Here is a 115,024-nt window from a genome sequence, read left to right as displayed (position 1 = left end):
AGGCGATGCCGCAGGGACAATCGAGACAGATGCCGCCGGAGCGGTCGCGATGCGAGGCCGGCGCGTCGGCGACGGCTTCGACCTGCAGGCCGTGACAGATCACCGGCGACGCCGCCGCGACCGTCATGCCGCAGGTCATGCTGGAGAAGAAGGCCTGCAATACCAGGAGCTGAATGGCTAGCACGAGCGCTCCCGCGCCCGCCACCCTGTCTCCCAGTATGAGCCTGAATATCCGCATCGCCTGATCTAGCGTGAAACCGCGAAGCTGTCATCCGGGGACACAAGCAGGCCGCCCTCTGCCGATCGCCGATGGATGAGCCGCCGAAAGGATCGTCGCCAGCGACCGCCAACGACTTTGCCTCAGGCGGTTTTCAACCGATAGGTCGGTGGTTTTTCAGGCGGTTCCGGCTATATCGAAAGACATAGTGCGAGCGCCGCCCCAGGGGCTGCGGTCTCTGTCCGGGCGGCCGATGGCCGCGTCCTCCCACCGTCGAAAGGCCAAGCCCCGCGCCGATGCTCGAATCGCTTTACGTCATCGTCCTTGTCGCAGCACTCCTCATCCTGCTGGCGGCCTTTTCGAGCCTCCTCGCCTTTCGCTTCGGCGCCCCCCTGCTCCTCCTGTTCCTGTCGATCGGCCTGTTTGCCGGCGTCGACGGGATCGGCATTGCCTTCGACAATGCGGGCCTTGCCTACTTCGTCGGTTCACTGGCGCTGGCGATCATCCTCTTCGACTCGGGCTTCGGCACGTCGCTGCAATCGTTCCGGCAGGCAGCAGTACCCGCCATCGCATTGGCAACGGTCGGCGTTCTGCTCACTGCCGCACTGTTCGGCGTTGCCGCGTCCTGGCTGCTCGGCCTCTCGTTGGTGGAAGGCATGCTGCTTGGCGCGATCGTCGGCTCGACCGACGCCGCAGCCGTGTTCTTCCTGCTGCGCGTCGGCGGCATCGCCATTCGCGAACGCGTCCGTTCGCTGCTCGAGATCGAATCCGGAACCAACGATCCGATGGCGATCTTCCTCACCATTGCCCTGGTGGAGCTTCTGGCGAACGGCGGCGGGCTGGAAGAGCTGGGCGTCGATGTCGTGTTCGGCTTCCTCCAGCAGATGGGCCTCGGCATCATTTTCGGCTTCGCCGGCGGCTGGCTGATCCGCACGCTGGTTGAGAAGCTGGCGATCGACAGGGGGCTCCTCCCGGTCTTCACGCTGGCGCTGGCATTGCTGGTCTTCGGCGTCGCAGGCGCACTCGGCGGTTCCGGCTTCCTCGCCGTCTATATCGCCGGCCTCTACGCGGCCAATAGCGGGCTGCGCCATGCCGCCAGCCTCAAGCGCTTCCAGGATGGGCTGACCTGGCTCTCGCAGATCGTCATGTTCCTGATCCTCGGCCTGCTGGCAACGCCGTCGCAGTTCGGCGTGATCCTGCTACCGGCCGTGGCGCTCGCGGCCTTCCTGATCTTCGTCGCGCGCCCGCTGGCCGTCTGGCTGTGCCTCCTGCCCTTCGACTTCCAGCGCCGCGAGACCGCCTTCATCTCCTGGGTCGGCCTGCGCGGCGCCGTTTCGATCCTGCTCGCCATCGTCCCGTTGCTCGGTGGCCTCGACGACGCGCGACTGTTCTTCAACACGGCCTTCATCATCGTCCTCGCGTCGCTGCTCGTGCAGGGCTGGACGATCGGCATGCTGGCCAGGCGGCTGGGCCTGGTCGTGCCGCCCCGGATCGGCCCCGTCGAGAAGGTCGAGCTGGAGCTGCCCGGCACCGCCAACCACGAGCTCCTGTCATACCGGGTGGTTGCCGACAGCCCGGTCGCCCGCGGCGAACGGGTGCCGCGCTGGGCGCGCCCGTCGCTGGTGGTGCGCGACGGCATCTCGATGCGTTATCAGTATGCCGGGCGGCTGCGCGCCGGCGACTACGTCTATCTGTTCATCTCGCCGCGCTATCCGCGGCTCCTCGACCGGCTATTCGCCAGCCCGGCCCCGGTCGGTCCCGACGACGCGGAGTTCTTCGGCGAGTTTTCGATCGATCCGTCGACCCCCGCGACTGGCCTCGCCACGGCCTACGGCGTCAAGCTCGGCCCCGAGGACATGAACGTCACCATCTCCGAAATGATGATCGCCAGGCTCGGCGGCCGCGCCGAATATGGCGACCGGGTTTCGGTGCGCCCGATTGAGCTGATCGTCCGCGAGACCGGCCTCGACGGCGCCGTGGTGGCGGCTGGCCTTTCGCTGGAACCGGAGGCCGGTCGCGGCAGCAAGATACCGCTGTTCCTGAACTTGCGGGAGATCCTGAGCCTCGGCCGCCGGCTGATATCGCAAGAGGCACGCGACAAGCGGTAACGCCCGGTCGGAAGCGGATTGCCCTCGAAGACGATTGCTCTGCTCCGATCTCTCGCGCTACATCGCCGCTGGGCACGGCGAGGCGACGGTCCGAGGGCAGCGGGACGGCGGCGCCGGGGATGCGACCACTGGCCGGCCGTCCGCGGACGCGGCGACCTGGGGAGGAAAAGGCATGACACAGTTCAAGACGCTCGACGACGTGGAGATCGCCGGCAAGCGCGTCCTGTTGCGGGTCGACCTGAACGTTCCGATGCAGGACGGCAAGGTCGGCGACACGACGCGGATCGAGCGCATCCTGCCCACCATCAAAGAACTCGTCGACAAGGGCGGCCGGGTCATCCTGCTGGCGCATTTCGGACGCCCGAAGGGCAAGCCCAACCCGGACATGTCGCTGGAACCGCTGGCGCCGATCCTGTCCGACATGCTCGGCCAGCCGGTGGGGTTTTCCGACGACTGCGTCGGCCCGGTCGCGGAAGGCATCGTGGGAGCCCTGGAGGACGGGAATGTCGTCCTGATGGAGAACACCCGCTTCCATGCCGGCGAAGAGGCCAATGACGAGGACTTCGTCACACGGCTGGCAGCCCTCGGCGACATCTATGTCAACGACGCCTTCTCGGCGGCGCATCGCGCCCATGCATCGACCGAAGGCCTGGCGCGGCATCTGCCGTCTTATGCCGGTCGCACCATGCAGGCGGAACTCGAGGCGCTGGAAAAGGGTCTCGGCGATCCCGAGCGCCCGGTCGTGGCGGTCGTCGGCGGCGCCAAGGTATCGACGAAGATCGACCTCCTTCAGAATCTCGTCGGCCGCGTCGACGCGCTGGTGATCGGCGGCGGCATGGCGAACACGTTCCTCGCCGCGCAGGGCAAGCATGTCGGAAAGTCGCTCTGCGAGCACGATCTCGCCGACACCGCCCACCGGATTCTCGCGGCAGCGAAGGAATCGGGATGCGCCATCGTGCTGCCGGTTGATGCCGTGGTCGCCCGCGAGTTCAAGGCCGGCGCGGCCAGCGACATCGTGGCCGTGGACAACGTCCCGGAAGATGCGATGATCCTCGACGCGGGACCTGACACGGTCGCGGCAGTGACCGCATGGCTCGACAAGGCGAAGACGCTGGTCTGGAACGGGCCGCTCGGAGCCTTCGAGATCCAGCCTTTCGACAAGGCGACCATGGCGGCGGCACGGCACGCGGCGGAACTCACGCGGGCCGGCAAGCTGGTCTCCGTCGCCGGCGGCGGCGACACGGTGGCGGCTTTGAACCAGGCGGGCGTAGCGGACGACTTCACCTATGTGTCAACGGCAGGCGGGGCATTCCTGGAATGGATGGAGGGCAAGCCGCTGCCCGGCGTGGAGGTTCTGAAGGCCTGATGCCGCCCGAAACCTCCTTCTCGGGCGGACCGGCGAGCTGGGACGAGCTTGACCCCGGCGGACTGGCCGCTTCCTTCAAGACCGGCCTGATCTCCTGGCTGCTCCTGCCGGTCTATGTCTGGCAAGGCATTGCGACGCGGCGCCGGATCAACCGGCTGCTGCCGCCCGTCGGCGCACGCAGCGGCTGCATCGGTACTCATGCTCCCGACGATGCCGAGATCCGGCTGCTGGTTCTCGGCGATTCCTCGGCTGCCGGGATCGGCGTCGACCGGATGGAGGACAGCCTCGCGCCGAAGCTTGCCGAGCGGCTCTACGCACTGACCGGCCTGTCGGTGTTCTGGCGCACCGCCGGTGCCAACTCGGCCGTGTCGGCAGAAGTACGCGACCATGTCGTGCCCAATCTCGCGCCCGATGCTTACAGCCACATCGTCCTGATGATGGGCACCAACGATGCCAAGAACTGGCATGGGGCCCGCAAGTTCAAGAAGAGCTTCGGCGGCCTGCTCTACGCGCTCCGCGCCAAGTGGCCGGAGGCCCGGATCGTCTGGTCGCCGCCGGTGGATCTGAAGCGCGTGCCGGCCTTGCCGCCCGCCCTCGCCTACGTGCTGGAGCTGCGCGCCCGGATCATCCGGCAGCGGGGAGCCCGGCTCTGCGCCGAGCGCGGCATCGTCGTCTCCACCACCCTGCCGCGCGTCGAGCCTGCCGGCTTCGGCCCCGATGGCTTCCACGCCTCGGTGGCGGGCTATGCCTATTATGCCGGGCATCTCGTGAACTACGTTCTTGGCGATCGCACGCGTTTTCACGCACCGGAGTCGATGATGAGCGACAGCTGACGCTTTGTCAGGCTGTCCATGCGGCGCGGCGCGATGCGTCGCCTCGCGATGGCTCCGCCATCGGATCTACGCCCGATCCGGGTCGGTGCGCATCCCCGGCCTCTTCGAGCTGCTGCATGGTCAGGATCACGCGCAGCCCTTCCGGTGTGAGATGTCGCTGCACCGTCGCCTCCAGGCGCGTCGCCATCGCGTCGACGACCATCGAGCCGAACCCCTTGGGAGCGGACCCGGCGAGGAGCTCTTTTCCGATCGGCTCGGTGGGGCTCTCGGCCCATACCAGCTCGACCGCACCGCCACCGATACGGCGCCACACCACCGACAACGTGCCGCCCGACGCCCGCAGCGCGCCGTATTTCGCCGCGTTTGTCGCCAGTTCGTAGAGGATCAGCCCGATCGGCGTGACGTTCGCGCCGCAGATCGTCACCGGCTCGCCCTCGACGCTCAGCCGGAAACCGTCAAGACCGACATAGGGTTCGAGGACGCTCCGCACGATGGCCGCGAGCGTGCCTTCCTTCGCCTCCTTTGTGCTGGCATGGGCGCGCGCCAGCGCATTGATCCGCCCGCGCGCTGCAGTGGCAACCTCCTCCGGCGTGGTTGCGGTTCGTGCAGCCAGCGCCACCAGGGATGAGGTGATGGCGAAGAGGTTCTTGACCCGGTGGTCGAGCTCGTGCGCCAGCATGTTGCTGTTGCCGTTGGCGACTTCCAGCTCGCGATTGGCGGCCGCCAGTTCCTTCGTCCGCTCGTCGACGCGCCGCTCCAGCACGCGGCCGGCTTCCCGCAACTCGCCGGTGAGCGCCTCGTTCTCGCGGCGTCGTTCACGCAGCCAGCTGGTCGCGCGGCGCATCGCCCGGCGCGTGTCGTCCAGTTCCCTGATCCGCATCGGCGGCAGCGGCACATCCTCGAAATTGCCTTCCGAGATCCGTCCCGCCTGGGTCGCCAGCGCCTTGATCGGCTTGGTCACCGCCCGCGCCAGCAGCACGCCGATTCCCGCCGTCGCTGCGGCGACGGCCACCAGCACCGCGAGCGCGATGTTCCGGACGCGGTGGATCGGCCCGAGGATGTCGCTTTCCGGCAGTGTCGTGACCACCACCCAGGGCGTGCGGGAGGCGGCGAGCCGCCGAACCGCGCCGCGCCAGCTCTCGCCGCCGGCACTGAAGCGTGTCAGCCGCGTCTCGCCCGGCTGCAGGCTTTCCAGCCCGCCCGGCAGGCTCGCCACGGCTTCCGCCAGCGCCGGATCGTTCACTTCCGTCACCTTCGCGAAACGCCGCGTCGGCTGGTCCCCGCCGGCGCTGACGAGGCTCGGCCGCGGATGGGCGATCACGTCGCCGGACTGCGCGACGATCGCAGCCGACCCGCGCTCGCCGACTTCCAGGCCTCCCAGGAAGGCCGACAGCGCGTCGATCTCGATATCGATGCCCACCGCGCCCCGTATGCCGAGCCGTTCGTCGTCGCGCACCGCCTTGGCGACGGTGATCCCGGGCCGCTGGGAGGAGAAGAAGATGTAGGGATCGGTCCAGACAACCTCGTCGCTGGCCCTGGCCTCGACATACCAGGGCCGTGTGCGCGGATCGTAGGGATCGGCATTGTCGGTCCGGCTGGACACCGGGCGGAACTCGCTGTCCATGTAGCGCAGCTCCACCGAACGCACCGGGGCCATCTCGATGCGCTTGATGCGGTAAGCCGCTCCTTCGACGCTGTCGTCGCGGCTGACGAAGGTGAAGGCGCCGTCCGCTGCGCCATAGAAGATCCCGGCAAAATCGGTGCGCGACCGCAGCACCTCGTAGAAGTACCGTTCCAGCGCCGCGCGATCCGCCGTGCCAAGGACGGCACTCTCGGCAAGCCGCTGCGACAGGGCTGCGGCATCGTCAGCAGGGTCGAGGAAATTCTCGGTGAAGGTCGTGGTGTCGCGGGCCACCCGCTCGGTCAGTTTCTCGGCGTAAGCGAGCAGCACGTTCTGCGAGGCGAAGTAGGTCAACGTCAGGACTGCAAGCAGCGCCGCCACCTGCAGGCCGACCAGCGCCGTCGTCAGCACCGTCCGAAACGACCACATCCCCGACCATCCCTTGCCTCAGCGGAAGAGGCCCGATCGACTTTGCCCAAGCGGCCGAAATTGTACAACCTGAGCAGTGAGCAGCACCGAAACCGGGCTGTCGCTGATGGGCGATCCGCCGCGTCGAACGATCCGCATGGCGAGTTCTCGTTGCTTGCGATAGGCTGCCAATAGTGAAACCGGAGAGCACCGATGTTCGAGACCACCGCACAGGACAGCTTCACGAAGCACAAGGACTCTCGCGGCGAATGGATGGTGAAGATCAATCGCAGCGGTCAGCTGCAGCCGCCGATCTTCTGCCGCGATGAGGCCCATGCCGACGCCGTCATCCGCGAGCAGGAGGAGAAGCATCGCGACTGATCGCTGGCGCCGGGGCGCTCGCCCGCAAGCCCGTAGCGTTCTGTGCCAAAGCCCCCGAGCGAGCCGTTGGTGTCTTCACAGAACGGTCTGCGTAGTCCAAAGCGGGGCCTGAACCGAAAGGAGAGCCCATGGCCAGACAACCGAACTTCAATTTCGAGCGGCAGGAACGCGACAAGGCGAAGGCCGCCAAGAAGGCTGCCAAGCTCGATGCCAAGAAGGCCGCCAAGGCCTCCGAGCAGCCGGATGCGGAAACATCTTCCGAGCCGGACGGCGGGGCAGACTCCCCGCGCGACTGATCGTGCTTATCTTCCACGGCGACCGAGCGGCCTCGCCCGCTTCGGCCAGCCGGGGTATCGGTCGCCGGAGCGCGCCCCGCGACACACTTCTTCGCCGGCACATGAACCATGGGGACCGAGATGTCGGCTAGAGTCACTCTGTTCGCGGCCTTGATCGCCGCCACCTCGCTCTCCGGCTGCGTCGAAGGCGGCGGCGGCTACTACGACGACGGCTATAGCGGTCCCGTCTACTATGACGGATATCGCGGGCCGATCTATGATGACGGCTACCGCGGCCCCATCGTCGTCGACCGGGCGAGACCACGGTTGCCCCGCGATTATTACCGCGACCGGCGTCGCCCGCACCGGGACTGGGAACGGCGGGAGCGACGGGAATGGGAACGTGACCGCCGCGAGGCGGACCGGCGCGAACGTCGCGAGGACCGATCCGACCGGCGACCGGATCGCCCCGAACGGGTCGAGGAGCAGCGCGCCGAAGAGAGGCCGCCTCGGAGCGAGCGGGCGGCCCCGCGGGCAGTGGCCATCCAGCAGTTTGGGACCGGCCGTCGCCGCGGCTCCACCGCAGAGTGCGCCCGTGGTTCGACGAATTGCGACGACATCGAACGGCTGCAGTAGGCGCCCCGCTTCCGGCCGGATCGGGCGCTCGCCCGGTCCGGATCGGACTGCCACATCATCGTCAGACTAGGATTGCAGTCTCCGGGTCGAAGGGAGATTGCGATGAGCGACGATTATGCATTTATCGGGCTGGGCATGGCGCTCGGCCTCGGCCTGGGCGCCATGCTGGGGGCGCTGGTCTTCGACGACATCCCGATGGGTATTGCCATCGGCCTTGCCTTGGGTGCCGGCCTCGGCAATGCGTTCGGCCGGCACCGCCAAAGGTAAGGCGAACGCCCGCCGCCCGTCCTGCAGCGCCGGCTATTCGGCCTCGTCCTCGTAGCCGACGAGATGAAGCGGGCGGGCGCGCAGCTGCCGCAGTTCGCACCAGCGCACCAGCGCCTCCTCCCGCCCGTGGGTCACCCAGACTTCCTGCGGCGCGATCTCGTCGATCGTCTCGGTGAGCTCGTCCCAGTCGCAATGGTCCGAGATGATTAGCGGCAGCTCGACGCCTCGCTGGCGAGCCCTCTGGCGCACCCGCATCCAGCCGGAGGCGAAGCACGACACCGGATCCGGGAAGCGCCGCGCCCACCGGTCGGCGAAGGCCGATGGCGGGCCGACGACCACGGCGCCGGCGAAATCGGCCTTGACCGTCCCGTCGCCGCTTTTCGCCTCGATCGTCGCCGGGCGCAGTTCGCCGAGGTCGATGCCCTCGGCCTGGTAGAAGTCGCAAAGCTTCTTCAGCGCGCCGTGGATGTAGATCGGCTTGTCGTAGCCCGCATCGCGCAGATGCCGGATCACCCGCTGCGCCTTGCCTAGCGCATAGGCCCCGACCAGATGCGCGCGTTCGGGAAACTGCCGCAGCGAGGCGAGCAGCTTGGCGACCTCGTCCGCCGTCTCGGGATGGCGGAACACCGGCAGCGCGAAGGTCGCCTCGGTGATGAAGACGTCGCAGCGCACCGGCTCGAAGGGCAGGCAGGTCGGGTCGGCCCGGCGCTTGTAGTCGCCCGAGGCGACGATCGTCAGGCCCTTGTGGCTGACGGCGATCTGGGCCGAGCCGAGAACGTGGCCCGCCGGATGGAAGCTGACGTCGACACCGTTGATCGTGATGGTCTGGCCGAGCGGCGCCTCTTGGCGCTCGACGCAGAAATCCTCGCCGTAACGCAGCGCCATGATCGCCAGCGTCTGGCGCGTCGCCAGCACCTTCTCGCTGCCCGGCCGGGCATGATCGGCATGGCCGTGGGTGACCAGCGCCCGCGGCACCGGACGCACCGGATCGATGTAGAAGTCACCGGGCGGGCAGTAGAGGCCGGCCTCGGTCGGGCGCAGCAAATCGTCGGGTCGCATGAGGTCCTTGCGGGTCGCAGGTGATCTGCCGGGCTTAGTTAAGCCTAAATAGCCTCGCGGCGACCGCACCGGATTTCTTTCGCACTGCAACAGACTATGATCGCATTCGAATCGCCGCTGTCCCTCAGGATCCTCCCATGCCGCACTTCCTCCCTGGATCGACCGGGGCATACTGAGCCATGGCGAGAAGCTTCGGCGCGTGGTCGGCGACGGCGACACATCATTCGCCGCTGGAGGATGCCCAGGGCATTCTCACCGGTGCGATCCTTACCGCGATGGGCCTGTCGATCTTGGCGCATCTCGGTTTCCTGACCGGCGGCACGGCCGGGCTGGCCCTGATCGTCTCCTACGCCACGGGCTGGAATGTCGGTCTGGTGTTCTTTCTGGTCAATCTGCCGTTCTACGGCCTCGCCATCGGCCGGATGGGCTGGGCCTTCACGATCAAGACCTTCCTCGCCGTCGCCGTGCTCTCGGCCATGACGGCACTCCAGCCGGACTATTTCACGCTTGGCACGGTCAACCCGCTGGTCGGCGCGGTGCTTGGCGGCCTGCTGATCGGCTTCGGGCTGCTGGCGATGTTCCGCCACCGCGCCAGTCTCGGCGGGGTCGGCATACTGGCGATCTATCTTCAGGACCGGCTCGGCTGGAAGGCGGGTTACACGCAACTGGTGATCGACCTGGCGATCCTCGCGCTGTCATTCACCGTGGCCGAGCCCAGCGCCATCGCCTATTCGGTGCTCGGCGCGGTGGTGCTCAATCTTTTCCTCGCGGTCAATCACCGCCCCGACCGCTACATCGCCGCCTGAGCCAGCCATCAGGCAGGATCGATTCCACCGACGATCATCTCGCGCTCGCGTGGCAGGAAGGGCGTGCCCTCGACAGGGCCATTGCCCGTCTCCGCGTCCAGCCGCGCGACCTCCTTCAGCATCGTCTCGCGCAGCCGGCATTCCATCGCCCAGCCGGTGCTCGGATCCTCGGCCGAGGCCAGGAACCAGACCAGGATGCCGGTCGCATCCTGGCCGATGACCTGGACCTTGGCGGAATCCTTGTCGATGACGTCGTCGGATTCGTCGATGAATTTCTGGAACGCCTCGCGCAGCCGATCGACGTCGGCGCGGTGGTCGAGGCGCAACTCGACGCTCTTGATCAGGCTGGGATCCTGCTTGGTCCAGTTCTCGAAACTGTTAGAGACGAGTTCCGAGACCGGCACGATGATCCGCCGGTTGTCCCAGCTCTTCAGCTGGACGTAGGTGAAGTTGATCTTCTCCACGTAGCACCACTGCCCCTTGTACAGCACCGCGTCGCCGATGCGGGCCGTCTTGGCAAGCGCGATCTGCAGGCTCGCCATGATGTCGGCAAGCACCGACCGCGCCGCGAACGCCAGGATCAGGCCGATGGCGCCGGCTGACGCCAACATGGAGAAGCCGAGGGTTTCGAACGCGTTCGTCTGGATCAGGACGAGCGACGTGCCGACGAGGAAGGCGAGGACAATCGCCACGCGCCGCGCGGCGGAGATGTTGGTGTAGAGGTTGCGCTGGTCGGCCGCCTCCGACTCGCTCAGCTCTTCCATGTTCCGACGCACGACGCGGTCGAGGACGGCGTCGACGATCCGCACCGCGATGAGCGCCAGCGCGATGATGAACAACGCCGACTGCAGCGGCGCGAGGAAGATGTTCACGGCACCGGAGAAGGTGAACAGCCAGCTTTTCACCAGCGAGAACGTCCCGACGCAGACCATCAGCGCCACCGGCATCTGGATCGTGTCGACTATATTCTCGGCGATCTGAGACGGCTGGTTGCGCTTGGCACGTCCCATCCCGGCATAGGCGAGGGCCGCGGCGCCGACCGCGAGCAGCAGGACCAGCGGCAGCGCGATCACCTCCCACCAGGCGAGCGTCCAGAAGGCGCGTTCCTGCAGGAACTGCGGCAGCGCTTCCTCGAAGCGGGTGGGGCCGAATACCTCGTGCAGGGCGAGGATGTTGCCAACCGTCTGCTCCGAGAACACCCAGACCGGATCCCCGTCTGCCGGCTTGACGCGGGCGATGCGGATCGACACCGGCCGATCCGGCAGTTCCAATATGGCAAGCCTTATGTTGCGGCGTGGCTCTCCTGCCAAAGGGTTCTCGCTGGCGACATTGTCCGCCAGCGCATCCGGCCGGTCTGGCAGATCGCCCCAGTCCAGCCACATGGCGCCTTCGATAATCTCGTTCAGGCGGGCGGCCAAAGCCGGCCCCATCTCCGGCTGGATCGCCGGATCGACGCCCGACAGGTCGAGCATATGCGCGGCCGTGTCCCAATCCTCCCGCTCGGCGGCGAGGATGAAGGTCTCCATCATCCCCTGCGGCGTGTCGCGATCGATGTAGCGGTCGGCCGGCGGCAGGCCCGAATTCAGCGTTTCGATCTCGAGGAAGCGCGGTGACCCTCCCCCTGAATCCTGGGCGTTGGCTCCGGACAGCGTCGCAAGGAGGATGAGGAAGGCGGCAAGCCAGCGCGTCAAGGGTGGGCCTCGTGGTCCATCGCTTCGGGTGCCGTTAGCTAAGAGAGTCCGGCAGATAACCCACCCCCGCCACGGCGATTGACCGGATTTCGGGCCAGACGACATCCGTTGACGGGACCGAGGCCGACTGGGCAAATGGCCGCTGCATGGCCAACAGACGGATCCGGAAATGTCCTCAACGCTCTGGCTGACGGCCGTGGCCATGGTCGCCTTCGCCGGCAATTCGCTGCTGGCGCGCCTCGCGCTCGTCGACGGCGCGATCGATGCGGCAGGGTTCACCGGCATCCGGCTGGCCTCCGGCGCGGCCGTCCTCGCGCTCATCGCCATGCGGGCCCGCCCCGTGGGTGGAACCGAACCCACTATCGGCGGCAGCTGGGCCTCCGCCCTCGCCCTCTTCGTCTATGCGATCGCGTTTTCGCTGGCCTATGTGAAGCTCGGCGCGGCGGTCGGCGCGCTCGTCCTCTTCACCGCGGTGCAGGCGACGATGATCGGCTGGGGGTTGCTGCAGGGCGAACGTCCCAGTCGCCGCGAGACGGCGGGGCTTACCGTCGCCTTTGCCGCCTTCGTGCTCTGGCTTGCGCCCGCCGTGACGCGGCCCGACCCGCTTGGCACGGTGCTGATGATCGCTGCAGGCGCCGCTTGGGGCGTCTATTCGTTGCGCGGCAAGGCGGCCGGCGATCCGATGCGGGCCACCGCCGGCAATTTCATCCGCACCCTGCCGCTCGCCGTACCACTCGTGATCGTCTCGCTATGGCAGGACGGCGTCACCGCCGAGGGACTGATCCTGGCGCTCGCATCCGGCTGCGTCGCCTCCGCGCTGGGCTACATCGTCTGGTATCGCGCCCTGGCCGGACTGACTGCGCTCGCCGCCGCCATCGTCCAGCTCTCGGTGCCGGTGATCGCCGCGCTCGGAGCGGTGCTGTTCCTGTCCGAGACGCTGAGCCTCGGCTTCGTCGTCGCCGCCGCCTTCGTTCTCGGCGGCATCGGCTTCGCGCTTTTCGCCCGGCAACGATAGCGGCGGGCAAAATCGCCGCGCCGACCCTATCTCTGCGCCGTGACCGCTCGCCCCGCCCCCCTTACGCCGTCAGGCCCCCTACCCGAACGCTTCCACGCCTGGTTCGCCGGCCATGGCTGGGCGCCGCGCCCGCACCAGCTGGATCTGCTGCAGCGGGCTGAGGCCGGCGCCTCGGTACTGCTGATTGCGCCCACCGGCGCCGGCAAGACGCTGGCCGGCTTCCTGCCTTCGCTGGTCGATCTCGACCGACGCGGTCGGCCGAAGCCCGGCACACGGCCGCGCGGCGTCCACACGCTGTATGTCTCGCCGCTGAAAGCGCTGGCGACCGACATCGCCCGCAACCTCGAAAAGCTGGTCGCCGAAATCGGTCTGAAGCTCACCATGGAGACGCGCACCGGCGACACCTCCCAGGTCCGCCGCCAGCGCCAGAAGCTGAAACCCCCGGACATCCTGCTCACCACGCCCGAGCAGCTGGCGCTGCTGATCGCCGGCAAGGACGCGCGGCAGTTCTTCTCCGACCTGCGATACGTGATCTTCGACGAGCTGCATTCGCTGGTGACGTCGAAGCGCGGCCATCTCCTGTCGCTGGGCCTCGCACGGCTGCGCACGCTGCAGCCGGAAATCCAGACGATCGGCCTGTCGGCGACGGTGGCCGAACCCGACGATTTGCGGCAGTGGCTTGTGCTGCAGGGCCGCAATGCCTCGCCGCTGTCGGACCTGATCACCGTCTCCGGCGGCGCGCGGCCGGACATCCGCATCCTGACGTCAGAGGAGCGCGTGCCGTGGCGGGGCCACACCGCGCTCTATGCGATGCCAGAGATCTACGCGGCGATCCAGGCGCACAAGACGACGCTGCTCTTCGTCAACACCCGCTGGCAGGCGGAACTCCTGTTCCAGGAGCTGTGGCGGATCAACGAGGATACGCTGCCGATCGCGCTCCATCATGGCTCGCTCGACGTCGGCCAGCGGCGCAAGGTGGAGGCGGCGATGGCCGACAACCGGCTGCGCGCCGTCGTCGCCACCTCGACGCTCGATCTCGGCATCGACTGGGGCGACGTCGATCTCGTCGTGCATGTCGGCGCGCCGAAGGGTGCCTCGCGCCTCGCCCAGCGCATCGGGCGCTCGAACCACCGCATGGACGAGCCGTCGAAGGCGATCCTCGTTCCCGCCAACCGCTTCGAGGTGATGGAGTGCCAGGCGGCGCTCGATGCCAACTATCTCGGCGCGCAGGACACGCCGCCCTTGCGCGACGGGGCGCTGGACGTCCTCGCCCAGCATGTCCTCGGCATGGCAGTCGCCGAGCCGTTCCGCGCCGACGATCTTTTCGCCGAGGTGACCTCGGCCGCCCCCTATCGCGACCTCGACCGCGAGACCTTCGACCGGGTGATCGATTTCGTCGCCACCGGCGGCTACGCGCTGCGGGTCTACGAGCGCTACGCCAAGATCAAGCTGACCGAGGACGGCACCTGGCGGATCGCCCATCCGCGCATCGCCCAGCAATACCGGATGAATGCCGGCACGATCCTCGAAGCGCCGATGCTGCAGGTCCGGCTGATCCGCGGCCGCTCCAAGGGCGCCATCGCGCGCCGCGGGCCGATCCTCGGCAAGATCGAGGAGGGCTTCGTCGAGGCGCTGTCACCGGGCGACACCTTCACTTTCGCCGGGCGGGTACTGCGCTTCGAGACGCTGCACGAAAACCAGTGCCTCGTCTCCAAGGCGGTGGACGAGGACCCGAAGATCCCCGCCTATGCGGGCGGCAAGTTCCCGCTGACCACCTATCTCGCCGAGCAGGTGCGGGCCATGCTGGCCGATCCCGACCGCTGGCAGGCGCTGCCCGAGCAGGTGTCCGACTGGCTGGAGATCCAGCAGCGCAAGTCGCTGATCCCCGGCCCCGGCGAACTCCTGGTCGAGACCTTCCCGAACGGTCGCATGCATCACATGGTGCTCTATCCGTTCGAAGGCCGGCTGGCGCACCAGACGCTCGGCATGCTGCTCACCCGCCGGCTGGAGAAGGCCCGCGCCAAGCCGCTCGGCTTCGTCGCCACCGACTACGCCATCTCGATCTGGGGACGCGGCCCGATGGGCGCGATGATCGCCGACGGCCGCCTGTCCCTCGACGATCTGTTCGACGAGGACATGCTGGGTGACGACCTCGAAGAGTGGATGGCGGACTCCTGGCTGCTCAAGCGCACCTTCCGGCAATGCGCGGTGATCTCCGGCCTGATCGAGAAGCGCCATCCGGGCCAGGAGAAGACCGGCAGGCAGGTGACGGTCTCCGCCGACCTCATCTACGACGTGCTGCGCAGCCACGAGCCGGATCACCTATTGATGCGCGCGACATGGGCGGACGCCGCGACGGGCCTGCTCGACGTCGCGCGGGTGGCCGATCTCCTCGGCCGCATCAAGCATCACATCGTCCACAAGGATTTGAAGCAGGTCTCGCCGCTCGCCGTGCCGGTCATGCTGGAGATCGGCCGCGAGCGGGTCGTCGGCGAAGCGCGGGACGAATTGCTGGCGCAGGCCGCCGAGGACGCGATGATCGCGGCAGCGCTCGAATAAATTCCGGGCCGCCGCGTAGGGCGGCGCCACGGGCTGCGTATCAGGGACCGGATGCCGAAGACGGCACCCGATCCTTCGCAACGGAGCCGCCACGATGGCCAAGCCCTCCTTGATCCTGATCGCCGCCCTGGCGTTGCCGCTCACCGTCAATGCCGCCAGCGCCCAGTCGCTGGTCATGTCCCGCGTGTTCGACCGCGTCGACATCAACCGCGACGGCGCCATCGACCGCGGCGAATTCGAGGCCGCCATGGCGAAGCGCTTCGCACGTCTCGACACCAATGGTGACGGTCATCTCGATCGCGGCGAGATCGAAGCCGCCCGCGAGCGGGTGGCCCGCCGCATCAGTGCCGCCCGCACCGTCGCGGAAGGCCGTATCGAGGCCCGTGACCGCAACGGCGACGGCCGGGTATCGCGCGCCGAATTCATGCACGTGCCCGCGCTGTTCGACCTCGCCGACAGGAACCGCGACGGCCGTCTGGATAAGGACGAGCTCGCCGCTGCGGTCAACGCGCTGGCCGGCCGCTGAAGACGCTCTTTCGTTTCGCTTGACCCATGTGACCAAGGAGAGAACCCATGAACCTCAAGACCCTCGCCGCCTTCGCCGCACTCGGCGCCGGCACCATCTTCGCCCTGCCCTCCCAGGCCGGCGAGCGTATCCATTACGGACCGCGCGGCGGCAGCTATGCCGTTTCCCAGGGCTGCGTCGCGGGCTTCGTCGACCGCTGCTACCGCTCGGTGACCGCAGTTGGTCCGCACGGTCGCGCCTATGTGGCGGACCGCGGGATCGCCGTCGGCCCCTATCGCGCCCGCGGCGTCACCCGCGTCGTCGGTCCTCGGGGCTACACGGTCGTTCGCACCGGTCGCTGGATCCGCTAGGCTTCCGCTCCAGCCGCCAACCGGCCGCAGACGCCCGGAACGCTTCGATGCCGGACCTTTCACGCGACCGCTTCGGGCCGGAGCCCGCACCGATGGATCACCCCGTCCAAGCGGCCGCCGGCTCCGACCGATCCGGGGCGCCCGACGCCGCAATCGTCCGCCGTATGGCGGCGGGCGATCAGGGCGCCCTGACGCAGCTCGTCTCCCTTCACGGAGGCGGGCTGCACGGATTTTGCCTGCGCTTTCTCGGCAATGCCGCCGACGCCGAGGAAGTCGTCCAGGACGTCTTCCACCGCGCCTGGCGCCATGCCGACCGATACCGGCCGGAGACCGCCAAGGTCGCGACATGGCTCTACCGCATCGCGGTCAATCGCTGCGTCGACCGCAAGCGCAGCCGTGCGCTGCGGGCCTTTGTCGGCCTCGGCGCCCGCGAGGAAACCGAGCCGAGCGAAGTGCCGGACCCGCTGCGCCAGACGGAAAGCCGCGACGCGCTGGACAAGGCCCGCCAAGCCATCGGCCGTTTGCCGGAGCGCCAGCGCATGGCGATCCTGCTGAGCGCCGCCGGCGGGCTGGACAATGCCAGCGCCGCGGACGCCATGGGGATCCGCCTCGGCGCCTACGAACAATTACTGGTACGGGCGCGTCGCACGCTGCGGCAGCGGCTCGACCCCTGACAGGCAGGAGCCAAGACATGGACCGCAAGACTTTCGACAAGCACCTTCTGCGCTACGGCCCGGACATCGATAGCTGGCCGCCGGACGACCGCGCTGGAGCGCTGCTCCTGCTGGCGGTGGACGGAGCGGCCCGATCGCGGCTCGAAGACGATCAGATGCTTGCCGGGCTCCTCGCCCGCGCCGTGCGCTCGGCCCCGGACGAGGCCGCGATCCTGGCGGGGGTGCGAAAGCGCATCGCGGCAGCCGACCGGCCATCGCCCGTTTCGCGCCTCGACACTGTCATCGCCCGCTGTCTGAGCCCGGCCCCCATGGCCGCCTCCGCCTTCGCGACTGTCGTCCTCGCCATCGGCCTCGGCTATGCCATGGGCACCGCTTCGGTGGGCGTCCCGGACGAACTGCTCCTCGCCATCGCCGAGGGCAATTTCGCCGGCGCGGGCCTGGGCAATATGGGCGACGCGCCGCTCTGGCCCGGGAGGTCGTGAGACAATGCGCCGCTGGATCGTCCCCGTTCTCGCGATCGCGCTGTTCCTGTCGCTGATCGGGAACCTCGTCGGCCTCGGCTATGTGCTCGGCCAGTGGGGAGCCGAGCGACCTAGCATGGCGCTCGTCCAGGAAGCCATGGCCGACTATCCGCCGGAATTGCGCCGCGCCATTCGCGCGGAATTTGCCGCAGGCCGCGGCGACTTCATCGCCGACGTCGCCGCCTTGCGTCAGGAACGGCGCGCGATGGTGGCCGCGCTGCAGGCCGAGCCATTCGACGCCGCGGCCCTGCGAAACGCGCAGCAGGCGGTGGCGGCGCGAACCGCCGCGCTGCAGCAGCGTATCCATGCGGCCATGCTGGCGGCAGCCGAGAAGCGGGCGCAGCCCTGAGCGACTCCCCGGGCCGCCGCTCGCTTCTCTATTTGCCTTGGCCGGCAGGCTCTTCGCCGATCCAGACCTTGAAGCCCGTCAGCGTGTTCTGCCCGAACGTGTGGGTCAGCGGCACATCGGCGGCGTCACGCCCCTGGGCGATCAGCACGCGGCCGAAACGGGGGGCGTTGTTGCGGGGATCGAAGGTCCACCACCGTCCGCCGAGATAGCACTCCATCCAGGCGGCGAAATCCATCGACGCGTAAGGCGGCGGCAGGCCGATATCGCTGATATAGCCGGTGCAGTAGCGGGTCGGGATGTTCATCGCCCGGCAGAAGGTGACGGCGAGGTGGGTGAAGTCGCGGCAGACGCCGACGCCCTCCGAATAGGTCTCCGCCGCGGTGCGGGTGGCGCGGGAGTTCTCGTAGCCGAAGCGCACGTGGTTGTGCACGAAGTCGCAGATCGCCTGGACGCGGCCCCAGCCGGGCGCCGTGTTCCCGAACAGCCGCCAGGCCTCGTTGGACAGAAGGTCGGTCTCGCAATAGCGGCTGCCGAGCAGGAACTGCAGCGTCTCCGACGGCAGGTCCTCGACCTCGTGCTGGATCGCGTCCAGCCCGACCGGATCGGACAGGCCCTCGTCGTGGATCACGCCGTCCGTGCCGAGGACGAAATCGCCGGCGGGCGCAACCAGGCGGTTGCACCAGTTGCCGAAGCTGTCGCGGTAGCTGGTGATCGGCACCGCCGGCTTCGTCACGAGGTGATCCGGCCGTTCCAGCGAGCCCACGCGCGAATAATGCACGTTGAGATTGATGATCATCGGCGTCGGCGCCGGCAGCTGGTAGGCGAGCTCGCAGCCCAGTCGGATGCGCATGCGGCATTTCCCCATCGGGCCCTTCGGCGATCGGCACGCGCCTGGCCATGGCGACGGCGGCAGTCCCGCGACACGCCGCCCGGGCTGCATCACGCTGTGGCGCCCCGGGCAATGGGTGCGCTGCAGCGATCCTAGGCGGTCGGAAGGGCGTTGGCGAGGTGCAATAGGCGCCGCCGCGACTGGCGGGACAATGTGCCCCTTGTTTTCGCCATCCGTCGTGGCTTGGATGGGAACGAAACGCGAATCACCCATGCGAATCCGGAAACTGCGAATGAATGCACTGGCGCGACGGCTGCGACGGAACGACTGTCCGGGCGTCGAGATGCAGTTGGCGGGCGCCACGGTCGTCTGCGATCCGTCCGGCATTCTCTACGCGCCGTCCGAACGACTGCTCGTCGTCTCCGACCTGCATCTCGAGAAGGGTGCGGCCTTCGCCCGGCGCGGCATGATGCTGCCGCCCTACGACACGGCCGCGACCCTCTCACTGCTCGGCGCGGCGCTCGAACGCTATGATCCCGTCCGGGTGATCTGCTTGGGCGACTCCTTCCACGACCGGCACGGCGCCGCCTTCATGCCCGCCCAGTTTCGCGAAGTCCTCGTCCGGCTGATGACCGGCCGCGACTGGATCTGGATCGCCGGGAACCACGACCCCGAACCGCCGGCCTATGTCGGCGGCGAAACGCACGAGACGATCTGCGTCGGTCCATGGACCTTCCGGCACGAGCCGAGCCCGACGCTGCGCGTCGGCGAGGTCGCCGGCCATCTCCATCCGGTCGCCCAGGTGTCGGCCGGCGGGCGGTCGAGCCGCAGCGCCTGCTTTGCCAGCGATGGCGACCGGATGATCATGCCCTCCTTCGGCGTGACGACAGGCGGGCTGAACGTGCTCGACCGCGCCTTTCATGGCCTGTTCGATCCGGTCCGGGCCAAGGCCTATGTCATCGGCATCGCGCAGATCTATCCGATCCCGTTCCGCTCGCTCTGCCGGTAGGGGCTCAATAGGTCGAGGCGAAAGCCGCGAGCTGGCAGAGCACGACCACCGCGGTCAGCACCATCCGCAGGCGTCCGAACCAGTCCGGCAGGTTCGCACCTCGCGCCGCCATGGCGTCCCACAGGCCCTGCAGCAGGAAGAGCAACGCGAAGCCGGCGAAGAGCCACGGGCTCGGCAGGAACAGCACCAGCCACGCGGCCAGCGCCGGCAGCACCGACAGGATGAGGATGGAGGGGCGATGCGCAGCCGGGGCAAGCGCAGCCCCCCAGCGTATGCCGCCGAGAAAGGCGAGGATCGTCGCGGAATAGCCTGCATAGGCCAGGATGAGCTGGCGGTAGGCGATGAAGTCCCTACCGGCGTAGACGAGCATCGCGGTCATCAGGACGAACGGCACGAGCCCGCCCAGGCCGAGGATCCAGGCCACGCGGGTACCGCCGTCATGCTGCTGCACCGGCGCAGGGGGAGCAGACGGAGGAGTGTCGGCGGGATCGGCGTTGGTCATCGGACGCACTCTAGTCGCGCTTGAACAGGATGCGACCGAACCAGCCGGTGAAGATGGCAAGGATGACCGCGGCAAACCCGTAGAGAATACCGTGATTGGTGGCGAAACCGTAGATGAAGCTCTCGAAGCCTGTCTTCACGACCGTCAGCGTCGCGGTGCTGCCGCGGATGAACACCCCCTGGCGGAACAGATAGGCCCGCACCGTGTGCTCGCCGGTCGGGAGCCCGGCCGGCAGTTGAAGATCGGCGCGGAACAGTGTCGGGCTGACGAATTGCACGCTGCCGAAGCGCTGGTTGTAGAGGCCGTTGTTCTCGCGGATGCGCCTGAGCGCCGTGGCATATTCGTCGCGGTTCGGCACGACCGCCTGGGCGTCGTCGTCGGCCGCCGGCTCGCCGCCGCCACCAAGCCGCAGGTCGGCGATGCCGATCGACAGATTGACGCGGTTCGCCTCGCTCATGATGTCGGCAAGCGGCCGGGTGGAGGCCAGGGCATAGGACGACGGCGGCGCTGCGAAGCTCTCCGACCCGCGATTGATCCAGAGCCCGAGCATGCGCTCCTTCTCGCGCACGACCACCGGACGCCGGGGCCCGATCAGCGCCACGACGATGTCGTAGCGCTGCTCGCGCAGGATGCGACCGTCGGCGTTGTCGAGAGCGCCGAAAACGACCAGTCGGGCGCCGGTGAAATCGGAGGTGATGCCGATCTGCTCGGTGGACAGGCCGATCTCGAAGGTCTCGGCGGCCAGCTGCGCGCGCGCAGGCACGGCAAGGAAGACCGCAAGAGCAAACAGTGCCGCCAGAGACTGCACCAGGCGCCCAGGATACGCGAAAGCCGTGAACCCCCGGCCGGTCATCCGGTCTCTCCGCTCGGCAGGCTGATCGAGTAGGGCTCCTCGGGCGTGACGACGAGTTCGAAACCGAGCCGAAGCCCCACGGCGAGTACCAGCAGCGCCAGCAGCGCCCGCAGCTGGTCGCCGCGCAGCTTGCGTCCGGCTTCGGCGCCGAACTGCGCGCCGATGACGCCGCCGAGCATCAGCAGGAACGCCAGCACGATGTCGATCGTGTAGTTCGTCGCCGCCTGCAGCACGGTGGTGACCGCGGCCGTGAAGATGATCTGGAACAGCGACGTGCCGATAACGACGTTGGTCGGCACGCGCAGGAGGTAGATCATCGCCGGGACCATGATGAACCCGCCGCCGACGCCCATGATCGCCGCCAGGACGCCGATGATCGCGCCGAGGCCGATTACCGGAATGATCGAGACATAGAGCTTGGAGCGGTGGAACCGCATCTTGAACGGCAGGCCATGCACCCAGTTGTGCTTGCCGGACCGCTTGACCTCGCCGCTGCCGTCGCCGCGGCGCCACATCGACTGCAGGCTCTCGACCAGCATCAGGCCGCCGACGCCGCCGAGGAAGATGACGTAGAGAAGCGAGACCACGAGATCCAGCTGGCCGAGCCGCCGCAGCAGCGTGAACAGCGCGACGCCGCCGACCGAGCCGACGGCACCGCCGATCAGGAGCATCGTCCCGAGCTTGAGGTCGATCGTCCCGCGCTTGTAGTGGGCGAGCGCCCCGGAGAAGGAGGCGGCGATGACCTGGTTGGCGCCGGTCGCGACGGCCACGGCCGGGGGGATGTTGTAGAAGATGAGCAGCGGCGTGATCAGGAACCCACCGCCGACGCCGAACATGCCGGAGAGGAAGCCGACCGCGACACCCATCCCCATGATGACCAGGATGTTGACGGATATTTCCGCGATCGGGAGATAAAGGTTCACGAGCTGGCAGCTCTTTGCGCGAGGGAGCCAGAGAAAGGTCCGGACCCTCTTCGCCCGAACTTTCGACGCCTGTCAAATGAATGTCGGCGCCTCAGCTGTCCTTTCGCTCGAGCAGCGCCCGAATGAGCGCTTCGTCGATGTTGCCGGTGGCCTCGAGCCCCGCCGACTGCTGGAACGATTTGATCGCCTCGGTCGTCTTCGCGCCGGCCACGCCGTCGGGCGTGCCGGGGTCGTAGCCGAGCTTGATCAGGATCGCCTGGATGTTCCGGATCGCCTTCTGCATGTCGATGGAGGAGGTCTGGAGCGTCGTGTCGACGTCGCTCGTCCAGTCCTTCGGCACGTCCACCGTATTGGCGGTCTCGTCCCGGATCGCCGGCTTGAATGCCGCCACCTTGGCCTCGGCCTCCTTGAGCTGTGTCTCGTCCAGCGACTTGGCGATCTCGTCGCGTTTCGCCCCGGCGTCGGTGTCCCCGGCGGCTGCAACGATCGAGAACCACTTGAAGGATTCCGTCAGATCCTGTTCCACCCCGGCGCCGCGGGCGTAGAGGATGCCGAGATTGTACTGGCTGTCGGTCATGCCGTAATTGGCCGCCTCGCGAAACCACCGTGCCGCGAGGACGGGGTCGGACTTGCCGTCGACGCCGGTGGCGAAGAGGACGGCGAGATTGTGCATGGCGCGGACATTGCCCTGCTCGGCCGCCTTCAGATACCAGTCGCGAGCGGCAACCGTGTCGCGGGCGACGCCGTTGCCCTTTTCATAGAGCGTGCCGAGGCTGTACTGGGCGGGCGCGAAGCCGCGGTCGGCGGAGCGCGCGAACCATACAGCCGCCTCTTCCGGCTGGGGCGCGCCTTGCCGGCCCTCCATCAGCCGCAGGCCGGTTTCGAACAGCGCCTTCGGATCGCCGGCCCGCACCGCCTCGAGAAAGGCTTCGGGGCCGATGCCTGCCGGTGGTTCGACGCCTTCCTGAAGCGCGGCGGCAGGACCAGCGGGGGCGGAAATGTCGGCACCCGATGCCAGCGGAGCGGTCGGCAAGGCAGGCGGCACGACGGCCCGTGCCTCACCGGCGCCGGCAGCCGGCGCGGCGGACGAACGGGCTTCGGCGACAGCAACAGGCTCTGCCGGCGGCACCGGCGTCGGACCCGGCGAGACGTCCCGCGCTGCCGGGATTTCGGCTGCGGCCTCTCTCTGCGCCGGCTCTACCGAGCGCGGCGGCGTGACGGCCGGAGCCGGTTCGATCTGCGTCGGCGCAGCAAGTTCGGCGACCGGGCCCTCGGGTGCCAGTCCCGCCGTCTGGTCGTCGCGCGATGACATCAGGGCCTGCCCCAGCGGCAGCGCCATCAGCGCGAGCAGCACGGCGCCAATGGCCATGATGATCGGCTTGCGGCGCCGCGACACGAGTTCCGAAAGGCTCACCTTGCCGTCTGCGGCAGCGGAGTCGGAAGCCCGCAGGCTCTCGGTTTCGGCAGCAGCGGCCATGGCGGCGCGACGCGCGGCCGCAATGAAATCCGCCTTGCCGGCCTGGTCGATGCCGCGCGAATGTCCCGCCTGCTGGGCCCGGACCCGCTCGAGCAGCGCGGCGATGTCCGGCGTGCCGGAGCCGATGGCGAGGGGCCGGTTGGCCTCGCGGGTGTCGAAAATGTCAGCGGCGTCGAGGGACGGCGCCTGTACGGCTTCGGGGCGAGGCTCCTCCTCCGGCTCGTCCATCACCAGTTCCGGGTCGTCCCAGCGGGCCGGCCGATCAATCGCCTCCGCCTTCTCCGCGGCAGGCTTGCGACCCTTGAGCGTCCGGGCGAGCACGGCCTTCAGGCCGCCGCTGGACTGGACGATCGGGGCCGCCGCGGTGGCCGCGACCGCTGCTGCCGCGGCTGGTGAAGCGGGCGCAGCCGCCGTGCCGGACGCTGCCGGCGCGGCATCGCCCTGGCGGCCGCCGGTCATCTCGCCTTCGATACGGCCGATCCGGTCGACCAGCTTCAAGAGCGTGCCGTGGACGGTCTCGAAGAATTCCTGGGATCGGCTGCCGGTCTCGCGGGACAACTTGTCGAGCGCTCGGAGATCTTCCGACAGCCGCGCCACGTGCTCGCCCTGGTGCAGATCGCCGCTCGCGAGAACCTGGCGGATCGCTTCGTCGGCGGCCTGGCGGGCCGCGGCCATGACCGCTTCCTGGTTGTCGTCGAGACGACGCTCGATCGCCGTCAGTCGCCGTTCGAGCTCGGGATCGGCGAGCGACGCCGGCACGCCGTTCTCGGCGATCATCTGCGACAGCCGGCCGATCTGTGCCTCGAGCGTGCGCACCATCGCGTCGTCGACCCGCGACGCCGCCTGCTCCTCGAAACGAGCCGCCAGCGCCTGCAGCCGCGATTCCACCGCGACGATCTCCAGCGCGGAGCTGTCGCCCCCGAGCGTCGCCAGCTGCGCCGAAAAGCGCTCGATGCGCTCGGCGAGTTCGCGCGCGCCTTCCTCTTGGGACAGTGTCTCGATCCGGTCCGCCAGTTCCGCGATCCGGGCCGACAGCGCTTCACCGTCGGCATCTTCTGCCATCGAATCGACGCGTGCCGTCAGGGTCTGCAGCCGCGCCTCGATCCGCTCGACCGGACTCATGTCGATCGTGTGGGTGCGGGTGGTGGCCGCGACGATGGCCCGCGAGATTTCGTCGAGACGTTCCTCGAGCACGCCGAAATGGTCGAGCTCGGCCTCCTCCTGTTGCTGCTTGGCAAGGGATTCGATCCCCAGCGCCAATGCGTGGACCCGCTGCTCCAGCGGCGCGATCGCCAGCGTCTCCGGCAGACGGGCGAGCGAGGTCTCGAACTGCTCGAGCCGCGCCGCCATCGCTTCCATCTTGCTTTCGATCTCGCGCGAGGCGAACCGCTCCTCGAGCGCCCCCCAGCGCTCGTCGAAGGCCCGCACCGACTGCTCCGACGCGAGGGTTTCGAGCTTTTCCCGAAGGCTGGTCATTTCCGTCTTCAACAGCACCGACAGGCCCGGCGGGGCGTCGGCGGCCGGCACTGCCGAGTAGCTCTTCTCGAACTCGTCCCAGCGGCGTTCGACGGCCTTGACCTGTTCCTCGCTGGCCAGCGTTCCGAGCGAGACCCGCAGTCGCTCGAGCTCGTCCTTGATGTCGCGCTTTGTCCTCGTGTCGTCTTCGGCCCGGCCGGAAAGCGTAGTCTCGAACGCGTCCCAGCGCCGTCCCACCGCCTCCAGTGTGTCCTCGCGGGCCATGGTGCCGACCAGTGCCCGCATTGCCTCCAGCTCGTCGCGAAGCGACCGGATGGTGGGGCCGTCGGCGCCGTTGTCGGCCATGCGGGAAAGCCCGTCGTCGACGCGGGCGATCTCGGCCGCGATGTCGTCCGCGCTGGCCTGGGCGCCGATCATCCGGCGAAGTTCCTGGAAAGCGGCGCTGATCTCGTCGAAGCGCGGCTCGAGGCTGCGCGCCACATCTTCCCGCAACTCGGCGCGAAGGCGCTCCAGCTGGCGGGTGACGTCCGAAGCCGCTGCGGAGCCACGATCCAGGCCGCGGCTCGCAGAACCGGCTTCGCGCGGGTTCGCAGCCGGCCTGGGAGAGATCGGATCGGCGGCGCGCCGGGTTGAAGGGGCGGCGGCGGCTTCTGCGTGCGACTCTCTCTGGCGCAGGGTGATCTGCGAAACGGCGTCGGACAGCGACGCGCGCTGTTGTGGCGCGGTTGCCTTCGCCAGCGAAACCGAACCCACGGGCTGCACCTTGGCGGTCTTGGCCTGGCGCATCTGCGACAGGCGCGCCTCGAGTTCCTCCAGCGTCCGGCTCAGTGCATCCAGAGACGAATTTTCCTCGGAGCCGGTGCGCATGGCGGAATGGGTATTGGTCTTCTCGGCCATGTCAGCTTCCCCCGTCGGCTGGAGCCTTTCACCGGCTCCCATTCGCAAGCATGCGCCCACACCTGTGCTCCCACAGTCCACTGAACATGGTGAATGAACAGTTAAGGCCGTTTGGACTTCCTTAGGGATTACGTGGTCAATCCGGTCCGAAGCTGGACCCGAGCGCCCCGTTGCGTCTTGTAAGAGCCGCATTTGACGCGATATTCGGGTCACTTCAGCCTCGCATGCGCTCCGTTCGGACCGCAGGCCGCGACGGCGCTATGTGAATACGGGCTTCTCTTGATGGCAAACGTGAAACGGGCTGAACCTGCGGACGATACGATCGCGGTCGATGTCGACTTCCTGCTGGGCCGCGGTGCGGACGACGACACGCAGCAGGAGGTGTTCAAGATCGGCGACCTCTCCCGTGAGTTCGGCGTGACGCTCAGAACCCTGCGATTCTATGAGGATCGCGGCCTGCTCTCGCCGCAGCGTCGCGGCACGACGCGCCTCTACAGCCGCCAGGACCGTACCCGGCTCCGGCTGATCCTGCTGGCCAAGATGCTGGGCTTTTCGCTGACCGAAGCCAAGCAGCTGATCGAGATCTACCATCAGCCGGGCGGCAAGCGCCGGCAGTTGGAGGTCGCCCTCGAGCGGTTCCAGGAGCAGCACGAGATCCTGCACCAGCAGAAGCGCGAGATCGAGGATTCGATCCGGGCGATGGACGCCTCGATCGCGCATGTCGAGCAGACCCTGCGGGACTGGCAGAACTAGGCTCCCGACCGCCCCTCTTCCTGAGCTTCATCTTCGTCCGGCCCCGGGCGCCGCGACCGGCGGCCGGGCGACTTCGTGCGACCGACGTTTCCCCTCGGTCCAGCCGCTCGTCTCGTGGTGACGGCGCGGACGACCCGACGCCAGCCCGCGAGAGAGCTATGGCCTTCGATGACGGCGGCCCGCCGTCACTCGTGGGGGCACCCGACCTGGAACAGATTGAGTTTTCCACCCGTCCGAGTGTCTCCCGCCGCACACCGGATATTGACGTTTACGTCAAAGTTATTCATAAACGCCGCGACACGACGCGGAGGATTTCATGCCGACCTATCAGGCCCCCATCGAGGATACGCTCTTCGTTCTGAACGATCTGCTGGGCTTCGACCGTCACAACAACCTGCCCGGATTTGCCGACGCGTCGCCGGACGTGGTCGAGGCGATTCTCGGCGAAGCCGGCCGCATCGCCTCGGAAGTCCTGCAGCCGCTGAACCGGGTCGGCGACCGCGAGGGCTGCCATCGCGCAGCCGATGGCTCGGTGACCACCCCGCCCGGCTTCAAGGATGCCTACCGGACATTCCGCGAGGGCGGCTGGGGCAGCCTGCCCTTCGACCCGGCCTATGGCGGCCAGGGCCTGCCGCACACCCTTTCCACCGCGGTCTCCGAGTTCATGTCTTCGGCGAACATGGCCTTCGCAATGTATCCAGGCCTCACGGCGGGGGCGATCGCGGCCATCTCGGCGCATGGCAGCGACGCGCAGAAGCAGGCCTATCTGCCGAACATGATCGAGGGATCGTGGACCGGCACGATGAACCTCACCGAGCCGCATTGCGGCACCGATCTCGGCCTGCTGCGCACCAAGGCCGTGCCCCAGCCGGACGGCAGCTACGCCATCTCGGGGCAGAAGATCTTCATCTCCGCCGGCGAGCACGATTTGTCGGACAATATCGTCCATCTCGTCCTCGCCCGCATCGAGGGTGCGCCGGAAGGCGTGAAGGGCATCTCGCTCTTCATCGTGCCGAAATTTATCCTCGATGCCGACGGCAAGCCGGGCGCCCGCAACGGCGTCAGCTGCGGCGCGCTCGAGGAGAAGATGGGGATTCACGGCAATTCCACCTGCGTCATGAACTACGACGCGGCGACGGGCTATCTGATCGGCGAGGCCAACAAGGGCCTGCGGGCGATGTTCACGATGATGAACGAGGCGCGGCTCGGCGTGGGCGTGCAGGGCCTCGCAATCTCCGAGGTCGCCTACCAGAACGCCGTCACCTATGCCCGCGAACGCATCCAGGGCCGCTCGCTCGCTGGCGCGAAGGCGCCGGACAAGAAGGCCGACCCGATCATCGTGCATCCCGACATCCGCCGCATGTTGATGACGATCCGCGCGATCAACGAGGCCGGCCGCGCGCTGATCCTGTGGACCGCGCTGAAGGGCGACCTGTCGCACCGCGCCGAGGCGGAAAGCGAGCGCCAGGCGGCCGACGACTGGATGGGCCTGATGACCCCGGTCATCAAGGGCGTCCTGACCGACAAGGGCTTCGACAACGCCGTGATGGCGCAGCAGGTCTATGGCGGTCACGGCTATATCGGCGAATGGGGCATGGAGCAGTTTGTCCGCGACGCCCGCATCGCCCAGATCTACGAGGGCGCCAACGGCATCCAGGCGCTCGACCTCGTCGGCCGCAAGCTGGGGCTGAACGGCGGCCGGGCCGTCCAGGCCTTCTTCGCCGAGGTCGGGCAGTTCTGCGAAGAAAACCGCGGCGACGAGAAGCTGGCGCCGCTGACCAAGGGGCTCAAGATAGGGCTCAACGATTTGCAGCAGGCGACGATGTGGCTGATGCAGAACGCCATGGCCAAGCCCGACAATGCGGGCGCCGCCTCGACCGACTACATGCACCTCTTCGGCCTCGTCGCGCTCGGCTACATGTGGGGCCGGATGGCGAAGATCGCACAGGACAAGATCGCCGCCGGTGCCAATGGCCAGGCCGAATTCCTCGAAAAGAAGCTGGTGACGGCGCGCTTCTACATGGACCGGATCATGCCGGAGAGCGCCGCCCACCTCGCCCGCATCTCAACCGGCGCGGACTCCATGATGGCCATGGAGGCCGACGCATTCTAGGTTCAAGCGATCCACTCGACGTCTGTTGAAGGGCGTCGAGCCGCTCCTGTCGGCTCAGTGCATCAACGCCGGACGCGCGCCGGAAGACCAAAGAACATATCGGGAGGTCAGCATGACCGAAGCCTACATCTACGATCACGTTCGCACGCCCCGCGGCCGCGGCAAGAAGGACGGCGCGCTGCACGAGGTGCCGGCCGTCCGGCTCGGCGCCAAGGTGCTCGAGGCCCTGCGCGACCGCAACGGCATCGACACGAGAACCGTCGACGACATCATCTTCGGCTGCGTCGACCCGGTCGGCGAGGCCGGCTCGGTGATCCCGCGCGCCTCGGCCTTCGAGGCCGGCTACGATTTCGCCGCGCCCGGCATGCAGATCTCGCGCTTCTGCGCCTCCGGCCTGGACGCGGTGAACCTCGCCGCCGCCAAGATCGTCCAGGGTGCCGATGATCTCGTCATCGCCGGCGGCGTCGAATCCATGTCGCGCGTCGGCATGGGCATGTCCGGCGGTGCCTGGATCATGGATCCGTCCGTGGGAATCCCCTCCTACTTCATGCCGCAGGGCGTTTCGGCCGACCTGATCGCGACGAAATACGGCTTCTCCCGGGATGACGTCGACGCCTATGCGGTCGAGAGCCAGAAGCGCGCCGGCAAGGCGTGGGAAGAAGGCCGCTTCGCCAGATCGGTGGTCCCGGTGAAGGATCAGAACGGCCTGACCATCCTCGACCGCGACGAGCATATGCGGCCGTCGACCGACATGCAGTCGCTCGGCAGCCTCAACGCTTCCTTCGCCATGCATGGCGAGATGGGCGGCTACGACGCCGTCGGCATCCAGGCGCATCCGGAGATCCAGGCGGTCAACCACGTCCACCATGCCGGCAATTCGTCGGGCATCGTCGACGGCGCTGGCGCCGTACTGCTCGGCTCGAAGGCGGGCGGCGAGAGCCTCGGCGTCAAGCCGCGTGCCCGCATCCGCGCCTTCGCCAATATCGGCTCCGACCCGGCGCTGATGCTGACCGGCCCGGTCGACGTCACCGAGAAGCTCCTGAAGCGCGCCGGCATGGAACTCGGCGACATCGACCTGTTCGAGCTGAACGAGGCCTTCGCGGCGGTTGTCCTGCGCTACATGCAGGCCTTCGACATCGACCCCGCCAAGATGAACGTCAATGGCGGCGCCATTGCCATGGGCCATCCGCTCGGCGCGACCGGTGCGATGATCTTCGGCACCGTCCTCGACGAGCTCGAGCGCCAGGGCAAACAGACGGCCCTGGTCACGCTATGCATCGGCGCCGGCATGGGCACGGCGACCATCATCGAGCGGGTCTGAGGCGGTGCTTGACGGCGAGCGGCGGCGGCCGCTCGACTCAGGCCGCCTGCCCGGTCTGGAGCGCGGCGAGGGTCGCCGGGCCCAGGGCCGGCAGCGCCTCGAATGCCGGCTTGGCGAACCAGTAGCCCTGGAAGAGCTTCACGCCGGCGGCTTTGAGCGCTACGAACTCGGCTTCCGTCTCGATGCCTTCGGCCAGGATGGCAATGTCGAGCTCGCGGGCGATATGGAGCAGGGCGGCGAGGATCGCCTGCCGCGCCCGGCTGGTGTCGACGTCACGCACCAGATGCATGTCGATCTTGATCAGGTCCGGCTGGAAGTCGGCGAGCAGGCCGAGGCCGGCATAGCCGGCACCGAAATCGTCGAGCGCGGTGATAAAGCCGACCCGGCGATATTCGGCGATGATGTTGCGCAGATGCGCGACGTCCGTCACGACCTCGCCCTCGGTGAACTCGAACATGATCGAGTTGAGGGGAAACTGGCTCTTTCGCGCAGCCGCAAGCGTCGCCCGCAGGCACGCCGCCGGCTCGTAGACGGCGTTGGGCATGAAGTTGATCGACAGATGCAGGTCGTCGGCGTCGGCAAACAGCCGCGACGCCAGGTTGATGGCCTTCACCCGGCAGGCCTGGTCGAAGCGATAGCGCTGTTCGGGGGAAACCTGCGACAGGATCGCGCCGGCGCCCTCCCCGGCAAGGCCCCGAACCAGCGCCTCGTAGCCCCAGACGCGCTCCGCCGCGACGTCATAGATCGGCTGGAACGCCATCGAGAAATCGAAGTCGAGCGGGCGGGATGTCTGGCATCCGGGGCAGGCATGATCGGGCATGGACGTCCATCTCGCGGAAGTTTCAACGCCGCAACTAGTAAGCACGCATTGGTTTCACGAGTCTGACCAGTCACTGTGTGCGCAAACGCCGCATACGACAATTTCTGCAGGTGGCTAAGCGCCGCCTGACCATCGGGAGCGAGAGATGAGCTACGAGAACTTCAAGACCGACACCGACGCCAACGGCATCGCGCTGATCACGTGGGACATGCCCGACCGGTCGATGAACGTGTTCACGGCAGAGGTGATGGACGAGATCGACCGCATCGTCGATGCGGTGGCGGCCGACGAGGCCGTGAAGGGCGCCATCATCACCTCCGGCAAGCGGGGCTCCTTCACCGGCGGCGCCGACCTGAAGATGCTGTCCGGCATGTTCGAGCGCTTCGAGGCGAAGAAGCGCGACAATCCGGACGCCGCCATCGAGGAACTGTTCGAGGCCGCCGGCCGAATGTCCTGGCTCTGGCGCAAGCTCGAGACCTGCGGCAAGCCCTTAGTCGCGGCGATCAACGGCACCTGCATGGGCGGCGGCTTCGAGCTGGCGCTCGCCTGCCACGGCCGCGTCGCCGCCGAGGACGCAAAGATGGGCCTCCCCGAGGTCAAGGTCGGGATCTTCCCCGGCGCCGGCGGCACCCAGCGCGTGCCGCGCCTGACCGACACCCAGTCGGCGCTGCAGATGCTGCTGAAGGGCTCGACGCTGACCGCGGCCAAGGCGAAGGGCATGAAGCTGATCGACCAGGTCGTGCCGCAGGACCAGCTCGTCGACGCGGCCAAGGCGATGCTGAAGGCCGGCCTTTCCCCGGTGAAGCCCTGGGACGAGAAGGGCTTCAAGCTGCCCTCCGGCCCAGTCTACTCGGTGCAGGGCGCGCAGGTCTGGCCGGCCGTCGCCTCGCTCTACCGCAAGGAGACCAACGACAATTATCCGGGCGCCCGGGCGATCGTGAAATGCGTCTATGAAGGCCTGCTGGTGCCGATGGACACCGCCCTCCGGATCGAGCAGCGCTACTTCACCGAGGTGCTGCAGACGACCGAAGCGGCGATGATGATCCGCTCGCTGTTCGTCTCGATGCAGGAGCTGAACAAGGGCGCGCGCCGGCCGAAGAACGTGCCGGTGACGGAGCTGAAGAAGGTCGGCATCGTCGGCGCCGGTTTCATGGGCGCCGGCATCGCCTTCGTCTCGGCGCAGGCAGGCCTCGAGGTGGTGCTGATCGACCGCGACCAGGCGGCGGCGGACAAGGGCAAGGCGCATTCGAACACGCTGCTGGAGAAGGCCGTCAGCCAGGGCCGCTCGACCAAGGAGCAGGCCGAGGCCGTGCTCGGTCGAATCACCGCGACGCCCGACTACGACGCGCTCAAGGATGCCGACCTGGTCATCGAGGCGGTGTTCGAGGATCGCGACGTCAAGGCCGAGGTGACGAAGCAGGTGGCAGCGGTCCTGCGCAAGGACGCAATCTACGCCTCGAACACCTCGACCATCCCGATCACCAGCCTCGCCGAGGCGTTCGAGGATCCGGCACGCTTCATCGGCGTCCACTTCTTCTCGCCGGTCGACCGGATGATGCTGACCGAGGTCATTCTCGGCAAGCAGACCGGCGACAAGGCCCTCGCCGTCGCGCTGGATTTCGTGCGGGCGATCAAGAAGACGCCGATCGTCGTCAACGACACGCGCGGCTTCTTCGCCAATCGCTGCGTGCTTCGCTACATGTCGGAAGCCTACGACATGCTGGTCGAGGGCGTGCCGCCGGCGATGATCGAGAACGCCGCGAAGTTCGCGGGCATGCCGGTCGGCCCTCTGGCGCTCAACGACGAGACCGCCGTCGACCTGTCGCTGAAGATCATGAAGGCAACGATACGCGACATGGGCGAGGATTCCGTCGATCCCCGCCACTTCAAGCTGGTCGAGCAGATGAACGCCGACGGCCGCCTCGGCCGCAAGGCCGGCAAGGGCTTCTACGATTACCCGGCCAAGCCCGCCAAGAAGGCGCTGTGGCCGGGCCTGAAGCAGATGTTCGAGCAGCAGCCCGCCGACTCCATCGACTTCGAGGAGCTGAAGCAGCGCTTCCTCGTCACCATGGCGCTGGAAGCGGCGCGCACGATGGAGGAAGGCGTCGTCACCGACCCGCGCGAGGCCGATGTCGGCTCAATCCTCGGCTTCGGCTTCGCGCCTTATACGGGTGGCACGATCAGCTACATCGACGGCATGGGCACCAAAGCCTTCGTCGCGCTCTGCGAGAAGCTCGCCGCCAAGCATGGCGAGCGCTTCGAGCCGACGCCGCTGCTGAAGGACATGGCAGCCAAGGGCGAGACCTTCTACCGCCGCTTCGCGCCCGGCGGCTCGCAGGCCCGCGCTGCCTGAGCATCATCACATCCATCGAGTGGAGGAGGGGCGGGCCGGCGACGGCCCGCCCCTCCTATATGGTGAGCATGGGCCAGCGACCTGCCGCGACCGCGGCGGATAAATCCTGCGCGTTCAACGCCGATTGGCCATATTCGCAAGTTTTAAGACAAATTGAAGGGATAGAGCGTGGTGGCGGGCGCGGCGAGAGCCTGCGACCGCGGCGCCGAACGGCGCCTGCCGCTTGCGGCACGGGCGACATGGAGCAACGCATGATGGGGGAAACATCGAAGGGCGGCGTCAGACCGACGGAGGAAGTGCTGCGTCAGCGACTGATTGCGCGGCGCAGCGACTATGAGCGCTCGCGTGGCGAGGCCGGCATCGGTGGGCGTCTCAATCAACGCGGCACCACCAACCTCTGGGTTCCGGGCGCAGACCGCCCCGTCGGCGGGCACTTGCGCAGACTTCTCACGCGTCGTCCCGTCACCGCCTATCTTTCGATGGCGACCGTCGCCGGGCTGATATTCGGCGGGCTCGCCCTGATGCTGTCAGACGATCGCTCCGATGCCGGTTCCACGGTACGGGTCGCCGAGACGACCACCGCCGCCCCCTCGCCTGCATCGCCAGAAACGGCCGCGGGAACTGTCCGCGCGTCCGACCTCCCGGTTGCCGACATCGGGGCTGTCGCCGCTTCCGGCACGCCGGCCACGACGCGCGATCCGGTGATTGCAGCGGCCGCGCCGGTCATGACGGAAACCGCCGAGCGTCTCCGACCAGCCAGCGACGATCTGCCGGCAAGCGAGGCGACATCGGGGACGATCATCACGGACGAGGCGGCAGCGGCGCTGGCCCTGCGCCTGCCGCCCGCCGACGACACGCTCGCCATGGCCGAAGTGCCCGACCGCCTGCTGACGACGGGCAGCGTCCTGCCGGCGGATGCTGCCGGATCACCGCAGCCCGCGGCCGGCAATACGACCGAGACCGCAGCCGGTAACGATACGTCGGCGACCCAAACGGTGGCCGAGGAAGCTGCTGCCGAGGAAGAGACCCCCGATGCCGCTTCGCGTGCCGCCACGGTCAACGCCAGCGTCAACATGCGCGAGCGGCCCGAGAACGACGCCACGATCGTCGCCGTCCTGCCTGCCGGCAGCGCCGTCGAGATCATCGACTGCGACCAATGGTGCGAAGTCGCCGCGTCCGGTGCACGGGGTTTCGTCTTCAGGCGCTTCGTCGACGACGCCGACGGCTGAGCCAAACTGACCCTGCAGGTTTAATGCCGTTTCGACCACCTGCGGAACAGGCTGGGCTTCTTGTCGATCTTGTGCGTCTTGCGGCTTGAGCTCTTGCCCAGCGTGTCGGCTACGCGGGCGCCCCGCAGGCCGAGCGGCTTTTCCGGCAGGTCGGTTGTGTCCGCCGCCGTCTGGTGCTCCATCTCGGCGTTGATCTCCGCGCCGATGATGAAGATCAGCGAGGAGATCCACACCCACATCATGAAACCGACCACGGCGCCGAGCGAGCCATAGGTGGCGTTGTAATTGGCGAAATTCTGCAGGTACCAGGAGAAGCCGATCGAGGCGAGCAGCCAGACCACGGCGGTCAGCACCGCGCCGAACAGCACCCAGCTCCAGCGGGCGCGATTGCGGCTGGGGCCGTAGCGATAGATCATCGCGATGGCACCAACGATGAGGATGAACACGACGGGCCATCGCAGCGTCGAGATCAGCACCTCGCTCCACCGGGACAGCCCGACGACCGACATCACCACCGGCAGGACGCCAACCGCGGTGATCAGCACGATGCCGATGAAGATCGCGCCCAGCGTGAAATACAGCGCCACGACGTTGAGCCAGATGAAGCTGCGGTTCTCGATCTCGCCATAGGCGATGTTCATCGCCTCGAACAGCGTCTTGATGCCGTTATTGGCGAACCAGAGAGCGAACAAAAGGCCGGTGAAGAAGCCGATCGACAGGTGCGCGCGGTCCTGGCCGACCAGCGTGTCGAGCTGCGACTGCAGCATCTCGGTACCCGCCTGCGGCAGGAACCGGCCGATGAAGGCGATGTGGCCGCTGATCGTGGCCGGATCGTTGACGAAGCCGTAGAGCGACACGAACACTGCGAAGGCCGGAAACAGCGCGAGCAGGAGATAGAAGGTCGCGCCGGCGGCGACCAGCATCACCCGATCCTCCCAGAACGCCACGTAGATCCGCAGCAGGATGTCCTTCCACCCCTTCCACGGGATCGAATAGGGCCGCAGCGCATCGCGGCCCCGCCCCGGCTCGCTCGCGCGTTGCCGGGTTTCCTCATCCGTGTGGGCCGCGAACCGTCCCGTCATCCCATGTCCTTCCGGATACCCGGTACCATCCGACCAGCATTTGCCGTGGTCTGGCACCGTCCGCCATCAATGCCACAATTCCGGCACGGTTCCGATCGCATGCCCGACCGATCGCCGCAGGAAATTTCAAGCTTGGGCAGGAAATTTGACGTTGCGGTATGGACAGGCGCGCGAGGCCACCGTAATACTCAGAGGTATTTATTCCTTTCCTGCCGTCGCGGGTCCCGTCATGTTCTCTCACGACCGTATTTGGGCAGCCATCGATGCCCTGGCCGCGCGCAACCGGATGTCGCCCTCTGGCCTGGCGCGGCGGGCGGGGCTCGACCCTACCACCTTCAACAAGTCCAAGCGTAACGCGGTCGACGGGCGGCCGCGCTGGCCCTCGACCGAATCGATCGCCAAGGTGATCGAGGCGACCGGCGCCAGCATCGACGAGTTCACCAGGCTGATGCGCGGCGAGGCCCAGGCCACGGAAACCAATGGTCACCGGCCGGGCATCACGGTGCCGCTGATCGGTCTCGCCCAGGCGGGCGATGGCGGCTTCTTCGATGACGCCGGCTATCCGGCGGGCCAGGGCTGGGACGAGATATCGCTGCCTGCCAAGCCCGACGAGGCCGTCTATGCTCTCGAAGTGTCCGGCAATTCGATGATGCCGCTCTACCGTGATGGCGACATCGTCATCGTCTCGCCGGCATCGTCCATTCGGCGTGGTGACCGGGTGGTCGTCCGCACGAAAGGGGGCGAGGTGATGGCGAAGATCCTGCAGCGCCAGACCGCGCGGACGGTCGAGCTTTCCTCGGTCAATCCGGACTATCCCGACCGGCAGTTCGCCGTGGATGAGATCGAGTGGATGGCGCGGATCCTCTGGGCCAGTCAGTGAGCCTGGGGGATCGGCTGCAGCGCGACGCCGGCATCGCCGCCGGGCTCGTCGGGCTGGCAGCCGTGTTTCTGCTTCTGGCTCCCTCGCCCGATGCCCCGGGCCCGCAAGAAGTGCCGGCGTCCGCGGAAGCCGAACCGGAAGTGACGCCCGAGGACCCGCTGGTCGTCAGGCCGGCCCGCAACGTCGCGCCGCCGGCGATCACCCAGCGCGGCGACCTGGACCAAACGCCGCTGCGGCGCGTGCAGCCGCCGCCCGCCGCCGCGGAGCCTGAGAGTAACACTGAGGAAGAAGCCGCAACCTACGCGCCGTCGGACATCAGGCTTCTCGCCCAGCCGGTGGCAATCGACGCTGGCCGGATCGCCATCGGCGAAAGCTTCGTCACGCTACCCGGCCTCGCGGCGCCGGATCTCGCTCGACGCTGCGGCAGCGGCGCCGACGAATGGCCCTGCGGGATCCGGGCGCGCACCGAGTTGCGCGCCTATCTGCGCGGGCGCTCGATACGCTGTGCGGTTCCCGACGATTTCGGCGAGGCGGAGGAGACCGTGGCGACGGCCTGCAGCCTCGGCGGCAGCGATATCGGCGAATGGCTGGTGCGCAACGGCTGGGCCGAGGCCGCCGTGGGCGGCCCCTATGTCGACGCCGAGACCGAGGCAAAGCGCGAGCGACGCGGCCTTTGGCGGTGATCCCGCGAGGCCGACGCCCCGCGATCAGCCTGGCGCAACCAGCCGGCCTGCCAGGGCCTCGCGGATCAGCGCCCGCGTCTCGTCGATGCCGTAGAGCGCCGCGAAGGAGCCGAAACGCGGGCCCCGCTGCTGGCCGATGAGGATCTGGTAGAGCGCCTGGAACCACTCGCCGGTGACGCCCGGACCGCCCTGCGGGCCGGTCTTCTTCAGGTCCTGGTAGCGTTCGATCGGGCGGGCAACGTCGAGCACCGCGTTCTGGATCGCCTCGCCGTCGGCATCCTTCGCAAGCGTGGCGAGCTTGGCATCCAGGGCTTCCAGGGCGCCGCGCTCGACCTCGTCGGGCAGCCGGAAGACCTTGTTCGGGCGGACGAAGTCCTCGTAATAGCGCAGCGCATAGCCGACCAGCCGGTCGAGCTCGGGATCGCTTTCCGCGGTCACGCCCGGCGCGTGACGGGTGATGAATCCCCACAGCACGCCCGGCTCGTGGGCGTTGGATGCGCTGACGAGGTTGAGCAGCAGGCCGAAGGACACCGGCAGCTGGATCGCCGGCGGGTTGCCCGAATGGATGTGCCAGACCGGATTGCCCAGCCGTTCCTTCCAGGCCTGGCGCGGATAGGCTGCGAGGAACTGGTAATATTCGTCCACGGCGCGCGGGATGACGTCGAAATACAGCTTCTTGGCCTGGCGCGGACGCTGGAACATGTAGAGCGCCAGGCTCTCGGTCGGCGCGTAGGTCAGCCACTCGTCGATGGTCAGGCCATTGCCCTTCGACTTCGAGATCTTCTGGCCGTTCTCGTCGAGGAAGAGTTCGTAGACGAAATGCTCGGGCGCCCGTCCGCCGAGCGCTTCGCAGATGCGGTCATAGACGCCCATGTTCGGACCGTGGTCCTTGCCGAACATCTCGAAATCGACCCCGAGCGCCGCCCAGCGCGCGCCGAAATCCGGCTTCCACTGCAGCTTCACGTTGCCGCCCGTCACCGGCAGCGTCGTCTCCGCGCCATCCTCGTCGTCGAAGGTGATCGTGCCGGCCTCGGCGTCCACCTTCTTCATCGGCACGTAAAGGACGCGGCCGGTCTTCGGCGAAATCGGCAGGAAGGGCGAATAGGTGGCGCGGCGTTCCTCGCCAAGCGTCGGCAGCATGATCGCCATGATGGCGTCGTAGCGCTCGGCCACAAGCTTCAGGATCGCGTCGAAACGGCCAGACCGGTAATAGTCGGTGGCGCTGGCGAAATCGTAGTCAAACCCGAACGTGTCGAGGAAACGGCGCAGCATCGCATTGTTGTGATCGCCGAAGCTCTCGTATTCGCTGCCGAACGGGTTCGGCACGACGGTCAGCGGCTTGTGCATATACTGCTCGAGCAAGGCACGATCCGGCACGTTCTCCGGCACCTTGCGCATGCCGTCCATATCGTCGGAGAAGCACAGGAGCCGCGTCGCCACCTTGCCCTCGGTCAGCACCTCGAAGGCGTGGCGGACCATCGTGGTGCGCGCCACTTCCCCGAACGTGCCGATATGCGGCAGGCCGGACGGGCCGTAGCCGGTCTCTAACAGCACCTCCGCCGGCATCCCCTTCGCCTCGTACCGCTTGAGAAGCTTGCGCGCCTCCTCGAAGGGCCAGGCGTTGGAGGCGAGCGCCTCGTCGTGAGACGGGCGGTCGCCGATTGGGGCCATCGGGCTCTGCATGGGTCGTCCTTGCTCGTTTGGTCCCTTGCGTGTGGTATCGCCGGCATAATGCGGTCGCGGCGACAGAGCGAAGGGATGCCCGGTCTAGAAAGAAGCCGCGAGCCCGTCAACAAAGCCGCTGCGCGGGGGTTGCGCGCCGCCCGGCCGCACCTAGATCGCGGAGATGTCCCGACCGCGCGCGCCAGCCCGACGGGCCCCGCCAAAAGACTGCGGGCGCCGCCAATTTTGGCCTCGGCCACACCAGCCCTGCCTTCCAGGATCACACCCTCAGCAAGGAGACCCCGTCGATGACAGAGCCCGGTCCGCAGGAAGCCTTCGTCCACCTCATGGTCGCGATGGCCACCGCAGACGGAACGATCACCGACAAGGAGTTGCGGGAGCTCGGCGACCTTTTGCGGACGCTGCCGGTCTTCGAGGGGTTCGACATGGCGCGGCTCGACGAGATCGCCCGCCATTGCGGGGAGTTGCTGGGGCAGGAGGACGGTCTCGACAGGATCATCGCCAACGTTGTGTCGGCGGTGCCGCCCCGGCTCTACGAGACCGCCTATGCCCTCGCCGTCGAAGTGGCGGCCTCGGACGTGGCGGCCTCCCAGCCGGAACTGCGCTTCCTCGAAATGCTGCGCGACGGCTTCGAACTCGACCGGCTGGTCAGCGGGGCGATCGAGCACTCGGCGCGGGTGCGGTACCGACGGCTTTGAGGCGCGAGCCTCAGAACGGGCTGACCGGGAAATAACGCAGCAGCAGCTCCGAGAAGCGCTGCTTCTGGACGATCTGGCCGATGGCGTAGTCGATCGAGCGCGCCAGCGTCGTGTCGTTCGGGGCGACCGCGATCGCCAATCCCTCCCCGAGGTAGCGGTCGGAAAAGAACGGCCCGTCGGAAAACACGCAACAGGCCTCGGCGGCGTCGCTTTCCAGCCAGAACGACAGGCTGACCCCGTCGCTGAAGAAAGCGTCGACCCGGCTTTCCTTGACGGCGGCCAGCGCTTCCGCGCGGGTGGCGAAATTCTGCCGCGTCACGTCCGGAAAGAACGCGCCCAGCATGGCCGCATGGGCGCTGCCCTCCTCGACCGCTACTGTCTTGCCGGCGAGAGCCTCAGCGATAGGGCTCGGCAACGGCCGGTCCTTGCGGGTAACGAAGCGTGCCGGATAGCGCAGATACGGCTCGGAGAAGGCAAGGCTCGCACGCGTCGCCGGCGTCATCGCCATGCCGGCGACGATCGCTTCTCCCTCCCCGCTTTTCAGCGCGTCCACCAGATCGCCGAACGGCATCGCCTCGATCTGGCAGCGGGACTGGATGTCGAGTTCCTCGCAGATCGCGCGCACCAGATCGACGTTGAAGCCGGCGAGCCGGGCGCGCTGGTCGAGAAAGTTGAACGGCGGATAGTCGGTCGTTGTCAGGAAACGTATGCGCTGGCGGCCGCCGAGATCCGGCTTGGTCATCCGCTGGCGCTGGTCGTAGAAGTTCGGCGTCGCCACGGTCTGGGCGTTTCCGACGCCGGCGAGCGGGAGCAGCAGGAGACAGATGAGCGGCAGAAGAAGATTCAACTTCCGCGGGAGGTTTTCCCTCATAGGTTAGTTTCCCCTAGGTCAACGCCCATTCACGATAGTCGTGCGCGGCCCTGGCGAGCCCGTCGGTCGTGCTCCGGTATTCCATCAGGTGGAACCGATGCGCGACGATGTTTCGGATCACCCGGCCATGTCGGGCGGACCTTATGTGCCCCCGCCCCTGCCATGCAATGGGGCGAGCGGCAGCTTTCCCCCAGTGCCGACGCGTTCCGTATTGCACGTCGCAAGACGGCCTGCGCGTCACGACGAGGCAGCTGCCGTCCTCGGGCTTGAACCCTCGGTAATTGCCGAGGCACGGGCCGAAGCTGCCAGAAACGGCACCGACCTGGCCGCCGAGCTTGTCGCCGCCGGGCACTGCGATGCCGAGACGCTGGCTGCCCGAATGGCAACGCGCCTCGCCCTGCCGGTGGAAGCGATCGCTGCCGGCGATCGGATCATCGGCTTTGCGGCAAACGACCGGACGGCCCTGCCAAGGCTGGTGAAGACCTGTGACGCGCGGCTCGACACCAAGCTGTTCCTGCTGCCGCGGCCCGACGGGCTGGCGCGTCTCCGCGCGTTTCTGGCCGCCCGGCCGGATTTTGCGCGCCGGGCCCGCGTCACCACCGACGGCGACGTCAAGAGGGCACTCGCGCAGCAAAGTGAGAGGCAGCGGCTGCATGCCGCCACGGAGAGCCTTGCCGCCACGCATCCGCGCCAATCGGCCCGCAACGTGCTGGAGCCCGCGCAGGCGATGGTCCTGACCCTGCTGGCCTGCGGCTTGCTGGCCGCCGTAGCCCACGTCCCCTCCTCGACCCTCTTCTTTCTTCATTTGATTGTAGGCACGCTGTTTGCAGCGGCTCTTTGTCTGCGCCTGGCGGCCGTCCTGGGGCGCGTTCAGGTGACGCCGCAGTTGACGGAGCCCGACGAGCCGAAGCCCCTCTATTCCGTGCTCGTGGCGCTCCACCGGGAACGCGGTGTCGCCGACCGTCTGATCGATGCGCTATCCCGCCTTGATTGGCCGGTCAGCCGCCTGGAGATCAAGATCGTCTGCGAAGCCGATGATCCTGACACTATATCGGTGGTGGAACAGGCGATCGACCGCCGCCCGCAATTCGAGATCGTCAAGGTGCCGGCCTCGGAGCCCCGGACGAAGCCGAAGGCACTGAACTTCGCCTTGCCGCTGACAGCCGGGGAATTTCTCGTGCTCTACGATGCGGAGGACGTGCCGCACCCGGGGCAGCTGCGCGAGGCCTATGCGCGCTTCCGGAGCGGTCCGGGAGAGCTTGCGTGCCTGCAGGCGCCGCTCGTCGTGGGCAATGGCGGCAACAACTGGCTCGCGGGCGTCTTCGCGCTCGAATATGCCGCCCTGTTCCGCCGGCTGCTGCCGTGGCTCGGCCGCCACGGCCTGCCGATGCCGCTCGGCGGCACCTCCAACCATTTCGTCCGTGCCCGGCTCCTCGATGTCGGAGGCTGGGACTCCCACAACGTCACCGAAGATGCCGACCTCGGCATGCGGCTTTGCAGGAAAGGCTACCGGATCGAGACCATCGGCCTGCCGACACTGGAGCACGCCCCGGAGAAACTGGATATCTGGTTCCGCCAGCGGACCCGCTGGATGAAAGGTTGGATGCAGACCTATCTGGTCCATATGCGCCAGCCGGTGCTGCTGCTTCGTGAACTCGGAGCCCGCCGCTTCCTGACGTTCCAACTGCTCTTCATCGGGATGCTGGCTTCTTCCGTTGCGCACCCGCTGTTTCTCGCGGTGGCCGGTGCAGGGCTGGTTCGAGCGGTGGCGCAGGGAACCGACAGCGTCTCCTTCGGTGCGCTGCTGGCACTCGACCTGTTCAACGCGGTCGGGGGCTACGCACTTTTCGTCGCCTTGTCCAAGCAGGCGCTGGACAAGGAAGAGGGAAAGCTGGTGCGGTATTTCCCGCTCGTGCCGATCTACTGGGTGATGATCGCGGCAGCGACGGTGCGGGCCCTCGCCCAACTATTCACTGCCCCCCACCGCTGGGAGAAGACGCCGCACGACATGGCGTCCCGCGCCATCCCGCACGACGCGCGTTACCGGCTTGATCCCCGTGTGGATGCGTGACGAATGCGCGACGTCGCGTGTGGGTCTCTAAGGGTCCCTTCCCGTGGGATGGCGACCAATACCGACGGCAGCGATCAGCCCACTCGAGCTCGAGCCGGTCGCCGTGACGCAGTCGTTGCATTCGATCAACTGGGCGCTGGCAATATCGTGGATCTCGTTGTGCTGATGGCTTGAGTCGGTGATCCACCGGCCGGTGAAATTCATGATGCAGCCGGCGCTTATCGCCTCGCCGCGTTCATCAAGGTCCTGGACTTCGTCGGCGATCCACCCGATCCCGGCACCGATCGAGTTGCCGACGGCGCCGCCCGCGAAGGCGCCGACCGCGATCATGGCCGCAACGATGATGAGGCAGACCAGGGCACCGATGCCGAAGGTCGCCAGGCCGGCGGCGACGCAGATCGCGGCGCCAATCGCCGCACCAGCGATCGCTCCCGCGACGGAGCCGGCAGCCCCGCCGACAGCGGCATAGTCGCCGATCCGGGATCCTATCTCGCAGTGGAAAGCCGGTTGGCCGGAGGCTGGATCGATGACGGTGAAGGCCGGACCCCCGCCCGGCGCCCCGCGGGTGCGGACGATATCGACCGTGAGGCCGGCGCCAGCGGGTCCGAGTACCGCCAATGACGATCCGCCGAGGTTGAAGGTCCAGTCATTGTCATGAAAGGGCGGGTAACCGGTGTTCTTGCCGGCACACAGGACGCAGCCCGCCATGGTGATCTCGGCCGGGTTCTGGACGAAAAGCCGGTCGAACCAGTTGACGGCGAAGCCGATGAAGAAGCCGAGGATGGCCCCCGCGCCGGCACTGATGAGGATTACCGCCAGGGCGAGCAGGAAACCGGGTCCGGTGGCGAGAGCAATCTCGGCCGCGGCGAGAAACCCCGCGGCGCCGAGGATGCCGGCGCCGCCGAGCACCCATTTCAGAACCCGTTCGGCCGCGGCGTCGCTATTGCCGGCGCCGTCGTGCCTGGTGCTGCAGCCCGCCATTTCAGCCTCCCCGGGTGATCGTCAGGGTCACGCCGCCGCTGGGTTCCCCACCCTGCCTGACATTGATGTTGAAATGCCCCGGCGGGCCGGGATCATCCGGCGCGTCGGTATGAAAGGTCACGTCTCGGAAGGCTTCACCCGGCTGGAAGATGAAACTCGGCGGGTCGACATGGGCTGGCCAGACGACAGTGCGCCCGGCGAACACCGTGTCGGGATGGAAATCCTTTCCGGTGGCGTCGTCGAATTCGTAGGAATCCACCGTGACCTCGACGCGGTGGCAGTCGGCGTGCCCGCCGGTGGCGGCCCTGGCGACGGCCGCCCTCGGCCGAAGCCGTTCGTTGTGCAGCCGATAGAAGACCAGCCCGGCTGCGGCCGCGATCGCGTAGAAGGCAAGAACGGAGACGGCATAGCTGTGGCCCATCCCGCCCTCGTGGCCGACATGGGCGTAGAGCAATGCGCCGATCGCGCCCAGGGCACCCCACCCGTAGATCGCCCGGCGATAATCGAGATAGGGGCCTCCCCCCTCGTCCACCGGCGGACAGTCACGCGGGTAGCGGTTGAAGATCCGGATACTGCGATCGACCGGCGACTGGGCGGCGTGAACCTGGGTGTTGTTCCAGCCGAGATTGTTGGTCGGGTTGCCGTCGTTCGGGTGCGCAAGCTCGACTTCGATACAGTAGTGGCCAGGCGTCGCGGGCGTGCGCCAAGGCACCGTGACGATGGCCGTGCCGGGCCAGATCGGGACGTTGGCGACGCGATCGGCGATTGCGTGCCGGGTTTGGCTGCCCGCACCGAACTCGATCCACCGGATGCTGACCGCCGTCCCGTCGGCCGGCTTGTCGCGGGAGCTGTTGTGGACGGTAATCTCCACTGTGTACTCGGTGTCCGCGGTGAGATCGTAGGTGTATTGTTCGACGCCGCCGCTCAGGATCCGCACATCCGGATTGTCCCATGTCACGGGCTGATTCAGCTGCATCAGGAGGAACTGGCTGTAGATGCACGGGTCCGGCTTGCGGATCAGATGTCCGGGCACCGTGACGCAAGGATCGCCGTAAGGCGTCTTTCCCCGCCGGAGTATCTGCCACGCCTTGCAGAACCAGCATGCCCGCCGGAAGACGCCGAGATTGTCTCGACCTGCTGCGCTCTGTCGACCACAACACCCCATGCGATCCTCCAAAACAGCGACTTCACGCGCTGGCAGGTGGTCCGTCGGCTATCAGGTTGGTCCGCGCGAGGATGAAAACAGGAGCCGTATCCTCGAGACGGCAGCATCCAGCAGGAACCAGGTCAGCAGGAACGCCGCGCATTCCAGCGTGAAGCTCTTGAACTTGTAAAAGAACTCGGCAATCACCCACGCTATCGCAAAAACCGGCAATTGCTCTATGAGCATCGCTCGCAACGTCAGAGACCTGACCAGAGCGTACATGGCCGCCACCTCTATTACATTACTTTACTTTACGTCACTATAGACTAGTTCTCGGCGTGGAGCAATATTACGACTTCCGAGTCAAGTTGGATCGTTCGGGCTCGCCCTGCGGAGACCGCGTGCTGGAGGCTTGCCGATGAAATCTGCCGACCACGCCCTATATCCCGGGATCAAAAGCAGGATTGATCGAAATGAGCGTCGCCTTCGTCAAGGAACCCAATGACAGCCAGGTAGAGGTCCTCCCGGATCGCGAGCTGGGTGAGGATCTCAACATCGTGACCGCCAATGGTCTGGCGTTGATCGACAAGGAGATCGCGACGCTGGAAGCCAATCTCGAGGCGGCCCGCCTGGCGGACGACAAGATTGCTGCCGCCACCATCAATCGGGACCTGCGCTATTGGCGCGCCCGACATGCAACGGCGGAGGTGGCAGCGCCGGATCATGATTCCGAGATCGTCCAGTTCGGAAGCCGCGTGACGATCGAGCGGCCCGATGGCCGGCGCCAGTCTTTCCGCATCGTCGGGATCGACGAGGGCGACCCGGCGGCTGGCCTCCTCTCCTATCTTGCTCCGCTGGCGAAGAGTCTCATCGGCAAGGAGGTCGGCGACGTGGTTAAGGCCGGCGCCGATGACGCCGAAATCGTCGAGATATCCCACGAGGTGTAGTCGCCGGCGAGGATGGTGCGGTTCCCGGCATCCCGCCAATGGGAGGGTCTCACGCCTCCTGGCCGCCGAAATTCTCCACCAGCGCGTCGATGAGGACCCTGACCTTCCGTGGCAGATATGCCCCTGGTGGTCGAACGACGAAGATCCCGTATTCCGTCGTCTCATAGTCGGGAAAGAGGCGGACAAGCCCTCCCCTCGCAAGTGCGTCGGCGACGAGGAACGAGGGCGCGTCGACGATGCCGAACCCGGCAATCGCCCATTCGATCGTGGCGCCGCCGCTGTCCGACCGGAGGCGGCCGCGCGGGCGGATCGCCACCTGACGACCGCCGGACCTGAAGTGCCATTCCGGCGTGAGCCGGCCTTTGTAGACCAGACATTCGTGATTCATCAGATCCTCGGGCACGAGGGGTGTGCCGTGTGCAGCCAGATAGTCCGGGCTGGCCGCCACCACCGAGTGAAAGCGACCGATCTGACGGGCAATCAGACCGGAATCGCGCAGGGTTCCCATACGGATCGCCGCGTCATATCCCTCGCTGACCAGATCGGTCAGACGATCGTCGAACGACACGTCCAGCTCGAGTTCCGGGTGAAGCCGCGCCAGATTCGCAAAGACGCGCGTGAGACGACATCCGCTCAGCGCTTCCGGCACCGAAAGACGCAAGAGCCCGACAACCGCGCGGCCATCCCGCGCAACCGCGTCGCGTGCTTCGTCGAGCTCGCCTAGGATCCGCTCGCATCGCTCCTTGAACTGCAGTCCGGCCTCCGTCGGGCTCACGCCGCGGCTGGTCCGGATCAGCAGCCGCGTGCCGAGATCGGCTTCCAGCCGTGCGATGCGCCGGCTGACAATCGACTTGGAGACGCCGAGCCGTGTGGCGGCGCGGTTGAGCCCGCCGGTCTCGATCACCTCGACGAGGCTTCGCAGATCCTCGAGTTCGTTCATCCAGGTGTTCCATCTGATGCAACATCGCAATGCGCAGGATGCGCCTTCTGAAGCATGATGTGAACCGCTAGCTAGGAGGCACCGTATCTCCAAACCTCTGAGGTTCCCGATGTCCACCGTTCTCGCGATCACCAGCAGCGCCCTGGGCGATGCTTCCGTGTCCAACCAGCTGGTCGACGAAGCCGTTACCGTGCTGCGCTCGCGCGATCCCGGGCTTCGCGTCACCGCCCGCGATCTCGGCCAGAACCCGGTTCCGCATTTCAGCCTGGACTCGGCGACCGCCTTCGGCAGCGCCGAGCCCGCCAACGATGCGCAGGCAGCCGCCCGGTCACTCTCCGATCAGCTGGTCGGTGAAGTCCGTGCCGCCGACCTGATCGTCATCGGCGCACCGATGTACAATTTCGGCATCGCCTCGACGCTCAAGGCCTGGTTCGACCACGTGCTGCGCGCCGGCGAGACATTCCGCTACAGCGCCGCCGGTCCGGAAGGTCTGCTCACGGGCAAGCGCGCTCTGGTGATCGAGACACGGGGCGGCAAATATTCCGAGGGTCCGGCAGCCGTGATGGATTCGCAGGAGCCGCATCTGCGTACCCTGCTCAACTTCATCGGCATCAGCGACGTCACGTTCGTCCGGGCCGAGGGCCTCGCCATCGATCCCGACACCAGAAGCGCCGCCATAGAGGCAGCGCGGCTGAAGATCGGCGAGTTGGCCAACGAGCCGCTGCTGGACGCCGCCTGACCCCGCAAAAGAAGGTTCCGTCTTCGGGAGTATCGTCGGGGAAGTGCCTGGAGCGGGCGATGGGGATCGAACCCACGACATCAAGCTTGGGAAGCTTGCGTTCTACCGCTGAACTACGCCCGCAACGGCCGGAACCTAGCCGTGCCGACGAGCCGGCGCAAGCGGAATTCGAGGAGGCGTAGCGACCTGCCGGCAGCCCATCACCTGCCCTTCACGAAGGCAGGATACGCCCGCCTCAGGCGGCGAGCGCGGCGGCCTCGCGGGCGAGGCGGGTGACGGTGTCCCAGTCCCCGGCCGCGACGGCGGCTTTTGGTGCGAGCCAGGAGCCGCCGACGCAGATCACGTTCGGCAGGGCGAGATAGTCGCGCACGTTGTCGATCGAAATGCCGCCCGTGGGGCAGAAGCGCAGCGACGGGAAGACCGTTGCGATGGAGCGCAGGAATGCCGCGCCGCCGATCTGCTGTGCCGGGAAGAACTTCAGGATCTCGTAGCCTTCCTCGATCATCGCCATCAGCTCGCTGGCCGTCGCCGAGCCGGGCAGCAGCGGCACGCTCGACGAACGGGCCGCGTCGAGCAGCTCCATCGTCGCGCCAGGCGAGACGATGAACTTGGCGCCTGCCGCTTCCGCCTGGTCGAGCTGCTTCGGCGTCAGGACGGTGCCCGCACCACAGATCGCCTCGGGCACAGCCTCGGAGATGGCGCGGATCGCGTCGAGGGCCGCAGGCGTGCGCAACGTCACCTCGATCGAGCGGATACCGCCGGCGACGAGAGCGCGCGCCAGATCGACGCCTTCGGCCGCGGTCTCCACCGCAACGACGGGCACGACCGGCTGGGCGGTGAGTATCTCGAAGAGACGCTTGGTGTTCTGAGCCATGGATTCCGACCGTTTGGAACGCGGGAGGGAAAGGCCGGCTCTACAGCATGAGGGCGTGGAGCGAAAACGTTTTCTCCGCCCGCGCCGCCGGAGACACCGCGGCGCCGTGCCCGTCGGTGGACGGTGCCGGCGGGCTTACCAGCCGCCGTTGAAGGTGCGGTAGAAGATGTGCTTGCCGATCTTGTCGACACGCTCCATCGCGCTCGCCCAGCGCGGATGCACGTAAGTGGCGTGATAATGGGTCGCCGACCCGACCTCGTTCAGCCAGATATCGCCCTTGGTGACCTGCTCGGCGACGCGCTTTGCGCGCGACCAGGCGCTACGGTCGGCGACGCGTGGACGGCTGCCGTCGCAGGCGAAGGAGAACTGGCAGCGATTGCGCCAGTTCTTGTTCTGGTAGACGACGCCGCAGATCGTCTTTGGATAGGCCGGATTGCGCACACGGTTGAGGATCACCTGCGCGACGGCCGCCTGGCCTGTCGTGGATTCGCCGCGCGCCTCGAAATAGATGCCGTTGGCGAGGCAGTTCTGCTCCTTGGCGCTGAACGCGCTGGCGGCCAAGGGCGTCGCCGCCCACGCATGATCCTTGTCGCCGATCGGCGGGACGAAGGCTTCCGGCTGTTCCTTGAGGATATTCTCGAAGAGCGAGGTGGTGCGGCCGGAAGGCGCATAGCCAAGGGCGCCGGTATCGTCGGTCGACGGCTTCAGCGAAGCCAGCATGACGCCGCCGTCGTCAAGGATCTTCGGCGGGCCCTTGAGCTGGAAATTCATCGCGACGGTCATCGCTTCCTGGGTCGTCTGTGTCACCTTGGAAAAGGCGAGGCGCACCCGCTCGGCGGGGCCTATGACCCTCGGTCCGAGCAGGCTCTGCCGCTCCAGGATCGAGCCGGCGGAGAAGCCGCGCGGCGGCAGCGACTCGGCGGGTGCGAGCGAGATGACGCGGGCACCCTTCTCGGCGCGGCGCACGCGGCTTTCGTCGGGTGCCGCGAAAGCCTTCTGCGGTGCATCGAGGGTGAAGAGAGCACCGTCGCCGGCACGTACGCCCGCGCCTTCCGGAAGCTCTCCGCGCCGAGGACCGACGAAGGCGATCTCCGCGGCTTCGATCGATCCGGCGGGGGATGGAACGAAATAGGCTTGCCAGCGATTTGCCTGTTTGACGCCGCCGAGAGTGCTCGTCATGTCCTGATAGGCGATGCTGCCAGTGGAGACGGTGACGATCACTGCAGTGCCTGCACAGAGAACGGCGGCGCGGAGCGCGCGCTTCAATGTCCGAGCTTGTACGCGCGGTGCGGCCTGCAGCCCCTCATCCCCCATTCATGTCCCCATCGTCTTTGGCATTTCGTTCAACGGCTGTCGTTGAACATTCCCCATTAACCTTAGTTCTTGGTTAACAGAACGTGGTGATTTCAAGACGGACGCTTGCGTTTTGGCGCGAAGGGGTTGTCGGTTTTGCGCAATCCGAGGCGGATCGGCACCCCGAAAAGCTCGAAGCTTTCCCGTAAACCATTGATTAGATAGCGGGTATATGATGTCCCCAGAGCCTCCGGGCGGGATGTCGAAATCATGAAGGTCGGTGGCCGGCTCTTAACCTGCGTCATATACTTGATGTTAACCCGTCGCCCCGCGACAGCCGGCGGCGGGTGGTGGCCGATCGTCCGACTCAGCCACTGGTTAAGCTTTGCCGTCGAGATCCGGCGGTTCCAGACTTCGTGGGTTTCGACGATGGCCTTCATCAACCGGTCGATCCCCTCGCCGGTCTCGCCCGACACGGTGACCGCCTTGACGCCCCGCGCCTGCGGCAGCAGCCGTTCGGTCTTCTCCCGCAGTTCCGCCAGCACCGGCTGGCGGTCCTCGATCAGGTCCCATTTGTTGAAGGCAATCACCGGCGCCCGCCCCTCGCGCACGATAAGGTCGACGATCGACATGTCCTGGCGCTCGAACGGGATGGTCACGTCGAAGACGATGACCACGATCTCCGCATATTTGATCGCCCGCAGCGCGTCGGCCACCGACAGCTTCTCGAGCTTCTCCTGGATCCGGGCCTTGCGGCGCAGACCCGCCGTGTCGAACATCCGGATCTTGCGGCCGCGCCAGTCCCACTCGACCGAGATCGAGTCGCGGGTGATGCCGGCCTCCGGGCCGGTCAACATGCGGTCTTCGCCGAGAAAGCGGTTGATCAGCGTCGACTTGCCAGCGTTCGGGCGTCCGACGATGGCGATCCGCAGCGGCTTGGTGTCGTCGTAGGGCGGCGCCTCGGGCTCCTCGCCGTCTTCGCCTTCTGCAACGAGTTCGGGCGCTTCCTCTTCCCACCATTCCGGCTCGTCTTCGGCCAGCGGATCGGCAAAGGCCTCCACACCAAGCGCCTCAACCAGCGCGTCCCGCAGCTCGGCCATGCCCATGCCATGCTCGGCCGAGATGCCGATCGGCTCGCCCAGCCCGAGCGAATAGGCATCCAGCACGCCGGACTCCGCCCCGCGCGCCTCGGCCTTGTTGGCGACGAGGATCACCTTGGCGGCGGTCCGCCGGCACAGCTCGGCGAAATCCAGATCCTGCGGCGTCAGACCGACCTTCACGTCGACCATGAACAGGACGCAGTCGGCCGCAGCGATGGCGATCTCGGTCTGGGCGCGCATGCGCCCTTCCAGCGTTTCCGCCCCGGTGATCTCCAGGCCGGCCGTGTCGATGATCTCAAACTCGAGATCCATCAGCGAGGCCTCGCCGGAGCGACGGTCGCGCGTGACGCCCGGCCGGTCGTCGACCAGCGCCAGGCGCTTGCCGACGAGGCGGTTGAACAGCGTCGATTTGCCGACATTGGGTCGGCCGATAATGGCAATGGTGACCATCGAGGTCTCCGCGCTCCTCCGGAGCGATGGGGCGGCGGGCTGTGAGCCCGTCGCCGGAAAAATTCTAGTTCACGGTGCCCTGGGGCGCCACCGGATCGCCGGCGGGCGCGGCGGGCTCGGACACTGCCGGCGGGGTGCCGGATGGTTCCGGGGTATCGCTCGCAGGCGCCGCATCTTCGACAGCCGGGGCAGCGCCCGAGGGTAGCACGTCCGCGCCGCCGAGACCGAGATCCGTCGTCGGCAGGGTCACCGTCGGCGCGGCACCGGCGGCCGGCATGCCGGTTGCCGGCGTTGCGGTGTCCGGTGCCAGGCCGTTTTCAGGCGCGGCGGCACCCGTCGCCGGCGGAGCCGGCGTGGCCGGCGCTGCGGGCTGGGCCGGCGGCACCGGCGCTTCGGCCGCAGGCTGGTCGGCCGTCGGCTGCGGCGCTGCGGGGGCAGCGCCTTCGGCGGCCGGTGCCCCTGACGCGATGACGTCAAGCATCAGCCGGGCCCGGGCCGAAATGCCGTTGGATGCCCCCGCATCGTCGACGAGCTGCTGGAACAGGCCGGATGCGGTCTCGGTGTCGCCGGCCTTCCAGGCAGCCAGCGCGATGGCTTCCCGCGCCGGGAACCGCAGCGGCTCGCTGTCGCCGGTAAGCCGCTCGACGCGGGCACGCACGTCGTCGACCGTACCGCTGTCGACGAGGATGTAGGCCGCACGTACCGCCGCCATGTCGCGGATCGGCTGCGGCGCGCTGGAGTCACCGGCAACGGCGTCGAAAGCCGCGACGGCCTCCTGGGGCTGCCCCTGTGCCTCCCGAACCGAACCGATGCGCATCCGCGCCAGATCCGGATAGGCGCCATGACCATCCGCGATCAACGCCTCTAGCGCCGCGACGGCTTCGTCCGGCTGGCCGGCGGCAGCCAGATCGAGTGCCACAAGATACCGGTCGCCCGAGACATTGGCCTGGGCTGCCTGGTAGCGGTCCCAGCCGACATAGGCAGCGGTCGCAACGAGCAGGATGGCAACGCCGATCAGCAGCCAGCGGCCGAACTTCGACCAGGCCTCCTGGACCTTGTCCTGGCGCAGTTCCTCGTTGACTTCCCGGATAAAACTGTCGTCGCTCATCCACCCACTCTTTTGCGATAAGGCTGCGTGGTCGCTCCACCGGGTCCGGCGGACGCCTGCACGTCATGGGCGTCTTCTAACGACTTTTCACGGCTATGAAAGGGTTGGCGGCACGTTCGGTCAGGCGATCGGTGCAACGCCGAACAGCCATTCGTGCAGGCCGCCGATGAATATCGCGGCGAGGACGAGGCCGATACCGACCGCGGCGATGTCGCCGCCATAGCCTCTCGCGACGGGTCTGGCGGCGGGTCCGGTGCGCCCGAGCGCGTTGATGTAGTCGACGATCCCCCAGCCCAGGAAGCCGCCGAACAGGACCAGATCGGCCGCGGTAGCGTTGGCAAGAAGATGACCGAGCGCCCACAGCGCAATGCCCAGCACCATCGGATGCCGGACGGCGGCCTTGATGTGGCCGGTCGGCACGTAGGCGCTCACCACCAGCACGAAGGCCACTGGCACGAGAACCAGCGCCAGATGCCGCAGTCCGCCCGGCGTTTCCCACAGCGGCAGGCCGCCGATCTTCGCCTGGCCGTAGCCGTAGCCGACCAGCAGGATGCCGACCAGCGACAGCACCGAGTAGGCGCCTTTGTAGCGGCCTTCCCCGAGGCGGTCGATCATCCGATCGCGAGCGGATTCGGCAAAGATCCGCACCGAATGGATTCCGAGGAAGATGATCATCCCCGTCACCAGGATCAGCATGGCAGTCCCCTCTTCGCGCCGGCCGATCGACCCTGATCGCATAAGGCGATGATAGGCAAGATCCGCCCTCTTGTCTTGGCGCCATCCGTCGCGGCAGAACTACTCCCGCGAACGGCCGACGCTGCGGGTAATCGATTTAAGGTCGGGCCCGAATGGCGATGCCGGGACGCGAGCTTTTGATGGAGCATGACGAATGGGCATGACGGACACGTTGGCCGCCGCGATCGGCGCAGTCGCGATCTACGCGGGTCTCGCGATCCTGATCCTGGTGTGGCTGGCGGTGCAGACCGGACGCGTGCGCCAGGCGGAGAAGGTTTCCATCGGCGACGGCGGCAACCTGCGGCTGATCCGCGTCATGCGTGGCCATGCCAATGCGCTGGAGTTCATCCCGGCCACGCTGATCGCGATGCTGCTTCTTGCCTTGATGGGCGTGCCGCCGCTCCTGATCCATCTGCTGGGCCTGTTGCTGATTGCCGGGCGGTTCATCCATGCCCTGCACTTCACCGCCGCCGATGCGCCGCGCTGGCAGCGGGTTGCAGGGACCGCCCTCTCCTTCTTCGCGCTCGGCGGCGCCGGCCTCGCGGTGCTGGCCGCCGGCGTCATGTCGCTGGCATGACGGTTCCGACGATCCGGCCGGCAAGGCGCGAAGACGTCAGCGCGATCGTCGCACTCCTTGCCGAAGACGACATCGGCGGCGCCATCGATACCGGCGCAGCGGCGGATCTGCCGCTCTACGAGGCCCAGTTCGAGCGCATCGCGGCCAGTGCAACCGAATTCCTGTTCGTGGCCGAAATCGAGGGGCGCGTGGTCGGCACGTTCGAGATCGTCATCGCCCGCAGCCTGCCGTACCGGGCCGCAACGCGCTGCATTCTGGAGGCGGTGCAGGTCCATCCGGCGATGCGCGGGCAGCGGATCGGCGAGGCGATGGTCCTGCGGGCAATGGAGGAAGGCCGCGCCCGCGGCGCCGACGTGATCACGCTGACCTCGAACGTGAAGCGCGAGGCCGCCCATCGCTTCTACGACCGGCTCGGCTTCGAGCGCAGCCATGTCGGATTCAAGCGCGCGCTCTGAGAGCGCGCGCTGTCGATGAAAACGTACCTCAGAGCGCCGCTTCGACCTTCTCGGCGACTTCCGGCGCGACCCAGGCCTTCCACACTTCCGGCTCGGTATCGAGGAAGTACAGCGCCGTATCCTCGCCGGTCGCCTGGTTCTCGTCCTTCCAGGCCAGCAGCTTGTTGACCGTGTCGTTGCCCCAGGTCCGGCGGTCGAGATAGGCCGCTGCCTGCGGTGCGCTATCCGCAAGATCCTTGGTCACCAGCGTGTAGACCTCGGCCGGCGTCCAGGCGTTGATCTTGGGCGCTGCGCAGTCCGGCTGCGTGGTGCAGGACTTCCACTCGGCCTCGTCGAAGGGCACGTCCCATTCGAGCATCTTCATCGGGTAGCGCCCGATGATCGGCGTCGGCGACCAGTAGTAGCCCAGCCAACCGGTCTGGTCCGAAAAGGCCTTGGCGATCGATCCGTCGAGACCCGCCGACGAGCCTGTGTCGACGAGATCGAAGCCCTTCTCGCCGGCGCCGTAGGCCTTGAAGAGATTGCCCACCATGATCTGGCAGCCCCAGCCGGCCGGACAGTTGTAGATCGCCCCCTTGGTCGGGTCCTCCGGCGATGGGAACAACTCGGGATGCGCCAGCGCGTCGGAGACCTTTTGAATGTCGGGATGGGCATCGGCGATGTACTGCGGGATCCAGAAGCCCTCCTCGCTGCCGTCCTCCAGCACCTTCGCCGCATAGGCGATGCGGTTGTCCGCCACCGCCGCGTCGATCTGCTCGCGGAACTGGTTCACGAACATTTCCGGCGCCACGTCCGGCTCCGCCTTCTCGGTCATCGAGGTGAAGGTCGGCATCGTGTCGCCGGGCACCAGCACGGCGTCGCAGCCATAGCCGTTCTCGAGGATGAACTGGTCGATGGCGGCCATGACTTCCGCCGACGCCCAGTTCATCGAGGCGATGCTGACGCTCCCGCACTCGGCGTCCTGGGCACTGGCCACGGCCGGCATGGCGACGACTCCGGCAAAGGCCGCGCATGCGGCAAGGATGGTCTTCATCTGAGCTCTCCGATCGGACACTGACGGGTGACGGTATCATCGCCTTCCGGGAGCCGGAAATAGTCGCCACCTGCGTCCCGCAAAGAAGCGCCGCACGGCGATTTCTTGGCCTTCACCAACATGTGCACTAGACTCCGCACGATCAGGCGGTTCTCGGCCCGCCAGCATCAATTCACAACCGAAGGATATGGCATGAATCGGACCTTGAGCCCGGCTTTGCTGACGGTGACGCTGATCGCCCTCGCCGGCTGTACCTCGAACGAGCGGGCTGCGCCGCCGGCTCCCGGGCTGGGCGGCCCCATGGCAGGCGCGCCGATCGGCGGTGTGGCACCCGCCGGCCCGATGGATGGTGCCTGCAATGCCGGCGCTGCGCGCCCGCTGGTCGGCCAGATCGCCAACCTGCAGACGACCGAGCAGGCCAAGACCATGACCGGCGCGGCCGACGTGCGGATCCTCTACCCCAACCAGCCCGTCACACAGGAATTCGTCGGTACCCGGCTGACGCTCGACACCAATGACGAGAACCGGGTGACGCAGGTTCGCTGCGGCTGACGGCGGACCGGCCGCTGCCAGCGCACGCCTGTCACGGCCGGCGGTTTCGCCGGCCGGCGGCCAAAGTCAGCCACGGCCCCGTATGGAAGGCGCTCATCAGCAGGTACATCGGGACCATGCCGCCAAGCCATGAGCCCTGCCCCGCCGCGCAGACATCCGCCGGGGCTACGCCCACCGCCGTTGCCAAAGCCATCGCAGCGAAGGTCGGCGACGCCGCCAGCGACAGCCATTGGGCGGCCGGAATTCCCGGTCCCCTCGCAGCGCCCCGGCGCGACCGGGCCGGATAGGCGCCGGTCATGGTTTCGCGCTTCCCTCGAGGGCGCGGAAGCTCGCGACGCCGGCGTCCGACACCGCTGCCCATTCCGGGTCGGTCGTGGCCTCCGGCACGTAGAGATCGTGCCAGTTCCACCATTTGTAGGGCGGGCTCTGCGGATAGCCCTCGGGCGAGTCCTCCCAGGTCTCCTGCCGCCCGAGCGGTGTTGCGTCGAGGAATTGCCAGGTCGTGCCCAGCGCCTCGTCGCCGCGGACATTGATGAAGTATGTCCGGAAAATCCGCTCGCCAACGCGAATGAAGACATTGTGGCCGTGCCAGAGATCGACGCCGAAATCTGCGTCGAAGCCGTCGGTCAGCGTGTACCAGGGCATCGTCCAGCCCTTTTGCGCCTTCAGCCGCGCAATGTCGGCCTGCGGTGCGCGCGAGACGTAGGCCAGCGTCGTGTCGCGGGCATTCAGATGCGCCAGATGCGCGACCTGATCGGCCACCAGCGAGCAGCCGCGGCAGGCATTGTCCGGCCAGCCGAGCACGCCGGGCTCGAAGAAGGCGCGGTAGACGATCAGCTGGCGACGGCTCTCGAACAGGTCGGCGAGGCTCATCGCGCCCTGCGGCCCGTCGAAACGGTAGGTCTTCTCCACTTCAGTCCACGGCATCCGCCGCCGTTCGGCAGCCAGCGCGTCGCCGGCCCGCGTGTGCGCCTTCTCCTTCACGAGCAACCGCTCGCGCGCGGCTTCCCACTCCTCAGATGACACGATGGGCGGCGTGCACATCACGGCCACGCCGTCTTCCCGGTCGAACTCGCCTGTTTTAGTCATGGTCATTGCTGCCTCCGGATGAGACGGGGCCTGGCCGATGAAGCGTGAGCTTCCCGGCCCCGTTGCTGGACAGACGCGACACTGGCAGCGGGAGCGCGAGGGGTGGGAGTAACAAGTGTGACGGAAGCGCGATGGACCCGCTGATCACCGCAGCCGCGCGGGCGCTCGCGACCGGAGATCCGCTGGCAGCGCTCAACCGCGTCGCCCTGCGCGACGATCCGCCGGCGCTCGCCCTTCGCGGCATCGCGATGGCGCAGCTCGGCGATCTCGCGCGGGCGACCACGCTATTGCGGCGCGCGGCGCGTGCCTTCGGTCCCGGACAGCCGGTCGCCCGGGCGCGCTGCGTCGTTGCCGAGGCCGAGATCGCCTTCGTCTCACGCGACCTTGCCTGGCCCGAGGCCGCACTCGAGGCGGCACGGGCAACGCTCGAAGCGCAGGGCGACCGTGCCAATGTCGCGCATGCGCGCACGCTTCAGGCCAGGCGCCAGCTGCTCGTCGGACGGATCGACGAAGCCGAACGCATCCTGGAAGGCCTCGATCCGGCGTCGTTGCCGGCGGCCACGCGGGCTGCGTGCGAACTGGTCGTGGCCGGCATCGCCATCCGGCGGACCCGCACGAAGGCGGCCCGCGCGGCGCTCGCTCGTGCCGGCATCGCGGCGCGCGCGGCGCGTATCCCTGCCCTGGTGGCGGAAGTCGAAACCGCCGCCCGCGTCCTCGATACGCCCGCGGCCCGGCTCGTCGCCGGCGACGAGGAGCGCCCTCTCCTGCTGGAGGATGTCGAGCGGCTTCTCGCTTCCGACGCGTTGATCGTCGACGCCTGCCGTCATGCCGTCAGAGTCGGGGGCACGACGCTCTCTCTGGCGACGCGGCCAGTACTCTTCGCCCTGGCACGCGTGCTGGGCGAAGCCTGGCCGGCAGACGCGCCGCGGGGCACGCTGCTCCAGTCCGCCTTCGGCGCCCGGCATGTCGACGAGTCGCATCGCGCCCGATTGCGGGTGGAGATCGGCCGGCTTCGCGCGGCGCTCGGCGATCTGGCCGATCTCGGCGCGACGAAAGCGGGCTTTGTGCTGCTTCCGCGCCAGGGGCGCCATATCGTGGTGCTGGCGCCGCCCGTCGAGGATCGGCACGCCGGGATGCTAGCCCTGCTCGCCGACGGGGAGGCATGGTCGAGTTCGGCCCTGGCGATCGCACTCGGCGCCAGCCCGCGCACCATCCAGCGGGCGCTCGATAGACTTGCGCGTGCCGGGAAGGTCCAATCCTTCGGCCGTGCACGGTCGCGCCGCTGGACGGTGCCGCACGTGCCCGGCTTCCCGACAGTTTTGTTGCTCCCCGATCCTCTTGCGAGCGGGTAGGATGGCGGGATGAAGCGATCGACCGCCGACATCGTCCGCACCTACGGCCCGTTCCCGGATTCCCCGCCGGTGCACGGGGTGACCTATGACGGAAGGCACGTCTGGTTCGCGTCGGGAGACCGGCTCAACGCCTTCGATCCCGAGAGCGGCGAGATCGTCCGCACGCTCGATGTTCCCGCCGATGCCGGCACGGCCTTCGACGGCCGCTACCTCTACCAGATCGCCGATGATCGCATCCAGCGGATCGATCCGGCGGACGGCAGCATCGTCGGCACGATTCCGGCGCCGGGTGGCGGCGATTCCGGTCTTGCCTGGGCCGAGGGAACGCTTTGGGTGGGGCAGTATCGCGACCGCAAGATCCACCAGCTCGATCCCCGGACGGGCGCGATCCTGCGCACCATCGAATCCAACCGCCTGGTCACCGGCGTCACCTGGCTCGACGGTGAACTCTGGCATGGCGCCTGGGTCGATGACGGAAGCGAGCTGCGGCGGCTCGACAAGTCCACCGGCGAGGTGGTGGAACGCCTCGTTCTGCCGACAGGCACGATGGTGTCCGGGCTTGAATCCGACGGTGCCGGCCGGTTCTACTGTGGCGGCGGCAAGAGCGGCACGGTCACGACTGTCCGCCGGCCGGGGCAGCAACCAAGGGCGTGACATAAGGTTGCCGAGCGCGTCGACCGCTTCGCATCAGACGCTGCGTCGTCGGTGGTCGGCTCGCTCGAACGGCACATCGACCTTCCGGCCTCCGATGGACACCTCCATCGTCCTGCTTCGGGGCAGCTTCACCCTTCTGTCGGGGTGGAAGAGCAGCGCATTGAGTACCGCGAACATGAACAGCAGCGCGAAGGTGCGGATCGGATAGTCCACGAGAGAGTGGAGGAGCATCACCCCTATGGCGATCGAAGCGGACCGCTTGAACGGATCGCGCCACGAGATGATGGATTGTCTCAGGTAGGCGGCGAGGTAGACGACGATCAGCACCAGCGCCAGGACCCCGCCCTCGAAGATCACCTCGAGGTAGTCGTTATGCGCGTGATTGACATAGGCCTGCTGGATATCCTCCGGCCTCATGAACATGGCGTAGGCGTCCGCGAACGTTCCGTAGCCGACGCCGGTCCAGAAATAGGCGCGGATGCCCTCCAGCGTGGTTGTGGCGAACTGCAGGCGGGTATGCTGCGACACGCCAGTTTCCAGCCCCAGCCGGTTCTGGAAACCCACCAGGTAGATAGCTGCGAGAGCCAGTGCCGCCAGCACGGCGTAGGACGACACATGCCGTCGCTCCGCCAGGGCCAGCACCGAGACGAGCATCACGACGAGCCCCAGGCCCACCCCCGCCATCGAGCTGGCGGCGAGAAGCACCAGAACCAGCAGGCCGAAGGTGACGCCCGCGAAGATCCTGCGGGTCTCGTAGAGTAGGCTGAAGATCAGGAAGGGGATGAAAACCAGCAGAAACGTCGAAAAATGGTTCGGGTTGATGAAGAAACCGCCGCCCAGCGGGTAATCGAACGGGCCCGCCCGCATCGTCCCACGGGAGGCGAACTGCACCGCCCCCATCAGGACGTTGCAGTAGAGCGCGACATACATGAACGACAGGAGGCTGCGCGCCTTGGAATAGCTGAGGGTCAGCGTCACGAAGAACACCATCAGCGCGACGAGCAGTGACAAGAGGACCCGGGCCGTCTCGACGAAATTCAGCGTCAGGAACGTGCCCCTGAACGCACCGCCGATCGTTTCCCCGCCCCAGCCCCCCAGCGGAAGCAGCTGAATTCCGACGCTGGCGATCGCGACGGCGGCGAACACGACCGGCCCTATCCCGATCCGATGCGGATCGAGGGTAAGCAGGGCGAGCGCGAAAACCACCAGCGTGGCCAGGATCAGCAGATCCCCGTTCAGGTTGGAGACCGTGTTCCCGCCAAGAATGGCGGCCGCCAGCAGTAGCAGGCCCAGCGCGTTCTTGACGATGCGGCTCCAGCCGTCACTCCCCATCGAACAGCCTGACGGCAAGCCGGTGAACGGTCAGGCTGCCGCCGTAGCGATATCGCATGCTCGGCGCCACCACGCCCGTCGACAGCCGCAGCCATTGCATGTCGCAGCCCGCGGGCGGCACCTTGATCGAGGCGGATGCCGAGCGGCGCTCATGGTTCCCCGGTTCCACGACGAGCTCCCCCAGCGTCTGCCGGTTACGCTCGCATGTCACCGTCCAGGACAGTCCCTTCGGCGTCACCAGGCCTTGCGTCGTGATCTCGGCGACCATTTCGAGATCGCCCGGGGGCAGCATCAGCACCTGCTGGGCGATCTGGCCTTTCACCGGACGGTCGCGGAACTGCACGTGCAGGCCACCCGATCCCTCGGAGCCGTCGGGGCCAGGCAGCATCCGCGCTTCCACTCCCGCCAGCCGCCGGACGCTCCAGTCGAAAGGCGAGGCAGCCGCGGTGGGGATGAAGGCTGGATTGGTGACGTAGCCGAGCTCCGCCTGCCGCTCCGGCGACGTCGACAGGGCGAATGCCTGGTATGCCAGTTGCGGCTGCCCCCTCGCGAGAAGCAAGCCGACCACCCGGTCAACTTCCCCTTGCGTGCCCGGCTCCTGCGAATTGCGCAGGTCGAGCAACAGTCGGTAGGCAAGGGGCCCCGTCTGCGGATCGCCCGCCAGATGGTTCAGCAGCCGGGTTCGCCACGCGACATCCTGCCCCGCGGCTCCAAGAACCGCTTCATAGCCGTCCTGCGTCCGCATCAGCGGGGGGAAAATATCCGCGAACTCGGTAAATCGCGCCGGCCAGCGCTTCAGGAGAATTCCCAGCCTCGACAAGGCCGTGGCCATGCCGCCGCTGCGGAGCTCCAGTGAAATCATCCGCTTCAGGCTGTGCAGTTCCGTCGGAGACTGCGCGAGAACCCGTCGGAACAGCGCCGTTGCCTGCTCCACCTCGCCCTGGCGAAGCGCCAGTTCTCCCAGAAGGCTCCCGGCCCTCGGATCGATCGGTGCATAGCGGACGACGAACTGCAGGTCCTCGGCAATGTCGGCCGCCGACTTGTCCGATCGCGCGTCGTTCAGCGCGGCCACGGACCGGCGAATCCGCGCATCGGTGTTTGCCGGATTGAGGACTACCGCGAGGTCGGGATCGACCGCTTCGAGCCAGCGACTGAGACCGTCAAGCAGAGCCAGACATGCCAGGAAAGCCAATGCGGCGCAGCCAATGAGATATCGTCTTCTGAATCCCATCGCGTTTTTCCCCGCGACTACCATCTTCCAGGCGTGCCGGCCGTGCGTCGTAGGTATAGTAGCCGCTGTTCACGTAGCCATAGCCGTGGTTGTAGTCGAACTTCTTGACTTCCAGCTTCGTCAGCGCCGCGCCGATGACATTGGCGCCGGTCGAACGCAACCGTTTGACGGCGGCCGCCGCATGCTTGCGCCCCACCTGGCCCGAGGAGACGATCAGCAGCGTTCCTTCGGTCAGGCGGCTGAGGATGGGAGCGTCGGACAGGCCGAGCACGGGGGGCGCGTCGATGATGATCATGTCGAACCGCTCGGCGAAAAGCCGCATCAGCTGCGCCATTTTTGGCGACGACAGAAGGTCTGCCGGATTGGGTGGCAAGGTTCCGGAGGTCAGCAGCCTGACATTGTCGAAACGCGTGTTCTTGAAGATCTCGCGCATGTCTTCGGCAGATATCGTGCTGGTCAGGAGATTGCTCAGTCCGATCGTGTTGGACGTATTGAACATGCGGTGCAGGCTGGGCTTGCGCAGGTCGGCGTCGATGACCAGCACTTTCGCGCCGAGGACCGCGAAGTCCTCGGCCAGCTTGTAGGTACTGGTCGACTTGCCCTCGGAGGCCTCGGAACTCGTGACGAGAAGGCTCTTGGGCGTGCCTTCGGTGCCGGTAAACTGCAGCGACGTTCGCAAGGAGCGGTAGGCCTCGGACAGCGCCGATTGCTGATCCATCAGCGCGTCGTCCAGCCCGTCGACCGGGATCGCGGGAAGGATCCCCAGAACGGGCAGCCGCAGTTCGGACTCCAATTGCGCCGGCACGGTGAAGGTGTTGTCCAGGAGCTCGCGCAGATAGATGAACCCGGCCGTTCCTGCCATGAACAAGGCCAAGGACATCGCCATGTTCATCGGCATCCGCGGGGAATACGGCGATCGAGGCACGGCGGCGGCATCGACGATCGCGGCGTTCTGGTTGCGCAGCTCCGAACCGACCCCCACCTCGTTGAGCTTGGCGATCAGGCTCTCGTACTGGGAGCGGTTTGAGTCCACCTCGCGCTTGAGGATGGTGTAGCGGATGTTCCGGTCCTGGAAATCGGCCTGTTGCGCCTCCAGTTCCGCGAGCTCCGCCCGCAACTGTTTTTCGCTGGTCTGCGCATCCTGGAATTCGAGGCGGATCGAGCTGGTGACGACGTCGATCGCCTGTTCGATCTGACTTTCCAGCTCGCCGATCTGGGCGCTGAGCTGCCGCATTTCGGGATAGGCCGGCTTCAACGTGCCCAGCTTCTGCTGATAGACGCTGCGCAGTTCGGCGACCCGGTCACGCAGATTCTGGATGCCTTGGCTCTCCAGAACCTGCGGCAACGAGGCCCCGCTTCCGGCGTCGATCTGCGTGACCCAGCGCCCTTTGTCGAGGCGCTCCCGGACCGCCTGCGAAAGCGCCTGGTTGATGTCCCGGATGCTGTTGAGGATCAGGGAAGAATTGCTGTCGTCGATCGTGAGGCCTTCCGACTTGGCGTAGGCGACCAACTCCTCTTCGGAGGACTGCAGACGGTCCTTTACCTGCAGCACCTGTTCCTGGATGAACTGCCGCGCCAGCGACGAGGTTTCGCTGGTCTGGTCGAGGCGCTGGTCGATGAAGCTCTGCGCGGCCTGGTTCACCACCTGCTGGGCGATCTCCGGGTTCTGGTCGCGGAAGGTCACGGTCATCAGGCTGGTGTTGTTGACCAGCTCCGCCGAGAGGTTTTCTCGCACGCGAGCGATAGCCAGACGCTCGCGTGCCTCCGGGGCGATATCATCAAGGGAGCGGGGCTCGGACCGGCCGAAGGCACGGTCGAACAGGTTCGAGACTGCGATATTCGGCTCGGGGAACAGGAAGTTGGCGTTTTCGCTGAGGTTCAGCTCATAGACGACACGCTCGGCCAGTGCCCGGCTCCTGATCTTTTCGCGTGCTGTCAGGAATGCGCGAAGGTCGGTACCTTCGGAAACGACCTGCAGGTCGTCGAAGACCTTGGCAGAGGGAACAAGGATTTCGAGACGCGCCGCGGCCTCGTATTTCGGCGTCTGCATCAGCGTGACGATCATGCCGACGATGATGGCAAGCACGGCCGCTGCAAGTATCAGCCAGCGATACTGCAGCAGGTAGTAGAAAAGCCGCAGCGGATCGAAGCCGGCTTCGCCTTCCTCCGCTTGCGCGAGACCCTCCGGGCGACGGGCGTACTGGGCGCGGTAGAAATCGTCGGCCGGCTCGAGCGACAAGGCGTCGACGCCCATGGGGCTGAGCCTCCTGCTCCCGTCGCCCAGATTGCCTAGCATCATGAGGCCGCCCTCCTGACCGCTGACTGCCGGTTGCCGCTCACGGTATGACCGCTAGCCGCGCGGCACTACCCGCCACGCCCATGGCTTCCTTGAGGTTCTGCAACGCCACCTTGCTCGCGGAGCTGAACACCACGATGGTGTCACCGCCAAAGACCCGCGGATCGCTGGCTCTTCCGGCCCGGATGTCGCTGACATTGACGTTCATCACCAGGCGCTCGCTGCCATAGTCGCGGAAAAGGAAAACCTTCGTGGCATCAGCGACCGGGCGGAATCCCCCCGCCTGCGCGATCACCTGCTGAAGCGTCGAACCGGCGGTCACGGGAAGCAGGCCTGCCCTTGCCACCTCACCGTCGACGGTCACCTTCTGCCCCGCGGATTCCTTGACGAAGACGGTTATGTCGGGCGACTGGAGATAGGTGGCTCCATAGGAACGCTCGAGTTCGGCCTCCAGCGCGCGAACGCTCTTTCCGGCTGCCGTAACGGTTCCAACGAGCGGAACCGTAATCTGCCCGCTCGCATCGACCTGAACGACACGATCCAGATCGTCCACCTGAAAGACATCCACCTCCAGGACATCGTTTGCCGAGATCAGCTGGTCTGCGCCATCGCGGGTATCGACTGGCGCCGGCAGGTTTGCCACCAGCCTGAGCTCACCTGCTCCGCCGGCACTGGAAGCATAGCCGGAGGGACTTGCCGCCGAGAGTGTGGGTGCGCTGCCGCTGCTGCAGCCCCCGAGGGCCACGGCGACGCCGAATGCTGCAGGGACCAGGAGCCGGAATCTGGGGAAAGCGGGTGGAGAATGTGCTCGGCTTGTCTTCATCAGGCGCCTGTCATTCGTTTCACGAGACTTCTGAAGGGTGCATCGCCCCCGTGCCCCGCCGCCTGCCACGCGACATCACGAGCACCACCAAAGCGAGACGGGCGTTCCACGACGCCGTTTTCCAAGATCACCCTCGGTCGCACGAGCACGACATTCTCGGCCTCCTGTTCCCCCAGGCGCTCCGCCACGATGGCGCGCGCCTTCGACAGTCCGGGGCGCCGCGAGGCAACGCCGTGAGCGTCGCTGGCGATGATGTCGCAGAACCCCTCGTCGAGCATGCGCTCCGCCAGCACTCGTGCGCTGCGGCCGAAATCACCGGTAAGCGATCCCGCTGTCAGCTGCATCAGTATCCCGCTTTCCGCCAGCTCCCGAATGACGCCATAGTGCCCCGCCACCCATGCAAGTCTCTCCGGATGAGTGATTATCGGCACAAACCCGGCGGCAATAAGACCCCCGCAAAACTCCACGAACCTTGGCGGGAGAACATCAAGAGACGGCTCGAGCAGGAAATATCGACTTCTATTCAGGGTTGGCGGCGCATTGCCCGACAATTGATCAAGAAGACCCGGGGCAATATGCACGTCAGCTCCGACGATCAACCGGAGCGGGATCTGCTCGTCTTCCAGAACGGCACTCAGTTCAGCGACCCGCCGCGCGATCTCCCGCGGGTGGTTCATGTACAGGCCCGGAACGATATGCGGCGTGCAGGCCATGACCGTGACGCCGTCATCCACCGCCAGCCTCGCCATGGCGATCGACATGGCAAGCGTCTCCGCCCCGTCGTCGACCCCGCTGAGGATATGGCTGTGCAGGTCAATCAATACCGACTAGCTCCCAACCAGCAGTCCCGGCAGATCGAGATCCAATCCGCTTCTGCACGTTGAAGGCGAGGTCCAGGATGTCCCCTCATGAGGCATCTTCCACTTGCCCCGACGCGTGGAAACATTCTGCCGACGCCAAACGTCCGGCGCAGCGATCAGTGTGGCTGACAAACGGCCTCCTGTCGCCCTCAATCCGCAACGCTGTGAAGAAATAAGTCTGCAAAATCAGTTAGTAACGGATGCGTGATCGCATCAGGTCGCGCAGGGGCGCTTCTGGTGGCTCGCAACCGACGGTTTACTCAGCCTTCAAGGGATCGCGGACGCGTGGACCTATTGCAGACACGCGGAGCGAGAACAAAGGCCGGGGCGCGCCAGACAGGCCGCAACCGGCCAGGGGACCGCCCTCGAGATACAGCCTGCGATGTCGGCATCGAGAGATGCTCATTTCCAGTTGCGCAATCTCGCAGCCAGCAGGAGCACCGAAGGCCAGAGCATCGTGTTGATCAGATCGTGGATGCTGTCGAGCCAGTTGAAACCCCCGGTCCACCCGTACCAGGCATGGAGATCGAAAAGCTCGTTCACGATCGCTATAGCCAGAACGAGCACCCAGACGCCGGCGACGCGCCGGAAGCTTCCGAGGCACAGAAAGCCGATCACCATGATCAGCAGGCCGACATGAATGTGCAGCGCGTCGCGGGACAGTCCCGTCGTATCGACAAGCCCCTGCTTCATGAAATCCAGCATGGAGGCTCGCTTCGGCCGGAGGAGCGACTGGCGTTGCCATGAACATGGAGGCTCTGGCTGGCACAGGAAACGCGTGCGCTGGCGCCATCGTTGTTCTTCACGTCTGATGGCATTCGGCCGGCGCGTTGCGCGCGGCGCGGGGTTGAAGGGCCGCCTCGATGGCCTTGAGGTACTGGGCTAGGACGATCGCCTCGTCGAACTCGCGCTCCATCTTGAGCCGGCCAGCGAGCCCCATGGAATTTAGGTCCTGGTGGCCGAGCGCGAGCATCGCCAGCATCTTCGCGGCCAGATCCGGCACATCGCGCGGCCGGCAGAGATAGCCATTTTCCCCGTCGTCGACGACCTGGCGACACCCCGGCACATCCGTGGCGATCAACGGCTTGGCCATGGAAGCGGCTTCCAGCAGTGTTCGCGGCGTCCCCTCCCGATAGGAGGGCAGGACGACGCAATGCGCCTCGGCCAGATGCGGCCGAACGTCTTCACAGCTACCGAGATAATCGATGATCCCTTCCTGAACCCATGCGTCCACAGCCGCCTGCGGTATGGCTGTCCGATTAACCACATCCAGGAAGCCGAGCAACCGGAACTGCACGTCCGGCCGCTTCTCGCGCACCAGCCGCGCGGCCTCCACATATTCCCCGACGCCCTTGTCCCAGAGCAGACGCGCCACGAGCAGGAAGCTGAAAGGTGCACCGGATCCCGGCTCCGGCTCCGGCGCGAACAGGTGAAGGTCTATGCCGGATCCCGGCAGCAGGGCCGTCCGCTCCTTTCGGACGATGCCATTTCCGACGAAAAGGGCCCGGTCGTCCTCGTTCTGGAAGAAGATCGTCTTCGACCCGGCGAGCCCTGCTCTGTACAGGCCCTTCACCAGCCGCGTCAGCCAGTTCTCCCTGATGAAGGCCGTTCCGAGCCCGGCGATGTTGTTGATGACCGGAATGCCCAGAAGGCGCGCGGCCACCGACCCGTAGACATTGGGCTTGATCGTGTAGCCGAGAAAGACGTCCGGCCTTTCGCGGCGTAGCAGACGCCAGAAACGGATCGCCAGCGCCAGATCCTTCAGCGGAGAGGTACCCTTGTTGTCCATCGGCAACGGCACGTACCGGCATCCGAGTTCGGCGAGCCGCGGCGCGTAGGCATCGTGAGGCGCCACCGCGATCACCTCGTAGCCGCGCTCGCGCAATCCTCGGATCAGGCCGGCGCGGAAGTTGAAGATATTCCAGGAGGTGTTGATCGCAATCAGCACACGTTTGGGCGCCGCCATCGGACAAGCTTTCGTTCGCGATGTCATGAACAGTCCCGTCCGGTGGGTCGTGTGGATGAGGCTGGCGGGTTGCTGCCGGGTATCGTCCGGCGAGATCGAGGTTCCACGCCATGCCGACGGACGCGTCTGGCCCGCGTGCTTTGCGTTCAGAGCGGATACACGCGGTACGGCAGCCAGTAATTCGCGTGCGACGCGTAGTTCAGCCAGACGAACAGCACACCAGCCGAATAGAGCACCACCAGCATCGAGAGGCGGCGGGCGGCCTGCTCGGACTGCGCGAACGTGTCAGGCAGCCGCGACAGCACCAGCATCTGCAAGGGGATGAGATAGAGGCCCAGGCGGTCAACGGCCGTCGACGAGGGCGACACGAGAAGCGCCGGGACGAGCGCCAGCGCAACCAACGCCAACACCGTCCACAAGCCGCGTTCGCCCTGCCGAAGCGGTATCCGCCTGCGGTAATACAGAAGCAGCAGCGCTGGAACTGCGTTCATCGCGACGCGGATGGCCGCACCGGACGAGTCCAGGCCGCTATCGATGTAGCCCGAAATCAGCCTGTCGACGCTGCTTTCCAGCAGGGTGAAATAGGCGATGACCGTCGCGCCGCCAACCCAGAACACCGTCCATAGCCGGCTGCGTCCCTCGGCTACTGCAGCAATTGGGATGAGAAGCACGGCACTCTTGTGAAAGGTCGCGGCCAGCGCGATCCAGAAGACAAATTTCAGCTTCGATCGACTTGCGCCCAACGCGACAAGACCGAGCATGACGAGGCCAATCGCTACACTCTGGCGAGTATAGCCCATCGCCACGACCACAACCAGGTACGGTATCGCCACGGCAAGCGCGAGCCAAGGTCGCGGCTGCGCCTTGGCGAAAGACAGGAGACCCCACGAGAATAGTCCTGCGCATAAAAGGTTAACGACCCAAACGTCGCCACCGCTTCTCGCAACCAGCCAGTTCAAGAACACGTAACCGGGATCGCCGGCGGACAGGATCTGCGAGAACTCCAGACCCACTGCATTTCTGAGATGGCCGAGATAACCGCCCCAGTCGCCACCGACTTCGAACCGCAACCCAACCATTAGGAAGATCAGCACCGCGAAGATTGAGCGCGCACCGGCGCCCTCCTGGGTTCGACCGGACATCTGCGATCGCTCTATCGAAGCTGCGAACGCCGGAAATAGGAACAGAATCCAGTAGGGTATCACGTATATTTCATTTATAGTTACCTTTATCCATGATCTCGTAGCATCCCGAAATTACATCTTCTCTGTATAATGGTTTATTATTCCAATAGTTTTGTGCCGCCGTACTGCGGAGATAATAGGTCCTCGGCTCACGCAACGCTTTCAAAACTTCTTCGCACGCTTTCTCATCATTATTGATAATGATACTACTTTCTTCGCTGCAGTAATTCGCGATCTCGCCGACCGGCGTTACAACTGGAACGAGGCCGAACTGCATCGCCTGCACCACCGACATCGCCATCCCCTCTCTTTCGCTGGTTTGAAGATAGAAGGAATGCGAGGCAGCTTCAGCGGCAATCTGATCGTAACTCATGGTCCCTTTGAACTGTACCCGTTCCTCTACTCCCAAGACCCGACTTAGGCGCCTAAGATTCCGTTCTGCTCCAGCGTCCGGCCCAATAATCGTGAATGAAGCTGTAGGATATCTTCTGTGAACGCTCGCGAATAGCCTAAGCGCCCGGTTCAGGCCTTTGTGCGGATGTAAACGTCCCCAAAAAATGAAGGAAGGAGTAAGCGAAAGGCGAGGAGGGTGCTTAACATCATTCAGTACAAATGAAATAATGCGGGAACGATAAGCTTGCCTCTTCTGTACCCTGTTATCCAGCGTTGATTTTGAGTCAACCCATATCTCGACAGAGTATCTCATCAAAATATTCGTTAGCACACGATCTATAATGTGGGTGGCTGACGAACTATGTATAAAAGCTACCACCCTCGTTTCTGGCCGAATAACTTTTGCCAAAAGAGCGATGATAGAACTTCGCCACAGCGAAGATATTATAATATCGGGCCGTAGATTAAATGTCTTTATTATTGCTTGAATATAATTAATAGGATTGTTCTCTGAAGAAAAAAGTCCGTGATGCTCAAATTTCCCACTCACTTTTCTGGACTTATTCGCGATATATCCGCGGTGAAATTGCAGCGTGTCGAAATCGCCGATCCCAATCGAACGAGCGGCAGTTTCAACCCCCCCCACAGCGTCATAGGGCACCCAGTGAATGACGCGGATCTTGGGTTTTGCCTTCAACTCAAGCTTCGCGATGCTTGCTGCGCGAGAGTCTCGGGCCGCGCGCGGAACCAAGTCTGCATTATTTCGCGCCACCCTTTCACGCATCGCCCAGACCCAGAACGTCGAAATGGCGCCGGATCACGGTCTCTTCCTCGAAGGGACGGATCGCCTCTTCCAGAAGCGCGCCCGGTGTCGGCCGGTCGAGCGCCGCCTCGATACCGCGCGCCAGGGCGACCGGATCACGGACCGGGACGAGGTAGCCGTATTTGCCATCCTGCAGCACCTCCCGAGGCCCGGTTGGGCAATCGGTCGAGACCGGCGTGCATCCGCACATCATCGCTTCCACTAGAACGTTCGGCAAACCCTCGACATGCGAGGAGAGGGCAAAGACGTCGGCATGGGCGAAATATTTCAGCGGGTTGTCGACATGGCCCGCGAAGCGGACCGAACCCCCGAGACGCAACTCCCGCGCCAGCGCTCCGAGCTCGCCCCGCAATTCACCGTCGCCCAGGATGAGAAGCCTGACTTGCCGGTCCGGCGCGACATGCTTCATGGCGCGGATCAGATCGTCGAACCCCTTCCAGTGGGCCAGTCGGCCAGCGGCGACGACGAGAGGACGCGTCCGGTCGATCAGCCATTCGTCATCGACCGCTTCCTGCATGCGCCGCCGGGAATGCCGGTCGTCGACGATGTTGTAGACGCAGACATGGCGGGGCCGGTCGAACACCTCTCGGTACTGGCCGACCATGTCCTCCGATACGCAGGTCAGGGCTTCGGCCCGCCCCATCACCGCGCGCATCAATTGCTTCAGCAGCCAGCGCTTGCTGAATGTCACGCTGGAATAGGTGTCGAACGGGGTCACGCGCGAGGAGCCGCTGATCTTCGCCTTCGACCCCGACGCGATCGCCGCGACGAGCACCGCGCATGTCAGATGATCCTCGGCCGAAAAGACCACTTCCGGCCGGGCGTTCCGGAAGTATCGCCACAGCGGCGTCAGCATGGCCCGCACGTTCGGCGTCCGGAGCCTGATCACATTGACGCCGGGCAGGTCCGGCATCGGATGATCGGGATCGATGCGGCCCACCAATAGATCCACGGCGTGTCCCCGGTCCGCCAGTGCCCGGGCGAAGCGCATCTGCGCCAGCGGCACGCCGGCAATGGCGTAGCGCGGCATCACAACACAGATCTTCATGTGCTGACCACGTCCCGCAACAGCGCCTCGTAGCGACCCGTGGCGACCCGCTCGCGATGCAGGAACAGGAAATTGTTGACATAGGTCTGGTTGGCGACGCCGAAGCGCTCCGCCGCCTGGTCGCGGCACGCTTCGAAATCCTTCAGCGCGGTCAGCTTCCCGGCGGCGAGAAAGTAGCCGTCGTAGCCTAGGCTGGCGATCTGGCCGAACACGTCGGCGATCGTACGCGAATTGTGCCGCTGCTCGATCTCGACGAGCAACGCGGGCCGCGAGGCAGCAAATGTCGCCACCGCGCCCTCGATGACGCTGTGCTCGTGTCCCTCGACGTCGATCTTGATGAAGCCGATGTCGGTGAAGCCGAAGCTGTCGAGCGTGCGCATCGAGACGTCCTGCTCGCGCGCATTGGCGAAACCGCCATGCTCGATCGAGCCCGACGCATCGTGCGCGATGCCTGCCTCGTCGACCGGAACACGCAGGCTCGCCGATCCGGCCTGGCTGGACAGCGCCACGGGATGGACGGCAATGCCGGGCTTGCCGGCAGCCCAGCTGGTCAACACGCCGAGGCAGGCCGGGTTCGGCTCGAACACCTCTACCCGGGCGCCGAGCCGCCAGAGGCGGTAGGTGTAGATGCCGCGATTGGCCCCGACATCGATCACATGGTCGCCCGGACGAACGAGCTTTTCGAGCAGGCCCATCTCGGCCTCGACCGAGCGGTTGATGACGCCGAACCAGTATTTCGCCGGCACCTGGAAGCGCCGGGGCATGCTGTCCCGGGCCATGACCTTGATGGCCTTCATCATGGGACAGCTCTTTCCATTACCGGCAGGCCGAGAATGGCCGCCATGCGCGTGCGTGCCGCGTCGCGCGAGAATTGGGCGTCGAAGAGCGCCCGCAGCGCCGGGTCGAAGCCGGGAAGATCCAGCGCCTCCGCCTCGGCCAGCGCGGCGACGAACTCGTCCGCCGTCCTGCATTGCCAGCCGGCCTGCGCCGCAACGGCCTCGTAGCCGGCAAAGGCTTCCGGCGTGCCGACGATTTTCTTGCCGTACATCAGCGCTTCGGCGACCTTGGTCTTCATGCCCGAGCCGTCGAATATCGGCGCGATGACCACCTGCGCGCCCCGATACCACTGCCGCAGATCGTCGACCCCGCCGATAACCTCGACCTTGCCCGGGCTCTCCAGCCCCTGCCGATAGGCTTCGAAACCATGGCCGACGACGCAGGTCTTCATCCCGGTTCGCGGCGCCACGTGTTCGGCGAACCAGGCGATGCCGGCGCGATTGGCGTAGAAGGTGCCGCCGACGAACAGCGCATAGGGCGGCCCCTCCCCGGCTGCGATGCCTCGAGTGGCCACCGGCTCGTCGATCGCCATGGCCGAGATATGCGTCGCTGCCCGCCCGTAGAGACGCTTCAGCTTGCGGCTGTCGCGGGCGGTAAGCGCGATGAGCGTGTCGCTGTGGCGGACAGCCTTTCGCTCGGCCAGATAGTTCGCCACCAGCACGGCGAGCGCGCGCGGCGATCGCCGCTGCTTCAGCGAGCCCCAGAAGAACCGCGCCTCGACATTGTGGAAGAACGTGCAGACCGACACGCCGGGCGCTTCGGCCTTGATCGCCGCGGCGAGCGCGCCGAGATTGGAGCCGTCGAGGAAGACCAGGCCGACCCTTTCGCGCTCGATGTCGCGGAGTACGGCCGCGATCACCGCCGGCGTCAGCCCGTCGATATGGCCGCGCAGCGCCAAAGTCAGCGACTGGCCGCCTTGTTCTGGTTTTTCCAGTTCCATCACGACGAGCCGCTCGCCGAACAGCTCCTGCAGGATGCCGCGATTGAGCCGCCCCAGCATCTCGCGCCCGCCGGGCGGTGAAGTCCCCGGCCTGGCGGTAACCAGCATGATCCGGGCGCTTCCGCCATCGATCGAGGCCGTCGTCACGTCTCTTGCGCCGGGCGGCACGCTATCGCCGGACAAGAACGCAATCGTATTCGATGACCGCGAGCGATTTGTCCCGGTTGATCGGGTACATGCCGCTGATGAAGTAGTTCTCCCTGTGGAAATCGTTGAGCGTCTCGTAGGGCGGCGGCATGTCTTCGTAGACGGCGATGAGCGAGAGTTCCGACTGGAGCGCGCGGATGTGCGGCAGGCTGGCCTGCGCCCCGCGGAAAACATGCCGGTCGAACCCCTGCGTATCCATCTTCAGGAAGAAGTTCGTCGCCCCCGTCCGCGCGATCAGTTCCGGCATGAGTTCGTCCAGCGTCGCCACCGTGACGGTCTCCGGCCGCACGCCCTTAAGGGAATTCCAGATTTCCTTGGAATAGGCGTTCGCATCGAGGAACGAGGAGAACATGGTGCTGTCGTAGACATTGATCGTCCGCTGCTCGCTCGTCTCGCCGAGCGCTGACTGGAAAGAGATCCATTTGCCATCCGCCTCCGCCCGGCTTTCCAGCCGGTCGAAGACGGAGGCCACCGGCTCGAAGGAGACGATGTGGCCCGCAAAACCGATATCGCGCAGGAAGGCACCGTATTGCCCCGCATTGGCGCCGACATCGATGACGCAGTCGATCGCGTTGGCCTCGAAGACGTTCATCAGATGGGTCGACAGGGTGAAGTTGGAGTTCCGCAGCCGGACGACATCGAATCCCGTCTTCTTGAACAGCGTCCGGATCCGATTTTTCATCATGATATTGCACCTGGTGGGAAGGGATCGACTGGCCGGCGAACCGCCCTGGCAATCGACCCAGAGACCGCGCAAGACGCGGTAATCATGGGGTTTTCCAGCACGTCAGGGCCGGTAGCTCGCCGCGGTCGATCCCTGCCCGAAAAGCCGCGCCGTGATCTCCGGCCCGAACCGCTTCTGGCCGTCGGCGCTCCAGTGGTCGCCGTCCGACCAGTAAAGGCGCTCGCAATCCATGAAGTCCTCGGCCACGTCGAACTGCGTCAGCGCCATCTGGGACACATAGCGGACCCCGGCATCCGCCGGACGGTCGGCGAAATGCGCCGCGATCCGCCTGTCCAGCGTCGCGAACACCGCTTCGAGATTGGGCCGGAGCTGGAAAGCCTGGTCGCAGCCTGTGCGCAGGATCTGGCGGTCGCCGATATGCGGCTCGAGTGCCGGCCCCAGCCAGAGCACGTCCGCCTGGGGCGGGAAACCGGCCAGATAGTCGGCAACGCGCGCGATATAGGCGTCGTTCGGCGGGTAGGGCGGCACGGGGTCGAGCGGGCCGAGATCCGAGAACATCGTCCGCCTCCCGGGCGCGCCCTCGAGCGTCATCAACAGATAGAACCCCGCCTGATTGTAGATGATGTCGGTGAACACCGTCGGATGCTCCGAGGCGAAGTCCCGGATCGCCTCGTAATCGCATGCCGGCGACGGTGAATGGGCCCGGCAGAAGCCGGCCGTCAAGCCCACCACGAAGCTTTCCGGCGCTTCCGGCGCGATGGCCCCGAACAGATTGCCGGCATGGCTGTCGCCCAGGATGAGGGTGCCGTTCGGATGAGTCCGATGGCAGTCGAGGATACGGTCACGGGCGCTCTGGTCGAGCCGGGTGACGTTGAAGCGGCATTTTCCATCGTCCGGAACGATCGAGAAGCCCTCGTTGCGGGCATGCTGCACCAGGAGGTAGGTCTGGCCGCGCTCGGGCGAGACGGTCTGCAGCCAGAGCTCCTGCCGGCCGTCGCTGAGATGGCCGAACAGACCGATACCGACCAGCGCCGCCGCCCCCGTCACCGAGGCCGAGAACACCTGCCTTGGGCTCAGCCATGCCGGCCGCCCCCTGCCCGCCCGGAACGGCTGTTCGACAAACCGCCAGGTCAGATAGGCGAGGACGAACGTGGCCAGCGCCAGGACCGCCATGCTGCCTATACCCGGCGCGGCATCGCTGCGGATCCGGGCGAAGGCAAACAGCGGCTGGTGCCAGAGATAGGCGCTGTAGCTGACCAGTCCGACCGCGACGAAGGGCCGGGTCGAGAGCAGCCGGGCGGCCAGCGTGTCACCGGTGGCAAACAGGATGACCAGCGCCGCGCCGCCGACCGGCAGCAGTGCGAAAGCCGAGGGAAAGCGCGTGGTCTCGTCGAAAACGAGCACCGCGGCGAGGATCATCGCGAGCCCCGCGCCGGAGAGCGGATTGCCGTAGCGCCGGGCGATCTCTTCGATCTTGCCAGCGGGTATAAAGGCGCAGAGCGACCCCGCCATGAGCTCCCAGACCCTTGTCGGCGTCAGGTAGAAATTGGCGCTCGCGAAGGCCCGGGAACCGACTTCGCTGAGCAGGAAGCTTCCCAGCGCCACGACGGCGATCAGCGCCACCGTCACCTTCCGCCCCCGGCGGAACGCCAGAAGCAGAAACAGCGGGAACAGCAGATAGAACTGCTCCTCGACCGCGAGGCTCCACGTATGCAGCAGCGGCATCTCCTGCGCCGCCGGGCCGAAATAGCCGCTCTTCATCCAGAACAGGACATTGGAGAAGAACAGGCTGACGGCGACGAGGCTCTGCGAGAAATCCTTGAACTGCCAGGGCAGCATCCATGCCCAGGCGAACGGAACGCAGCAGAGCATCACGAAGAACAGCGCCGGCAGGATGCGCCGCGCCCGGCGCTCGTAGAAGGAGCGGAGCGAAAAGCGTCCCCGTTCCAGGTCGGCCACGATGATGCGGGTGATCAGGTAGCCGCTGATGACGAAGAACACATCGACGCCGACGAAGCCGCCCTGGAACCACGTAAAGCCGGCATGCGCCAGCACCACCGGCACCACGGCCACGGCCCGCAGCCCGTCGATCGCGTCGCGATGCTTCATGAGGGCACCTTGGGTCCGGACGCGTGAGCGGGCGATATCATGCACGCCTTGCACCGCGCCTCGCCCTGTCCCGACGCTGCTTCAGGATCCGCAATCCCGCATTGGGAACCAGCAATTTGCCGATCAGCCGCGGCAAGGAGCGGGACCACAGGATTCGCCTGCTATGGCCAAAAGCAGCCGAGAGCGACTGGAGGGAGAGCCGCTTCGACGTGGCTGAATGGTCCATGGCCGCCGCGAGGTAACACTTCGCCATGGCGACATCGTAGAAGGGACTGTCGGCGTGGTAGCCGAGTATCTGCGCCCTGCTGGCCAGCATCTTCCCGACCTTCTTGGACATGTTGGCCGCATGCTGGCGATAGCCGATCAGCGGGTCGCCGATCGCCTGGAGCCTGTCGCCGTTTCGGGTCAGAGCGAGCCAGAGATACCAGTCCTCGATATAGAGGTCAGAGGGCACGGGACCGACCTGCCGCAGCTTCTCCAGCACCAGCAGTTGCGAGGGCGCCACCAGGAAGTGGTGGCGCAGGATGATGTCCTCGAACCGATAGCTGCGCTCGGGCGGCGCCAGCAGCCCGACGCGCCGGCCTTCCTCGTCGATCAGGTTGCCGCCGGCAAAGACCCCCGCCACGTCGGCATCCGCCTGCTCGATCCGGCCGACCAGGACGGACGTCTTGGACGCAAGCATCAAATCGTCGGAGGCGATCAGCGAGAAATACCGGCCGCGGGCCCAGTCGACCGCCTCGTTCAGCGTCGCTGCCAGGCCGCGGTTTTCTCTCGTCCGGAACTCGAAGCGTGCGAAGCGAGCATGGCATTGCGGCACCAACGCCTCGATCGCCGCCCGCGACCCGTCGCTCGAGCCATCGTCGATGATGATGAGCTCGATATTCGCGTAGTCCTGCGCGATGATCGAAGCGATGCATTCGCCGATGTAGCGTTCGTGGTTGTAGGAAGGGATCGCGATCGTCACCAGCGGAAGCGCCGCGTCGACAGGCGACGAACCGGCGTCCGCGGGCATGGCCAAGGTCTGCGCCAGCGCACCGGACGGGAAGTCGGCGTCCGTCATGCGAACGCGGTCCGACAGATCTGCTTTCCGGGTCAAGTCCTGCCTTCGACAGGCCACCCGACGGTGGCGTAGATGCGGGTAAGCCCGGCGGCGAGGCTGCCCTCGGGACCCGTCTTGATCAGCACGATCCGCAGGCCAAGTGCACCGGTCGCCAATGCCAGCACCGGAGACGCCAAGGCGGCCGCGAGCGGCGCGGTCTGGGTCAGCGTCAGGAGCAGCAGCGCCAGCCCGGCATGCAGGGCGAGCAGCGCCAGCGAGAGGCGCTCCCAGCGAAAGCCGTGCAGGCGGTGGGCGAGGACGGCCAGCACCACGAAGTGCAGCATATAGGCGACCATGAAGGCCGGGCCTGCCGCGATCAGCCCGAAGGGCCCCAGCCCGAGCCAGAGGATCGCCAGGAACAGCACGTTGAAATTGACCTGCAGGAGCAGGAAGAGCGTCCCCTGCGCGGCGGCGATGAACGCGAAGCCGAGCGCCCAGCTGGCCAGCTTGAAGACGTTACCGACGGTCTGCCACTGCAGCAGCGTCGCCGCTGCCCCGAACTCGGCGGAATAGAGCAGCGTGATCACGAAGGGCGCGAGGCCGATGAGCAGCAGCAGCACCGGCCCGCCGATCGCCAGTCCCAGCTGCGCCTGGTCGTTCATCAGCCGCGTCGCCGCCGCCCGATCGTGGATCACTTCGGTCAGGCGCGGATAGTAATCGGCGCCCATCGCCCCCAGCAGGAAGCCGACATAGGTCATGGTGATGCCCCAGGCGGCGGCGAACTGGCCGGCGGCATCCAGCCCCAGTTCCTGCGTGATCAGGCTCCGTACCAGCAGGAGTGTGCCGGTCGTCGCGAGGCCGCCCAGCATGAAGGCCGAGCCGAGTTTTGCCATCGGCTTCCAGATTTCCCACGTCTCGGCCATGCCGGGACGGCGCGCCGTCGGCTTCGGCAGCCTGCTCGTGTAGCGCAAGGCGATCGCGATCGTCGCCAGCGGCTGCACGAGAACGAACCCGATCAGCCCCGCGGCGCCGTAGAGCCAGACGCAGGCGAGACCGGCCAGTGTCCCGACCAGCGTGCCGAGCACCGTCACGCGGCCCAGATCGCCAATCCGGCGCATACCCTGCAGCAGCGCGGTCTGGGCCGTGGACAGCAGGCCCAGCAATGTCGCGACGCCGACCAGCCCGACCGCCGTGGCGTGCTGACGGCTCCCCAGCAGCCATTCGGCGAGCGGCTCGCGCAGCACCCAGACGATCACCATCGCGAGAAGGCCCTGGACCAGATGCGCCGCCAGCAGAACCCGGCGGACCCGGCTGAGCGCCTGTTCTTCGCCCTTGACGCTGGCGATCTGCCGGACGCCGCTCGAGCCCATGCCGAGCCCGGCGGCTGTTCCCACGGTGCTTTGCAGGCTGGTGTAAAGACTGAGCAGCCCGATCCCCGCCGGCCCAAGCAGGAGCGCGACGACCTTCAACCGGACGATCAAGATCAGGATCTTGACCGTCTGAGCGCTGCCGATGATGGCCATCGATCTGATCATGCTGCGCGATGACGAAGCCACCAGGCGTTATCTCGCCCCCACGACAACCGGATCGTTGCCGTCTTGCCCGGCCAGGGACGTCGTGATCTTGAACCCGTGTTTCTCCAGAATGGCGGACATCCCCTCGGGGGTTGCGTAATAGGCGAACTTGCCCATCGAGTCCCCTGTCTCGCCAAGCTTCCGCCAACGTTCGGTGCGGCTCGGGCAGCCGACGAGGACGACATGCTTCACGTCAGATGCGGCGATATCGCCCATCAGCCCATCGATGTCGGAGCGCAGGTGATAAAGTACCCGGCTCATCAGGACTGTGTCGTAGCCGTTCAGCAGAAGCGTGGACTCGAGGATGCTTGCCTGCAGGAAGGCGCAGTTCTCGACCCGACGTCCCAGCGCGAGCCAAGCCGACTTGAGCCTCTCGGCCTCCTCGAACTGAAGGTCCATGAGCTCGACGCCGCAGACCGCATCCTTGGCGAGCGCAAGGACCAGCGACTGGGTGCCGTCCGCAGACCCGAACTCGATGATCCGCTGCCCGGGGACCAACCCGGCAATCCGCCGATAGCGGTCCGGAACGTGGCCTCGATGAATGGCGGCTTTATTCTCGACGTAGTACGACTGGAGACCGGCATTGGCGCCGCCCTCTCTCGTATAGTACGGACGCCCATCAGCGTCATGTCGCTGGGGCAGCATTGCCCGGAACGCCTTCTTGATCGCTCGCTTGATCACCGGTCATGTCCTGTGTTCGGCGCATGGATGCACGGTGACGTTTCCAGATCATGGTGCGGACCAAATGCAGGGCTCCCATCGACCTCGGTCATCGCGCGCAGGAATTGGCCGTAGCGGACGTTGGCGACACGGGTTCGGATCGGCCGTTTAAAGAGAACCTTCGAGACATAGGAAGATTCTCTCATGACGACGTTTATCAATATCGATGTGCGGATATCCTCGCTCCTGAAGTCCGCGATGGCACCGGACACCGTGCTTGTCAGCATATCTGCGTAAGACTTGCTGACCAGCGCACGAAGCAGGGACAGGTCCCGCCCTTCATAGATCTCGTTCAGTGCCAGGTTGTTGATGTCGTACAAGCACGGGACGGCCAATCCCGCATCGGCGATATCAACGACGTAGATTTTTCCGTCATAGAGGAGATTGGCGACGTTGACGTCGAGATGACCTTCAACCATTGCGCAGCGAGAAGAAAAATCCTCGATTTTCTGTTCCCATTGCCGAAGGTGCGACCGCAGATCATCGCTCAGAACGCCGAAGAATTCGCCGTAACTCTCCAGAATTATATCCGGCCGGGGCGGCTTCCTGTGCGCGGCGATATAACCCCCATAGCATCGAATGAATTCACGATAGGCCAATTCCTGGGTCCGTGTGGGCAAGAGGACGATCGGCCTGGCGGGAAGCATGTCGTCACGCCGGAACAGCCCTTCTTTGCTCTCCCAGAGATCGGAACTGGCCGTCGGCACATGGTGGAACAGCTTCAGCGCATGGGCCTTCTGAAAGTCTGCCCATTCTTCGCGGCTGGTTGTCGTCAGGATGACACCACGCGCGAAGTCGAAAACTTTCATCTTCCCGTCCCGACTGGCGTACACGATCGAGCCGTCGCTATCGCCCTTTTTGTGATCGACGTGAAATTCACGAAGCCCGCTTACGGAGAGAAGGATCGCCTTTAGATAAGATCGGGCGGAGCCGAAATAAGAACTCGAATTTTCTGCACTTGGACTTAGGATCCGATGTATCTCTGACTCCTCGCTATCGGCGTGATAGGCCGTACGCCCATCTATTCTCCATAGGCCGGCCCGCAGCAGCGATTGGAATGACAACAGGGTTTTCTTCTGTGCGCACCTCTTGCTTATCGCGGACAGACCAATCACCGGGAGTAAGTCTCGCTGATGACCCGCTCGGCATGTTGCCGTGTCAGATGCGGCCCGATCGGCAGGCTCAGCACCTCGTTGGCGAGGTCGCGCGCGAGCGGTAGCGCGTCGGCGGCGACGCCCAGTTCCGTATACGCCGCCTGCCGGTGAGGCGGGATCGGGTAGTGGATGAGGGTCCCGACACCGGCTGCGGCGAGGCGCTTCTGCAGCGCATCGCGCTCCGGGCTGCGCACGACATAGAGGTGCCAGGCCGGATCGGCCCATTCGGGGACATGCGGCAAGCGCAGGCCGCTCTCCGCCAGACCCTCGGCGTAGACGGCAGCGATGGTCCGGCGGCGGTCCGTCCATTCATCGAGATGGCCCAGCTTGACGCGCAGCACCGCCGCCTGGAGCGGATCGAGACGGGAGTTCACGCCCTGGACGGCGTTGACGTATTTCTCGCGGCTGCCGTAATTGCGCAGCACCCGGATTCGATCGGCAAGATCGGCGCGGTTCGTCGTGATCGCCCCCCCGTCGCCCAACGCGCCGAGATTCTTGCCGGGATAGAAGCTCCAGCAGACGATGTCGCCATGCGCACCGACGCGGCGGCCCTTGTAACGCGCGCCATGCGCCTGGGCCGCGTCCTCGACGACGGCAATTCCATGATGCCGCGCCAGCGCCAGGATGGGGTCGAGGTCGGCAGGTTGACCGTAGAGGTGGACCGGCAGCAGGACCTTCGTGCGCGGCGTGATCGCCGCCGCGATGCGCGCGGGGTCGAGATTGTACGTCGCGGGATCGGGCTCGACCGGCACCGGCCTCGCCCCGACGGCGGATACCGCAAGCCATGTCGCGATATAGGTGTTGGACGGAACGATCACCTCGTCGCCCGGACCGACACCCAGCGCCCGCAGCGCCAGGATCAGCGCGTCGAGCCCGTTCGCCAGGCCGACCGCATGCTGCGCCTCGCAATAGCCGGCCCATTCCGCCTCGAATGATTCGACTTCCGGGCCGAGAATGTACCAGCCGCTGTCGAGGACACGCGCGATCGCCGCGTCGAGTTCTGCGCGGAGTTCGACGTGGGGGGCGAGCAGATCGAGGAAGGGGATCATGCGGCCGATTGGGCCAGGCTCAGGAACTCGTCATAGTCGCGGATATAATCGGCGCTGTCGTAGAAATGCGATGCGAAGACCAGCAGGACGGCGTCGGGCGAGTAGCGGTACTGGATGCCCCAGATCATCGGCGGCAAATAAAGCCCGATCTCCAGCCGATCCAGCAGGAATTCCTGCCGGTTCGTGCCGTCATCCGCAACAACCGAGACTGACCCCCGCACGCAGACGAGGAACTGCTCGCACGCGCGATGCGCATGCTCGCCGCGGGTCTCGATGCTGGGCACGTCGAAGACGAGGAAGTATCTCTTCGCGGCGAACGGGACTGCCCGCTCGAATTCGCCGACGCTCAGGCTGCCCCGAATGTCGGCGATGCGCGGCAGGGTGACGAGGCGCACGCCAAGAACTGCCGTCTCGGACGCGACCGGCGCCGCAATTGCCGGCTCTCGCGCAGCCGAGCTGCCCGCATCGACATAGCCGACGATGCGGGCCGGATTGCCGAGGACGATCGCGTGGGCGGGCACCGACCGCGTGACGACCGCGCCGGCTCCGACCATGGCGCCGCTACCGACGCTCACGCCGGGAAGGATTGTCGCCCCGGCCCCGACCGATGCGCCCCGGCCAATGTGCGTGGTCAGGACGGGCCGGTCGAACTGCTTGCTGCGCGGGAACTTGTCGTTGGAGAAGGTGACGTTGGGCCCGATGAAGGCGTCGTCATCGAGCGTGATGCCATCCCACAGCTGCACGCCCGATTTCACCGTCACCCGGTCGCCGACCACCACCTCGTTCTCGATGAAGCAGTGCGAGCAGATGTTGCAATCGCTTCCGATCGCTGCGCCCGGCAGCACCACGCAGAATTGCCAGACACGCGTGCCGGCGCCGATCCGGTCCGACTGAACATCGGCGAGCGGATGGAGAAAAGCGGCCGTCTGGCTGGTCATGCCGGCACGTTCTCGTAATGCGCCAGGTACCAGTCGACGAAGGCCCGCACTCCCGTCTGGGTGGAGGTTGCCGGCCGATAGCCGACGGCCGTTTCGAGCGCGGATGTGTCGGCGAACGTATCCGGCACGTCCCCCGGCTGCAGCGGCAGGAGTTCGACGATCGCCTTGCGGCCCAACGCCTCCTCCAGCGCCGCGACATAGTCGGTCAGCTTCACCGGGTTGTTGTTGCCGATGTTGAACAGGCGCCACGGCGCATTGCTCGTCGCCGGGTCCGGATTGGCGGAGTCCCAGTCGGCATTTGGCTCGGCCGGCTGATCGCTGGCGCGGATGACCCCTTCGACGATGTCGTCGACGAAGGTGAAGTCGCGTGTGTGATTGCCATGGTTGAACAAGGTGATCGGCTCGCCGGCCAGGATCTTCCGGGCGAACAGGAACAGCGCCATGTCGGGCCGGCCCCACGGGCCATAGACGGTGAAGAAGCGGAGCCCCGTCGTCGGCAGGCGGTACAGGTGGCTGTAGGCATGCGCCATCAACTCGTTGGCGCGCTTCGTCGCCGCGTAGAACTGCAGCGGGTGGTCCGCCGGCCGATGCTCCGAAAACGGCATGTCGGTGTTGGCGCCATAGACGCTCGACGTGCTGGCATAGGTCAGGTGCCCGACCCCGGCATGCCGGCAGGCTTCCAGGATGTTGGTGTAGGCGACGATATTGCTTTCCACATAGGCATGCGGGTTCTCGATCGAGTAGCGCACGCCCGCCTGCGCCGCGAGGTGGATCACCCGGTCCGGCGTGTGTGCCGCGAAGCAGGAATCGACGGCGTCGCGATCGGCGAGATTGGCCCGGACGAACTGGTAGTCTCCCGACGATGTCGACGCCGTCTCGTCGAGACGCTTCAGCCGGGCTTCCTTGAGCGCCGGGTCGTAATAGTCGTTGACCACGTCGAAGCCGATGACGCTGTCGCCGCGCTCGAGCAGCCGCCGGGCGACGTGATAGCCGATGAAGCCGGCATTGCCGGTGACGAGGATGCGCATCAGAGCCGTCCGTCCGTCTCGGTTTTCGCGAAGACACCCTTCACGTCGTAGAAGACCGCTCCCTCCCGGCCCAGCGCCCGGATGGCGTCGGCGCCCATCGCGGCGAACTCCCGGTGCCCGACGGCAAGGACGATCCCGTCATAGGTCGCCGGCTCCGGCGCCTCGGCAAGACACTCGAGCCCAAGCTCGCGACGACAGTCCCCCGGCGCGACCCAGGGGTCCCAGACGTCGATTTCGGCGTTGAAGCCCTGAAGTTCGCGAATGATGTCGATCACCTTCGAGTTGCGGATGTCCGGGCAGTTTTCCTTGAAGGCGATGCCCATGACGAGGATACGACTGCCGACGACGGGACAGCCGCGGCGCATCATCAGCCGGGCCACCTGGTTCGCCACATAGGCGCCCATCCGGTCGTTGATCCGGCGCCCGGCCAGGATGACTTCCGGATGATAGCCGACCTCCTGTGCCCGGTGGGTCAGGTAGTAGGGGTCTACGCCGATGCAGTGGCCGCCCACGAGGCCGGGCCGGAACGGCAGGAAATTCCACTTGGTCCCCGCTGCCGCCAGCACCTCCAGCGTGTCGATGCCGAGCCGCTCGAAGATGATCGACAGCTCGTTCATCAGCGCGATGTTGAGATCGCGCTGGGTGTTCTCGATCACTTTTGCCGCTTCGGCCACCTCGATCGAACTCGCCTTGTGGGTCCCGGCGGTGACGATCGATCCATACAGAAGGTCGACGAAGTCGGCCGCTTCCGGTGTCGACCCGCTGGTCACCTTGGTGATCGTCGTCACCCGGTGTTCCTTGTCGCCGGGGTTCGCCCGTTCCGGACTATAGCCGACGAAGAAGCCCTCGTTGAGCTTCAGGCCGGACAGCCGTTCGAGGATCGGCACGCAGACATCGCGCGTGCAGCCGGGATAGACGGTGGACTCGAAGATGACGTAGGCGCCCTCCGAGATGGCCTTGCCGACGATCTCCGTCGCACTGATCAGCGGCGACAGATCGGGGCGGTTGGCCTGGTCGATCGGCGTCGGCACAGTGACGATGAAGATGCCGCATTCCGCAATATCGGCGGTCTCGCTGGTGAAGGTCGCGAACGTCGCCGCGGCAAGACCGTCCGCGTCGACCTCCCTCGTCACATCCTGCCCCTGCTGCAACGCCGCGATCCGCTCGGCGCGTATGTCGAAGCCGACGACCTTTCGCGTCCGGCTGAATTCCACCGCCAGCGGCAGGCCGACATAGCCGAGCCCGATGACCGCGATGGAACAAAGATCGACAGCGGTCCCTCGCTCCGTCGGCGCGGGCTCTGCGGACGCAAAGATCCGCGTCCCTGCAGCCGGAGCATTCGAAGCGGTCAACGCCTCATTCATTTAGCTTCCCTGGTTCTGGCGGTCGAACACGATGCGCCGCTTGTGGCGCAAGCCGGACCGCAAGTCATGCCTGTGGCCTCTCCACGCAGCGGGAGCAGATTTATCATCCGGCACGCGGGGAGCCATCGGCTTCGTCGGCAACGCGCTGGAGATACTGGCCGTAGGGGCTCTTGCCCAGTTCCCGGCCGAGTGCGTGAAGCTCCGCTTTGTCGATGAAGCCTTTGACGAAGGCAACTTCCTCGGGACAGGCGATCTTGAAGCCCTGCCGGTGTTCCAGCGTCCGCACGAACTCGCCTGCCTGGAGCAGCGTTTCCGGCGTCCCCGTATCCAGCCAGGCAAAGCCTCGCCCCATCGCCTCCACTGCGAGCCTGCCCTCTTCTAGATAGACGCGGTTGAGATCGGTGATCTCGAGTTCTCCGCGCGCCGAAGGTTGCAGACGCCGGGCAATCGCCGGCGCGCTCCCGTCATAGAAATATAGCCCGGTCACCACCCAATTGGATTTTGCCCGCTGCGGCTTCTCCTCGATCGAGACGACCGCCCCGTCCTGGTCGAAGGAGACGACGCCGTAACGTTCCGGATCGGAGACGCGGTAGGTAAAGATCGTCGCCTTGTCGGCGCGGCTCGCGGCGCGGGCCAGAAGCTCCCTCAAGCCGTGGCCGTAAAACAGGTTGTCCCCGAGGATGAGCGCCGAGTTCTCGCCTGCAATGAACTCTTCGCCAATGATATAGGCTTGTGCGAGCCCCTCTGGCTTGGCTTGCTCGGCGTAGCTGAACCGCATTCCCCACCGATCGCCCGACCCCAGCAACGCCCGAAACCGCGGCAGGTCCTCGGGCGTCGAGATGATCAGGACCTCGCGGATCCCCGCCAGCATGAGCGTCGAGAGCGGATAATAGATCATCGGCTTGTCGTAGACCGGCATCAGCTGCTTCGATCCGGTCAGCGTCATCGGATGCAGCCGTGTGCCGCTGCCACCGGCGAGGATGATTCCCTTCAAGGTGCGCTCGCTGCGCGATGACGCTGCCGGCTGGGCATCCCCGACATTGCCCCCGTGATGATGTCAGCGCCAGTCACTCCGCCGCGATCCCCAGCCGGCCGCCGTCGTAGCGTTTCTCGCGGATCGGTCTCCACCAGGACGGGTTTTCGACGAACCACCTGATGGTCTTTTCGAGACCGGACTCGAACGTTTCCAGCGCCCGCCAGCCGAGTTCGGTTTCGATCCGCGCCGCGTCGATGGCATAGCGTAAATCGTGTCCGGGACGATCGGCGACGAAGCGGATAAGAGCCCGGCGCGAGCCGCCGTCCGGCAACGGCGTCAGCCGATCGAGAGTGTCGCAGATCGTCTGGACGACCTCGAGATTGGTTCGCTCGTTTCGCCCGCCGATATTGTAGCAGCGTCCGACCTCGCCCTCGTTCGCAACCAGCACCAGCGCCCGCGCATGATCCTCGACATAGAGCCAGTCGCGGATGTTCTCGCCGCGCCCATAGAGGGGAAGCGGCTTTCCCTCCAGGGCGTTGAGGATCACCAGAGGGATGAGCTTCTCGGGAAAATGGTAGGGGCCGTAATTGTTCGAGCAGTTCGAGACGACGACCGGCAATCCGTAGGTGCGGTGCCATGCCATCACGAGATGATCAGACGCGGCTTTCGAGGCGGCGTAGGGCGACGAAGGCGCATAGGCCGTGGCTTCGTGAAACGGCTCGCCGTCAAGCGACAACGGCCCGTAGACCTCGTCGGTCGAAACGTGGTGGAAGCGAAATCGCTTCCGCCTGTCCCCCGTCAAGATTTTCCAGTAGCCGCGGACCGCTTCCAGCAGTTGATAGGTTCCGACGATATTGGTCTGGATGAAGCTGGCCGGCCCGTCGATCGATCGGTCGACGTGGCTCTCGGCCGCCAGATGCATGACGACGTCGACCTCTTCCTCTTGCAGAAGGGCTGCGATCGTTTCAGAGGCGCTAATGTCCGCCTCGACGAAGCGGTAACGGGGACTGGCCGAAACCGCTTCGAGGGACGACAGGTTGGCGGCATATGTCAGCGCATCGACATTGATGACCCGATGGCCCGTCCCGGTAACGAGATGCCGACAGACGGCCGACCCGATGAATCCGGCACCGCCAGTCACGAGAAAGGTCGTCATCGAACCGCGATTCGCGGCGAGAACAGTGCCGCGGGACCGATCGATATCACGCTCGCCGCCGCGTCGACGATGCCGGGATACTCCCGCCGAAGGGCGCCCGCATCATCGCGATCCCTGCCCGCCGGCCATGATCCATAGCGTGCGGATCGCGATGAACACGTCAAGCCACGGAGAGAAGTACTTGATGTAGTAGAAATCGTAGTGAAGTTTGCCGAGAACGTCCTGCATGTCTACGACGTGCCCCTGGTTGACCTGCGCCCAGCCGGTGATCCCGGGCCGTACGATATGGCGGTAACTATAAAACGGCAATTCTTCCCCGTACCAGGTGGAGAGCGGCTTGGCCTCGGGACGGGGCCCGATCCAGCTCATCTCCCCCTTGAGAACGTTGAAGAGTTGCGGAATCTCGTCGATGCGCGACCGGCGCAAAACGCGGCCGACCCGCGTGACCCGTGGATCCGCGGTGCGCGTCATCGCAGCTTCTCGACTGCCTGCCTCCAGGTCCGGAACGTGAGTCATCGTCCGGAATTTGAGCACCTTGAAGAGCCGACCGCGATAGCCGACCCGCTCCTGCCGGAAAAATACGGGGCCGGAAGAATCCAGCATGATCGCCGCGCCGACGACGAGTGTCAGGAGGAAGAAGGCCGGCAAGAGCAGGATCGCGATCAGCACGTCCAGAACCCGCTTGATGTTGCGATAGCCGAGCGCGGGATCGAGGGATCCGAAGCTGTTCTCTGACAGGTGCTCGATATCGACGCGCCCCGTCAGCATCTCCATCGCGTCCTTCACGTGATAGGCGGGCCGCCCCCCTAGCACCCAGTCGGCGATGAAGTGCTCCCATTCGCCAGGCAGGTCCGCCCGGAAGTCTGCAATCAATGCGTCGGGCAGACGCTCCGGGAATACCGGCGAAGCCAGCATGCTGAAATCGGCGGTACGGACGCCGCGCAGGCGCCCGACCGAGCCGATCGGGATGACGGCGAAGGCGGCACGTGTCCGCAACCGCGTCAACAAGATGGCGTGAAAGAACCAGATTACGCAGAGGATGAAACTGCCCAGGAACAGCGAACGGGCGTAATCGATCCGAAAGAAGAAGAAGATCAACAGCACTACGCCGTAGGTTCCGACAAAGCAGGGGAAAACGTACGACGTCGCTCTGACCTCGGGAAACCGGGCGACCTTCGTCAGCACATGGAAGCCGACGGAGACCGCAAGAGTGATGCCGACGATCGTGTTCCATGCACTCCCAGGCTGCGGGAAGCCCGGATTTCCATCGTAGCGGATGAGGGCCGGCGCCACGACGGCGAGCATCAGGCCGCCTAATAGGTGGAACCACCCGCGGCCGACGATCTGCATCGCGCCCTGCGGAAGCGCGGCAATACGCGCTAATGATGCCAAGGGCGAGATCGCAAACGATGATGGAGAATTTCGAAACGTGTGGTCAGCGCGGAGATCCCGGAGGCTGGGGATAAATAGCTACCGCACTCCCTGGTGAACCAGTGAGTGCTGAACTTGGCGGCGACGAACGCGCTACTTTTTTAACGCTCACTCAAAGCAGAGAGCCTGCCTCGACCACGACGGGGACAGGCCCGTTCAGGAAGTTGAGAAGGACGCGGACCCGCTGGGCCCCCTCCATTCGATCCCATTCGCCAACCATTCCGGCAAAGGGTCCGTATTGCAAGGTTAGCTTATCACCCTTTTGGCGGCGGATGTCCAGCCTGATCACGCCCGAAGCATCTACCGTCGATTGCAATTTTTCGACAAACCCGCGCGCAATGGGAACGGGTCGATCGGCTGCGGAAACGATGTGCCGGACCCCCACAGTGCCGTTGACGGCGCGCCAACGATCGGTCCGCAGATCAAGCGCCACAAAGAGATAACCGGGGAAGAACGAACCACGCTGAGTGCTCAGGCGACCTGCGTGGCGGACGGTCCTGACATGCATCGGGAGGAAGCAGGTGAACCCCTGTCGCTGCAGATGGATCGCGGCGACAGTTTCCCTGCCCGGTTGCGTGCCGACTGCGAACCAGCGTCTTTCGCCCTTCATGCCACACCCCGCCGAAATCATGCATGACAGGCCCGCGTTGGCGCTCCTCCGCAGAGCGCCGACCGACCTCCCCCTCGTGCGGTCCGGCAAAGCGGATCGACCGCGACAAGAGTTCACTGAAGATATCCGGTGTTCGCGTCAGGAGTAAGACAGGTCGACCGGTCCAGATGATTTCCCGGCTGCCTTCAATGACCGAAAGTTAAGGAAAGAATAACAGCCAAGCGACGATTTGTGAGTTCTCGTGAGACGGGAACCCGCAGCTGTGCTTCCTCAGGGCGGTTGAGCGACGCTGACATGACCGATCAAAGTTCGTCGCGCGCAAGGCGCAGGGTCTTGGATTATTCTCCGCGGGAAATGCTGTCGGTGTCGTCATCGTCGTCCACTGCGCCGGTGATGACCGTGGCCGCGCCAGCCACGGCAACGAGACCGCCCATTACGTCCGGGAATGTGGGCGTGAGCCCCGCAGGACTCGCCGATTCGATACCAGGGCCGGCACTCGTGACACAGAGCCTGCGCTCGACCACAGCAACAATGACGAGGGAGCTGGGCTCCATGTCCACACGGCAGTTTCGGCCGATCAGGAGCGATGCCAACGCATCCGGCCCGGTCATCACGCGCGTCCCGGCCGCCAACGGCGCACCCACTCGCGCCGGAACGAGACCCGCCGGCCGGCTGATCAACACGTCAGTCGTTACGGCCGTTACGGTACCCAGCGTCTCCGTCATGTTTGCAGCCGAGAGCTGCACGTAGGAGCAGCGGCAATTCGCCAGCTGCCGCTCCTGCGCAAAACCTGCGGAGGTGGCCAATACCAGAAGGCTTATGGCTATGGGCGCGACTATCCTTGAACGGCTCATACGGAACTTCCGTTATCGCAGCAGGACGTGACGGCTGCGGAATGGCAAGTATTCCTCCCGCTGGGACCGATCGGTAGCCCGACCCGGCAGAACTGGTAAGTGGGTATGTGAGCACAATTTCACGAACAATTGGTGTTTTACCCGCAACAGGCTAAGGTGAAATCCTCCCGCGGAAACTGAGCGGCTGTTGCGTAGTTACCGACACCCGTGGTCGTAAAAGCCAAGGGGCACGACGCGAAGGCGGCGGCGCGCCCTCTTGCGGCGCTGGAACCCGAACGTGTCGTCTTCTCGCATGGCGCCTGGTTCGAACGGGATGGCGCATCCGGGCTGCGTCGCTCGCTCGACTGGCTGCTGCGATCGGTCGGGCGCAAGGCGCCGCAACCCGTTACTCCGACACCTGCAACGGCAGAGGGGCCCCGCCCTCAAGACCCGTCGCGCGGGTCATCGAGGTATGCAGCAGAACCGGCAGCTTCAGCTTCATGAAGCTGCCGGAGGCTCTCTCTCAGGTCCCGCAGAACGTCTGGCTGACCTCTTCGTGGGGCTCAGGCGGGTTCGCATAACGGGCAAATTCCGGCTGATCCTCGTAGGGGTGCGCGAGCACCGCCATGAGCTCGTCGAAGGCGCTGAAGTCATCCCGCTCGACGGCCGCGTCAATGACCGCCTCGATCCGATGGTTGCGCGGAATGAAAGCGGGATTGACCGCTCTCATGACGTCGCGCCGGGTGCCGACGTCCTGCCGTTCAGCCTGCAATCGCTGCCGCCACCGGACGGCCCAGCGTTCATAGGCGTCAGGATCATCGAACAGAGCCCGCACCGCCGCGTCCTCTTCCGGTCCGTTGACGGCGTCGCAGAGGCGTCGGAACGTCAGGGTGAAGTCAGCGCGGTTCTCGGCCATCGCCTGCAGGAGATCGCCGACGAGCGCCTCGTCCTCGGCCAGCAGGCTGGAAAGGCCGAGCTTGCGCGCCAGCCCGCCGTGGAATGCCGTCTCGAAACGGGGAGCGAACGCGGCGAGCACCTCCTGCGCCTGAACGACCGCCTCCTCCTGCTGCTCCGCAATCAGCGGCAGCAGGGTCTCTGCCAGCCGCGTCAGGTTCCAGTCGGCGATCCCCGGCTGCCGCCCATAGGCGTAGCGACCCTGCCGGTCGATCGAGCTGAAGACGGTGGCGGGATCATAGGCGTCCATGAAGGCACAGGGGCCGTAGTCGATCGTCTCGCCCACGATCGAGACGTTGTCGGTGTTCATCACGCCGTGGATGAAACCGACCAGCAGCCACTTCGCGACGAGCTCCGCCTGTCGGGTGACCACGCGGTCGAGGAGTTCGAGATAAGGCTGCTTCGCCCGTGCCACCTCCGGATAGTGTCGATGGATGACATAGTCGGCGAGGATCCTCAGCCCATCGACATCGCCGCGCGCAGCAAAATACTGGAAGGTGCCGATGCGCACATGGCTGGATGCGACGCGTGCGAGCAACGCGCCCGGAAGCATCCTTTCGCGGACGACTGGCTCCCCGGTTGCGACGGCCGCGAGTGAACGGGTCGACGAAATGCCGAGAGCGGCCATCGCCTCGCTGACGATGTACTCGCGAAGGACGGGCCCGAGCGCCGCCCGGCCGTCGCCGCCCCTTGAAAATGGTGTCCGGCCCGAGCCCTTCAGCTGCAGGTCGCGTCGGGTCCCGTCCTTGTCGATGATCTCGCCGAGCAGGATCGCACGACCATCGCCGAGTTGCGGAACGAACTGGCCGAACTGATGTCCGGCATAGGCCATCGCGACCGGGTCCGCCTCGTCCGGAACCCGCCTGCCCGCAAGCACCTCGACGCCGTCCGGGCTGGCGAGCCACTGGGGATCGAGGCCGAGATGACGGGCCAGCTCCACATTCACCCGGATGAGCCTCGGCGTCCCTGCGGCGGTCGGCGTAACGCGTGCATGGAAGCGGTCCGGCAGGCGCGCATAGGAGTTGTCGAACGGAAGCTGAATGGTCAAAGCGTGACGTGCCTCTGGGAATGGTCCGGCTGAGATCGTTCCTGATAGGCCGTCCCGCAAGTGGCGCCCCTCCCGTTCGTCCCATGCTCCCCTGGCGCATGCCGCGGCGCGGCGCCCGCAGCGGCGCGGCGCCCGCAGAGACCCGCTGCAGACGGGAGGGACCCGGGCATCGCAGAAAATCCTGCGAGCGAGCGTCTCGTCGGCGGAGCAACTACTTAGCCACCTGCCGAGATGGCCTGGCACCGGGGGCGTGCAGTGGCCTTTAATCTACGGCTGCCCGACAACACGGGCGCTCCTGAGCATGCGCGGACAGACTCTCAGTCCTCTCGGCGATCATCGAAGTGCACCTACAGAAGCGCTGTCGACAACGAAGGGAAGAGCGCAATGAGGAGCGTCACCAGCGCCATGACGGCGATGAAGGGCGCAACGCCCGCGAAAATGGACTCAAGACCCACGTCGCGATCGCCGAGCGTCGAGTGCACCGTGAAGACAGAGATGCCGAATGGCGGCGTCAGGAGGCCGATCTCGACGGCAAGCACCGTCACGAGGCCGAACTGGATCAGGTCGAAGCCCAGCGACTGCGCGATGGGTGCCGCGATCGGCACCATGATGAGCAGGATCGACGAGGAGTCGAGGATCATGCCCATCAAAAGCACGACGAGGACGTAGAGGGCGAGAAATCCGTACGCCCCGAGTCCCGACGCCGACACCAGGTCGCCGATCGCCGAGGGGATGCCGGCGATCGCCAGCATCCGGCTGTAGAAGCTGGCGGCGATGAGCAGGATCAGGATCGTTACCGAGACCATGCCGGTGTCCTTGAGAACCCGCCAGATCCGCCTGCGGTCGAGGGACCGCTTGAAGAGCGCGATGACGAGCGCGCCGAAAGCTCCCACGCCGCCCGCTTCGGTGGGCGTGAAGAAGCCGCTGTAGAGGCCGCCGAGGACCAGCATCACCAGAACGACGATCGGCAGGAGCTTGCGCAGCATCTCCGCCGCGCCCATGTCGGCCTCGCCTTCCGCGCCGGCGACGCGCGGCGCGCCGTCCACGAAGACGAAGCGCGGCGCGATGAAGGTCAGAGCAACGATCATGCCGGCAAAGCCCAGCGCCAGCAGGATGCCGGGGATGATGCCGGCGACGAAGAGGTTGCCGATCGACTGCTCCGCCAGCACCCCGTAGATGATGAGGAGCAGGCTCGGCGGGATCAGCATGCCGAGCACGGATGAGCCGGCGACCGTGCCGGCGGCGAAGGCGGGGCGATAGCCGTAGCGGGTCATCTCGGGGACGGCCACCTTGGTGAACACGGCCGCCGAGGCGATGGATACGCCAGTGACCGCCGCGAACACCGTGTTGGCGGCGATCGTGGCGATCCCCAGGCCGCCACGCAGGCGGCGAAGCAGCGCTTCGGCAACCTGGAACGTGTCCCGCCCGATATTGGATATCGAAACGATCAGGCCCATCAGCACGAAGAGCGGGATGGTCGCGAAGAGATAGTCCGCGATGCCGTTATAGACGGAGATCGACAGGAGGCGCATCGCGAGGTCGAAATTGTCGCGCAGGAGCCAGACACCGGCGATCGCCACCGAGAACAGCGCGACGGCGATATGCATGCCGAGCAGCACCAGCGCGACCAGCGCGCCGATCAGAAGGAAGCCGACGGTCATTTCGGTCATGAGGTGCCCTTGGGCGGCAGGTGGCGTGATCCTGGCGACCGCGCGACCTGCAGCGCCACCACGAGATAAGCAACGCAGGCGAGCGACGCCCCCACGACATTGATGACGCGGAACGGCAGCGTCGGGATGGTGAAGAGGCCCTGCACGCCGAAGAACTCGCCCGTCCGCCAGGCGTCGGCCGTGTCCGGCCATGACGCCCATACGATGGCCGCGAAGACGACCGCACCGACGAGCGCGAACAGCGTCTCCAGCACCCGGACGAGGCCGGGACTATAGGAACCCAGGAAGATCACCAGGAAGTCCGCCTGCGTCATACGACCGGCCAGCACGGCCGCCGCGATCTGCAGGAAGACGATCGCCACCACCGAACGCGCGGCGATTTCCGCAACGCCGGTGATGGGACTGTCGAAGAAGTTGCGGCCCAGTACGTCGGCGACGATCAGCGCCATCAGCGCGAAGATCCAGAGCGTGCCGGCCGCCGCGAGCCATGAGGCGATGCGGCCGAGGACGGGCGGCCCCGCCGGGGCGAGATCGCCTCCGGGCTGGGTCGGATCCTGGACGTGGGATGCCATGCGCCCTCCTACGATGGAATCTGGCCGGGCCTGCTGGCCCAGCCGGGACAAGTTGCAGGACGCCTAAAGGCCTTCGTCCCAGGCGCGCAGCGGCTCGACACCATTTTCACGAAGAGCCGCGAAATAGGCCTTCAGCACGGTCGCTGCCGCCTCGCCGTTGGCATCGAGCCAGGGCTGCACGACATTGGGCAGGCCTTCCACCCAGCGACGCTTCTCCTCATCGGGGAGCTCGGTGACGGTGAGTCCGGCAGCCTCCATCTCGGAAATGGCCTTGGCCGACTGCTCCGTGACGTATTCGCCGTGGCGGATCGAGGTCGTCCGACCCGCCTCCTTGATGACTTCCTGCACCTCCTCCGGCAAACCTTCGAAGAAGTCGGCATTGGCGGCGACGCCCCCGAAATACATTGAGCCGACGCCGACCCGTGTCAGTTCCGGAGCCACTTCATAGACCCGGGCGGGTAATATGCCGGACGCGAAGGAGAGCGTGCCCTGCGAGACGCCGGTCTGGATGTCGGTGTAATAGGTGGTCAGAGCACCGTCGACCGGCGTCGCGCCCGTGCCCTGCAGCCAGTTTGCCGAAGTCCCCGGAGCGTTGATCCGCTTGTTGGCGAGGTCCTCGAGCGAGGTGATCTTGAAGTTGGCATAGATGTCGTAGCTGTCGGTGATCAGCGACGAGAGGTAGACCATGTTCTGGTCCTCCCAGCCGGCCTTCAGTTCCGGCAACTCCTCCGTAAGGCGGTCGAATATGTCGATCAGGAGCTCGTGGTCGGTGGTCGCGAAAGGCGTGAAATAGGTGACGTTCTGGAGCGGCATCGCGGCACCCTCCCAAACCGTGCCGACCATGCCGATGTCGGTGATCCCGTCGCGCACCGCGGCGCGCGTGTCGGTGAACTTGTACAGCGTTCCCCCATAGGCTTCGCGCCAGTCCACCACGTAGTTGTTGCCGCGCTCCTCGAGCAGGCGGTCGACCTCGGGCTGGAAGACATTCTTCATCGCCCAGACCCAGATGTTGGTGGTGGGGTGGCTCGACGCGATGTTGATCGTGACGCTCTCCTGCGCCACCGCGCCCCCCGGCAGCAACATTGCCAGCATGCCTGCGCCTGCCAGCAGGCCTGTTCTCATGATCATCGTGATGTTCCTCCCGGACACTGGTTCATTCACTTGACGACACCGAGCGCCCTCAGGATCTTTTCGGGCGTGAAGGGCATGTCGGTCACACGGGCGCCGAAGGGCGCGAGCGCGTCGTTGATGGCGTTCATCACGGCGCCGGGAGCCCCGGCCGTGCCGGCCTCGCCCGCCCCCTTGGCGCCGAGAACGGATTCCCGCGTCGGCGTCTCGACATGGCCGATGACCATGTCTGGCATCTCCGGCGCCATGGGCACCAGGTAATCCGCCATGTTGGCGTTCAGCAGCTGACCCTCGCCGTCGTAGAGGCATTCCTCGTAGAGCGCCCCGCCGAGACCCTGCACGATGCCGCCGCGGATCTGCTCGTCGACCAGCATCGGATTGATGATGCGCCCGCAATCCTCGACGCACCAATGCTTCAGAAGCTTCACGAAGCCGGTCTCGACGTCGACCTCGACATAGCTCGCCTGAACGCCGTTGGTGAAGGCGAACGGGTGCTCGCTGGTGAGATAGTGGCGGGTGGCCACCAGCTCGCGCGGCAGATCGCGCGGCAAGGTGTCCCCGCGGAAATAGACGATGCGCCCGAGCTCGGCGAGCGGCATGCGCTCGTTGCCGGTGCCGGCATCCACGACCTGATCGGCGACGATCGCCAGGCCCTGCGGATCGGCCTGGAGCAGCACGCCGGCGATCTGGAGGATGCTGGCCCGCAGCGCGAGACCAGCCTGCAGTGCCGCCTCGCCACCGATCCCGGCGCCGCGCGAGGCCCAGGTGCCGCCGCCATAGGGCGTGACCTGCGTATCGCCGGTGACCACCTTCACCCGCTCCATCGAGACGCCGATGCTCTCGGCCACGACCTGTGCGATCACCGCCTCCGTGCCCTGCCCCTGCTCGGTCACGCCGGTCAGGGCGACGACCGATCCGTCGGGATCCATGCGGATGGTGCAGCCGTCCTGCGCCGAGATGCGCGCGCCGCCGATGCCGTACATGAAGGGGCTCGGATTGGTGAGTTCGATGAAGCTCGCGATGCCGATGCCGCGGTGGATGCCGCGATCACGAAGCGCGCGCTGTTCGGTGCGCAGCGCGTCGTAGTCCATGAGCTTCACGAGCTTGTCGAGCGAGGCATGGTGCGAAAGCGCCTCGAACTTCATCTTCGCGGCCGACACGTAGGGATAGGCGTCGTCCGGAATGAGGTTGCGCCGACGCATCTCCACCGGGTCGAGGCCAAGGCGCGCGGCCGCCATGTCGACCAGCCCCTCGGTGACAGCGCAGGCGATCGGGTGGCCGACGGCACGGTACTGGCTGGTCGGCACCTTGTTCTGGAAGACCACCGAGGTTCGCGCCCGATAGACCGGCAGGACGTAGGGGCCACCGCAGAGATTGACGACCTGGTTGCCCTCGACGGCGCTGGTCCGCGGATAGACCGAGTAGGGGCCGATCGCGGTCCAGTCGTCGACGTCGAGGCCGAGGATCCTGCCCTCCCCGTCGAAAGCCATGCGGGCGCGGATGACGTGGTCGCGAGCGTGGATGTCCGAGGCGAAGGACTCCAGCCGGTCGGCGACGAACTTCACCGGCCGCTTCATCACCTTGGCGATGGCGACGGTGGCCACCTCGTCCGGATAGACGTGGACCTTGATGCCGAAGGAGCCGCCCACATCGTTGCAGATCACCCGAACGTGGGACTCTGGCATATCGAGATGTTCGGCGAGAACCGACTGGATCATGTGCGGTGCCTGGCCCGAAAGATGCACCACGAGCTGGTTCTCGGCGCCACGGTAGTCGGCCAGGATCGTCCGCGGCTCCAGGCATACGCCGGTGTGGCGGCCCGTCACGAACTCGGCTTCCACGACATGCGGACCCGCGGCGAAGGCGGCTTCGACGTCCCCCTCCTCGTGGAGCCGGCGAAAGGCGAGATTGTCGCCGAGCTCGGGATGGACCAGCGGCGTGGCCCCGTCGAGCGCGCTCATCATGTCGGCGACGACAGGCAGCGGCTCGAAGTCGACATCGATCAGCGCCAGCGCATCCTCGGCAAGGGCTCGGCTTTCCGCCACTACCGCAGCTACCGGCTCCCCCGCCCACGATGCCTTGCCGACCGCGATCGGATGTTGCGGCGGCGACTTCAGACCCTTGAGGTGCTGGAGAACGCCGACCCAGGGCGTGCAGACCCCGGCGAGGTCAGCGCCGGTGAAGACGCGCAGGACGCCTGGCAGCCGCTGGGCCTCTGCCGCGTCGATGGCGAGGATGCGAGCATGGGCGTGGGGCGAGCGCAGGAAGGCGACATGCACCATGCGCGGCAGGCTGATGTCGTCGACATAGCGCCCCTGGCCTTCGACCAGGCGCGCCGCATTGGGCCTCGGCACGGAGCGGCCGATATAGCTGTTGGGCCGGTCGGGATCGTCGAATCGCAGGCTCACCGCGAAGCCTCCAGATCGGCGGACTCGCGGCGCGCCGCCATCGTCGATGCGACCGCGTCGACGATGGCTTCATAGCCGGTGCAGCGGCAGTAATTGCCCGACAGGTGCTCGCGGATCTCCTCGCGACCGAGCTCATCGGGCCGGTCGAGGAGCTCCGCAGCCGTGAGCAGCATGCCCGGCGTGCAGAAGCCGCATTGCAGGGCATTGCGGCGGATGAACTCGTCCTGCAGGTCACGGATCTCGCCGGTTTCCGACAGGCCCTCGACGGTCCAGACCTCAGCCCCGTCGAGCTGAGCGACCAGCATCAGGCAGCCACGCACGATGTCGCCATTGACGCGCAGCGTGCAGGCGCCGCAGACCCCTTGCTCACAGCCGGCATGGCTGCCGGTGAGGCCGAGATCGAGGCGCAGGAAGTCCACCAGATGCCGACGTGCCTCGACATCGCGATGCACGGTCTCGCCGTTGACGGTGAGCCGGACCGACACGTGCTGCTGAAAGCTGGCTGACACACTCATTGCGCTGTTCCCCGCCATTCGTCCGATCGCAGATCGGCCAGGACGCGCCGCAGAAGCACACCCGCAAGATGCCGCTTGAACTCGGCCGTCCCGTTCATGTCGCTCATGGGGTCGATGTCCTCCATGAGGGCACCGTGAAGTGCAGCCTCGTCGGCGCCCTCGCTCGCCGCGCGGCACGCACCGGCGGCAAGGACCGCCTTTTCCCCGACGCCGAAGAACACGATGCGCGTGCGCGCCAGGGCGGCATCGGCGGCACAGGCCGCCACGCCCACCAGTGCATAGTCGCCGGAGCGACGTGACAGTTCGATCAGGCGCTGGCGCCCGCCGGACGGGCGCTTCGGCACCTCGACGGCGACGATCATCTCGAACGGGCGGAGCGCGGTCTCGAAGAGGCCCAGGAAGAAATCCTCCGCTCCGACACGCCGTTCCGCCCCGTCGTCGCCGAGCAGGACGAGCGTCGCGTCCAAAGCGACCATGCAGGCCGGCAGTTCGGCGGCGGGATCGGCATAGGCGAGCGAACCGCCGACCGAGCCACGGGTACGGATCGCGGGATGGGCGATCTGTCGCGCGGCCTGCGGCAGCAGCGGCGCATGTTCGGCAAGCAGCGGCGAAACCAGGAGATCGCGGTGCCGCGTCAGCGCCCCGATGCGCACCACGTCGCCGCAGTCCGTCACCCCGGAGAGCGCCTCGACATGGTTGATGTCGATGAGCGCGGGGACATCGGCCAGTCGCAGATTGAGGGAAGCGACCAGGCTTTGCCCGCCGGCAATGAGCCTTGCGTCCCCGCCGGCCTCGCGCCAGAGCGCGAAAACCTCGTCGAGCGACGTGGCGCGCGCATAACCGAGCGACGCAGCTTTCATCGGTCCCCCTCCCTAGCCGGCTCCTCAACCGGCAGACGGCAATTTCGCCGCGTTAATGATCATACGATCATTAAATGGCACCCTGCGCAAGGGGTCGCAATATTCGGGGCTTCTTCTTGCATCCCGGGGGGACTACGAGGAAGGAATGGATCAGAGCACCTTGCCCGGACAGACGACCATCGCGAAGGCGCGGCGCCGCCTATCGCCGGATGAGCGCAGACGCATGATCGTGGAAGGGGCGGTCACGTTCTTCTCGGAAGTCGGCCTCGAAGGCACGACGCGTGACCTCTCACGCCACCTCGGCGTCACCCAGCCTCTGCTCTACCGATATTTCGGCAGCAAGGAATCGCTTCTGGAGGCAGTCTTCCAGAGCGTCTACATCGACCGGCTCGACCCCGCGTGGCACGACGCGCTGCTCGATCGCTCGACGCCCTTCGAGACACGCCTGCGGAACTTCTACAGGGATTATACCCGGGCGATCTTCACCTATGAGTGGATGCGCATCTTCATGTTCTCGGGTCTGGCGGGCGCCGATCTCAACCGGCGCTATCTCAGCGAGGTCGAGACCGTGTACCTGAAGCCGCTTCTCGAGGAGGCGCGCCACGAATTCTCCGCGGCCGCGCCGCAGATGGAGGATGTCTGGGGTCTGCATGGCGGGATCATCTATCTGGCCATCCGGAAGTTCATCTACCGTTTGCCGATGCCTGACGATCTAGGCCCGCTGGTCGATCGAATGGCCAAGCGCTTCGCCGACAGCTACCGGAACCACTCGACCCCGCTATCAGAACGGCCGTAACGCCGGAGCCGATGAACGCTCAGGCGCCTCCTTTAACCGACGGCGAAGCTCGTCCAACCCTTGCGTCCTGACGACCAGCTCCATCAGCAAGGTTCGGCCTGCCTCAGTGGATCGATGCAAGATGATCGGCAAGGCGCAGCGCCAACGCGACCGTCGGGAATGTCGGATTGGCGCTCCCCGTGGTGGGAAAGACGCTGCTGGACGCGAGGTAAAGATTGTCCATGCCGTAAACGCGGCAATCACGATCGACGACGCCCAGCCGCGGGCTTGATCCCATTCGGGTCGTGCCGACCTGATGGTAGCCGTCCGAGGCCTGGGCGAGGACCGCCGAAAAGCGCTGGTCCGGCGGGTGCCGGTATTCGAGATAGCCGAGACGATCGCGCCTCAACGCCTGGTCCAACAACTCATGCGACCGGATGACGGACAGGGCGTCGTCGTCCGAGTACCGGAAATCCACTTCCAGCCCTGGAAAGGACGTCTCGTCTGCGGCGTCCCTCAGCGAGACGCGGCTGTCGGGGTTCGGGATCTGTTCCGCATGGTATCTCAACGAGTATCTGCCGCTGCGATTGAAGCTGAGGAGCGGCAGGTTCCTTGTGGGGACATGCCTCAGCAGCGCTGCGAGATCGTTCGCGGTGGTCAACGGACTCACGGCCAGATTCCGTAGATGAGCCGAAGCCGATATCGGATCTCGACCATCCAGCGTCCTGCTCAGGCGGTTGGACTGCGCGATTCCGCCGAGACCGGGGATGAGCGCGAGCAGTTGAAGAAGCGAGAGTGCCGGACTTCCGTGCCGTCCGTCGGCGAGAGGCGGCAACCGCAGCATGAAGTCCGTATTCAGGATTCGCGACGTTCGCTGCACGCTGTCGGCCAGCTTGATGCGCTTCTGAAAGATGAACCCTCGCTCGTCGGATTTGTACAGATATTCGGCCGCACGCATCGGATCGGGGAACACCACAGTCGCGATCTCGCCGGCGAGGTGCCCCATGTAGTAGCGCCCGAGCGGGGTCTCGGCGGGGAAGCAGGCGCACCGGTCGCGGCCCAGTTGCAGGAGCAGAGCGGTGCTCCGCAAGCCGCCACAGGCGAGAACGTAGCGCCTCGCCCTGACGTGCTTCTCCGATCCATCCCGGCCCCGGACTGTCAGGGACGAGATGCGCTCGCCCGTGGCGTCGCAGTCCATGCCGGTGACGGTCGAGTGCAGGCACAGAACCAGATGCTTCGAGTGCCTGACCCGGGCCCCGTAGACCTGTGCCAGAGACGCTTTCCGGGCATAGTAGCCATTCTGCGTGACGGTCTCCTCGTCGGCCAAGGAGCTCTCCCCGCCATCCGCCAGCAGGTCCTTGCGACCGGAATCGAGAAAGCCAGCCGCTTCCGGGTACCAGCGCGCGAGTTCGGGGTAGGTGATCGGCCAGCCCGAGTGGGGAACCCAATCGCGCGCTTCGAAGTCGATCGGGTCGAGGGGAACACAGAGGCCGCCCCAGGCCCGCGACGTCCCGCCGAAGCCCTCGCGGGTCGCGATGTCGAGGGCGGCATGGACCGACCGGTTGAGGACGCGGATCGGTGGCAACGACGAGGCGACGCCCCGCTGCTTCATCCCGCCGGATTCGAGGATCAGCGTCGACAGGTTGCCCGCTTCGCAGGCCAGTGCGACCGCGAGACCTGCCGGGCCGGACCCGATCACGCACACATCGAAGACGGAGCCGTCGCCTGGCGGCTGATGAAGGATGCTCACGCGGCGAGATCTCGACGGCGTCTGGTCCGGAGCAGCGATGCGACCTTCATTCACGTGACCCTTGGTCGAGACTTCGACGTTTATCTGCGGTGTCGCGCGATCGAACTGGCGGCGCGCGGTCCGTGCGCGCGGGGCCGATCGCCCGGATCCCATCGTCAGCTTGCACTTCCCGGCCCTCGAACGTCGGCATGCCCAGTAGGCGAGCAGGCGCGGCTGCCACGGCGTGAACCTGGCGACGGTGGTCATCGGTCCAAGGCAATCCGGGAGCTGTGGCGAAAACAATGGTTACAAACTTAGCTCGATATCTCCCGGCGGTGCGCCGGCATCGGGGCGCGCATCGCTTCTCCAGCTCACGCAACCGCTGCGACGTGCGGCGCCGGCATCATGTCCTTGCGCTGTCGGGCAAGTGACGTTGAAGGTCCATCCGGGAGCCGGCAACCGCCCCGGGCGGGCGTCCCTGCGAAGCCTCGAAGGCGGCTCGGCTTTCGGCGATGAAGGCTTCCATCCGGCTCCTGAAGACGGCGGCGGAGAACTGCCGCGCATGACGGACGATTTCCTGCGGATCGAACTGATCCTCCCGCATCTCGAAGCGCTCGACCGCATCGTTCAGGCTGTCCTCCGTCTGCTCGGCAAAGCGGATCCCGACTGCGTCGGAGCAGACCGTCTCGCGCGCGCCGCCAGCGTCGAAGGCGATCACAGGGCGTCCGGCAGCCATCGCTTCCACAGGGAGGATGCCGAAGTCTTCCTCCCCCGGGAACACGAGCGCCCGGCAGCGCGCCAGGTGATCCTTCAGGACCGGAAACGGCTGGTAGCCGAGAAGCTCGATGTTCGGCCCCGCGATCTTCCTCAACTCCGCCAACTGCTGTCCTTCACCGATCACGACCAGACGCTTCTTCGACCGGTTGAAAGCCCGAACAGCCAGGTCCACGCGCTTGTAGGGCACCAGTTGGCCCGCGCAGAGATAGAACTCGCCCCTTGCGCCGTTCGACTGGAAATCGTCCACGGCCACGGGTGGATGAATCACGGTGGCCCGCCGCCGATAGAAGCGCCAGATGCGATTTGCCACGTGTTGCGAATTGGCGGCAAAGGCGTCAACCCGAGCCGCAGTCGTCACGTCCCAGGCGCGAATGAATGGCGCCGTCGCAGCAAGAACAAAACGCCCGATGACGCCCATGTTCCTGCGATAGAGATGGTAATGATCCCAGACATACCGCATAGGCGAGTGGCAATAGCAGACATGAAGCGCGTCCGGCCGAGTAACGACGCCCTTGGCGGGGCCCGACTCGCTCGAGATCACGAGGTCGTACGCTTGCAGGTCGAGGCTTTCCAGTGCAAATGGCATCAGCGGAAGAAATTTCGTGTAGTGTTTCCTCGCTCCCGGGATCCGCTGCAGAAACGAGGTGCGGATATCGTGTCGGGAAAGTACGGCCGATATCTTCTCGTAATCGCAGACGAGGGTAAATATATCCGCTTGCGGATACATCCGGCATAGCTCTTCGACCACTTTCTCGCCGCCCCGCATCGTCACGAGCCAGTAATGGACGATCGCGACCTTTTCCGTTTTCTGCGGATTAGTGGCGTACATCGACGTCGCTCCGTCTTCGGGCCGTCTTGGTGAAGACGGGTTCGGGACTGCACGCTTTGCCGCATGAGACGGTATGCGTCCATCCCTTCAGCATCCGATGGCAGCGAGATCAGGCGTCCCGTCCCAGCAAGCCACTTGCGTGCGATGCGAAACGATTTATACTGCGTCGCAGCAAAAAGAAAAGTGGCCTCAGGTCCGCCATGTTCATGGGCCCGAGTGCGTTCTCCCGATGGAGTGATGATCGAGCATATCTCGGCATCTCGCTCACATCATATTGCTGATGCCCAGTTGAAGAGGGGCTGCAGGCGCGCACGCTACAAGTTTAACCTCTTAAGTCTAACCCGCCATCAAGTCGTTACAAGTTGCCGGTTATTGTCCGTTTTGGATGTCGGTTACGCTCGGAACGGAGGCCCCTCGGTGGAAATTAGTCCGATTTCGCCACGCCGTCCTGCCAATGTCGAACCCGACGTCTACGAGCCGGCGGCAGATCTGCGTCGCATCGGGGGCGTGGTGCGTCGGCAGTTCAAGCTGGCGGCGATGGGAGCCGGGCTCGCGGCGTTGCTGGCTCTGCTGTTCCTTTATTTCGTTCAGCCGCTCTACCTGTCGTCGGTGAAGATCCTGCTGGATGTGAACCAGAACCAGCTGCTTGCCAGCAGCCAGAGTTCGCCCACTCCGCAGTCGGCCACCACGGCGGAGGATTTCGTCGCGACGCAGATGGCGGTGATCGGCTCGGAGGTGGTTGCCGGCCGGGTCGCCCGCTCCCTGGGTCTGACCTACAACCCGGAGACCGAGCGCCTCTCGTCTCAGCCGGCCTCCGAGAAGGACACGCGCCTCACGACCGCCCCGCCTGCGGAGACGACGGACCCGGTGGATCCCGCGGTGGTCCATGCCCTGAACAGGGCGCTCTCCGTCTTCCGGGTCGAGAAGAGCATGGTGATCGAGATCGACGTCACCGACCCCGATCCGGCACTGGCGGAAGCGATGGCGTCGGCATACGGCCAAGCCTATCTGGATGACCAGCTCGGGGCGCGTTACGAAAGCGCGAGAAACGCCGCGACCTGGCTCGAGAACCGCATTGTCCGTCTGCGAAACCAGTCGCTGGAGGCCAATGCCGAGGTGGAGACGTTTCGGAAGCAGAACAACCTGGTCGCGACCGACGGGCGCCTCCTTTCCGACCAGCAACTGCAGCAACTGAACGACCGGCTCAGCGAAGCGCGGTCGAACCTGACGCGGGCGACGGCCCGAGAGACGGTCTTTTCCAACGCGGTCGACACGAGGAACATCGACTCCATTCTCAGTCAGATCACCAGCATGTCCGGCATCACGCCGGATGCGCCGATACTGTCGCTGCGCAACGACTATCTCGGAGCGAACGAGCGTTATCGGGAAGTGAGCGCACGCTGGGGCGCCGAGAACGATCAGGCCAGAGCGATCAGGGCCGAGGTGGATCGGCTCGCGAACCAGATACTCGGTGAGGCTGCCCGGCTTCGCGACGGCCTGGCGGGCGACGTTCGCGTCGCCAGGTCCGAGGTGGACGCCATCACCAACTCGGTTGCGTCGACGACCAGCCAATTCCAGGCAGATAATTCCACGCTCGTGCAACTGCGCAATCTGGAGCAGCGCGCGACCTCGTACAACGCGCTCTATCTGGACTATCTCACGCGGTATCAGGAAGCGGTCCAGCAGCAGACCCTCAGCATGACCACGGGCAGACAGATCTCCAACGCCCAGAAGGCAAACCTTCCCGTCTTTCCAAGGAACAAGATCGTCCTCGCGCTCGCGGTCTTTCTGGGCGCGGCATTCGGCGCCGGCGCCGGCGTTGCGCGCGAACTCATGGACAACTCGTTTCGCAGCGGTGCCGCCGTCGAGCGTCTCGGTGTTCCTTTCCTCGGCTATGTCGCCAGGGGGTCGCTAGGGCTGGACCCGTCTGCCAAGGGCCGAAAGATACCCGCCCATGGCACGGTCGGAATGGACGGCGCGCTGGAGCCGGTCCTTGCGAAAACCATGATCGCGGTCCGCATGCGGCGCCGCGACAGCTGCAAGGTGGTCGGCATCGTTTCGCTGGAGCCGTCGGCCGCCCGCAGCGCGATAACCTTGCTGCTCGCGCGCCACGAGGCTGCGAGAGGCCGCCGCGTGCTGCTCATCGACGGCGATTCCGCGGGCCATGCCCTTACGGACCTCGCCCGGGCAGCGTTTCCGCCGGAAGCTGCGTTCGACGCGCAACAGGATCAGCCGACCCGCAGAACGGCGCCGCTTGCCGAGCATCTGGATTTCCAGGCGACCCAGGATGAACCGGGAGGATCGCTCCTGACCGACCTGCTTTCCCTGGACCGGCTTGCCGCGGTGCGCGATCGCTATGACACCGTGCTCGTCGACCTGCCGCCGGCGGAGCCGATTTCGGAGGCATCGGCGCTTGCTGCAAGCTTCGACGCCTTTGTCGGCGTCCTCGAATGGGGTGGCACCCGGACCGATCATTTGCGGGCGCTGCTGGAGGCGAATTCGAACCTGCGCAACCGGCTCGCCGGGGCGGTCGTCGTCGTCGCGAACCCGCGGCGTCTGAAGCTTTACGACCGCGAAGGTGCGAGGCGGCTTCGTGACCGGGCTCTTTAGCCGACGCTTCTTGATCAGCGGCTACGCCGGCCGCCGGGTGGCTGATCCATGACCTTCATCCCGATAGCCATTTACTGGATCATCGCGCTCTGGGGCCTGTTCTCGAGGCGCCCGGTGCTGGTCTATCTGTTCTTCCTCAGCCTTCCCTTCGGGTCTTTCGCCGTCGTACCACCAGCCCTTACCGGGGGGCTGACCTTCGTGCCCACGCCGATGACGGCGATGCTGATGGTCGGACGCACGTTCCTCGACCCGACGATCCTGATGCGGGCGATCTCTTCCGCCCTGGACGTCCGACGGCTCGGGCTTCTGACGGGGTTCATCGTCACCGCTCTCGTTTCGACCGTCTTCATGCCCCGCATCTTCGCCAACCGCGTGATGGTGATTCCCGTTCGCGGAGATGTATCGACGGCGGCCCCGCTGTTTCCGACCACACAGAACATCTCGCAGATGGCATATCTGCTGATTTCATTTGCAACCGTGATTATGTTTTCTCAGATTCTGAAAAACGCCAGGATGCAGCAGACCGTTCTGCTTGCGCTGACATGGGCATCGGCGCTGACAGTTGCCACGGGAATGCTCGATTTCGCCTCCCAATACCTGCCAGTCGCGCCGCTTCTGGATCCGTTTCGGACCGCAACCTACGCCCTTCTGGTGGATGTCGAATTGACCACAGGAAAACGGGTAGTCGGTCTCATGCCCGAGGCTTCGTCCTTCGGCAGTCTTTGCCTCTCGCTGCTTTGCCTCCTGTATTTCATGCGCAGAGCCATCGACCACGACCGCGTACGTGCGTTCTATGCACCCGTCCTCTGTGCATTGCTGATCGCGTTCGCTTGGCTATCCACGTCCTCGGCGACCTATCTCGGCCTCGCCGCCTTCTTCGCCATGGCGGCCCTGGAGTGGATCATGCGGTTCCTCGACAGCCGCTATAATCTGCTGCGCAAACGCTACCTTAAGGCCGAGTTCGCGGCTGCGGCGCTGGCGGTCGTGGCGGTCGCTTTCATCATGCTGCTCCATCCGGCGATCCTCGAGAACGTTTCGATGATGGTCGACCGCATGGTCTTCCAGAAGACGGAAACCTCCTCGTTCGAGGAGCGCAACATGTGGACCTATGTCTCCCTCAATGCGCTCGTCGAAACCTGGGGGCTGGGCGTCGGCATCGGTGGGACGCGGGCATCGAACTCGGCTGTCGCAGCGATAAGCAACGTCGGCGTCATCGGCGGCATCTTCTATTTCGGCTTCATCATCCAGTCCCTGCTGCGCAGCGCGCCACCGGATGACAAGCGCGGCCAGGTCCTCATCGTCGCGCTACGCTACGCCTTCGTGCCGACCTTCCTCGTGGGCTTGCTGATCGGAACCACGTCGGACTTCGGGGCCTTTGGTGCGTTTCGGTACGGCATGCTCACCGCGATAGGAGTGACCGGCCTCTATCATTCATCCAGGATGCGGCAACGCCGCATCGCAGTCTCCCCCGAGAGTGCCTGATGCTGTCGCGCAAGATAGCCGCCGGCGCGGTGTGGCTGGTCGCATCCCGGCTGGCGACACGAACGCTCGATCTTGTCGCGATGCTGATCGTCGCGCGGTTGCTACTTCCGGCGGAGTTCGGCTTGTTTGCCTTGGCCGCCAGCGTGCTTCTCGTTCTGAACGCGGTGACCGACCTTTCGCTGTCGAATGCCATCATCCAGATGAAGGACCCCGACCCGGCGGTCTACGACGCGGCCTTCACCCTCAATGTTCTCCGGGGCATCCTGGTCGCCGCGGCGCTGGCGGCGATGTCGTTACCCTTCGCGGAGCTCTACGACGATCCGCGCCTGCAGGCGATCCTTCTCGCGCTCAGCGCGGTGCCGATACTGAAGGGGCTGGTGAGCCCGCGGATGGCTCATCTGCAACGCCAGCTGGACTTCAGGCCACAGTTCTATCTGGAGGCTGCCGGAAAGGTCGCGGCCTTCCTTGCCTCGGTCGCGGTCGCTTATGTCACCCGCAGCTACTGGGCTCTCGTGGCCGGCATGATCGCCACGCCGGCAATCTCGTCGATCATCTCCTACCGCCTTGCTCCCTACCGGCCGCGTTTCGGCCTCCAGAACTGGAAGCCGATCCTGGGGTTTTCCGGCTGGCTCACGATGAGCAATGCCGTGAACACCCTCAATTGGCAGGCCGACCGGCTCTTCATCGGCGGCGAGCTCGGCGCGACGACGCTCGGCCAGTACACGGTCGGCAGCGAACTCGCGAGCGTTCCGACGAACGCGCCCATCATGCCGATCATGCAAGCGCTCTACGCGGGCTTTGCCAAACTGGCACATGACGTCACGCGCCTGCGCGAGGCCTACATAACCAGCCAGTGCATCGTGATCGCCCTCGCGCTGCCGATCTCGGTCGCCGTGTCGGTATTTGCCTATCCGATCATACATCTCGCGATCGGTCCGGCCTGGACGCCGAGCGCCTTCGTGGTCCAGGTCCTGGCGCCGGTGCTTGCCTTGCAGATGCTGACTGCCCCGGCCCAGTCGATCGCCATGTCCCTGGGCCGCACCCGGTCGATCTTCCTGCGGGACACGGTTTCCCTGATGGTCAGACTGCCCCTGATCGTGGTCGGCATGCTGGTCGCCGGCCTGCCCGGCGTGATCTGGGCGAGGGTTGGAAGCGGCCTCTTCATCGTCATCCTCAATCTCATGTTGATGAAGCAGCTCCTTGGCGTCTCGGTGACGCGGCAGCTTCTTCTCCCGTGGCGAAGCTTCGTGAGTGCCGTCGTGATGGCCTGCGTCCTCGTGATCACCGGTCGGAGCTTCGGCATCATGGAGCGTGTCGACCTCGATCGGCTGCCGATCCTCGTCGCTTCGTGCGCTTTCGGCGCCCTCGTCTACGTCGTCGTTCACCTGTCTCTATGGGCGCTCACCAGACCACCGCAGAGCGCCGAGAAGAAGCTCATCGATATGGCCACGAGCCTGATGCGCCATCGTGCGGTGGTCGAAGGACAGGGAAAATGAGCAACCTACCCGACGAGCTGCGCGATCGCATCGACGCGACCATTCCTCCGCTGGTGCCTGTCTCCGCTCCGGAGCGCATCGCGGTTCTCGACGCACCGGACTATCCCAATGTCGGCGATCCGCTCATCCTGCTCGGTCAGCTGGCCTTCCTGCGGCGCGCCTTCCCCCGCGCTAAGATCGTCATCGCCAGCCGCCGGACCTATGCGGATAGCGTCGCCCCTGCGATCGAGGAAGCCGACTGCCTGTTTCTCACCGGCGGCGGAAATTTCGGCGATATCTGGCCGGGGCACCACGATTTCCGGCTGAAATTGATCGCCCGCTTCCGGGACAAGCCGATCATCCATTTTCCCCAGAGCTTTCACTTCGCCGGCGACGGATCGCTGACGGAGACGCAGAGGGTGCTGGGAGTCGCGCAGAACCTGACCATCCTCGCTCGCGACGCAAAGGGCCTCGACTTTGCCCGCCGGCATTTCCCGTGCAGGAGCGAACTCTGTCCGGACATGGCATTCGCGCTGGGCCGCCTTGCGGCGCCCGAGCCCGAAATGGACTTTGCGTGCCTCTTGAGGACCGACAAGGAGATCCTGGCGGACAAGAGTGCGGAGATCGAAGATGCGCTGTCGAACAGCGGAGCGACCTACGCGATCGCCGATTGGTTGGAGAACCGTCCCGGCCTCGAGAAGATCCATGGCGCGACGCGGCTTCTCGTGAGGATGGGCATGCCGCCCGAGTGGCTCGCCACCCATGGACTGCCGATCTTCGAAGCCTACGCCAACTCCCGGCTGAAATTCGGCGTCCACCTCTTGGGGCGCGGGCGGACGGTGGTGACCGATCGCTTGCACGGCGCGATCCTGGCGACGCTCCTCGGACGACCGCGTTACATATTCGATTCCCTGGATGGCAAGATCCGCGCCTTCTACGACACCTGGCTCAGGGGCGAGACCGACGCCGTCTTCTTCGGCGACGTCGACGAACTCCGGCACAAGCTGCAGCGGAGCGAGGCAGCATGAAGAAGACACTCTCCCCGGCGGGCCAGGAAGCCGAAGTGGCTGCTGCGCCCACGATCTCCTGTCTGATCCCTGTCTATAACGGCGAACGCTATCTGGAATTGGCGCTCGACTCTGTCCTCGGTCAGTCGTTCGGGGACTTCGAGCTGGTTGCCGTGGATGACGGAAGCTCCGATTCGAGCAACGCCATCCTGAAGCGCTATGCCGCCACCGATTCCCGCATTCGCATCATCGAAAAGCCGAACGGCGGCATCGTATCTGCCCTCAATCTCGGTCTTGAGCACTGCCGGGGCCAATACGTCGCCCGTATGGACTGCGACGACATAGCCACGCCCGAGCGCTTCGAGATCCAGATGGAGGTCTTCGACAAGCATTCTGACGCCGTCGCGGTCGGCGGCTTGATCCAGCTGATCGATGGAGAGGGCCAGGGCATGTCGGCACCCGGCTCGCCGAGCCGCGTCAGCCGCACCCGGCTCGACGTGTTTCCACCTGTCGTCGCCAACGTCCAGCACAGTGCCGGCACCTTCCTCAAGCGAGCAATGGACACTGTCGGCGGGTACCGGTCGAATTTTCCCCACGCGGAGGATTACGACCTCTATCTGCGGCTGGCTGAGCACGGCAGGTTCTACAATCCCGGCAAACTCGTCCTCTACTACCGGGTGCATCCCGGCAGTCTGTCGATGAAGAATCTCGAGTGCCAGGAGACCAGCGCCGTCCTTGCGGAACTGTCGGCCTACGCCCGCAGGTCGAGGATGGAAGACCCGGGGGATGCCGAAGAGCCGCTCGGCCTCGATGAGTATGCCTCCAGGCTCGGCGCTCTGTGCCCGCAGGACACGATCCGTCGGTATATCGATTTCCGGCTGTGGCGCAGGCTGATGGGCGCACGCGACCCCGACGCCGCCGCCTTCCAGCGGCGCGTACTGAACGGTTTGCTCGACCCGCGCTGCTACCGCCGCCCGATGGACCGCAAGCTCAACCGTCGGATTACCCTCTCCTTGGGCCGGAAGTTGCTGCGCACCCTGCGCTACGAGCCTGTCCGGCTTCTGGGCCGGCGCAAACCGATGAAGCTGGCCAAGTGAGCGCGGCAGCGTTCGAGGCGCCGGGCTCGTCCGTTCGGCCAACCCTCGACCGGATCGTCGTGATCAATGACGTTGCCGCGGCTCAGGGAGGCGCGACCGCGCTTGCCCTGGAGTCGATCCGGATGTTCAGAGAGATCGACATACCCGTGACCTTCATCGTCGGCGGCGACCAGACGAATGACGAGATCGAGGAGGCAGGCGCAGATATCGTCGTTCTGGGCGGCCACCACATCGCGTCAGGCGGGCGGCTGAGCGCTTTCGGGCGCGGCATCTACAACCCGGCGATAAGCGGCAAGCTCGCGCGTTGGATCGCCGGCCACGACACGCCGTCGACCATCTATCACCTTCACGGCTGGTCGAAGGTCCTGTCCCCGGCGATCTTCTCGGCGCTTCGGCCAGTCGCCGCGCGAACCGTTGTTCATGCGCACGACTTTTTCCTCGCCTGTCCCAACGGCGCATACCAGGACTACCGACGCGGCGAACCCTGCGAGCGTGTGCCGCTTGGGGCGAGCTGTCTGACGACGAATTGCGACAAACGCTCCTACGCGCAGAAACTCTGGCGGGCGGCCCGCCACGAGGCGCTCTCCTTGGCCTGCGCCTCGGGTTACGAAGAGACGCCGGTGGTGATGATCCACCAGGGCATGCGCCCGTTCTTCACACGCGCCGGTTACGACGAGAAGCGCCTCGTCACCATCCGCAATCCCGTCCGCCCGTTCAGCGAGGAGCGCATTACGGCCGAGGATCACGAGATCTTCTACTTCGTCGGACGGATCGAGGCTGAGAAGGGCGTTTTCGATCTTGCCAAGGCCGCACGTACAGCCGGAGTTCCGCTCAAGATGATCGGCGACGGTCCTGCCCGTCCCGAGATCCAGAGCCGTTACCCGGAGATCGACGTCGCCGGTTGGCTCGACCGACGAGCGATCGGGCGTGCCCTCGCCGACGCCCGCGCCCTGGTGATGCCGTCGCTCTATCGCGAGCCTTTCGGGCTCGTTGCCATGGAAGCCTCCACAAGCGGGCTTCCTGTCATTCTTTCCGGAAATGCGCTTTTGGCAAAGGATATCGCCGACGCAGGTCTAGGCATTGCGTTCGACCCCGCTCGAGGGGGAGCTCTGGCTGACGCATTGAAGAACGTTGCCGAATTGCCGAGGGAGCGGATCAAGGCAATGAGCGAGGCGGCGTTCGCAAGACCCGGAGATATCGCAACCACCCCGGCGCAGTGGCGCGACCAGTTGCTGGCGCTTTATGCCACAAGGACTGCGGCAGCTTACCCGCGTCATCCGTCTACGATGAAAGTCGCTTCGTGACCCACGACGCAATGCGCATCCGCCTCTTCAACGTCAAGTATAGCCCCAATCTCGGCGACGGGCTCCTGTCGGAATCGCTGGAAAACGCGTTGTGGGAACTCGGATGCAGCCCGTCCGGAACCTACTCCGTCGACCTCGCCGCCCGCAGCTCGTACGGGCCGGGCGGGGCCTCGCGAGGCGCGCTGCTTCGGTTCCTGACCGGGCTGCCCCCGGCAGTGCGAAGAACCGCCCTGAGGCTGCCGATGGCGGCCCTGATGCACCGCCGGTGGCGGCCGCATTACGAGCGGCATCTCGACAGCGCCGACGCCGTGGTGCTGGGCGGAGGCAACCTCTTCTCCGACATCGACCTGAACTTCCCGTCAAAGCTGGCGCAGGCACTGTCGCTGGCAGCCGCACGCAAGCTTCCGGTCGCCATCTATGGCGTCGGCGTCTCCGGGGACTGGTCCGAGACGGGGATCCGCATGGTCGGAAAGGCACTTTCCGGCGCATCGATCCGCCACGTCACCGTTCGCGACGAGCCGTCGCGAGAGCGCTTCAACACGCTCTTTGCGCAAAAGGCCGGGATGCAGGCGGAACTGGCGCGCGATCCCGGATTGCTGGTCAGCCGATATGTCTCCCCAGTCGAAAGAACGGGAGGCACGGTCGGCCTCGGGGTGACCAGCGCCATCGCGGTTCGCTACCATTCGTCATACGACGCCGGCGACGACGCTCTCGCCGAATGGTATCTCGCGATCTGCCGCGGCATCGCCGGGAGCGGGCAGAAGATCGTCGCCTTTACCAATGGAAGCCCCGAGGATGAGAGTTTCCTGAACGCCATCGACGGCAGGCTGGCTGCAGCAGCGGGAGAATCCTACAGCCGCAGGCGACCGACGACGCCGACGGAGCTCGCGCGCCTGATCTCGAGCTTCGACTGCCTCGTCGCCCATCGGATGCATGCCCTCATCGCGGCCTATTCCTTCGGCGTTCCAAGCTTCGCGCTTCGCTGGGATCCCAAGGTGGATGCGTTCATGGCGTCGGTCGGCGCATCGGAGCAGATGGCCGTCGCCGAGGCCGGCACCGAGGACCAGGTGATCGAATTCGCGCGCCGGCAGAACATGCCCGAAACGGCAGAGGCAGCCGACGCGAGGGAACGTGTGATCGCCGAGGCGTTCCAGCCGGTGAGCCTGCTGCTCGAGGCATTGAAGCGCTGATTGGCGCACCGACAATTGCAGGGCGAGGCCTCGCCGGCCCGGGGCGCCGTTCATGGCCCCGGTGACGGGTCAGCCATTCAGGCGTGACCGTCGCGATACGTTCCGTGCCGATCGGAGCTGGCGCACCGGCTCACGACGGATTGGCTGAACGCTCCGCATCCGCGGGCAATCCGGCCGCAGGCCGTGTCTCGAGCTGCACCTGCAAAGTATCGCCCGATCGCAGCCTCTCGTCGCGATCGATTTCGGTCGTCTGCACCTCGCCGTCGCTATCCTTGCGCGACCGGTAGAGGCGGACATTGACGCCGAGCGTGTCGACCTGGTCGACCAGCATCTGAGGCGTGATGACGGTGGCTTCGCGGATCAGCATTTCCGCCCGGCCCATGTCGATCCGCGCCTTCTCCAGCGACTCTCTCGCCGTTTGCAGGCTCGACGCCACCTCCGTCTTGAAGGCCGTCAAAGCATCGACCTGGTCTCGCTGGGCTGCGTTGATTTCCAGATCCGCGGCCAGACGGGCACTCTGGACATCCAGAAGCTGTCCCTGGAAGGCGGAAAGGGTACGCTCCAGATCGAATTCGCGGCTGGCGACCGTTAGCCCCTTCCCGACCAGCGACTGGACGTTCGCAAGCTGGTCCTGCGCCAGCTTGACCTGCCGTTCCAGATTGTTCGCCTTCTCGCTCAAGGTTTTGGTCTGCTGGGTGGCGAGTTCCTGGCGGCTCCGCAGGCTTTCCAGCTGAGAGTCGAGGGCCTGTTTCCGCACCTGGAGCAGCCCCTGCTCCTCCTCGACGAAAGGCGCCAGCAAGTCCTGGGAAAAACCCGACTGCGTGTCGGGCATGTCGACCTCCGCTTCGCCGACTTGTTCCGCCTCCAGCCGGGCGATCCTCGCCGTCAGGCGCGCTGCGGCCTGTCGGGCAGTGTCGAGATCGCCCTGCGCGTTGATCACGTCGCGCTCGAGCCGAAGCTGCCCCCCGCTCGTCCGGTAGAACCCGCCAGCCAGCGCGATTGCCTCCATCGCCGTCATGCCCGGAGCGAAGTCCACCTTCCCGGGCGTCTCGACGCCCCCGAGCACGTAGACCGGCCCTCGCTGGAGAACCTCCATCCTGACGTCCGGCTTCGTCGGCAGGCTCAGATTGACCTGCAGCGCGCTGGCGATTTCTTCCGCGACGGCGCCGGAGCTTTGCCCCCCTGCGGAAATCGGACCCGCGAAGGGAATGCCGAGCGAGCCGTCGGCCGCGACCGTGTACTCGCCGCCGACGGCCGTCCATTCCTTGTACTCGCCCTTGCCCGGAAGCCACTGGAGGACCTTCACGCTCAGCCGATCCTGCGGCGCCAAGCCATCCGCCGAAAGGTCCTGTGCGTATGTGGCCGGCGCAAGAAGCAGGACCGCGCCGACGATGGCCGCACGCGCCGCTACCATGGAACGCCCGTCTCGATGTTTGTGCGGCCCGTGCATCGTCGCTTCCCCTTCGTCGACTGACGTCATTCGATTGGTGGAGCTCAGTAGGTTCCGCGCCGGCTGAGCACCGCCGGTACCGTCCGGACGATCAGCAGGAGGTCACTGACGAAAGTCCAGTTTTCGCAGTAGTGGCAGTCGAAACTGACTCGCTGGTCGTACGAGGTATCGCTGCGGCCCGACACCTGCCAAAGGCCGGTCAGGCCTGGCCGCGCGGCCAGATAATGCACCTTTCGGGGCCCGTAATAGCGCAGTTCGTCGAAGACCACCGGGCGCGGCCCCACCAGGCTCATCTCGCCGCGCAGTATGTTGATCAACTGCGGAAGCTCGTCGACGCTCGTCTTGCGCAGCACGCTTCCGACCACCGTCACGCGTGGATCGACACGCAATTTCCGCGTGGCTTTCCACTCCTCCTCGGCATCCGGATTGGCCGCAAGATAAGCCGCGAGGATCTCGTCGCCGTTCGGCACCATCGTGCGGAACTTCAAGCATTTGAAGCTGCGGCCGCCCCGTCCGATCCGCTCGTGACCATACAGAGTGGAGCCCGGCGACGACATCCTGATGAGCACCATCACCATTGCGAAAAGCGGCGAAAGGAGCAGCAGGATCAAAGCCGCCAAGGCAACGTCGAACGCCCTTTTCCGCCAGTCCCCGACTGGCCGGAAGGCCTCCCATGGACGCTGCGTATCGGTGAAGTCGGCGAGATATGCAGGATCATTATCCCGCTTCGACCGAGCCCTTATACGGGTGTAATCGTGATTGAGTACGGTGCGCGTTCGCATGGGGGCAAACTCCGTCCTAAGGCCGCTTTACCTTCGAAATGCACTGCAACATGCGAATTATATGCACTGCAACCAAGCAAACGCAAATCATCCCTTCCCGGGAACAGCGTGCCGCTCTCTGAATGCATTCAATTCCCTGGTTCTACTCGCAAGAAACCGCAACATGAATGCGGCGGAATGATGAGATTTTTCCGTCATTAAGATGACGTTCACTCGCTTGGTGATTCTTATGAGCTTGTGGTTTTTGACATCAAGACTGATCTTGTCGTGGCATTTGGAGATTAGAAAGCAGGAAAGACAAAAGTTGGCACAGGGGAACTTGCTACACCTGTAACCACCGCGTCGCAGAAGCTTCACGCGACCCGATTTAGCCAATCATGTCAGCCCCGTAGCTAGTCATGCGTGAACAGCATGGCTGCTATTCCAGAAAATCGGCGCTCTGTTGCCTTTCATCCGTCGGAATCCGTAGACTAACCTCGGTCAGTGCGGCACCCGGCCGTTCCCTTTTGCCGGCAAAGGCGTGGGCGCTGCACAACGATGAGTGGGAT

Annotated in this window: 103 protein-coding genes and 1 tRNA gene (1 of these 104 only partly in view); 40 read left to right on the top strand and 64 right to left on the bottom strand. The window is 65.8% G+C overall.

Translation table 11 applies throughout. The features are described from left to right. Nucleotides 1-184, bottom strand: partial view of a hypothetical protein gene (locus GGR03_RS19665; protein WP_183210462.1) — the 5' portion only. Its footprint begins 176 nt before the window's first position; 184 of the gene's 360 nt are visible here — the first part of the coding sequence; the start codon lies at nt 182-184; its stop codon lies off the left edge, out of view. A 329-nt stretch (nt 185-513) separates the two neighbouring features. Here GGR03_RS19665 and GGR03_RS19660 point away from each other — a divergent pair, with 329 nt between their 5' ends. From GGR03_RS19660 to GGR03_RS19650, 3 genes are all read left to right on the top strand, one after another. After that, nucleotides 514-2,325 carry a potassium/proton antiporter gene (locus GGR03_RS19660; RefSeq protein ID WP_183210461.1) on the top strand — a complete coding sequence of 604 codons (1,812 nt, stop codon included), beginning with the start codon at nt 514-516 and terminating at the stop codon, nt 2,323-2,325. A 172-nt stretch (nt 2,326-2,497) separates the two neighbouring features. Continuing rightward, nucleotides 2,498-3,691 carry a phosphoglycerate kinase gene (locus tag GGR03_RS19655; protein WP_183210460.1) on the top strand — a complete coding sequence of 398 codons (1,194 nt, stop codon included), beginning with the start codon at nt 2,498-2,500 and terminating at the stop codon, nt 3,689-3,691. After that, nucleotides 3,691-4,524: an SGNH/GDSL hydrolase family protein gene (locus GGR03_RS19650; RefSeq protein ID WP_183210459.1), complete on the top strand. Its 834-nt coding sequence runs from the start codon at nt 3,691-3,693 to the stop codon at nt 4,522-4,524. Before GGR03_RS19655 ends, GGR03_RS19650 begins: the two co-directional genes overlap by 1 nt. 7 nt (nt 4,525-4,531) lie before the next feature. Here GGR03_RS19650 and GGR03_RS19645 read toward each other — a convergent pair whose 3' ends face one another. Further along, on the bottom strand, nt 4,532-6,574 hold the full coding sequence (locus GGR03_RS19645; protein ID WP_183210458.1) for a sensor histidine kinase: 2,043 nt from the start codon (nt 6,572-6,574) through the stop codon (nt 4,532-4,534). A gap of 192 nt (nt 6,575-6,766) precedes the next feature. On the opposite strand from GGR03_RS19645, the gene GGR03_RS19640 reads away from it, so the two are divergent. From GGR03_RS19640 to GGR03_RS19625, 4 genes are all read left to right on the top strand, one after another. Next, complete coding sequence (locus GGR03_RS19640; RefSeq protein WP_183210457.1) at nt 6,767-6,934, top strand: hypothetical protein; 168 nt, start codon at nt 6,767-6,769, stop codon at nt 6,932-6,934. Between the two features lie 128 nt (nt 6,935-7,062). Beyond that, nucleotides 7,063-7,230, top strand: coding sequence for a hypothetical protein (locus tag GGR03_RS19635; RefSeq protein WP_183210456.1), 168 nt, complete (start codon nt 7,063-7,065; stop codon nt 7,228-7,230). A 120-nt stretch (nt 7,231-7,350) separates the two neighbouring features. Beyond that, the gene (locus tag GGR03_RS19630; protein ID WP_183210455.1) at nt 7,351-7,845 is read left to right on the top strand and encodes a hypothetical protein; all 495 of its coding nucleotides are present in this window, start codon (nt 7,351-7,353) and stop codon (nt 7,843-7,845) included. 102 nt (nt 7,846-7,947) lie between these two features. Beyond that, nucleotides 7,948-8,112 (top strand): glycine zipper domain-containing protein, encoded by a 165-nt coding sequence (locus GGR03_RS19625; protein ID WP_183210454.1) that lies wholly within the window; start codon nt 7,948-7,950, stop codon nt 8,110-8,112. A 33-nt stretch (nt 8,113-8,145) separates the two neighbouring features. On the opposite strand, the gene GGR03_RS19620 is transcribed toward GGR03_RS19625, so the two are convergent. Next, nucleotides 8,146-9,171 (bottom strand): ligase-associated DNA damage response exonuclease, encoded by a 1,026-nt coding sequence (locus tag GGR03_RS19620; RefSeq protein WP_183210453.1) that lies wholly within the window; start codon nt 9,169-9,171, stop codon nt 8,146-8,148. Between the two features lie 179 nt (nt 9,172-9,350). On the opposite strand from GGR03_RS19620, the gene GGR03_RS19615 reads away from it, so the two are divergent. Further along, nucleotides 9,351-9,977 carry a YitT family protein gene (locus GGR03_RS19615; RefSeq protein WP_183210452.1) on the top strand — a complete coding sequence of 209 codons (627 nt, stop codon included), beginning with the start codon at nt 9,351-9,353 and terminating at the stop codon, nt 9,975-9,977. 8 nt (nt 9,978-9,985) lie between these two features. Here GGR03_RS19615 and GGR03_RS19610 read toward each other — a convergent pair whose 3' ends face one another. After that, a complete protein-coding gene (locus GGR03_RS19610) occupies nt 9,986-11,668 on the bottom strand; it encodes a mechanosensitive ion channel family protein (protein WP_246368254.1) in 1,683 nt (560 codons plus the stop codon). A 169-nt stretch (nt 11,669-11,837) separates the two neighbouring features. On the opposite strand from GGR03_RS19610, the gene GGR03_RS19605 reads away from it, so the two are divergent. From GGR03_RS19605 to GGR03_RS19575, 7 genes are all read left to right on the top strand, one after another. Next, entirely contained in the window at nt 11,838-12,683 is an 846-nt protein-coding gene (locus GGR03_RS19605; protein WP_183210450.1) for a DMT family transporter, read from the top strand. Between the two features lie 39 nt (nt 12,684-12,722). After that, complete coding sequence (locus GGR03_RS19600) at nt 12,723-15,242, top strand: ligase-associated DNA damage response DEXH box helicase (RefSeq protein WP_183210449.1); 2,520 nt, start codon at nt 12,723-12,725, stop codon at nt 15,240-15,242. A 94-nt stretch (nt 15,243-15,336) separates the two neighbouring features. Beyond that, a complete protein-coding gene (locus GGR03_RS19595) occupies nt 15,337-15,768 on the top strand; it encodes an EF-hand domain-containing protein (RefSeq protein ID WP_183210448.1) in 432 nt (143 codons plus the stop codon). A gap of 47 nt (nt 15,769-15,815) precedes the next feature. Next, nucleotides 15,816-16,118 (top strand): hypothetical protein, encoded by a 303-nt coding sequence (locus GGR03_RS19590; protein ID WP_183210447.1) that lies wholly within the window; start codon nt 15,816-15,818, stop codon nt 16,116-16,118. A 47-nt stretch (nt 16,119-16,165) separates the two neighbouring features. Further along, nucleotides 16,166-16,792 carry an RNA polymerase sigma factor gene (locus GGR03_RS19585; RefSeq protein ID WP_246368252.1) on the top strand — a complete coding sequence of 209 codons (627 nt, stop codon included), beginning with the start codon at nt 16,166-16,168 and terminating at the stop codon, nt 16,790-16,792. A gap of 17 nt (nt 16,793-16,809) precedes the next feature. Continuing rightward, nucleotides 16,810-17,274 carry a hypothetical protein gene (locus tag GGR03_RS19580; protein WP_183210446.1) on the top strand — a complete coding sequence of 155 codons (465 nt, stop codon included), beginning with the start codon at nt 16,810-16,812 and terminating at the stop codon, nt 17,272-17,274. Nucleotides 17,275-17,278: 4 nt separating this feature from the next. Continuing rightward, entirely contained in the window at nt 17,279-17,662 is a 384-nt protein-coding gene (locus GGR03_RS19575; RefSeq protein ID WP_183210445.1) for a periplasmic heavy metal sensor, read from the top strand. A 28-nt stretch (nt 17,663-17,690) separates the two neighbouring features. On the opposite strand, the gene GGR03_RS19570 is transcribed toward GGR03_RS19575, so the two are convergent. Next, nucleotides 17,691-18,512: a transglutaminase-like domain-containing protein gene (locus GGR03_RS19570; RefSeq protein WP_183210444.1), complete on the bottom strand. Its 822-nt coding sequence runs from the start codon at nt 18,510-18,512 to the stop codon at nt 17,691-17,693. A gap of 271 nt (nt 18,513-18,783) precedes the next feature. Here GGR03_RS19570 and pdeM point away from each other — a divergent pair, with 271 nt between their 5' ends. Beyond that, nucleotides 18,784-19,500 carry a ligase-associated DNA damage response endonuclease PdeM gene (pdeM, locus tag GGR03_RS19565; RefSeq protein WP_183210443.1) on the top strand — a complete coding sequence of 239 codons (717 nt, stop codon included), beginning with the start codon at nt 18,784-18,786 and terminating at the stop codon, nt 19,498-19,500. A 4-nt stretch (nt 19,501-19,504) separates the two neighbouring features. Here pdeM and GGR03_RS19560 read toward each other — a convergent pair whose 3' ends face one another. The 4 genes from GGR03_RS19560 to GGR03_RS19545 form a co-directional block, all read right to left on the bottom strand. Beyond that, complete coding sequence (locus GGR03_RS19560) at nt 19,505-20,002, bottom strand: DUF3429 domain-containing protein (protein ID WP_183210442.1); 498 nt, start codon at nt 20,000-20,002, stop codon at nt 19,505-19,507. 10 nt (nt 20,003-20,012) lie between these two features. Continuing rightward, the gene (locus tag GGR03_RS19555; RefSeq protein WP_183210441.1) at nt 20,013-20,855 is read right to left on the bottom strand and encodes a TIGR02186 family protein; all 843 of its coding nucleotides are present in this window, start codon (nt 20,853-20,855) and stop codon (nt 20,013-20,015) included. After that, a complete protein-coding gene (locus GGR03_RS19550) occupies nt 20,852-21,778 on the bottom strand; it encodes a sulfite exporter TauE/SafE family protein (protein WP_183210440.1) in 927 nt (308 codons plus the stop codon). Before GGR03_RS19550 ends, GGR03_RS19555 begins: the two co-directional genes overlap by 4 nt. 91 nt (nt 21,779-21,869) lie before the next feature. Continuing rightward, entirely contained in the window at nt 21,870-25,628 is a 3,759-nt protein-coding gene (locus GGR03_RS19545) for an SEL1-like repeat protein (RefSeq protein ID WP_183210439.1), read from the bottom strand. A 282-nt stretch (nt 25,629-25,910) separates the two neighbouring features. Here GGR03_RS19545 and GGR03_RS19540 point away from each other — a divergent pair, with 282 nt between their 5' ends. The 3 genes from GGR03_RS19540 to GGR03_RS19530 all read left to right on the top strand — a co-directional run bounded on the left by GGR03_RS19540 (nt 25,911) and on the right by GGR03_RS19530 (nt 29,815). Then, nucleotides 25,911-26,381, top strand: coding sequence for a MerR family transcriptional regulator (locus GGR03_RS19540; protein ID WP_183210438.1), 471 nt, complete (start codon nt 25,911-25,913; stop codon nt 26,379-26,381). A gap of 316 nt (nt 26,382-26,697) precedes the next feature. Continuing rightward, nucleotides 26,698-28,494: an acyl-CoA dehydrogenase C-terminal domain-containing protein gene (locus tag GGR03_RS19535; RefSeq protein ID WP_183210437.1), complete on the top strand. Its 1,797-nt coding sequence runs from the start codon at nt 26,698-26,700 to the stop codon at nt 28,492-28,494. A 112-nt stretch (nt 28,495-28,606) separates the two neighbouring features. After that, nucleotides 28,607-29,815, top strand: coding sequence for an acetyl-CoA C-acetyltransferase (locus GGR03_RS19530; protein ID WP_183210436.1), 1,209 nt, complete (start codon nt 28,607-28,609; stop codon nt 29,813-29,815). A gap of 37 nt (nt 29,816-29,852) precedes the next feature. Here the strand turns inward: GGR03_RS19530 and GGR03_RS19525 are convergent, their stop codons facing one another. Further along, the gene (locus tag GGR03_RS19525) at nt 29,853-30,635 is read right to left on the bottom strand and encodes an EAL domain-containing protein (protein ID WP_183210435.1); all 783 of its coding nucleotides are present in this window, start codon (nt 30,633-30,635) and stop codon (nt 29,853-29,855) included. A 145-nt stretch (nt 30,636-30,780) separates the two neighbouring features. Here GGR03_RS19525 and GGR03_RS19520 point away from each other — a divergent pair, with 145 nt between their 5' ends. Beyond that, nucleotides 30,781-32,988 carry a 3-hydroxyacyl-CoA dehydrogenase NAD-binding domain-containing protein gene (locus tag GGR03_RS19520; protein WP_183210434.1) on the top strand — a complete coding sequence of 736 codons (2,208 nt, stop codon included), beginning with the start codon at nt 30,781-30,783 and terminating at the stop codon, nt 32,986-32,988. A 251-nt stretch (nt 32,989-33,239) separates the two neighbouring features. Continuing rightward, a complete protein-coding gene (locus tag GGR03_RS19515) occupies nt 33,240-34,217 on the top strand; it encodes an SH3 domain-containing protein (protein ID WP_183210433.1) in 978 nt (325 codons plus the stop codon). 20 nt (nt 34,218-34,237) lie between these two features. On the opposite strand, the gene GGR03_RS19510 is transcribed toward GGR03_RS19515, so the two are convergent. Further along, nucleotides 34,238-35,299 carry a YihY/virulence factor BrkB family protein gene (locus GGR03_RS19510; protein WP_183210432.1) on the bottom strand — a complete coding sequence of 354 codons (1,062 nt, stop codon included), beginning with the start codon at nt 35,297-35,299 and terminating at the stop codon, nt 34,238-34,240. Between the two features lie 229 nt (nt 35,300-35,528). On the opposite strand from GGR03_RS19510, the gene GGR03_RS19505 reads away from it, so the two are divergent. Further along, on the top strand, nt 35,529-36,179 hold the full coding sequence (locus GGR03_RS19505) for a S24 family peptidase (RefSeq protein ID WP_183210431.1): 651 nt from the start codon (nt 35,529-35,531) through the stop codon (nt 36,177-36,179). Next, on the top strand, nt 36,176-36,862 hold the full coding sequence (locus GGR03_RS19500; protein WP_183210430.1) for a thermonuclease family protein: 687 nt from the start codon (nt 36,176-36,178) through the stop codon (nt 36,860-36,862). Before GGR03_RS19505 ends, GGR03_RS19500 begins: the two co-directional genes overlap by 4 nt. Nucleotides 36,863-36,886: 24 nt before the next feature. On the opposite strand, the gene GGR03_RS19495 is transcribed toward GGR03_RS19500, so the two are convergent. Continuing rightward, entirely contained in the window at nt 36,887-38,545 is a 1,659-nt protein-coding gene (locus GGR03_RS19495) for a lysine--tRNA ligase (RefSeq protein WP_183210429.1), read from the bottom strand. Between the two features lie 287 nt (nt 38,546-38,832). Between GGR03_RS19495 and GGR03_RS19490 the strand changes: the two genes are divergently transcribed. Then, nucleotides 38,833-39,243, top strand: a complete 411-nt coding sequence (locus GGR03_RS19490) for a tellurite resistance TerB family protein (protein WP_183210428.1) — start codon at nt 38,833-38,835, stop codon at nt 39,241-39,243. 10 nt (nt 39,244-39,253) lie between these two features. On the opposite strand, the gene GGR03_RS19485 is transcribed toward GGR03_RS19490, so the two are convergent. Beyond that, a complete protein-coding gene (locus GGR03_RS19485; protein WP_246368250.1) occupies nt 39,254-40,090 on the bottom strand; it encodes a transporter substrate-binding domain-containing protein in 837 nt (278 codons plus the stop codon). A 121-nt stretch (nt 40,091-40,211) separates the two neighbouring features. On the opposite strand from GGR03_RS19485, the gene GGR03_RS19480 reads away from it, so the two are divergent. Continuing rightward, nucleotides 40,212-42,185 (top strand): glycosyltransferase family 2 protein, encoded by a 1,974-nt coding sequence (locus tag GGR03_RS19480; protein ID WP_246368321.1) that lies wholly within the window; start codon nt 40,212-40,214, stop codon nt 42,183-42,185. Nucleotides 42,186-42,212: 27 nt separating this feature from the next. On the opposite strand, the gene GGR03_RS19475 is transcribed toward GGR03_RS19480, so the two are convergent. The 3 genes from GGR03_RS19475 to GGR03_RS19465 form a co-directional block, all read right to left on the bottom strand. Next, nucleotides 42,213-43,166, bottom strand: coding sequence for a hypothetical protein (locus GGR03_RS19475; protein ID WP_183210425.1), 954 nt, complete (start codon nt 43,164-43,166; stop codon nt 42,213-42,215). 1 nt (nt 43,167) lies between these two features. Further along, nucleotides 43,168-44,199 carry a hypothetical protein gene (locus tag GGR03_RS19470; protein WP_183210424.1) on the bottom strand — a complete coding sequence of 344 codons (1,032 nt, stop codon included), beginning with the start codon at nt 44,197-44,199 and terminating at the stop codon, nt 43,168-43,170. A gap of 183 nt (nt 44,200-44,382) precedes the next feature. Then, nucleotides 44,383-44,592 carry a hypothetical protein gene (locus GGR03_RS19465; RefSeq protein ID WP_183210423.1) on the bottom strand — a complete coding sequence of 70 codons (210 nt, stop codon included), beginning with the start codon at nt 44,590-44,592 and terminating at the stop codon, nt 44,383-44,385. A 191-nt stretch (nt 44,593-44,783) separates the two neighbouring features. Here GGR03_RS19465 and GGR03_RS19460 point away from each other — a divergent pair, with 191 nt between their 5' ends. Continuing rightward, entirely contained in the window at nt 44,784-45,257 is a 474-nt protein-coding gene (locus GGR03_RS19460) for a GreA/GreB family elongation factor (RefSeq protein ID WP_183210422.1), read from the top strand. A gap of 49 nt (nt 45,258-45,306) precedes the next feature. On the opposite strand, the gene GGR03_RS19455 is transcribed toward GGR03_RS19460, so the two are convergent. Next, entirely contained in the window at nt 45,307-46,197 is an 891-nt protein-coding gene (locus GGR03_RS19455; protein ID WP_183210421.1) for a LysR family transcriptional regulator, read from the bottom strand. Nucleotides 46,198-46,306: 109 nt separating this feature from the next. Here GGR03_RS19455 and GGR03_RS19450 point away from each other — a divergent pair, with 109 nt between their 5' ends. Beyond that, complete coding sequence (locus tag GGR03_RS19450) at nt 46,307-46,936, top strand: FMN-dependent NADH-azoreductase (RefSeq protein ID WP_183210420.1); 630 nt, start codon at nt 46,307-46,309, stop codon at nt 46,934-46,936. 48 nt (nt 46,937-46,984) lie between these two features. Here GGR03_RS19450 and GGR03_RS19445 read toward each other — a convergent pair. The 6 genes from GGR03_RS19445 to GGR03_RS19420 form a co-directional block, all read right to left on the bottom strand. Further along, nucleotides 46,985-47,059: transfer RNA gene (locus tag GGR03_RS19445), tRNA-Gly, on the bottom strand. Between the two features lie 112 nt (nt 47,060-47,171). After that, nucleotides 47,172-47,810 (bottom strand): bifunctional 4-hydroxy-2-oxoglutarate aldolase/2-dehydro-3-deoxy-phosphogluconate aldolase, encoded by a 639-nt coding sequence (gene eda / locus GGR03_RS19440; RefSeq protein WP_183210419.1) that lies wholly within the window; start codon nt 47,808-47,810, stop codon nt 47,172-47,174. Nucleotides 47,811-47,945: 135 nt separating this feature from the next. Next, complete coding sequence (locus tag GGR03_RS19435; RefSeq protein WP_183210418.1) at nt 47,946-49,076, bottom strand: cell wall hydrolase; 1,131 nt, start codon at nt 49,074-49,076, stop codon at nt 47,946-47,948. 140 nt (nt 49,077-49,216) lie between these two features. Beyond that, nucleotides 49,217-50,653: a ribosome biogenesis GTPase Der gene (gene der, locus GGR03_RS19430; protein WP_183210417.1), complete on the bottom strand. Its 1,437-nt coding sequence runs from the start codon at nt 50,651-50,653 to the stop codon at nt 49,217-49,219. A gap of 64 nt (nt 50,654-50,717) precedes the next feature. Further along, nucleotides 50,718-51,761 (bottom strand): tetratricopeptide repeat protein, encoded by a 1,044-nt coding sequence (locus GGR03_RS19425; RefSeq protein WP_183210416.1) that lies wholly within the window; start codon nt 51,759-51,761, stop codon nt 50,718-50,720. Nucleotides 51,762-51,881: 120 nt separating this feature from the next. Then, nucleotides 51,882-52,457 (bottom strand): NnrU family protein, encoded by a 576-nt coding sequence (locus GGR03_RS19420; RefSeq protein ID WP_183210415.1) that lies wholly within the window; start codon nt 52,455-52,457, stop codon nt 51,882-51,884. A 211-nt stretch (nt 52,458-52,668) separates the two neighbouring features. Here GGR03_RS19420 and GGR03_RS19415 point away from each other — a divergent pair, with 211 nt between their 5' ends. After that, entirely contained in the window at nt 52,669-53,073 is a 405-nt protein-coding gene (locus GGR03_RS19415; protein ID WP_246368248.1) for an MAPEG family protein, read from the top strand. Further along, the gene (locus GGR03_RS19410) at nt 53,070-53,528 is read left to right on the top strand and encodes a GNAT family N-acetyltransferase (RefSeq protein ID WP_183210413.1); all 459 of its coding nucleotides are present in this window, start codon (nt 53,070-53,072) and stop codon (nt 53,526-53,528) included. Before GGR03_RS19415 ends, GGR03_RS19410 begins: the two co-directional genes overlap by 4 nt. 28 nt (nt 53,529-53,556) lie before the next feature. Here GGR03_RS19410 and GGR03_RS19405 read toward each other — a convergent pair whose 3' ends face one another. Then, nucleotides 53,557-54,561 (bottom strand): glycine betaine ABC transporter substrate-binding protein, encoded by a 1,005-nt coding sequence (locus GGR03_RS19405; protein ID WP_183210412.1) that lies wholly within the window; start codon nt 54,559-54,561, stop codon nt 53,557-53,559. 192 nt (nt 54,562-54,753) lie between these two features. Here GGR03_RS19405 and GGR03_RS19400 point away from each other — a divergent pair, with 192 nt between their 5' ends. Beyond that, a complete protein-coding gene (locus tag GGR03_RS19400; RefSeq protein ID WP_183210411.1) occupies nt 54,754-55,113 on the top strand; it encodes an I78 family peptidase inhibitor in 360 nt (119 codons plus the stop codon). Nucleotides 55,114-55,144: 31 nt separating this feature from the next. Here GGR03_RS19400 and GGR03_RS19395 read toward each other — a convergent pair whose 3' ends face one another. Together GGR03_RS19395 and GGR03_RS19390 are read right to left on the bottom strand one after the other, a co-directional pair. Further along, on the bottom strand, nt 55,145-55,411 hold the full coding sequence (locus tag GGR03_RS19395; RefSeq protein WP_246368246.1) for a hypothetical protein: 267 nt from the start codon (nt 55,409-55,411) through the stop codon (nt 55,145-55,147). Then, nucleotides 55,408-56,202: a DUF899 domain-containing protein gene (locus GGR03_RS19390; RefSeq protein WP_210292232.1), complete on the bottom strand. Its 795-nt coding sequence runs from the start codon at nt 56,200-56,202 to the stop codon at nt 55,408-55,410. Before GGR03_RS19390 ends, GGR03_RS19395 begins: the two co-directional genes overlap by 4 nt. A 131-nt stretch (nt 56,203-56,333) precedes the next feature. Between GGR03_RS19390 and GGR03_RS19385 the strand changes: the two genes are divergently transcribed. Next, the gene (locus GGR03_RS19385) at nt 56,334-57,554 is read left to right on the top strand and encodes a helix-turn-helix domain-containing protein (RefSeq protein ID WP_183210409.1); all 1,221 of its coding nucleotides are present in this window, start codon (nt 56,334-56,336) and stop codon (nt 57,552-57,554) included. Nucleotides 57,555-57,563: 9 nt separating this feature from the next. Then, nucleotides 57,564-58,208, top strand: a complete 645-nt coding sequence (locus GGR03_RS19380; RefSeq protein WP_183210408.1) for a Vgb family protein — start codon at nt 57,564-57,566, stop codon at nt 58,206-58,208. 33 nt (nt 58,209-58,241) lie between these two features. Here GGR03_RS19380 and GGR03_RS19375 read toward each other — a convergent pair whose 3' ends face one another. The 34 genes from GGR03_RS19375 to GGR03_RS19210 all read right to left on the bottom strand — a co-directional run bounded on the left by GGR03_RS19375 (nt 58,242) and on the right by GGR03_RS19210 (nt 97,969). Then, entirely contained in the window at nt 58,242-59,540 is a 1,299-nt protein-coding gene (locus GGR03_RS19375) for an O-antigen ligase family protein (RefSeq protein WP_183210407.1), read from the bottom strand. Beyond that, nucleotides 59,530-60,612, bottom strand: a complete 1,083-nt coding sequence (locus GGR03_RS19370) for a tetratricopeptide repeat protein (RefSeq protein ID WP_183210406.1) — start codon at nt 60,610-60,612, stop codon at nt 59,530-59,532. Before GGR03_RS19370 ends, GGR03_RS19375 begins: the two co-directional genes overlap by 11 nt. A gap of 88 nt (nt 60,613-60,700) precedes the next feature. Then, the gene (locus GGR03_RS19365; protein ID WP_183210405.1) at nt 60,701-63,025 is read right to left on the bottom strand and encodes a GumC family protein; all 2,325 of its coding nucleotides are present in this window, start codon (nt 63,023-63,025) and stop codon (nt 60,701-60,703) included. A gap of 82 nt (nt 63,026-63,107) precedes the next feature. Then, entirely contained in the window at nt 63,108-63,710 is a 603-nt protein-coding gene (locus tag GGR03_RS19360) for a polysaccharide biosynthesis/export family protein (RefSeq protein WP_252920313.1), read from the bottom strand. Between the two features lie 179 nt (nt 63,711-63,889). After that, nucleotides 63,890-64,711 carry a tyrosine-protein phosphatase gene (locus GGR03_RS19355; RefSeq protein WP_183210403.1) on the bottom strand — a complete coding sequence of 274 codons (822 nt, stop codon included), beginning with the start codon at nt 64,709-64,711 and terminating at the stop codon, nt 63,890-63,892. Nucleotides 64,712-65,152: 441 nt separating this feature from the next. Continuing rightward, nucleotides 65,153-65,455 (bottom strand): hypothetical protein, encoded by a 303-nt coding sequence (locus GGR03_RS19350; protein ID WP_183210402.1) that lies wholly within the window; start codon nt 65,453-65,455, stop codon nt 65,153-65,155. A gap of 97 nt (nt 65,456-65,552) precedes the next feature. Continuing rightward, entirely contained in the window at nt 65,553-66,716 is a 1,164-nt protein-coding gene (locus tag GGR03_RS19345; RefSeq protein ID WP_183210401.1) for a glycosyltransferase family 4 protein, read from the bottom strand. A gap of 146 nt (nt 66,717-66,862) precedes the next feature. Continuing rightward, the gene (locus GGR03_RS19340) at nt 66,863-67,858 is read right to left on the bottom strand and encodes an EpsG family protein (RefSeq protein WP_183210400.1); all 996 of its coding nucleotides are present in this window, start codon (nt 67,856-67,858) and stop codon (nt 66,863-66,865) included. Nucleotides 67,859-67,928: 70 nt separating this feature from the next. Next, a complete protein-coding gene (locus GGR03_RS19335; protein WP_183210399.1) occupies nt 67,929-69,077 on the bottom strand; it encodes a glycosyltransferase family 4 protein in 1,149 nt (382 codons plus the stop codon). Further along, nucleotides 69,070-70,164 (bottom strand): glycosyltransferase, encoded by a 1,095-nt coding sequence (locus GGR03_RS19330; RefSeq protein WP_183210398.1) that lies wholly within the window; start codon nt 70,162-70,164, stop codon nt 69,070-69,072. The genes GGR03_RS19335 and GGR03_RS19330 overlap by 8 nt, the downstream gene beginning before the upstream one ends. After that, the gene (locus GGR03_RS19325; protein ID WP_183210397.1) at nt 70,161-70,964 is read right to left on the bottom strand and encodes an FkbM family methyltransferase; all 804 of its coding nucleotides are present in this window, start codon (nt 70,962-70,964) and stop codon (nt 70,161-70,163) included. Before GGR03_RS19325 ends, GGR03_RS19330 begins: the two co-directional genes overlap by 4 nt. After that, complete coding sequence (locus GGR03_RS19320) at nt 70,961-72,124, bottom strand: glycosyltransferase (RefSeq protein WP_183210396.1); 1,164 nt, start codon at nt 72,122-72,124, stop codon at nt 70,961-70,963. Before GGR03_RS19320 ends, GGR03_RS19325 begins: the two co-directional genes overlap by 4 nt. Next, nucleotides 72,111-72,833, bottom strand: coding sequence for an FkbM family methyltransferase (locus tag GGR03_RS19315; RefSeq protein ID WP_183210395.1), 723 nt, complete (start codon nt 72,831-72,833; stop codon nt 72,111-72,113). Before GGR03_RS19315 ends, GGR03_RS19320 begins: the two co-directional genes overlap by 14 nt. 102 nt (nt 72,834-72,935) lie before the next feature. Further along, nucleotides 72,936-74,942, bottom strand: coding sequence for an acyltransferase family protein (locus GGR03_RS19310; RefSeq protein ID WP_183210394.1), 2,007 nt, complete (start codon nt 74,940-74,942; stop codon nt 72,936-72,938). Nucleotides 74,943-74,979: 37 nt separating this feature from the next. Beyond that, entirely contained in the window at nt 74,980-76,002 is a 1,023-nt protein-coding gene (locus tag GGR03_RS19305; RefSeq protein ID WP_183210393.1) for a glycosyltransferase family 2 protein, read from the bottom strand. Between the two features lie 32 nt (nt 76,003-76,034). After that, on the bottom strand, nt 76,035-77,504 hold the full coding sequence (locus GGR03_RS19300) for an O-antigen translocase (RefSeq protein WP_210292218.1): 1,470 nt from the start codon (nt 77,502-77,504) through the stop codon (nt 76,035-76,037). 39 nt (nt 77,505-77,543) lie between these two features. Further along, nucleotides 77,544-78,236 carry a class I SAM-dependent methyltransferase gene (locus GGR03_RS19295; RefSeq protein WP_183210391.1) on the bottom strand — a complete coding sequence of 231 codons (693 nt, stop codon included), beginning with the start codon at nt 78,234-78,236 and terminating at the stop codon, nt 77,544-77,546. After that, entirely contained in the window at nt 78,233-79,084 is an 852-nt protein-coding gene (locus GGR03_RS19290; RefSeq protein ID WP_183210390.1) for a hypothetical protein, read from the bottom strand. The genes GGR03_RS19295 and GGR03_RS19290 overlap by 4 nt, the downstream gene beginning before the upstream one ends. 302 nt (nt 79,085-79,386) lie before the next feature. Beyond that, nucleotides 79,387-80,478, bottom strand: a complete 1,092-nt coding sequence (locus tag GGR03_RS19285) for a DegT/DnrJ/EryC1/StrS family aminotransferase (protein WP_183210389.1) — start codon at nt 80,476-80,478, stop codon at nt 79,387-79,389. Then, nucleotides 80,475-81,416 carry a WxcM-like domain-containing protein gene (locus tag GGR03_RS24675; protein WP_183210388.1) on the bottom strand — a complete coding sequence of 314 codons (942 nt, stop codon included), beginning with the start codon at nt 81,414-81,416 and terminating at the stop codon, nt 80,475-80,477. Before GGR03_RS24675 ends, GGR03_RS19285 begins: the two co-directional genes overlap by 4 nt. After that, entirely contained in the window at nt 81,413-82,444 is a 1,032-nt protein-coding gene (locus GGR03_RS19275; protein ID WP_183210387.1) for an NAD-dependent epimerase, read from the bottom strand. The genes GGR03_RS24675 and GGR03_RS19275 overlap by 4 nt, the downstream gene beginning before the upstream one ends. Beyond that, complete coding sequence (locus GGR03_RS19270; RefSeq protein WP_343058915.1) at nt 82,444-83,760, bottom strand: nucleotide sugar dehydrogenase; 1,317 nt, start codon at nt 83,758-83,760, stop codon at nt 82,444-82,446. The genes GGR03_RS19275 and GGR03_RS19270 overlap by 1 nt, the downstream gene beginning before the upstream one ends. Before the next feature lie 151 nt (nt 83,761-83,911). Beyond that, nucleotides 83,912-84,802, bottom strand: a complete 891-nt coding sequence (rfbA, locus tag GGR03_RS19265; RefSeq protein WP_183210385.1) for a glucose-1-phosphate thymidylyltransferase RfbA — start codon at nt 84,800-84,802, stop codon at nt 83,912-83,914. Between the two features lie 73 nt (nt 84,803-84,875). After that, nucleotides 84,876-85,940, bottom strand: a complete 1,065-nt coding sequence (gene rfbB, locus GGR03_RS19260; RefSeq protein WP_183210384.1) for a dTDP-glucose 4,6-dehydratase — start codon at nt 85,938-85,940, stop codon at nt 84,876-84,878. A gap of 102 nt (nt 85,941-86,042) precedes the next feature. After that, the gene (locus GGR03_RS19255; protein WP_246368245.1) at nt 86,043-87,332 is read right to left on the bottom strand and encodes a sugar transferase; all 1,290 of its coding nucleotides are present in this window, start codon (nt 87,330-87,332) and stop codon (nt 86,043-86,045) included. A gap of 151 nt (nt 87,333-87,483) precedes the next feature. Continuing rightward, the gene (nusG, locus tag GGR03_RS19250) at nt 87,484-87,981 is read right to left on the bottom strand and encodes a transcription termination/antitermination protein NusG (protein WP_183210383.1); all 498 of its coding nucleotides are present in this window, start codon (nt 87,979-87,981) and stop codon (nt 87,484-87,486) included. Between the two features lie 338 nt (nt 87,982-88,319). Beyond that, entirely contained in the window at nt 88,320-88,835 is a 516-nt protein-coding gene (locus GGR03_RS19245) for a hypothetical protein (protein ID WP_183210382.1), read from the bottom strand. Nucleotides 88,836-89,337: 502 nt separating this feature from the next. Further along, nucleotides 89,338-90,816: a protein adenylyltransferase SelO gene (locus tag GGR03_RS19240; RefSeq protein ID WP_183210381.1), complete on the bottom strand. Its 1,479-nt coding sequence runs from the start codon at nt 90,814-90,816 to the stop codon at nt 89,338-89,340. A 347-nt stretch (nt 90,817-91,163) separates the two neighbouring features. Next, nucleotides 91,164-92,486: a TRAP transporter large permease gene (locus GGR03_RS19235; protein WP_183210380.1), complete on the bottom strand. Its 1,323-nt coding sequence runs from the start codon at nt 92,484-92,486 to the stop codon at nt 91,164-91,166. Continuing rightward, entirely contained in the window at nt 92,483-93,058 is a 576-nt protein-coding gene (locus tag GGR03_RS19230; RefSeq protein ID WP_183210379.1) for a TRAP transporter small permease subunit, read from the bottom strand. The genes GGR03_RS19235 and GGR03_RS19230 overlap by 4 nt, the downstream gene beginning before the upstream one ends. Before the next feature lie 63 nt (nt 93,059-93,121). After that, nucleotides 93,122-94,186: a C4-dicarboxylate TRAP transporter substrate-binding protein gene (locus GGR03_RS19225; RefSeq protein ID WP_246368243.1), complete on the bottom strand. Its 1,065-nt coding sequence runs from the start codon at nt 94,184-94,186 to the stop codon at nt 93,122-93,124. A 29-nt stretch (nt 94,187-94,215) separates the two neighbouring features. Next, nucleotides 94,216-96,594 (bottom strand): molybdopterin cofactor-binding domain-containing protein, encoded by a 2,379-nt coding sequence (locus GGR03_RS19220; RefSeq protein WP_183210378.1) that lies wholly within the window; start codon nt 96,592-96,594, stop codon nt 94,216-94,218. Then, nucleotides 96,591-97,109, bottom strand: a complete 519-nt coding sequence (locus GGR03_RS19215; protein ID WP_183210377.1) for a (2Fe-2S)-binding protein — start codon at nt 97,107-97,109, stop codon at nt 96,591-96,593. Before GGR03_RS19215 ends, GGR03_RS19220 begins: the two co-directional genes overlap by 4 nt. Further along, a complete protein-coding gene (locus tag GGR03_RS19210) occupies nt 97,106-97,969 on the bottom strand; it encodes an FAD binding domain-containing protein (RefSeq protein ID WP_183210376.1) in 864 nt (287 codons plus the stop codon). Before GGR03_RS19210 ends, GGR03_RS19215 begins: the two co-directional genes overlap by 4 nt. Nucleotides 97,970-98,114: 145 nt before the next feature. Here GGR03_RS19210 and GGR03_RS19205 point away from each other — a divergent pair, with 145 nt between their 5' ends. Further along, the gene (locus tag GGR03_RS19205) at nt 98,115-98,765 is read left to right on the top strand and encodes a TetR/AcrR family transcriptional regulator (RefSeq protein WP_183210375.1); all 651 of its coding nucleotides are present in this window, start codon (nt 98,115-98,117) and stop codon (nt 98,763-98,765) included. 103 nt (nt 98,766-98,868) lie between these two features. On the opposite strand, the gene GGR03_RS24820 is transcribed toward GGR03_RS19205, so the two are convergent. Together GGR03_RS24820 and GGR03_RS19195 are read right to left on the bottom strand one after the other, a co-directional pair. After that, a complete protein-coding gene (locus GGR03_RS24820) occupies nt 98,869-100,494 on the bottom strand; it encodes a GMC oxidoreductase (protein ID WP_210292217.1) in 1,626 nt (541 codons plus the stop codon). A gap of 382 nt (nt 100,495-100,876) precedes the next feature. After that, nucleotides 100,877-102,079 carry a glycosyltransferase family 4 protein gene (locus GGR03_RS19195; RefSeq protein ID WP_183210373.1) on the bottom strand — a complete coding sequence of 401 codons (1,203 nt, stop codon included), beginning with the start codon at nt 102,077-102,079 and terminating at the stop codon, nt 100,877-100,879. Nucleotides 102,080-102,316: 237 nt separating this feature from the next. Between GGR03_RS19195 and GGR03_RS19190 the strand changes: the two genes are divergently transcribed. From GGR03_RS19190 to GGR03_RS19160, 7 genes are all read left to right on the top strand, one after another. After that, nucleotides 102,317-104,689, top strand: coding sequence for a GumC family protein (locus tag GGR03_RS19190; RefSeq protein WP_183210372.1), 2,373 nt, complete (start codon nt 102,317-102,319; stop codon nt 104,687-104,689). Between the two features lie 48 nt (nt 104,690-104,737). After that, the gene (locus GGR03_RS19185) at nt 104,738-106,171 is read left to right on the top strand and encodes a hypothetical protein (RefSeq protein ID WP_183210371.1); all 1,434 of its coding nucleotides are present in this window, start codon (nt 104,738-104,740) and stop codon (nt 106,169-106,171) included. Then, nucleotides 106,171-107,667: a lipopolysaccharide biosynthesis protein gene (locus tag GGR03_RS19180; protein ID WP_183210370.1), complete on the top strand. Its 1,497-nt coding sequence runs from the start codon at nt 106,171-106,173 to the stop codon at nt 107,665-107,667. The genes GGR03_RS19185 and GGR03_RS19180 overlap by 1 nt, the downstream gene beginning before the upstream one ends. After that, nucleotides 107,664-108,674: a polysaccharide pyruvyl transferase family protein gene (locus tag GGR03_RS19175; protein ID WP_183210369.1), complete on the top strand. Its 1,011-nt coding sequence runs from the start codon at nt 107,664-107,666 to the stop codon at nt 108,672-108,674. Before GGR03_RS19180 ends, GGR03_RS19175 begins: the two co-directional genes overlap by 4 nt. Next, nucleotides 108,671-109,750, top strand: a complete 1,080-nt coding sequence (locus GGR03_RS19170; protein ID WP_183210368.1) for a glycosyltransferase family 2 protein — start codon at nt 108,671-108,673, stop codon at nt 109,748-109,750. The genes GGR03_RS19175 and GGR03_RS19170 overlap by 4 nt, the downstream gene beginning before the upstream one ends. 146 nt (nt 109,751-109,896) lie before the next feature. Then, entirely contained in the window at nt 109,897-111,054 is a 1,158-nt protein-coding gene (locus GGR03_RS24815) for a glycosyltransferase family 4 protein (RefSeq protein WP_210292216.1), read from the top strand. Next, nucleotides 111,051-112,244: a polysaccharide pyruvyl transferase family protein gene (locus tag GGR03_RS19160; protein WP_183210367.1), complete on the top strand. Its 1,194-nt coding sequence runs from the start codon at nt 111,051-111,053 to the stop codon at nt 112,242-112,244. Before GGR03_RS24815 ends, GGR03_RS19160 begins: the two co-directional genes overlap by 4 nt. 130 nt (nt 112,245-112,374) lie before the next feature. Here GGR03_RS19160 and GGR03_RS19155 read toward each other — a convergent pair whose 3' ends face one another. Together GGR03_RS19155 and GGR03_RS19150 are read right to left on the bottom strand one after the other, a co-directional pair. Further along, complete coding sequence (locus tag GGR03_RS19155) at nt 112,375-113,658, bottom strand: polysaccharide biosynthesis/export family protein (RefSeq protein WP_246368241.1); 1,284 nt, start codon at nt 113,656-113,658, stop codon at nt 112,375-112,377. A gap of 80 nt (nt 113,659-113,738) precedes the next feature. Continuing rightward, the gene (locus GGR03_RS19150) at nt 113,739-114,437 is read right to left on the bottom strand and encodes a sugar transferase (RefSeq protein WP_425486729.1); all 699 of its coding nucleotides are present in this window, start codon (nt 114,435-114,437) and stop codon (nt 113,739-113,741) included. Nucleotides 114,438-115,024 lie beyond the last annotated feature (587 nt).

Source organism: Aurantimonas endophytica (assembly GCF_014196845.1).
In the GTDB taxonomy this organism is placed as follows: domain Bacteria; phylum Pseudomonadota; class Alphaproteobacteria; order Rhizobiales; family Rhizobiaceae; genus Aurantimonas; species Aurantimonas endophytica.
This window is presented reverse-complemented; position numbering and strand designations above follow the sequence as displayed.

Bases quoted from the DNA above. Each gene is read 5' to 3' on its own strand.
- GGR03_RS19660 (WP_183210461.1), top strand. From the start codon at position 514: ATGCTCGAATCGCTTTACGTCATCGTCCTTGTCGCAGCACTCCTCATC.
- GGR03_RS19655 (WP_183210460.1), top strand. From the start codon at position 2,498: ATGACACAGTTCAAGACGCTCGACGACGTGGAGATCGCCGGCAAGCGC.
- GGR03_RS19650 (WP_183210459.1), top strand. From the start codon at position 3,691: ATGCCGCCCGAAACCTCCTTCTCGGGCGGACCGGCGAGCTGGGACGAG.
- GGR03_RS19645 (WP_183210458.1), bottom strand. From the start codon at position 6,574: ATGTGGTCGTTTCGGACGGTGCTGACGACGGCGCTGGTCGGCCTGCAG.
- GGR03_RS19640 (WP_183210457.1), top strand. From the start codon at position 6,767: ATGTTCGAGACCACCGCACAGGACAGCTTCACGAAGCACAAGGACTCT.
- GGR03_RS19635 (WP_183210456.1), top strand. From the start codon at position 7,063: ATGGCCAGACAACCGAACTTCAATTTCGAGCGGCAGGAACGCGACAAG.
- GGR03_RS19630 (WP_183210455.1), top strand. From the start codon at position 7,351: ATGTCGGCTAGAGTCACTCTGTTCGCGGCCTTGATCGCCGCCACCTCG.
- GGR03_RS19625 (WP_183210454.1), top strand. From the start codon at position 7,948: ATGAGCGACGATTATGCATTTATCGGGCTGGGCATGGCGCTCGGCCTC.
- GGR03_RS19620 (WP_183210453.1), bottom strand. From the start codon at position 9,171: ATGCGACCCGACGATTTGCTGCGCCCGACCGAGGCCGGCCTCTACTGC.
- GGR03_RS19615 (WP_183210452.1), top strand. From the start codon at position 9,351: ATGGCGAGAAGCTTCGGCGCGTGGTCGGCGACGGCGACACATCATTCG.
- GGR03_RS19605 (WP_183210450.1), top strand. From the start codon at position 11,838: ATGTCCTCAACGCTCTGGCTGACGGCCGTGGCCATGGTCGCCTTCGCC.
- GGR03_RS19595 (WP_183210448.1), top strand. From the start codon at position 15,337: ATGGCCAAGCCCTCCTTGATCCTGATCGCCGCCCTGGCGTTGCCGCTC.
- GGR03_RS19590 (WP_183210447.1), top strand. From the start codon at position 15,816: ATGAACCTCAAGACCCTCGCCGCCTTCGCCGCACTCGGCGCCGGCACC.
- GGR03_RS19585 (WP_246368252.1), top strand. From the start codon at position 16,166: ATGCCGGACCTTTCACGCGACCGCTTCGGGCCGGAGCCCGCACCGATG.
- GGR03_RS19580 (WP_183210446.1), top strand. From the start codon at position 16,810: ATGGACCGCAAGACTTTCGACAAGCACCTTCTGCGCTACGGCCCGGAC.
- GGR03_RS19575 (WP_183210445.1), top strand. From the start codon at position 17,279: ATGCGCCGCTGGATCGTCCCCGTTCTCGCGATCGCGCTGTTCCTGTCG.
- GGR03_RS19570 (WP_183210444.1), bottom strand. From the start codon at position 18,512: ATGCGCATCCGACTGGGCTGCGAGCTCGCCTACCAGCTGCCGGCGCCG.
- pdeM (WP_183210443.1), top strand. From the start codon at position 18,784: ATGAATGCACTGGCGCGACGGCTGCGACGGAACGACTGTCCGGGCGTC.
- GGR03_RS19560 (WP_183210442.1), bottom strand. From the start codon at position 20,002: ATGACCAACGCCGATCCCGCCGACACTCCTCCGTCTGCTCCCCCTGCG.
- GGR03_RS19555 (WP_183210441.1), bottom strand. From the start codon at position 20,855: ATGACCGGCCGGGGGTTCACGGCTTTCGCGTATCCTGGGCGCCTGGTG.
- GGR03_RS19545 (WP_183210439.1), bottom strand. From the start codon at position 25,628: ATGGCCGAGAAGACCAATACCCATTCCGCCATGCGCACCGGCTCCGAG.
- GGR03_RS19540 (WP_183210438.1), top strand. From the start codon at position 25,911: ATGGCAAACGTGAAACGGGCTGAACCTGCGGACGATACGATCGCGGTC.
- GGR03_RS19535 (WP_183210437.1), top strand. From the start codon at position 26,698: ATGCCGACCTATCAGGCCCCCATCGAGGATACGCTCTTCGTTCTGAAC.
- GGR03_RS19530 (WP_183210436.1), top strand. From the start codon at position 28,607: ATGACCGAAGCCTACATCTACGATCACGTTCGCACGCCCCGCGGCCGC.
- GGR03_RS19525 (WP_183210435.1), bottom strand. From the start codon at position 30,635: ATGCCCGATCATGCCTGCCCCGGATGCCAGACATCCCGCCCGCTCGAC.
- GGR03_RS19520 (WP_183210434.1), top strand. From the start codon at position 30,781: ATGAGCTACGAGAACTTCAAGACCGACACCGACGCCAACGGCATCGCG.
- GGR03_RS19515 (WP_183210433.1), top strand. From the start codon at position 33,240: ATGATGGGGGAAACATCGAAGGGCGGCGTCAGACCGACGGAGGAAGTG.
- GGR03_RS19510 (WP_183210432.1), bottom strand. From the start codon at position 35,299: ATGACGGGACGGTTCGCGGCCCACACGGATGAGGAAACCCGGCAACGC.
- GGR03_RS19505 (WP_183210431.1), top strand. From the start codon at position 35,529: ATGTTCTCTCACGACCGTATTTGGGCAGCCATCGATGCCCTGGCCGCG.
- GGR03_RS19495 (WP_183210429.1), bottom strand. From the start codon at position 38,545: ATGCAGAGCCCGATGGCCCCAATCGGCGACCGCCCGTCTCACGACGAG.
- GGR03_RS19490 (WP_183210428.1), top strand. From the start codon at position 38,833: ATGACAGAGCCCGGTCCGCAGGAAGCCTTCGTCCACCTCATGGTCGCG.
- GGR03_RS19480 (WP_246368321.1), top strand. From the start codon at position 40,212: ATGCGCGACGATGTTTCGGATCACCCGGCCATGTCGGGCGGACCTTAT.
- GGR03_RS19475 (WP_183210425.1), bottom strand. From the start codon at position 43,166: ATGGCGGGCTGCAGCACCAGGCACGACGGCGCCGGCAATAGCGACGCC.
- GGR03_RS19465 (WP_183210423.1), bottom strand. From the start codon at position 44,592: ATGTACGCTCTGGTCAGGTCTCTGACGTTGCGAGCGATGCTCATAGAG.
- GGR03_RS19460 (WP_183210422.1), top strand. From the start codon at position 44,784: ATGAGCGTCGCCTTCGTCAAGGAACCCAATGACAGCCAGGTAGAGGTC.
- GGR03_RS19455 (WP_183210421.1), bottom strand. From the start codon at position 46,197: ATGAACGAACTCGAGGATCTGCGAAGCCTCGTCGAGGTGATCGAGACC.
- GGR03_RS19450 (WP_183210420.1), top strand. From the start codon at position 46,307: ATGTCCACCGTTCTCGCGATCACCAGCAGCGCCCTGGGCGATGCTTCC.
- eda (WP_183210419.1), bottom strand. From the start codon at position 47,810: ATGGCTCAGAACACCAAGCGTCTCTTCGAGATACTCACCGCCCAGCCG.
- der (WP_183210417.1), bottom strand. From the start codon at position 50,653: ATGGTCACCATTGCCATTATCGGCCGACCCAATGTCGGCAAATCGACG.
- GGR03_RS19425 (WP_183210416.1), bottom strand. From the start codon at position 51,761: ATGAGCGACGACAGTTTTATCCGGGAAGTCAACGAGGAACTGCGCCAG.
- GGR03_RS19420 (WP_183210415.1), bottom strand. From the start codon at position 52,457: ATGCTGATCCTGGTGACGGGGATGATCATCTTCCTCGGAATCCATTCG.
- GGR03_RS19410 (WP_183210413.1), top strand. From the start codon at position 53,070: ATGACGGTTCCGACGATCCGGCCGGCAAGGCGCGAAGACGTCAGCGCG.
- GGR03_RS19405 (WP_183210412.1), bottom strand. From the start codon at position 54,561: ATGAAGACCATCCTTGCCGCATGCGCGGCCTTTGCCGGAGTCGTCGCC.
- GGR03_RS19400 (WP_183210411.1), top strand. From the start codon at position 54,754: ATGAATCGGACCTTGAGCCCGGCTTTGCTGACGGTGACGCTGATCGCC.
- GGR03_RS19395 (WP_246368246.1), bottom strand. From the start codon at position 55,411: ATGACCGGCGCCTATCCGGCCCGGTCGCGCCGGGGCGCTGCGAGGGGA.
- GGR03_RS19390 (WP_210292232.1), bottom strand. From the start codon at position 56,202: ATGACTAAAACAGGCGAGTTCGACCGGGAAGACGGCGTGGCCGTGATG.
- GGR03_RS19385 (WP_183210409.1), top strand. From the start codon at position 56,334: ATGGACCCGCTGATCACCGCAGCCGCGCGGGCGCTCGCGACCGGAGAT.
- GGR03_RS19380 (WP_183210408.1), top strand. From the start codon at position 57,564: ATGAAGCGATCGACCGCCGACATCGTCCGCACCTACGGCCCGTTCCCG.
- GGR03_RS19375 (WP_183210407.1), bottom strand. From the start codon at position 59,540: ATGGGGAGTGACGGCTGGAGCCGCATCGTCAAGAACGCGCTGGGCCTG.
- GGR03_RS19365 (WP_183210405.1), bottom strand. From the start codon at position 63,025: ATGGGCGTCGACGCCTTGTCGCTCGAGCCGGCCGACGATTTCTACCGC.
- GGR03_RS19350 (WP_183210402.1), bottom strand. From the start codon at position 65,455: ATGCTGGATTTCATGAAGCAGGGGCTTGTCGATACGACGGGACTGTCC.
- GGR03_RS19345 (WP_183210401.1), bottom strand. From the start codon at position 66,716: ATGGCGGCGCCCAAACGTGTGCTGATTGCGATCAACACCTCCTGGAAT.
- GGR03_RS19340 (WP_183210400.1), bottom strand. From the start codon at position 67,858: ATGTCCGGTCGAACCCAGGAGGGCGCCGGTGCGCGCTCAATCTTCGCG.
- GGR03_RS19335 (WP_183210399.1), bottom strand. From the start codon at position 69,077: ATGCGTGAAAGGGTGGCGCGAAATAATGCAGACTTGGTTCCGCGCGCG.
- GGR03_RS19330 (WP_183210398.1), bottom strand. From the start codon at position 70,164: ATGAAGATCTGTGTTGTGATGCCGCGCTACGCCATTGCCGGCGTGCCG.
- GGR03_RS19325 (WP_183210397.1), bottom strand. From the start codon at position 70,964: ATGATGAAGGCCATCAAGGTCATGGCCCGGGACAGCATGCCCCGGCGC.
- GGR03_RS19315 (WP_183210395.1), bottom strand. From the start codon at position 72,833: ATGATGAAAAATCGGATCCGGACGCTGTTCAAGAAGACGGGATTCGAT.
- GGR03_RS19310 (WP_183210394.1), bottom strand. From the start codon at position 74,942: ATGAAGCATCGCGACGCGATCGACGGGCTGCGGGCCGTGGCCGTGGTG.
- GGR03_RS19305 (WP_183210393.1), bottom strand. From the start codon at position 76,002: ATGACGGACGCCGACTTCCCGTCCGGTGCGCTGGCGCAGACCTTGGCC.
- GGR03_RS19300 (WP_210292218.1), bottom strand. From the start codon at position 77,504: ATGGCCATCATCGGCAGCGCTCAGACGGTCAAGATCCTGATCTTGATC.
- GGR03_RS19290 (WP_183210390.1), bottom strand. From the start codon at position 79,084: ATGAAAGTTTTCGACTTCGCGCGTGGTGTCATCCTGACGACAACCAGC.
- GGR03_RS19285 (WP_183210389.1), bottom strand. From the start codon at position 80,478: ATGATCCCCTTCCTCGATCTGCTCGCCCCCCACGTCGAACTCCGCGCA.
- GGR03_RS24675 (WP_183210388.1), bottom strand. From the start codon at position 81,416: ATGACCAGCCAGACGGCCGCTTTTCTCCATCCGCTCGCCGATGTTCAG.
- GGR03_RS19275 (WP_183210387.1), bottom strand. From the start codon at position 82,444: ATGCGCATCCTCGTCACCGGCAATGCCGGCTTCATCGGCTATCACGTC.
- rfbB (WP_183210384.1), bottom strand. From the start codon at position 85,940: ATGACGACCTTTCTCGTGACTGGCGGTGCCGGATTCATCGGGTCGGCC.
- nusG (WP_183210383.1), bottom strand. From the start codon at position 87,981: ATGAAGGGCGAAAGACGCTGGTTCGCAGTCGGCACGCAACCGGGCAGG.
- GGR03_RS19245 (WP_183210382.1), bottom strand. From the start codon at position 88,835: ATGAGCCGTTCAAGGATAGTCGCGCCCATAGCCATAAGCCTTCTGGTA.
- GGR03_RS19235 (WP_183210380.1), bottom strand. From the start codon at position 92,486: ATGACCGAAATGACCGTCGGCTTCCTTCTGATCGGCGCGCTGGTCGCG.
- GGR03_RS19230 (WP_183210379.1), bottom strand. From the start codon at position 93,058: ATGGCATCCCACGTCCAGGATCCGACCCAGCCCGGAGGCGATCTCGCC.
- GGR03_RS19225 (WP_246368243.1), bottom strand. From the start codon at position 94,186: ATGATCATGAGAACAGGCCTGCTGGCAGGCGCAGGCATGCTGGCAATG.
- GGR03_RS19215 (WP_183210377.1), bottom strand. From the start codon at position 97,109: ATGAGTGTGTCAGCCAGCTTTCAGCAGCACGTGTCGGTCCGGCTCACC.
- GGR03_RS19210 (WP_183210376.1), bottom strand. From the start codon at position 97,969: ATGAAAGCTGCGTCGCTCGGTTATGCGCGCGCCACGTCGCTCGACGAG.
- GGR03_RS19205 (WP_183210375.1), top strand. From the start codon at position 98,115: ATGGATCAGAGCACCTTGCCCGGACAGACGACCATCGCGAAGGCGCGG.
- GGR03_RS19195 (WP_183210373.1), bottom strand. From the start codon at position 102,079: ATGTACGCCACTAATCCGCAGAAAACGGAAAAGGTCGCGATCGTCCAT.
- GGR03_RS19190 (WP_183210372.1), top strand. From the start codon at position 102,317: ATGATCGAGCATATCTCGGCATCTCGCTCACATCATATTGCTGATGCC.
- GGR03_RS19185 (WP_183210371.1), top strand. From the start codon at position 104,738: ATGACCTTCATCCCGATAGCCATTTACTGGATCATCGCGCTCTGGGGC.
- GGR03_RS19180 (WP_183210370.1), top strand. From the start codon at position 106,171: ATGCTGTCGCGCAAGATAGCCGCCGGCGCGGTGTGGCTGGTCGCATCC.
- GGR03_RS19175 (WP_183210369.1), top strand. From the start codon at position 107,664: ATGAGCAACCTACCCGACGAGCTGCGCGATCGCATCGACGCGACCATT.
- GGR03_RS19170 (WP_183210368.1), top strand. From the start codon at position 108,671: ATGAAGAAGACACTCTCCCCGGCGGGCCAGGAAGCCGAAGTGGCTGCT.
- GGR03_RS19155 (WP_246368241.1), bottom strand. From the start codon at position 113,658: ATGGTAGCGGCGCGTGCGGCCATCGTCGGCGCGGTCCTGCTTCTTGCG.